79 protein-coding genes and 1 pseudogene (1 of these 80 running past the window's edge) are annotated in these 89,467 nt (G+C 40.8%); 51 read left to right on the top strand and 29 right to left on the bottom strand.

Features of this window, described 5'->3' with window-relative positions:
* Both IQ31_RS14805 and IQ31_RS14800 read right to left on the bottom strand, forming a co-directional pair.
* On the bottom strand, positions 1–279 hold a 279-nt coding region (locus IQ31_RS14805), incomplete at its 3' end, for a transposase (protein ID WP_208734276.1).
* 178 nt (positions 280–457) lie between these two features.
* On the bottom strand, positions 458–3,391 hold the full coding sequence (locus IQ31_RS14800; protein ID WP_120336166.1) for a hypothetical protein: 2,934 nt from the start codon (positions 3,389–3,391) through the stop codon (positions 458–460).
* A gap of 443 nt (positions 3,392–3,834) precedes the next feature.
* On the opposite strand from IQ31_RS14800, the gene IQ31_RS14795 reads away from it, so the two are divergent.
* Positions 3,835–4,374 carry a hypothetical protein gene (locus IQ31_RS14795; protein WP_145328500.1) on the top strand — a complete coding sequence of 180 codons (540 nt, stop codon included), beginning with the start codon at positions 3,835–3,837 and terminating at the stop codon, positions 4,372–4,374.
* 229 nt (positions 4,375–4,603) lie between these two features.
* Entirely contained in the window at positions 4,604–5,227 is a 624-nt protein-coding gene (locus tag IQ31_RS14790) for a hypothetical protein (RefSeq protein WP_145328498.1), read from the top strand.
* A 500-nt stretch (positions 5,228–5,727) separates the two neighbouring features.
* Here IQ31_RS14790 and IQ31_RS14785 read toward each other — a convergent pair whose 3' ends face one another.
* The 9 genes from IQ31_RS14785 to IQ31_RS14745 all read right to left on the bottom strand — a co-directional run bounded on the left by IQ31_RS14785 (position 5,728) and on the right by IQ31_RS14745 (position 20,901).
* Positions 5,728–6,774 (bottom strand): hypothetical protein, encoded by a 1,047-nt coding sequence (locus IQ31_RS14785; protein WP_145328496.1) that lies wholly within the window; start codon positions 6,772–6,774, stop codon positions 5,728–5,730.
* A gap of 26 nt (positions 6,775–6,800) precedes the next feature.
* Positions 6,801–8,837, bottom strand: a complete 2,037-nt coding sequence (drmB, locus tag IQ31_RS14780) for a DUF1998 domain-containing protein (RefSeq protein ID WP_145328494.1) — start codon at positions 8,835–8,837, stop codon at positions 6,801–6,803.
* A gap of 8 nt (positions 8,838–8,845) precedes the next feature.
* Complete coding sequence (locus IQ31_RS14775) at positions 8,846–13,018, bottom strand: helicase-related protein (protein WP_145328492.1); 4,173 nt, start codon at positions 13,016–13,018, stop codon at positions 8,846–8,848.
* A complete protein-coding gene (locus tag IQ31_RS14770; RefSeq protein WP_145328490.1) occupies positions 13,015–15,372 on the bottom strand; it encodes a hypothetical protein in 2,358 nt (785 codons plus the stop codon). The genes IQ31_RS14775 and IQ31_RS14770 overlap by 4 nt, the downstream gene beginning before the upstream one ends.
* Positions 15,363–17,039 carry an NERD domain-containing protein gene (locus IQ31_RS14765; RefSeq protein WP_145328488.1) on the bottom strand — a complete coding sequence of 559 codons (1,677 nt, stop codon included), beginning with the start codon at positions 17,037–17,039 and terminating at the stop codon, positions 15,363–15,365. Before IQ31_RS14765 ends, IQ31_RS14770 begins: the two co-directional genes overlap by 10 nt.
* 2 nt (positions 17,040–17,041) lie before the next feature.
* Positions 17,042–18,763: a DNA cytosine methyltransferase gene (locus IQ31_RS14760; RefSeq protein ID WP_145328486.1), complete on the bottom strand. Its 1,722-nt coding sequence runs from the start codon at positions 18,761–18,763 to the stop codon at positions 17,042–17,044.
* A 229-nt stretch (positions 18,764–18,992) separates the two neighbouring features.
* The gene (locus IQ31_RS14755; RefSeq protein WP_145328484.1) at positions 18,993–19,247 is read right to left on the bottom strand and encodes a hypothetical protein; all 255 of its coding nucleotides are present in this window, start codon (positions 19,245–19,247) and stop codon (positions 18,993–18,995) included.
* A gap of 369 nt (positions 19,248–19,616) precedes the next feature.
* Positions 19,617–20,273: an HNH endonuclease gene (locus IQ31_RS14750; protein WP_145328482.1), complete on the bottom strand. Its 657-nt coding sequence runs from the start codon at positions 20,271–20,273 to the stop codon at positions 19,617–19,619.
* Complete coding sequence (locus tag IQ31_RS14745; protein WP_145328480.1) at positions 20,257–20,901, bottom strand: hypothetical protein; 645 nt, start codon at positions 20,899–20,901, stop codon at positions 20,257–20,259. The genes IQ31_RS14750 and IQ31_RS14745 overlap by 17 nt, the downstream gene beginning before the upstream one ends.
* Before the next feature lie 962 nt (positions 20,902–21,863).
* On the opposite strand from IQ31_RS14745, the gene IQ31_RS14740 reads away from it, so the two are divergent.
* The 4 genes from IQ31_RS14740 to IQ31_RS14725 are packed head-to-tail and all read left to right on the top strand — an operon-like array spanning position 21,864 to position 28,323.
* A complete protein-coding gene (locus tag IQ31_RS14740; RefSeq protein ID WP_145328478.1) occupies positions 21,864–22,238 on the top strand; it encodes a hypothetical protein in 375 nt (124 codons plus the stop codon).
* A 16-nt stretch (positions 22,239–22,254) separates the two neighbouring features.
* Positions 22,255–25,734 (top strand): SusC/RagA family TonB-linked outer membrane protein, encoded by a 3,480-nt coding sequence (locus tag IQ31_RS14735; RefSeq protein ID WP_145328476.1) that lies wholly within the window; start codon positions 22,255–22,257, stop codon positions 25,732–25,734.
* A gap of 24 nt (positions 25,735–25,758) precedes the next feature.
* Positions 25,759–27,120 (top strand): RagB/SusD family nutrient uptake outer membrane protein, encoded by a 1,362-nt coding sequence (locus IQ31_RS14730; RefSeq protein ID WP_145328474.1) that lies wholly within the window; start codon positions 25,759–25,761, stop codon positions 27,118–27,120.
* The gene (locus tag IQ31_RS14725) at positions 27,121–28,323 is read left to right on the top strand and encodes a TlpA family protein disulfide reductase (protein WP_145328472.1); all 1,203 of its coding nucleotides are present in this window, start codon (positions 27,121–27,123) and stop codon (positions 28,321–28,323) included.
* Between the two features lie 55 nt (positions 28,324–28,378).
* On the opposite strand, the gene IQ31_RS14720 is transcribed toward IQ31_RS14725, so the two are convergent.
* The 4 genes from IQ31_RS14720 to IQ31_RS14705 form a co-directional block, all read right to left on the bottom strand.
* The gene (locus IQ31_RS14720) at positions 28,379–28,600 is read right to left on the bottom strand and encodes a hypothetical protein (RefSeq protein WP_145328470.1); all 222 of its coding nucleotides are present in this window, start codon (positions 28,598–28,600) and stop codon (positions 28,379–28,381) included.
* 64 nt (positions 28,601–28,664) lie between these two features.
* On the bottom strand, positions 28,665–28,889 hold the full coding sequence (locus IQ31_RS14715; protein ID WP_145328468.1) for a hypothetical protein: 225 nt from the start codon (positions 28,887–28,889) through the stop codon (positions 28,665–28,667).
* Positions 28,890–29,094: 205 nt separating this feature from the next.
* Complete coding sequence (locus IQ31_RS14710; RefSeq protein ID WP_145328466.1) at positions 29,095–30,105, bottom strand: helix-turn-helix domain-containing protein; 1,011 nt, start codon at positions 30,103–30,105, stop codon at positions 29,095–29,097.
* A gap of 51 nt (positions 30,106–30,156) precedes the next feature.
* Positions 30,157–30,558 (bottom strand): hypothetical protein, encoded by a 402-nt coding sequence (locus IQ31_RS14705; protein ID WP_145328464.1) that lies wholly within the window; start codon positions 30,556–30,558, stop codon positions 30,157–30,159.
* A gap of 317 nt (positions 30,559–30,875) precedes the next feature.
* On the opposite strand from IQ31_RS14705, the gene IQ31_RS14700 reads away from it, so the two are divergent.
* The 5 genes from IQ31_RS14700 (at position 30,876) to IQ31_RS14680 (ending at position 34,108) form a co-directional block, all read left to right on the top strand.
* Complete coding sequence (locus IQ31_RS14700) at positions 30,876–31,940, top strand: hypothetical protein (protein ID WP_145328462.1); 1,065 nt, start codon at positions 30,876–30,878, stop codon at positions 31,938–31,940.
* Positions 31,903–32,349 (top strand): helix-turn-helix transcriptional regulator, encoded by a 447-nt coding sequence (locus tag IQ31_RS14695; protein ID WP_145328460.1) that lies wholly within the window; start codon positions 31,903–31,905, stop codon positions 32,347–32,349. Before IQ31_RS14700 ends, IQ31_RS14695 begins: the two co-directional genes overlap by 38 nt.
* Positions 32,350–32,840: 491 nt before the next feature.
* Positions 32,841–33,485: a DUF6266 family protein gene (locus IQ31_RS14690; RefSeq protein WP_088161345.1), complete on the top strand. Its 645-nt coding sequence runs from the start codon at positions 32,841–32,843 to the stop codon at positions 33,483–33,485.
* A 2-nt stretch (positions 33,486–33,487) separates the two neighbouring features.
* Complete coding sequence (locus IQ31_RS14685) at positions 33,488–33,892, top strand: DUF5675 family protein (protein ID WP_145328458.1); 405 nt, start codon at positions 33,488–33,490, stop codon at positions 33,890–33,892.
* Complete coding sequence (locus IQ31_RS14680; protein ID WP_145328457.1) at positions 33,893–34,108, top strand: hypothetical protein; 216 nt, start codon at positions 33,893–33,895, stop codon at positions 34,106–34,108. It abuts the gene before it with no gap.
* 392 nt (positions 34,109–34,500) lie between these two features.
* Here the strand turns inward: IQ31_RS14680 and IQ31_RS14675 are convergent, their stop codons facing one another.
* The 3 genes from IQ31_RS14675 to IQ31_RS14665 form a co-directional block, all read right to left on the bottom strand.
* Positions 34,501–34,890: a RidA family protein gene (locus IQ31_RS14675; protein ID WP_145328456.1), complete on the bottom strand. Its 390-nt coding sequence runs from the start codon at positions 34,888–34,890 to the stop codon at positions 34,501–34,503.
* 67 nt (positions 34,891–34,957) lie between these two features.
* Complete coding sequence (locus IQ31_RS14670; RefSeq protein ID WP_145328455.1) at positions 34,958–35,518, bottom strand: Crp/Fnr family transcriptional regulator; 561 nt, start codon at positions 35,516–35,518, stop codon at positions 34,958–34,960.
* A gap of 396 nt (positions 35,519–35,914) precedes the next feature.
* Positions 35,915–36,775, bottom strand: coding sequence for a hypothetical protein (locus tag IQ31_RS14665; RefSeq protein WP_208734280.1), 861 nt, complete (start codon positions 36,773–36,775; stop codon positions 35,915–35,917).
* A 4-nt stretch (positions 36,776–36,779) separates the two neighbouring features.
* On the opposite strand from IQ31_RS14665, the gene IQ31_RS14660 reads away from it, so the two are divergent.
* The gene (locus tag IQ31_RS14660; protein ID WP_244294507.1) at positions 36,780–38,669 is read left to right on the top strand and encodes a TonB-dependent receptor domain-containing protein; all 1,890 of its coding nucleotides are present in this window, start codon (positions 36,780–36,782) and stop codon (positions 38,667–38,669) included.
* Positions 38,670–39,024: 355 nt separating this feature from the next.
* Here the strand turns inward: IQ31_RS14660 and IQ31_RS14655 are convergent, their stop codons facing one another.
* The 5 genes from IQ31_RS14655 to IQ31_RS14635 form a co-directional block, all read right to left on the bottom strand.
* Positions 39,025–40,257, bottom strand: coding sequence for a TlpA family protein disulfide reductase (locus IQ31_RS14655; protein WP_208734274.1), 1,233 nt, complete (start codon positions 40,255–40,257; stop codon positions 39,025–39,027).
* A 35-nt stretch (positions 40,258–40,292) separates the two neighbouring features.
* Positions 40,293–41,630 (bottom strand): RagB/SusD family nutrient uptake outer membrane protein, encoded by a 1,338-nt coding sequence (locus IQ31_RS14650; protein WP_145328453.1) that lies wholly within the window; start codon positions 41,628–41,630, stop codon positions 40,293–40,295.
* Positions 41,631–41,742: 112 nt separating this feature from the next.
* On the bottom strand, positions 41,743–45,237 hold the full coding sequence (locus IQ31_RS14645; protein WP_158638890.1) for a SusC/RagA family TonB-linked outer membrane protein: 3,495 nt from the start codon (positions 45,235–45,237) through the stop codon (positions 41,743–41,745).
* A gap of 172 nt (positions 45,238–45,409) precedes the next feature.
* On the bottom strand, positions 45,410–46,525 hold the full coding sequence (locus tag IQ31_RS14640) for a FecR family protein (protein WP_145328451.1): 1,116 nt from the start codon (positions 46,523–46,525) through the stop codon (positions 45,410–45,412).
* 89 nt (positions 46,526–46,614) lie between these two features.
* A complete protein-coding gene (locus IQ31_RS14635) occupies positions 46,615–47,199 on the bottom strand; it encodes an RNA polymerase sigma factor (protein WP_158638888.1) in 585 nt (194 codons plus the stop codon).
* A gap of 670 nt (positions 47,200–47,869) precedes the next feature.
* Between IQ31_RS14635 and IQ31_RS14630 the strand changes: the two genes are divergently transcribed.
* The 12 genes from IQ31_RS14630 (at position 47,870) to IQ31_RS14575 (ending at position 65,614) form a co-directional block, all read left to right on the top strand.
* A complete protein-coding gene (locus IQ31_RS14630) occupies positions 47,870–48,742 on the top strand; it encodes a helix-turn-helix domain-containing protein (protein WP_112374614.1) in 873 nt (290 codons plus the stop codon).
* Positions 48,743–48,927: 185 nt separating this feature from the next.
* Positions 48,928–52,125 (top strand): SusC/RagA family TonB-linked outer membrane protein, encoded by a 3,198-nt coding sequence (locus tag IQ31_RS14625; protein WP_208734272.1) that lies wholly within the window; start codon positions 48,928–48,930, stop codon positions 52,123–52,125.
* 16 nt (positions 52,126–52,141) lie between these two features.
* On the top strand, positions 52,142–53,914 hold the full coding sequence (locus IQ31_RS14620; protein ID WP_208734270.1) for a RagB/SusD family nutrient uptake outer membrane protein: 1,773 nt from the start codon (positions 52,142–52,144) through the stop codon (positions 53,912–53,914).
* Positions 53,915–53,937: 23 nt separating this feature from the next.
* Positions 53,938–55,092 carry a glycan-binding surface protein gene (locus IQ31_RS14615; protein ID WP_145328449.1) on the top strand — a complete coding sequence of 385 codons (1,155 nt, stop codon included), beginning with the start codon at positions 53,938–53,940 and terminating at the stop codon, positions 55,090–55,092.
* Positions 55,093–55,100: 8 nt separating this feature from the next.
* Positions 55,101–56,087 (top strand): glycoside hydrolase family 5 protein, encoded by a 987-nt coding sequence (locus IQ31_RS14610; RefSeq protein ID WP_204991191.1) that lies wholly within the window; start codon positions 55,101–55,103, stop codon positions 56,085–56,087.
* Positions 56,084–57,868, top strand: a complete 1,785-nt coding sequence (locus tag IQ31_RS14605) for an acetylxylan esterase (protein WP_145328448.1) — start codon at positions 56,084–56,086, stop codon at positions 57,866–57,868. Before IQ31_RS14610 ends, IQ31_RS14605 begins: the two co-directional genes overlap by 4 nt.
* A gap of 42 nt (positions 57,869–57,910) precedes the next feature.
* Positions 57,911–59,080, top strand: coding sequence for a glycoside hydrolase family 130 protein (locus IQ31_RS14600; RefSeq protein ID WP_145328447.1), 1,170 nt, complete (start codon positions 57,911–57,913; stop codon positions 59,078–59,080).
* A 27-nt stretch (positions 59,081–59,107) separates the two neighbouring features.
* Positions 59,108–60,505, top strand: coding sequence for an MFS transporter (locus IQ31_RS14595; protein ID WP_244294505.1), 1,398 nt, complete (start codon positions 59,108–59,110; stop codon positions 60,503–60,505).
* A gap of 24 nt (positions 60,506–60,529) precedes the next feature.
* Positions 60,530–61,696, top strand: coding sequence for an AGE family epimerase/isomerase (locus IQ31_RS14590; RefSeq protein WP_145328446.1), 1,167 nt, complete (start codon positions 60,530–60,532; stop codon positions 61,694–61,696).
* Positions 61,693–62,829 carry a glycoside hydrolase family 26 protein gene (locus IQ31_RS14585; protein ID WP_208734268.1) on the top strand — a complete coding sequence of 379 codons (1,137 nt, stop codon included), beginning with the start codon at positions 61,693–61,695 and terminating at the stop codon, positions 62,827–62,829. Before IQ31_RS14590 ends, IQ31_RS14585 begins: the two co-directional genes overlap by 4 nt.
* Entirely contained in the window at positions 62,826–63,941 is a 1,116-nt protein-coding gene (locus IQ31_RS14580) for a glycoside hydrolase family 26 protein (RefSeq protein WP_145328445.1), read from the top strand. The genes IQ31_RS14585 and IQ31_RS14580 overlap by 4 nt, the downstream gene beginning before the upstream one ends.
* Before the next feature lie 131 nt (positions 63,942–64,072).
* Positions 64,073–65,614 (top strand): carbohydrate-binding domain-containing protein, encoded by a 1,542-nt coding sequence (locus tag IQ31_RS14575; RefSeq protein ID WP_145328444.1) that lies wholly within the window; start codon positions 64,073–64,075, stop codon positions 65,612–65,614.
* A gap of 122 nt (positions 65,615–65,736) precedes the next feature.
* Here IQ31_RS14575 and IQ31_RS14570 read toward each other — a convergent pair whose 3' ends face one another.
* Positions 65,737–66,309 carry a P-loop NTPase family protein gene (locus IQ31_RS14570; RefSeq protein ID WP_208734266.1) on the bottom strand — a complete coding sequence of 191 codons (573 nt, stop codon included), beginning with the start codon at positions 66,307–66,309 and terminating at the stop codon, positions 65,737–65,739.
* A 48-nt stretch (positions 66,310–66,357) separates the two neighbouring features.
* Between IQ31_RS14570 and IQ31_RS14565 the strand changes: the two genes are divergently transcribed.
* Positions 66,358–66,789 (top strand): MarR family winged helix-turn-helix transcriptional regulator, encoded by a 432-nt coding sequence (locus tag IQ31_RS14565; protein WP_145328443.1) that lies wholly within the window; start codon positions 66,358–66,360, stop codon positions 66,787–66,789.
* A 95-nt stretch (positions 66,790–66,884) separates the two neighbouring features.
* Here IQ31_RS14565 and IQ31_RS14560 read toward each other — a convergent pair whose 3' ends face one another.
* Positions 66,885–67,244, bottom strand: a complete 360-nt coding sequence (locus IQ31_RS14560; RefSeq protein WP_145328442.1) for a response regulator — start codon at positions 67,242–67,244, stop codon at positions 66,885–66,887.
* Positions 67,245–67,674: 430 nt separating this feature from the next.
* Here IQ31_RS14560 and IQ31_RS14555 point away from each other — a divergent pair, with 430 nt between their 5' ends.
* The 12 genes from IQ31_RS14555 to IQ31_RS14500 all read left to right on the top strand — a co-directional run bounded on the left by IQ31_RS14555 (position 67,675) and on the right by IQ31_RS14500 (position 76,156).
* The gene (locus tag IQ31_RS14555; protein WP_145328441.1) at positions 67,675–69,000 is read left to right on the top strand and encodes a site-specific integrase; all 1,326 of its coding nucleotides are present in this window, start codon (positions 67,675–67,677) and stop codon (positions 68,998–69,000) included.
* Between the two features lie 450 nt (positions 69,001–69,450).
* Entirely contained in the window at positions 69,451–69,843 is a 393-nt protein-coding gene (locus IQ31_RS14550; RefSeq protein ID WP_145328440.1) for a single-stranded DNA-binding protein, read from the top strand.
* Between the two features lie 43 nt (positions 69,844–69,886).
* Positions 69,887–70,960, top strand: coding sequence for a DUF932 domain-containing protein (locus IQ31_RS14545; RefSeq protein ID WP_145328439.1), 1,074 nt, complete (start codon positions 69,887–69,889; stop codon positions 70,958–70,960).
* Positions 70,961–71,010: 50 nt separating this feature from the next.
* Positions 71,011–71,247, top strand: a complete 237-nt coding sequence (locus tag IQ31_RS14540; protein ID WP_244294504.1) for a hypothetical protein — start codon at positions 71,011–71,013, stop codon at positions 71,245–71,247.
* On the top strand, positions 71,228–71,743 hold the full coding sequence (locus tag IQ31_RS14535; protein WP_145328438.1) for a DUF1281 family ferredoxin-like fold protein: 516 nt from the start codon (positions 71,228–71,230) through the stop codon (positions 71,741–71,743). Before IQ31_RS14540 ends, IQ31_RS14535 begins: the two co-directional genes overlap by 20 nt.
* Positions 71,727–72,377, top strand: a complete 651-nt coding sequence (locus IQ31_RS27665) for a hypothetical protein (protein WP_208734264.1) — start codon at positions 71,727–71,729, stop codon at positions 72,375–72,377. The genes IQ31_RS14535 and IQ31_RS27665 overlap by 17 nt, the downstream gene beginning before the upstream one ends.
* Positions 72,374–72,583, top strand: a complete 210-nt coding sequence (locus IQ31_RS14525; RefSeq protein WP_145328437.1) for a hypothetical protein — start codon at positions 72,374–72,376, stop codon at positions 72,581–72,583. Before IQ31_RS27665 ends, IQ31_RS14525 begins: the two co-directional genes overlap by 4 nt.
* Positions 72,580–73,191 (top strand): PRTRC system protein E, encoded by a 612-nt coding sequence (locus IQ31_RS14520; RefSeq protein WP_145328436.1) that lies wholly within the window; start codon positions 72,580–72,582, stop codon positions 73,189–73,191. Before IQ31_RS14525 ends, IQ31_RS14520 begins: the two co-directional genes overlap by 4 nt.
* A gap of 17 nt (positions 73,192–73,208) precedes the next feature.
* Entirely contained in the window at positions 73,209–73,427 is a 219-nt protein-coding gene (locus IQ31_RS14515; RefSeq protein WP_145328435.1) for a PRTRC system protein C, read from the top strand.
* 16 nt (positions 73,428–73,443) lie between these two features.
* Positions 73,444–74,619, top strand: a complete 1,176-nt coding sequence (locus IQ31_RS14510; RefSeq protein WP_145328434.1) for a hypothetical protein — start codon at positions 73,444–73,446, stop codon at positions 74,617–74,619.
* The gene (locus tag IQ31_RS14505) at positions 74,616–75,341 is read left to right on the top strand and encodes a PRTRC system protein B (RefSeq protein ID WP_145328433.1); all 726 of its coding nucleotides are present in this window, start codon (positions 74,616–74,618) and stop codon (positions 75,339–75,341) included. Before IQ31_RS14510 ends, IQ31_RS14505 begins: the two co-directional genes overlap by 4 nt.
* On the top strand, positions 75,341–76,156 hold the full coding sequence (locus IQ31_RS14500) for a PRTRC system ThiF family protein (RefSeq protein ID WP_145328432.1): 816 nt from the start codon (positions 75,341–75,343) through the stop codon (positions 76,154–76,156). Before IQ31_RS14505 ends, IQ31_RS14500 begins: the two co-directional genes overlap by 1 nt.
* Positions 76,157–76,461: 305 nt before the next feature.
* On the opposite strand, the gene IQ31_RS14495 is transcribed toward IQ31_RS14500, so the two are convergent.
* Positions 76,462–76,824, bottom strand: a complete 363-nt coding sequence (locus IQ31_RS14495) for a winged helix-turn-helix transcriptional regulator (RefSeq protein WP_145328431.1) — start codon at positions 76,822–76,824, stop codon at positions 76,462–76,464.
* 85 nt (positions 76,825–76,909) lie between these two features.
* Between IQ31_RS14495 and IQ31_RS14490 the strand changes: the two genes are divergently transcribed.
* From IQ31_RS14490 to IQ31_RS14435, 12 genes and pseudogenes are all read left to right on the top strand, one after another.
* Positions 76,910–77,512 carry an NAD(P)H-dependent oxidoreductase gene (locus IQ31_RS14490; RefSeq protein WP_145328430.1) on the top strand — a complete coding sequence of 201 codons (603 nt, stop codon included), beginning with the start codon at positions 76,910–76,912 and terminating at the stop codon, positions 77,510–77,512.
* Positions 77,513–77,604: 92 nt separating this feature from the next.
* Positions 77,605–78,276, top strand: coding sequence for a type 1 glutamine amidotransferase domain-containing protein (locus IQ31_RS14485; protein ID WP_244294503.1), 672 nt, complete (start codon positions 77,605–77,607; stop codon positions 78,274–78,276).
* 8 nt (positions 78,277–78,284) lie between these two features.
* Positions 78,285–78,800: an SRPBCC family protein gene (locus IQ31_RS14480; protein ID WP_145328428.1), complete on the top strand. Its 516-nt coding sequence runs from the start codon at positions 78,285–78,287 to the stop codon at positions 78,798–78,800.
* Positions 78,801–78,805: 5 nt separating this feature from the next.
* The gene (locus IQ31_RS14475; RefSeq protein ID WP_145328427.1) at positions 78,806–80,275 is read left to right on the top strand and encodes a subtype B tannase; all 1,470 of its coding nucleotides are present in this window, start codon (positions 78,806–78,808) and stop codon (positions 80,273–80,275) included.
* 2 nt (positions 80,276–80,277) lie between these two features.
* On the top strand, positions 80,278–81,327 hold the full coding sequence (locus tag IQ31_RS14470) for an ankyrin repeat domain-containing protein (protein ID WP_145328426.1): 1,050 nt from the start codon (positions 80,278–80,280) through the stop codon (positions 81,325–81,327).
* 106 nt (positions 81,328–81,433) lie between these two features.
* On the top strand, positions 81,434–81,946 hold the full coding sequence (locus tag IQ31_RS14465) for a nitroreductase family protein (protein ID WP_244294501.1): 513 nt from the start codon (positions 81,434–81,436) through the stop codon (positions 81,944–81,946).
* A 56-nt stretch (positions 81,947–82,002) separates the two neighbouring features.
* Positions 82,003–82,745: pseudogene (locus IQ31_RS28245) on the top strand (dienelactone hydrolase family protein).
* A 31-nt stretch (positions 82,746–82,776) separates the two neighbouring features.
* Positions 82,777–83,856 carry an SMP-30/gluconolactonase/LRE family protein gene (locus IQ31_RS14455; RefSeq protein ID WP_145328425.1) on the top strand — a complete coding sequence of 360 codons (1,080 nt, stop codon included), beginning with the start codon at positions 82,777–82,779 and terminating at the stop codon, positions 83,854–83,856.
* A 248-nt stretch (positions 83,857–84,104) separates the two neighbouring features.
* Positions 84,105–84,629, top strand: coding sequence for a pentapeptide repeat-containing protein (locus IQ31_RS14450; protein ID WP_244294496.1), 525 nt, complete (start codon positions 84,105–84,107; stop codon positions 84,627–84,629).
* Between the two features lie 3 nt (positions 84,630–84,632).
* A complete protein-coding gene (locus tag IQ31_RS14445) occupies positions 84,633–85,277 on the top strand; it encodes an O-methyltransferase (protein WP_145328423.1) in 645 nt (214 codons plus the stop codon).
* Between the two features lie 6 nt (positions 85,278–85,283).
* Positions 85,284–85,580 (top strand): DUF3861 domain-containing protein, encoded by a 297-nt coding sequence (locus IQ31_RS14440; protein ID WP_145328422.1) that lies wholly within the window; start codon positions 85,284–85,286, stop codon positions 85,578–85,580.
* Positions 85,577–86,593 (top strand): YncE family protein, encoded by a 1,017-nt coding sequence (locus tag IQ31_RS14435; protein ID WP_145328421.1) that lies wholly within the window; start codon positions 85,577–85,579, stop codon positions 86,591–86,593. The genes IQ31_RS14440 and IQ31_RS14435 overlap by 4 nt, the downstream gene beginning before the upstream one ends.
* On the opposite strand, the gene IQ31_RS14430 is transcribed toward IQ31_RS14435, so the two are convergent.
* From IQ31_RS14430 to IQ31_RS14420, 3 genes are all read right to left on the bottom strand, one after another.
* Positions 86,590–87,006, bottom strand: a complete 417-nt coding sequence (locus IQ31_RS14430) for a response regulator (protein WP_145328420.1) — start codon at positions 87,004–87,006, stop codon at positions 86,590–86,592. The two genes, IQ31_RS14435 and IQ31_RS14430, sit on opposite strands and share 4 nt — an antisense overlap.
* A gap of 302 nt (positions 87,007–87,308) precedes the next feature.
* A complete protein-coding gene (locus IQ31_RS14425) occupies positions 87,309–87,608 on the bottom strand; it encodes a helix-turn-helix domain-containing protein (protein WP_145328419.1) in 300 nt (99 codons plus the stop codon).
* Positions 87,589–87,900, bottom strand: a complete 312-nt coding sequence (locus IQ31_RS14420; protein ID WP_145328418.1) for a helix-turn-helix domain-containing protein — start codon at positions 87,898–87,900, stop codon at positions 87,589–87,591. Before IQ31_RS14420 ends, IQ31_RS14425 begins: the two co-directional genes overlap by 20 nt.
* Before the next feature lie 230 nt (positions 87,901–88,130).
* Between IQ31_RS14420 and IQ31_RS14415 the strand changes: the two genes are divergently transcribed.
* Together IQ31_RS14415 and IQ31_RS14410 are read left to right on the top strand one after the other, a co-directional pair.
* On the top strand, positions 88,131–89,141 hold the full coding sequence (locus IQ31_RS14415; protein WP_145328417.1) for an aldo/keto reductase: 1,011 nt from the start codon (positions 88,131–88,133) through the stop codon (positions 89,139–89,141).
* A gap of 58 nt (positions 89,142–89,199) precedes the next feature.
* A protein-coding gene (locus tag IQ31_RS14410; RefSeq protein ID WP_145328416.1) for a helix-turn-helix domain-containing protein crosses the window boundary here: on the top strand, positions 89,200–89,467 show its 5' end (the start). Its footprint extends 638 nt past the window's final position; the window shows 268 of its 906 coding nt (coding positions 1–268); the start codon lies at positions 89,200–89,202; the stop codon falls past the right edge of the window.

The raw sequence follows: 89,467 nt of genomic DNA, 5'->3' as shown, positions 1-89,467 counted from the left end.
CTCGAAAGTACCGTTTCGGTCACGACCGCTCTCCAGTTCAAAATGTCCGGCCTGAAGGCTCCGTACCGTCTTTTTTGTCTTCCCGTTTTTACGATTAATCTCCCCGGAAGCTTTACTTTCCTGTAGATGATGATCCAGCTCACCTTCAAGCATACTTTCCAGAAGGTGTTTCAACATCGGAGCGAAAACTCCGTCGGTACCGCCCATTTTCTTGCCTTCGTAAAGGCCTCTCATTGCTTCCTCTTTGAAGCGTTCAAAGTCAAATTCCTCTTTTTCCATTTGCTGTGTCTAATATAAATATTCTTTATTTGACACAGTTTAATTTACACCCTCTGTGATGTGTTCATAATTAAGTTATTTATCTTTTTAATTTACTTAAATTTATTTTTTGATCCTAATATAAATACGCCATATAATCTTGGATTTTGTGGGTATTTTGTTATTTACTATAAGAAGATCACTCCCCAGAATATAGATTGACGAGCGGGATATCAATTTTCAATCCGATGCTAAATATCGCAGCGTCGAAAGCCTTATCGTTAATTCTTTTCTTAAGTCCTTCGTCGTAGTATGCTTTTAATGGAAGCAGTTTTCCTCCAATGAATGCGACAATAGGAGTATTTTTAATATTATATAGAATATTAGCTCCGGGACTAAAGACTTCGCTAAAATGGACGTCCCTATTGTAGGCTGAGTCTGGCGTAATTAGATAGTGGTTTACGAGGTTTCCTAATTCCAGCAATTGCACGTTGAAATTGAAATACTTGAAGAATGTACCTGCAGGTCTTATGGTAACACCTATTGGGGCCGTTATACCACCTGTCCATTTACAATTTAATGACGAATTACCAATTGGAATAATTCTTCCTGCAAATGCTCCTACATAAGCATTTAAATCAACAGATGAAGACATTTTCCTTTTTAATTTATAAGAGGTCGGAGGTAGTGCATGCGACTCGATTACATTTGCTAGTTCGGCTGATGAAGAGGAAGAGATAACGTCTCCAAAAAATCCTGACAGTTTAACCAGTTGATCAGCGTACGACATTTCTGATAACTTTGGTAAAACTGAAACAAGCTTGTCCATTTTGGAAATTGAGCCAGAAAACAAACTTATTGCTGCAGCTTGTTCACTTGGGTTATTGGTTTCTGATACGATTTTGTAAAGAGCTATACGGTTAATTAGGTATATCAAATCTCTATTATTCGAGCTATCACGGGGTAATACGGCTGCTATCTCTTCTAGTCCTGATAACACCTTCCTTCCTTGAATAGTTTTTTTACTTGTTGTGATGAAACCTGATCGATCGTTTTCATCAAGACGCTGTAGATTTGTACCCAGATACTTAATATATTCCAAATCTTCTTTCTCTATTATCGTTTCCTTATTATTAAACTTAATCGTAAATGGTGTTTTATTAGCGTCGTATTTTAATTCATACTCTTTGTCAGGATGTTTTTTTGATGAGAAATTTTTTAACTTTTCTATAGCTACAAGATTTTGAGAAACACCGGCTTTGTAATATGAATCTACCAACGCCAAAGTATTCTGTGTAGCGGCAACGAAATTTTTCTCCTGAATGTTTTCTACAATATCAAACACGTTTTTGATGTTTTTCAAATATTGATCGTTATTATCGTTATTGTTTAGGAGAGGGTAATTTTCAAAATTAGAAATCACTTGTGCAAGTATGTTCCATGTATTGGAAAATGAATGGTTTATCTGGTCCGATTTATTCTTTTCGATCAAAGCCTGCTGTTCCTGATTGATCTTGTCGAATTGACCTAAAGATAATAAAATTGGACTTAACCAAGCAATGATTTTGTCTTTCTTATCAATCATATCCTTTTTGGTGCCTGGCAAATTTTCAAATACTTCGCCGTATTTCAATCTGAGCAGTTCAATTAAGATGTCCCATTGCTTTTTATCCAATGTTTTTAATTCTTCATATCCCAGGAGCCTATAGGTGTTTTTATCTTTGATGGTAAATAATTCATTTGTCACTATATATAGTAACGCAATGATGTTGTGGGAATATTGATTTATTCCCCCTGCAATATTTGTTGATATATTCGGATCAGGACTGTAAGAGGGATTAAGATATAGTTGACGAATGATATCTCTATAATTGTATCTTGCTTTGATTAACCCATCAATATTATATCCAAGTTCGACAGCTATTTCCAGGTTTGCTGCATTTTGTGGCGTTAAAAACTGTCTTGTCCAGCTGCTTTTGGAAACATTTCGTGGCATTTCTACAAAATCCTTCGAGATAGCGTATCGCCAAGAGGTACCAAAATTAGCTGTCCTGTAATCAGAGAGTCCATCTAATAACTGAATTGTAGCTGGAAAAACATCATATATCAAGGGATTATTTACTCTTTTGCGCAATTGATCCATAAACCAAATAGCGGCTTCCTGTTTTGCTCTTTTTGCCAAAAACATTGCCATAGCATCTATCATTTGAGATTGAGAGGGAATACTTAACCCCGTATAATTCAATCCCTGTTGAGCATTCTGAGCTACTGTAGTTAGATTTATCTGAAATGATTCTTTCTGGGCCGGATGTTGTTCATTGAAATAGCTTTTAATATCCATTGAAAAGATTCCATTTTTTAACAAGCTATCTGCCAAATGCTTTGTTTCTTTGTCGATATCTTCTGATAATTTCTTCGCACATTTTATCAATATACCGCTTGTATCCAATTTCGCAATTTCTTTTTTTAAACTGTTATCCAGTGATTTTTTTTGTAGGTCTAACGCTGTATTTAATTGATCGATTGAACTGATAGATAACCTAGGTGTATCAAGTAGATCCTGATATTTTTTTATAATTGAGTCTTGATTAACAGTAGTTTGTGTAGGATTCTTTAAAACAGTGATTGCGTTATCAACGTCTCTTTTTCTGATGTTTAACACACCAATACCTTCATTTATAGCAGCAATTTCATCATTTTTTCTATTATAGTCTTCCAGCAATTCAGCTAATGTTTTTAAACTGCCGGGAGCTTTATTTCCTTTATTTTCATTTAACAATTTTGTTATGAATAAAGCTTTAACATTTATTGCTTTCTTTTTAAAATTGGCAATTGTACTATACGGAGAGTCTTTTCCAACGGCATCTAGCTTATCTTTTCCAACTAGATTCACTAGACTCCCATATATCATTTCAGTTTCAGTTGAATTCAGAGTAGGGTTGTCGAGATATTTACTTAGGTAAAACAGGTTATAAGGAGCTGTGATGTTGTTTTTAAACTCACTCGTATCAACATTTATGGGATTATCTATTGATGGTTTAGGACGTTGTTTTTTTGATTGCTGTCCATTCGCTATCATGATATAGTTGCTAAATAGCACAAGTGTCAGGATAATTAGGTAAGGTCTTTTCATAACTCAATATTTTATTTAATGACTTGTTTGGCTTTCAGTCAATTGGCTTGTACTAATATAGTAAATGTTGTGAAAAATATACTATAAGTGAAAAAAAATAGTCCGAAGGACGCAACAATTAAAATTGGTCGATTTCTTCTATTTTTTAGGGTTAACCGGCAATTGATTATGCAGAAACAGCATTGCAGGATTACCAGGTTATAGAATATGGAAAACTCAATGTGGAGCTTGATATCGTAATGTCTGTTGAACTAGTAGTCAGTCAGCTCAAAGAAACGAGAATTAAAGAGTGGTACAAAACGATTATTAAAGGATAATTAGTGTTCCCATACATATTTGTTATTAGGAAAATTTAAATAACTCTTTGATAGTTTGTATATTAGTTAGAAATAAAACAGGGTAGCTGAAAACTGTCAGAGTAAGCATTAGCCAAATCTCAAATTATGAAAAGAATTTTTATTCCATTACTAGCTGCGGCAGTGGTATCCTGCCTTTTCTCCTGTAATAATAATACAGAAGTTAAAACTTCAGCGGAACAACCCAAAGAACAAGTTGCGGTGCCTACGGATACCATTATTAATACAATAGTTTTAGAAGAAATAGCTATAGGCGATGCTACTGTTAAGGATGCGCTAAAAATGAGCCGGGATGGACATTTCTCCATTTTGGGTAAGGAAGTTGGTGTATTGTCAACAAATGGGCAGCTCAAAGATAACAAGGGAAAAGTGCTTGCAAAAATGTCAGGTGATCAGTTTAAGGATGCAAATGGAAAAGTGTTGACTATAATTAAAGAAGATGGAACGATTGTAAACGGTTCCGGTAAGGATCTATCCTGGGGTGAAAATGGTTTACTGAAAAATAGTGAAGTTGAAATGTACCTTACTCCTGCAAATACAAAGGCAAAACGTGCAGCATCCATTCTGTTGTTCACCTATTTTAGCTTTAGTGGTGGTCAGGCCGAGCTTACTAACAAATTCAAATAGTAACATTTACCAATAACCATCATAAAGAAACCGTTGATCGAGTTTTTTTTCTATGAAATAAAAATTTGATTTTGTATCTGGATAGCGTTTAAAAAGTTTGCTATACCAGGAATGGCGTGTCACGAACCAAATTTTGTACCTACTGTTGGGGAAAACTTAAGTAAGGTTGATCAATGACGAATAATTATTTTGAGCTATAATTTTTGTTCATTATTTAAATGTCTTCATTATGAAAAAAATTGTTTTTGCCTTTGTACTTTTATGTTGGACACAGGTGTGTCTGAGCCAAAAGATAACTGTTAAGGCCCATTCTGTTGTTGGATATGGAAAGCATCAGGATTTTGCTAAAAAAGCATTTGTTGCGTTGGAACAAGTTCTTAATTCTGATGAATTTAAAGATAGTATAATAGCGATGGAATCGGAAAAGAACCAAGGATATACTTCAGAACAACTATATAATATTATTATGCAGGCGAAGGAAAAAAAGGTGCCCAAAGATAGCGCTGCAACTGATGGAATAGTAGACCTGTGGGTAAGAACGCTTGAAGTAAATGGAAGGGATGCTAAGTGGAAAGATAATTGTGAAAAGCCGTCCATTTTTGGTAATCAGACACTTGGTATTGACGGAGCCGGAGATGGGTTTATGGCTATTTGTCCTTCGGCATTGGATTATTGGGCTTCCATAGATGATGTGGCAGCATTGGCAGGCCATTATGGACATGAGTACATGCATGTACTGGGTTTTGATCACCATCGTTTGTTTAGCAGTCAGCGATGGCGAGAGCAAACCTTTGTTTATAAAGTTGGCTATCTCGTAAGGGATCTGGTGAAGAAAATGAGTGCAGGTAGATAATTATAATTGAAGTAAATTATGAGTATTAAATTGGTCTTCCTCATAAAGAGGAATTGTAATTTATTTTGATGTAAACATATGCTATTGAGCTATTCATTTTTATAAAGATTATTTATAACTTTATTATTTCGGTTAAAATATAAGACAACTAGTTAGCACCTTAGTTTACTAAGGTGCTTTTTGCTTTTCGTATCCAGTGGCGGTACGGTCTTAATTGTGAGATATCCTACATATATCTTTTTGAGATGGCTGCTTACCAATTCGATTTTCCCTTCCAAAATAAGATGATAAAAGTTTTCGAAGCAATCCTGATAGATTACCTGTTCGAGTGATTTTATTTCTTCTCGGATTTGATCTTTGGGCATCGTGCTATAGTACTTATAGACGTCAGTTTCCATTACATCGTCATCATGTGATCAGGACTTTTAATTTTATGGTTAAAGAGTGAAGTTTTTTCAGACTAGACATGTAGGAAGGATAGGAACACAATCTGTGATTGTTCATAAAAAGAAGAGATAATTGGACCTCGCAATACTATCTAAGATCTCTTTGTTAAGAGGTGTTTCGATCTTAGATAGTTTTTCCATAAATGCGTCTATTTCATTGAAATTAGGTAAATCATTTATAATGTGTCTTCTTTTTATCTCATTTAAATAAACCTTCTGAACAGTTGGTGGCGTTGTCGATGCTTGAAAAAGTAAGTCCGACCAATAAAGGCTTCCTAAATCTTGAAAGAAGAACGAATTTGTCGTTAATGTTTCTTGAAATTCACTCATCTTTTTTAAATACGATTGTGCATGAGAATGACTGTCGTTTGAGATTATTTTCAAGATTTCCGAAGGTTGGGAAACATCTGTTAATGGAGAATTGTATACGTCCGGTAAAAGTCCGTCGATGAATTTATTCAAATCAATCAGTAAAGTTTTGAGGTCGATCTTAAGATATTGAGGATCAAGTTTACCATACATGTCCTGAAATTTGTGTAATAAAATAAGGGCCTTAGTAAAATCAAAAGGGGTACAGAAATAAATATTCCAAAGTTTAGTATAATTTAAGACAAAATTTCTAAGCTTGCTAGCCTCCGAATCTTGAGTAATTTTATCTTTCATCCAAACAATTAATTTATTAGTGACCGGATTTCGTGTACCGTTTTCTTCCTCCCATTCGTTGGGTGAAAGATCAAGCGCCTCTGTAAAATATTGTCTTAGAAACCCCTTTACGGTTGAGGACGCGTTGGTTTGAAAATAATTATAGAGGCTCGTATTATCAAGTTCTAAGTATTGAAGATTTGACACTTCTAATTTAGAATTGATTATCTCTAAATCCGGCTCGAAATAGATACTGTATAGAAGGAATTGTTTCTCTACAGAACCGAATATTTCTAAGAGCTCATTATAAAAAGCGATCTTATTTGGAATATCGTCTTTGACACTCTCATAGTATAGTCGAATACGATGACGAGCCTCTGGTCTGATCCCATGAACATATTTCATTTCCCTTTCAAGACCAATGAGTCCACGCAATGGGATATGAAACTCAAATTTCAAAAAATTCTTGTTATATTGGATAAAGCTCATTTCAAATCGGGCATTAGGTCTTTAAAAAAACCGTTTTCGGGATCAATGAGTACTTGTCTGTCAAGGTAAATATTCCGATGTTCACAAGAAGTTTCACTGACTAGCCCGCAAGCGAAACAAGAGGCTAAGTTCAGCTCGAATAGACCTTGGCCTTCTGATTTCCAGCAAAGCGGATCACTGTTACAGATAGTTGCGCGGAGCAAGGCGCTACGAAACAGGCTGTTTAGGTTCGCTTCACGGGTTTGAGAAATTAATCCACCCATACTGCCTTCCGCACCTTCAGCTGTATAGATTAAACAGCCATACATTTTGGTCTCCTCATCGTTCGAAACGAACAAACGTTCGGATAGTGAAGCAGTAGGATAACCGCAACGGAACTCTAATTCGCGCATGATCAAATGAGAGAAGGTGTGGACCATATAAAGCTGCCAGTTCCCAGCTTCGCCAAATGCAGTCGCGCCAGCTGCAAAGCGGTTACGTCTTCGTCTAAACAGGCGCCCAAATCTATCTAAGTCAGTATTCCATGTTTCGATCATTTCTGGGCGAAAAGCGATGAATATCCCTTCCCCGAAGTTCTCTACGACAGGATAGGCGAGTACTTCTTCTGGCCGGGATCGAAAAATGTTACGGTTCATGATATCAGAGTCACTTCCTTCGTAAGGCTCGACTCTGGAAAAATCGAGTTGAGCTGACGTGATTTTCAGGCGATCTACCCTCAGTATCCGATGAAAATAGGGGCTGAACAGCTCATTGAGATTGTCGGTGACATCGTTCACCAAGAGATCTTTACGTGAAATATTTATCAGTTCTACCGATTTATTAGCTAGTGCAGCATATTCCTGATGACGGAACCTGACGTCTCGGTGATCATCGTCAGCTACCTGAATATCTGTGCTCAGATTGTCCCGTAATGCTTCGATCTGTTTTTGAATATTTTCGCAAACCCCGAACTGCTTGCTATTGATTGCGTGCTGAAGTTCGATATCCAAATCACGTATCTGTAGTTCACGTGCATCGGTGAACAGTTCTGGCGGCATGAAGATACTGGTCAAGGTTCGAGAGAAATAAAGATTATTACCTGTGGTCAATGCGATTCGGGTATCCTCACGCCGGCATGTGTCGGCACGAGGATGGGTTCTCCTTACCTCTGTTTTGCCATAATAGTTGGCCGGAGCACCGGTTTCTGATTCCCAAGGTTTATGACCCGGACAAACAATCTTGACGCTCATGAAGCCCTTGAGTGAAACACCTCTACTGCATTCGCAGCCAGGCGTGTTGCATTTTATCCATTTGCCATCAAATCCGGTAGCGTTGGCGGCTGTCTCGCCGATATGGATGTCCGGGCGGTCGCAACATCCTGGCATGTTATAAAGGTCGACAGGATTGCTGAGGTCATGTGGCAATGTCGTGCGCCAGCGCAAGAAGTTTGACCATGGAAAATCGCTGATGTGGCCATTTTTGCACAAAAGAACAACATTGTCCTGTTTAAGTAGTATTGATCCTTCAACGAGGTTATCGTTACGTTGAAAAGATTGTCGGTACTTTGGAGGAAAGAACTTGTCATGTTCTGTGCCCCAAAGTTTATACCATTCATGATAGGTTTTTAGATGATTTCGCCGATCAAAGAATACTCTCGGAAAGAATTGGCTATTCACAGCTAAATGAGTACGTCCATCTTCGATGGTACGATATCGGTCATCAACTTCGATGCTGGGCACCAGGGTGAGAAACAATAGGTTCTCTGTACCTTTGGTTTCTTTTAATTCTCTTAGCAATCGTTCGTCATGAGAAATAGATATGCCTGCGAGCCCAGCGTGTTTCTTAACATACTTGTTTGGCTCTTCATTAAGCTGTAACGATTGCTGATAGAACTCATTAATTTTGCTGAGGAACCCCCATTCTTCGATACAGGAGATGATGATACTGCCGTAACCTGTGTGTATGAGCGAACCAGGCCCACCGTAAGCAGATAATAGTTTATACTTACTGACAGCTTCATTGGCGTGTCTATTGAGTGATTCTTTCTTTGCCATCTGTGTGTCTATTGTTGTACGGTCTTGATTACGACCGAGGGAGCGATCTCCCTTAGTGATTCTTTAATGTTCCAATTATTGTCTTGAGCTTCGTTATTTCTGGGCGCGTAGAGTGAGCTTGGACTGACATTGTCTCGATACTTAATGTCAATGGGCGCTTTTTGGCTGTTGATGCGTTCCAGCCATCGTTTGATCAGCAGGTCATCTAGTTGGTATTCGATATCTTCTAGTTCTTCTTCAGTGATGATTCCGTCAATATTACTGGAAATCCCTGCTATACGACTCTTTAGATATTCGTTAAGCTTCTCTGCTCGTTCATACAGTTCACGCATAGCTAAGATGACCTTTTGTTTAACTGCCGTAGTCTTTTGAAAGTCGATGGCCTTTGCATCATCGTTGTTATGCAAATTCAATTCCAATTGGTCATCGTGACGGATGATTACAGCCAGATACATTGCAAAATAACGGTCCAATGCTTTATTGGCGAATGGAGTAACGGATATGGGCTCTACATAACTATAGAACTTTTCATGGAACTCTCGGAATCGCTGATAATGCGAGATGTCTCTCGAACGGAAAGGATGATGTATCGTAAAGACGATACCCTCCTTGTCACGCGCAACACGGCTCGAAGCTTGTATGTACTCTGCGGTATTACGAGGCATTGAGTTGACCAGCATCGTATTGAAACGAGAAACATCTATGCCGACCGAGATCATGTTTGTCGCGATGACAAGCTCAGGGGGATTTTTTGCTATCGTGAGCTCCCAGGCCTTTTCTATATTTGAAAGATTGGACTTCACCTCTTCACCTGAAAGTCTTCCGGTGAGTTCGGAGTACTGAATCTCATCACTTTTTTTGATGATTCGGCTCAAGAGGTTCCACGGCATGGTATTCTTGATGACCAACGTGAGATCTCCAGGTAGATAATGCGTAAGTTGAGACTGTGTTTTGCCCACTTCTTTCAGACTGTTGAAATAGGTAAGCACGGTATGATAATAGTCGAATGCCTTCCCGAACTCCGCGTATGATGGTCCCGCACTGAAAATCTCGTCATAGTCAAAACGTTCGAGCATGAACTTCACTCTGTGTGCAAGACAGATCGACGCTAAGCGTAATTGCATCCAAACTTGGGTCTTCCCAACGGGTAAGAGGCCGATATAACGCCTATTAGAAGCATATTCGGTCACCTCTTCGGGAAGTCGTTTGTAGAAAGAAAAGAAGGCATCATCACAAGTGATACCTTGCTTAGGAAAGATTTCGCAACGCCTGTCGAAAAGGGCGAATATCTGTTTGTCCGTGTTCCGCGTCGTCGCGGTGGATGTAATCACCTTTGGTCGGACCCGCATGGAACCAGATCGGTATGTGCAAAGATCATCCACACTCTTTTCGAATAAACCTACTGCTGATCCTAAAGGCCCTAGTAAAAGGTGCAGTTCATCCTGGATAATCAGCTCTGGTGGTAAACGATCGTACTGATAGCCTTTGCCGAATAATCTTCTGGAATCTTCGTTCCTCTGTTGCGAGCCAGTAGCGATTTTGTTAGCAAGTGCAGCAAACTTATCGACTGTGCCAAAAAGCAGGGTCGGCGGATATTTATAGATGTCCTCATCGAACAATCGGAGCGGCAGACTTTTATTCTGATTGGGGCGTCTTGCGTGAAAGGTGCAGCCGGAACTGTTGCACATGATCGTCAGTTTATCATTGATCCCGTAACGCTCTCGATCCGGTTCAATATTGGATAGGTTATGATCTATGAACAGCGGTCCGCCACACCAGGGACATTCCGTATACGGCAAGTTAGTCGTAATCGGTTTCTCATCCCTCACCTGTTCGGCTATCTTATCTAAAGCTTCTCGCATCTCTGGCCATTTGTTCGGTAAGGACCCTTTTCCGACGAACAGACCAATTGTAATCCTTTCGGTTCCCAAAGTGTTTCCCGTAGGTAAGGAGAATCCGTCCTTACGAATCACTTCGAGCGCGCAGATCAATAGTGTAGCTCGCTGGAATTGTTGCAAGGTCAAGAGACGTAAAGTATACCGCATCATCACAGTTGTGCCACCGCCCCGTCCTTCTGGATGAGTGAAACGACGGTAAGCGATGCAAAATGCAATAATCCCTAAATAAGCCTCTGTCTTACCACCTCCGGTAGGGAACCATACTAGATCGGCCAGTTCGTTCCGTTCCGGCCAGCCCATACCAAACACGTCTTTCACAGTCATGTCATCCACTGCTGGACGAACAAAAGCATCAATATTTAGTAAAATGAACGCTAACTGGAAAGAACGCCATTTGTATTCCTCTTGTAGAGATAAGCTTTGATAAAAGGCCGCACTGCTCTCAAGAGGAACAAAAGGTCGCTTGTCGCCTTTTTTAGCAGCTTTTATCTTAGTGCCATGATGAAGCTGCATAAACATGGCCGTGTTCATCACTCGGAATGCAGCTATCGCCGTATCGTCACCCGCTAACAGACGGATGTTCCGGCACAAGCGGTCACGATCAACTTCACAGGCCCGCAGTTGCTTTTCAAGTAATTGTTTACCTACCTCTTTAATATCACTTTGCTCGAGGTCATGCCATTTGTTAGCGATCCACTCTGTGTAGGCGTTCGTTATCGTTCTGAGATCGGACAAGATATCATCATCGCTCCTGCTACTGAGAGTCGAGAGATCGCGGATTGCCAAAACGCTTTCATTGAAAAACTCGATAATCTTCTTCCCTTGTACCTTGCTGGGCTTAAAGTCTACGTTAGGGGTGTCCTGTTGAGGAATAAACTCGGTTGCTACGTATCGCTTATTCGAGCCCTTAGTCTTACCCCAGGTCACGGAAGCATTATAGCCTTCAGCGTAGTCCTTGTATTCCCGATACAGTAATTTGTTGAAGCTGTCCTCTTCGTCAATGGTCGGAAGATTCGGAGGATTATAAGCGGTGAATGCAGAATCGTCTACTTCGCTCACAGTTATTTTTACGCCAAAGAAGGCAAGTTCGTTGGCTCGATCTTTTTTATTTAATTGTTCCGGCTCGTCTGGTCGAAGCTGAATGCTGCTGTTGTTGACCAATACCAGCTTCACATAGACAGCATCGCGTTCATGGATGTACTGATAGTTTAAGGTAAGTTGCGGAAAGCCCGTTACCGCGATCTCGCCACGCTGAATGGCCGAATCGTCGAAAGACGGCAGCTCAAGCTGGACCTCATACGATCGAGCTTCCCATATCGAAGTGGGAAAGTTTCGTTTGGAACTCGTCCGATAAATAGCCTTAAGCTCATTGAGATATAATTTGAGCTGCTGATAAATTTCCAATTGCTCAATAAGGGTACGAAATGATGGAAAACTGCTGGGATCTTCAATCAATAACCTTTGGATTTCATCAAGCAGACTCCCTTCATAGAGGGTTACTGTTGAATAATTCACTCCATCATAAATCTTGTTGACCTCGCGATGATATTCCTTATTGGGAAAAATCGTTTCGATCAATGGGATGACTGTATCTCTCAAAAGTCTATCTAGATGGACATAGTCCAATGCGTAAAGATGTTGATTGATATCGATACCGGGCAACATATACAAGAACAAGTTCCCATCCAGTTCCACGGTAGCAAAAATGCTATTAAAACGAATAGCGATGATTTCAGCTGTTTGCCTTGGATAACGTTCAATCCATATACCCAATCTGCGTTCCTGGCTTTCGTGTTGTCTGACGCGTTGGTATTGTCGGAAACTGACCTTTGTAAGCAATGCCTGCTCTGGCCCGATGCCATTTGTTAAAGCGAATGATAGTCCGCAAGTGTTGGGGTAGTTTTGGTTCTTACTTGAGATACTTTGTTCATGGTCGTCATTGAAGCCTTCATCATCAGCCCTGGCTAAGGAGTTTTCATCATCTTCAACACCATTATCTATTTCATCTTCATCGGAAGAAATCTCACCTGCTTCATCAGCGGTAATTGAGATCGGGAAAAGTATGGCTGAGCTATACTGATAGGCGGGCAGTTCGGCGATGACCTCGTTTATGTTGTCAGTGGCATCACAATGAGCTAGCATTTTACCAGTAAAATCGTTCGTTCCCCAATCTGCGGTAAACATCAAGTGTTTATTGAATGCGCCGGGACCAACGATCTGGGATTCGACGAACTTTTCTAGGTCGTCTCTTTTGGCAGTGATTGGTTTCAGTGGTAGGTTCATAAGCTAATTGGGTTAATCTGTTCTATTTTTTCCAAGCTGATGTTTTGGCAGATTTCGTTCATCAAGGCGATAGCATCCTTTTTGTTTTCTTTGGCATTGACAGCCTGCTCAGGTATCTTAGAAATTAATATCGTAATCTGATCCAGCACACTATCGCTCACATTCACACCGAAACTACCTGTGTCGATCATCAATGTAATAATCTTCGAATAAACCGATTTCAACAGGTTAATATCCTCTCGGCATTTGATCACATTCCAAGCAGTAAGACTGTCTTTGATTTTTAGACGTTCACTAATGAGCATCCAGTCTTGTTTGGCTCGCGGCATGTGTAGTTCGCCGAAACTTCTATTGCCATACAGGTAATCTTTTTCGAAAGTTTGTTTACTGATGGAAAGTCCTTGCTGCTTAAGCCTATCAAAAATATGAGCATCCTTTTCTTCAAGTGATTTGAGGTTCTGGTGCCAATTGCGGGCTTCATCGGAAAGTGTAACCAATCGATCGACCACCAGCTTCAGATCCATATTCTTAATGATATCATCTAGAGTAGCGAACAATACATTGACATCCAGAGCAGCAGCTTTCGTTCGTATTAATATACCTTCCTGATTGATCAGTACAGGAGCGTTAGGTTTCAGTAAGAACTTTCTTGTACTGGTGTGGATATGAAGATGTTCCAAGGTCGTTCGCTCGATACTATTCCGTTCCTTTAACGCGATACGTTCCACAAGCTCAGCAGCTGAAAGATCAGTTACAATATCTGTCGGGTTGTCCAGCCGTTCTTCTTCGTCATTGATTGCTAAAATACTGTTGAACTCTCGAAGCTCCTTCCTTGATGATTTGAGCACTTTCTCGCTTAAAATTTTCCACTGACCTGAATACTCAAAAAACCTTTCATCAAGATGTTCGCGCAGGCCACCAGTCAAGGCATCGAAATGATATTTTAAGACAAGATATCGCGTGAACGGTTGATAGGTGTAGAACAAGAAATCAGGAACGACAATATGAAAGTTCTCAGGATTACCGCAAAGGGTGATATTGTTCAACAAAATGACATTGAATGGGTCCAATAGATATATCTGACCGTTCATCATCAACTCCTGATGGATCTCATCAGTAAAAATTACATCTTTAAAGCGGGTGTTCAAATATTCTTGAAGTGAGAAGATAGCTTCATTATGAATGGTCGACTTCGGTAAAACCAGCGTGCCGTTTTGATCTGTTGGAAGAAAGCGATCAATCCAATTTACCTCGTAGACGAGTTCAATGATACGACAACAATCTGACAATAACTGGCCAGAGATATCCGGATAGTCATTTTTGAACTTTAACTTCCATTGATCGACGGTGTGACCTGGATGAACACAAAGCAACCACTTAACCGGGAAGGGATTTGAAAAAGAATTGAACTTTGCTACATCCCATTCATACCGTAAAGTACGGAGACCGGTGGTAAGTTCTGCACCGCAACCCGTCTTTTTGATGGAAAAGCGATCGGTAACATCAAGGATATCGTCCTTTTTTCCAAAACCAAGCTCTGCCCTGGTCAATATCAGTTCTTGTGCTTCAACTTCTGTATGTGCAAAGCGGTTGGACAGCGAGATCTGAAATATCTTGGATCGTCCACGGAACTCGTTGACCACGGCTGAACTAACATCTACATGATAGGGATAAGTGAAAACAATACATCTTCGAATGTCAGTGTCCAAAAGTGCATCCAGTATAGCATCCCTGTGATCATCATCATTACGAAAATCTTCAGTGCAAAGCATTTTGGCAAAAGCCTTTTCAGAAAAATGCTCAGTTGTCTGTTTGACAAACAAGGTCACGTCACTTTCAAGATCGAACTTTACGGCGTAGGGTATTAAATTTTCTCTACCGATGGCTTTAATCAAATCGAATACATCAGCTATAATTTCCTTTTGACTATTGATCTGGTCTCTGTTGAATAAGGGAAGAAAACGGTCTGCCGATACGTTTATATCTTTATCAAACCTGTGTAATCTGGAGTCTGAACTACGGTATTCGATCGAAAAATCAGTTTGATTGCGTTGTGTGCGGTTCGAGAGCTTGTAGGTTCTGACATCGAAAAGGCATGAATCAGACAGATCGCTAATTTGGCTGACGGCCATGATTTTGATCAATAGGTCAACCCAATACTGGTATTCTATCAGCGACGACATGATTTCCTTATGATAATAAGGTATTCTCAGCATGAGCTCTTCGCCACCTAAAGTCAGCCATTTGTGATACCAGCTGCCGATCAAAGATAGCAATACCTCCTGTTCTGGCACAAAGCTTCCTCGTTCCCGCATGACCGCAATTACAATACTATGTATCTTTCTCAGGTCCATAGCACACATTTAAAAGAATAGATCGCACGGGTTACGCCGATATAGTTCTCCGTTTTTGAACGATCGTTGAAACCAGCAGTGATGAGCAACATATGTTCAGCTTCTAATCCCCTGAATTTAATGGGAGTTGTATATCTGATTTTCAGATTTTTGACATTGATATTGCTCTCTGTTAGTTCTTCAATAGAACGAGCGAAGTAATTCTGAACCAACTTGCTAAACTCGCCAAGCAATTGGTTCTCGACCAAAATGATGTATTTAGTTGGATCTTGTTGCGCTTCATCTATCAGATTCTTCAATACAGTTAGTCGAGCGACTAAGTCCGTTGCTGGCGAACATAATTGAGCATGATTTTCGAGTAACTTTTTGTACTGGCCGTTCTTTAAGAGCATAGCCACGTCAGAAATACGTTTGTTTTGAGTACAACGCCAATTCGTATCGAATAAGTAGTGTACAAACTCATTCTCTAACAAATAGTCTGCGTACCAGTCGACATCCTTGAAATTCCGAATTATGGCCTGTTCCGAATCGTAAAGAATAAGAAATTTGGGATTATATGCCACCTCGACTTGATCTATTAGCTGATCAAGACTTTTATCAAAGAACTCCTGTGCTTCATCGATGATTAGGAAGTCGATATTCTCTTTGCTAATTGTTGCTATTAGATCTGGATGGTAGATTCGGAAGCTAATAAGATTAGGATCAAGCTTATATTCTTCGCAAATCAAATGACGCATTTTAGCTCGCAAAAGTTGATTGGCACAGAAATAGATTCCTTTATGCTGTTTTAAAATGTTATCAGCTAAGAATTTGGTGGCAAGCACTGTCTTCCCTGTGCCAGGGCCACCTTGTACCATAACTTTCCGGTTCCTACGAAGGCCTTTTAATATTTCATAATTCTCTTCCATGATAATCTCATTCCTAATCCTATCGGGATCAAAACCGTAAGTGGTCTGTTTCGGAAATAGCTCAGAACGGAGCCTGTTAAGATCCCTCTTGTTCAGCTGCGGGAACTGCTCCCATATTCTAATCTCTACACGATCTTTCGAAAGATGATTGTGCAATTGCTCGATAATTCTCCGACGAGAGCTTTTGGCCAGGCGTACAAGGAAATCAAAGAAGAGAAAATTCTTGGCTCGGTCGGAGTCTTTCATATCCAGATCGGCCTTTGAGAAAAACAGATAATCGTAAGCGGAAAACTGGGGCCCTTTGAGTAGGAAGTTAGCCTCATGCGGAAAAATGACCGCCCGATATACAAACGGTGATGAGTCGATCAACGCTCTCAAAGAATGTACATATTCTTTTACCTGATTGAAAGGATTCTGAGCTTCATATCTTTTATTTCTATCCTTACTATCGTAGGAATAGAATACGTCATTGTCGTCAACCTCAATCGCTCCACCTTTAACCTCTATAATGAGCAGACCGAATTTGCTCAAGATCAAAAAATCGATTTGACCTTCTACCTTATATTCACTATGGGGATGAGCAGAAAGATTATAATTGTGTTTAACATACCATGTCTCATCCTTCAACAATTCGTGGTCGTTAAATTTCATCAATTCTTGATAAACCCATATTTCACCATGTAACGGACTCTTATCTGGTTTACAGATACAGCTAGCTAACTCATATCGCGGATAGTTATCGATGAAGTGTACCGGCATAATCAGTCAATTTCTGGCGCGTTAGCGACCGTACATATTTTATTTATCCCGTAAAGGGCCATGATTTGACTTTGCGGAACCACAGTCTTGTTTGGAAAAATGACCAGCTCTCTTTGTTCGAAGACATCTTTTATGGCGTACTGGTCTATGATAGTAGCAAGTCGTTCGATTAACTTTGTCGGTTCCAAGTAATTGCCAATATTCTGCTGTTGCTCATACATCATCTGCATCGTTGGTGAACTAGCAATACTTTCGGAAAAACCATTATTAATGACTTCGATGAAGCGTTTTCCATTCGGGAAGGACTCGATAATCGATTCGAAATCTTCAAATTGATTATCTTCGAAGTTCATAGTCGGAAAACCGTCTCCATTGCCATACTGGACGGAGGTTATCCACCTAAATCTTGTCTTATCATTGTTCGTTATATCATAATTAGATAGTGTAACCGTGATATTACCATGCTTGAAGGGATGCCGTCTGAACCTCGAACCGTTATTTCGGACGGGTGGCTTATCAAATATACGTTCCTTAAAGGTATTAAGATTCTTGACACCTTTTAGTTTTGGCACTCTCCGGACTATCGGTTCTGCGATCAATGGCAGCTTGAGGGCTGCCCGCACAGTAGCGGCAAAATTTCGGCTTACAGATGGGCAAACCGCATTACCGACCAGACGCCATTTAGCTCCTTCAGATCCTAGAAATTGATAAGTTGACGGAAAGCTCATCAGTGTAGCTGCCTCCCGTACTGTCGGGGTTCTGAATTCACCATGTCCATGCCTATTGTACTCCGATTTATAGATAATTGCTTCTCTGGAAGTACCTATTTTTGTGGCTGTAATGGTACGACTTGGTTTATCCTCGTTTTCGGGAAAGGACATGGTTCCCATATAAGGATGGTTAACTTTTAAGTACTTAGAGTTTCTCCATTCTGACGCATAAAGACCTGTATCATAGAAATGATCTGTTAATAAGGAAGTGCTCAAGTTCAGTCCTGGATACATCGGATCTGCAAATTGTTTATGGGATTGTGGGATATTTGGACTTGGTAGCCGCTCCCTGATTGATCGCAGTGTTTTGTAGAATGGAAGTTGTGATGAGGTTTCCTCTTCTCGACTCCCGTGGGTCGCAGTAGGTATAACTAACCGATCTAGCGTGATGATATTGCCGCTGATCGCCCTTTTTCTAGCTTGTGGAGATCCGTAATTAGCAGAATTAACCACTACACTATGATTTTCCATTACGATGGCGATATCATTCGGTGTTTTACCACTTACTATTGCCCAATCGGTCAGGTCCAAATCTCGGAATGTGTAAATTGGAGATAAATGGGAAATAGACTTTGTCACGTTCTCCATAAACCAAGCTTCAAGCTTTGAATTCTGTTTATGTTGTTTTACTGCCACAATACGTAAGAATGCTTTGATCAATTGAAGCCCCATCGATTTATCAGCCTTGCCTGATCGATTTGAATTAGAAAAGCTCACACATGGCGGACTACCTATAATTACCGTTGTGTCGGGTAGTGTTTCGATTTTTTCAACTGAATACAAATACTCCAACATGTTCTGAGTCTTGCACTCTAAGTCAAAATTATGATTAAAAGTATCTATGGCAGGTGTCCAGTTATCAACTCCATATACGATAGTAAACCCTTGTTGTCTAAACCCCTCAGAGAATCCCCCTGCGCCGCAAAAAAGATCAAGTACACTTAACTCGGTCATTAATTTATATTATTAACTATTTTAATGTATAATTTTTAAATAATTGCTTATGGTATCGCCATGTAATTATCCTCAATTTCACCATAAAGCCGGTTGCCTTTTGCCTCTTATATTGTTATCATAATGGCTTTATATAATTATCAAAGGAAATTGGTGCTGTTGTCTTAAGATTTTGTGCAATAAATTCAGTTCCTATATCCGTTAAAGAACCTGCTTTATAAAACGGCCCTCATCCCTGAAACTTGATAAATAGTTGATTAACAAAATGAGTATCCGAAAACGACACTTCCTCTCCATCTAAAAAGTGTGTTTTAAGCATGAGTATATTATCAAATTTTCCTCCAGGCCTAGCGTGAGTTGGCATAATACCGAGAAAATCTGTTTCATCATCAGTATATTCCCAAACAACAGCTGGATGTCTCAATTTTTTCGGATATCTATTGTCATATTCAACCCAAACAATATCTCCTTTGCTAAATGCCATTTAATAAATTATTTAAAAGTAATTCTCCAATAAAAATTTGTTTTCTCATGTCAAACCTAATCATCCTTATTAATATCTCCTTACGGTTTTCCGTATTTAATTGATTTTTAAATAACCAATAGCTCCTAACTATTGCTGTTTGACTTCTTAATTATGTTAATACCTGTTTATAACTTCCTTAAAAGTCTCAAACCAAAATTTCCCAACAATTTCAATTGATCCTGTTTTTATAATCTTTAAGTATTGATATCTAATTGCTATTTAGGAATCATTTTCGATATGCTATTTTATACTTAAATTCAAAGAGCTATATTATCATGAATTTATAATCTCCATATTCCACCCCCGATGCAACATCCTATGGCAATTTTAGCACACTAGCATTAGATCGTCTAGTGTTGTCTCCGTTTCTTCGACCAGTGCATATAACGGTTTTTTATGGTGACATTCAATAAATCCGCAACCAATCTCCCCATATACTTTTTCGAAGTCGAAACTGCATAACTCGCATTCCAGTCTACCATGGAGTTTAAGTACATTTTCTTTCTTCTTTTTGACGATAGTGGTACTCCGTTCCCTTGCTAAGTGATAGCGGTATAAAAGACCACCTTCTTTTACTTTTGTCTCATCATCAACATCTTCAGTCAGATTAAGTATATTATTTCTAATCTCAGGATTGATTGCGCTGAGTTTTATGGCATTGGCAAGCTTATGAAGCAGTTCCTTATTGTCCTTGAATTCTGCAAATATTTCTTTATCAAGTTTACTTGTCGCAGCCATTCCTTTTCCAGAATATGATTCATCTAGAGCTAAAAAATTACTGAGCTTAAGTCCAACGCCGTTAGGATTTCTAAACTTCTCATATTCATCCTTATCCCCATGAATGGGTAACTTGTTTAAAGTATCTGATAAATCAATAATCAACGGATTTCTAGCATGTATCTGACCCGATTCTAGTTGAAAATATAGATCCAAAGCTAGAATAAGCTCATCCCGTTGCCATTTTGGATTACGCTTTTTTTCCATTGGAATCCTTTAGTTTTTCCTCAAATTCTTTTAATGCCTTAGGTTCTATACTTTTTTTTGCTTTCTCTAAAAGTCCAGAATCAACTTCTCGAATTATTTCATAAGAAGTTTCCCTACGCTTTTTGCCTTTCTCGTCTACCCAATGTTTTGATGTATTTGTATTCTTCACAAGCCCCTTCAACAAACCCTTATTCCAGTCAATTGATTTTTCAAGATTGAGAGGCGATGGTAGAACGGAAATTATCTCCGACTTAATGAATTGATGACCTACTTTAAAATCTTTGATCACGATTACCACATAGCTCGCTTTGTTTTTGGTTCCTTTCGAACCTACTTTATTGCTTGAATTCTCTTTACTTTCAAGCAATATCTTTGTTGATTCCGGAAGTTTTTCATATTCAGGAAACGTTGTCTCGTCTTTCTTAAATACGCAATAATCAATGCCGTATACTACTAATGGGTAGCTTTCTGCCAGTTCCAAAGTAATTGTCCTTTTTCCAGATTCAACCTTCGAATACACTAATCCTTTTTCCTTAATCAATTGATCAATATCTTCCTCAGAAAGGTTAAAATGCAACCTAAATTCCTTAGCTTTCTCCCTAAATTTACCTTCGCTGGAGTTTTCCATAAAATTTTGAAAATAGAATTCGATTAATTTGTCTATTTCTAATTATTTATATATCTTTGTTTTGTATTTGTAGCGACACTGAGTGCAGGAGCGATCCATCACTAACGATGTCGACTCGTTCTAAATCCGCCAGATTGCCACGAGTTGTCCGAGTGATCGCCTATTGCTGGAATTGTTTATATTAGCACAGTATTCCAGTATGGCGTTCCTCGTTAACTTTTGTGGCGACCTTTGAATCTTCGGATGAGAAGGAGGTTTCTGGCGGAACCATGAACTTAAGTTGCGAGGTGCCAACTGGTATATTTAGCTGCACTTTTTTCTTAAGTTTTCCGGGTCGAATCGTTTTATAACCAAAATTGAATTATGATAAAACGAAAAGCAAACACCCACAAAAAAACCACAGGTCACCTCCAGGAGGTAAGCCATCGGTTTGCACACACAATTCCCATAAAGAACGCTATTCGCGCGCCAGAATAGTTTATTACATCATTAAAAACCGAAATAGGAGAGGGCTGCTATCGCCAATTTGTAATGTGTCGATAGGATACAAATAAGTACTCCCTTATTCAAGGTTTTCCGATCTGTCTGTTTTACAACATTCCCTTTAGATCAGGTTAATGATAGATTTAAATGCTCTATTCAAGCGTCAACAACTTAAAATTAGCATTTAAAATTTATTGTTCCAAACAAATCAAAGGAATTTAAGCATAGTTTTCTATTGCTTACAGATCGGTTTTTTATCTTTCCCGACAGGAAGCGCCATAATGTCCCCCTAATCAATGCTTTGTAACCGTCTCGGGGCGCTTTGCGGGATTTTGTTAATTCTTAATTTGTGAAACCTGCAAGGATCTAAAATTCCCTGCAATGACACCTCTTTGGAATGCAATTTTTTTGCAATGGGGGAAGCTACGTCCAATTAAAAAGAATAGGACATAGCTAAGTCATCTTTATGAACCTTAAAAATGAATCAAAAATATTCAAGTGTGCTAGCGCTAGAACTGGCCATATATCAAGCACATGAACCTGCTTACGATCCGATTAAAAAGATCATCGAATTTTGGAATAAGTACGACATCAATACCATTCAGAATACGATCAATATGCTATTGAAAAAATCAGTCGAGAGATCGTCTGGCGAGAATGTCCTGGAAATCTGCCACAAGCAGGTATTTGCCGTGGAGGTTATGGCGCTGCTAATCGCCTACTTCCATATACATAAAGACTTTATGGACATTAGTAAAATAGATATCTCTGAAGCCGAAACGACGCTAAGAAGTATGGATGAGTTCGAAATAACGAAGCGAATCCATGAATTTTTTGGAAGAATAGCAGACTAACCTTAACAATAAGCAGATGAAACACAGATCAAATCTGATGGCTGCCTTATTGGATAAGGTAGCCTATCCGGCAGCTATAAAGGATGCCGCAAATAATAATTTAAAAAAAGTTCAATATCCGTGGGATAAAAAGTACCCCTTCGATTGTATAGTATATAGCTTGAGGCAGATGATGTCGGCATGTACCCCTGTGCCGATGCCAAAGAGTGTAAAGGGAATGTTTAGCATAAGGACAATTCTAATCCTGTTCCTTATGATGTTCAGTTTTCATATGTTTAGTTTATCAGCTCAGACGCCCCGCAAGGACAGCGGGGCGGAAGGGTTGTTATCTGTCAGCGGTACTGTTGTATCTTCAATCGATGGTAAACCGATCCAAGGTGTATCCATTCGAGTAGATGGTGAAAAGGGTAGGACCTCGTCTAATAAGGATGGCTCGTTTTCATTGCAAGTCGCCAATCCCAAAGGTACAGTTTCATTCTCCCATATGGGATACAAACGATTAGCAATGCCTTATGTCGCTGGGGTATCAATGCAAGTAAAATTGATACCGATAGAGAATCAATTGGACGAGGTGGAAGTAGTTTCTACAGGTTACCAAAAGATTCCGAAAGAAAGGGCGACTGGGAGTTTTGAACTGATCAATAATAAGATATTAAATAAGCGCGTTGGGGGTAATATATTAGACCGTCTAGAAAACGCTAGTGTCAGCCTCCGGATTGATAAAGATTATCAGTTTTCTGACCGATCACCATATAATGCTACACCGCCCAACAACCTTTTAATGCGTGGTAGATCTGCAATATCAGGTATATTTAAGCAGACAGTCGTATTGGACAATGCGATTTATGAAGGCGATGTACGTGATATCAATCCAAATGATATTGAGAGTGTCACGATCTTAAAAGATGCGGTAGCTTCGTCCATCTGGGGGACAGCCGGTGGCGGTGGTGTCATCGTGCTGACTAGTAAAAGTGGAAGCTACAGCCAACCTAGAAGCGTAAATTTTACGTCTAATCTGACAATTGCAAGCAAACCTGACATTTATAAGCTTCCATTTATGTCGAGTACTAATTTTATAGATTACGAAAGATATTTATTTGATAAAGGCTACTATGATTACTATTTGAATGACAGGAATAGCTACAGTACAGTTAGTCCGGTTATTGAATTGCTTGGTGCGTTGAGAAGTGGAAATGCGGTACAAAAGGATGTCGACAACGCCATCGAAAATTTTAAGCGATATGACGTCCGTGATGATTACAGCAACTATTTTTATAGAAACTCATTTCTCCAACAGTATAATTTGGATGTATCAGGTGGTAATCAAAAAATCACTTATTTATTCTCTTTGGGAACTGATGTCAACAAAAATCAAAATATCGCCTCTAAAAATAATCGGTACACCTTCAGGTCCTCAGTAAAAGCCAAACCTATTGCTAACCTAGAGATCAATACGGATATAAGATATACGAAAGTACATGCTCGAGATCAAAGTATTTTACAGACTATTTCATACGGTGCATCGGATGCAAATGGAAGTGAGTGGCCTTACCTCAAGCTGGTAGATGATAATGGTCAGCCAGTAGATGTGGATATTGTGCCGATACGAAAGGTTTATAGGGACACGGCTGGAAACGGGAAGTTATTGGACTGGCATTTTAACCCACTAAAGGAAATAGACGCGAACCATCAATTGGCCAATCCAAAAGATCTACTGATCAATTTTTCGGCAAGCTACAGATTGATCGATAACCTCAATCTTAACCTGGCTTATATTTATCAGAATTTTCAAAATCCGGTAGAAGACTGGGTAGGAATTGACTCCTATGCGGCAAGAAATATGATCAATTTTTATTCCCAGTGGAATGATAATAGTGTATTAAAAAGACCAATTCCTATTGGCGATCGTATGAACTACATCAATGATAATACAGAAAGTCATACGCTACGTTTTCAGGGGAACTACAGCTGGCATTCACCTAACCAGTTGCATCGCATACAATTGTTGGGTGGCAGTGAGATAAGGGATAAGAAATACACTAGAAATGCAAATATCCTATATGGTTACAACCGCGAAAATCTCAATCACCTACCTGTAGATTATACTTCGGTTTTTCCGATTTTAAATAAAGGTTATGGTGGCAGTACGATTGAGGATGGGGTAGATCTGATGTTGCAGCAAAATCGCTTTGTATCTTTCTTTGCTAATGCTAATTACGAATTTAAAGAAAAGTATATCGTATCAGGTAGCCTGCGTCAGGATGCCTCCAACATATTTGGAATAGGAGCCAATAACAAATGGCAGCCACTATGGTCAGCAGGTGTTTCATGGCGAATGGATAAAGAATGGTTTGAGAAAAATGATCACATTGATCAGTTGAAACTTCGATTTACCTATGGATTCGCTGGTAGGGCCAATACATCGTATAGTGCCTATCCAATTATTTATTATAATGGAGCAGACTCTTATACAAATTTGCCGTATGGATCGCTAAGTTCGGCGCCTAATCCAAGTTTGACCTGGGAAAAGATACAGACCATGAACTTGGCCTTGGATTTTGGTCTTTTTCGGAACCGAATTTCTGGAACATTCGAATACTACAACAAGAATTCAAAAGATCTGATCACAAATGTTCCTATTGACCCTACCATGGGGTATGAATCGGTTACAAAGAACGGTGGTGAATTACGGGGGAAAGGTTTTGAGCTCACAATGATGAGCCAAAACATACGTCATGGAAATTTCAGCTGGAATAATAAGCTGCTATTGAGTAAAAATAGGACTAAAGTTGCCAGATATCCCTATAAATGGTCAAGCCCGGCGACATACGTCACTACCTCGGGTTCGGCAGGCGGTTTCCTGCGCGAAGGATTTGAAGAGGGTGCAGTTTTCGCTTTTGCTTCCGCAGGTCTTGATCCGCAGAACGGTGATCCGCGTGGATATCTTAATGGTGAAGTGTCTACAGACTATAACGGTATTTTATACGGTTCGCTAGACAACATGAAATATGTCGGACCTGGACGCCCCGTTTTTTACGGCTCGCTGGAAAACGAGTTTTCAATCGGCAACTTCTCCTTCGCTTTTAATATGCAGGCACGATGGGGGCACTATATGTTTCGCAAATCTTTTTTTGAAATGGACTTTGCGCTTAATCGTGTGGGGCACGATGATTATTTGAAAAGATGGCAGAACCCCGGTGACGAATTGACAACGGTAGTTCCATCATTACAATATCCATTGAATTCGCTGCGAGATGAATTTTACAAAAAATCTGAAGTACTGGTCATCAAAGGAGATAATTTGCGTCTGCAGGACCTTTACTTATCCTATCGATTACCAAAGCCGGTTTTTTGTAAATCGCTGGCACTGACAGTCTTTGCTAAAAATATTAATTGGATTATTTGGAAAGCCAACAAACTCAACATAGATCCTGAATATAGGGATGCTATTCCGCTACCATTTACATTATCACTAGGTGCTAAGGTTGAATTATAAGGTAACATTTTAAGAAGAGTTAAGATGAAATTAAATAAGATTATTTTTATGCTAGCCTGCACTTTATTAACACTTGCAGGCTGTGATAAATATCTGGATATGAAACCAGATCAAAAGATGCTCGTACCGAAGACATTGGCAGACTGTGATGCCTTGCTCGATAACAGAAGTACGATGAACTCAAGTTTTTCTCCGATTCCGGATATTGCTTCTGATCACTATTACCTTAACGCGGCCAATTTTAACGCAATAGCAAATAGTGAAGATCGAAATGCTCATGTATGGAATCCAATGACTGAATTGGCCACAAATCATTGGCAGGCTCCATATAAAGTTGTCCTCATTGCTAATCAGGTACTGACCTTATTGAAAGATATAGATCGCAATACCAACCCTACAGATTATGATCGCATTAAAGGCGAAGGTCTGTTTTTTAGGGCTTATTCCTGGATGCAGCTCCTGAATGTATTTACAGTGGGGTATGATGCCGCCAAAGCAAAGGATATCCTTGGCTTGGTATTACGGTTAAATCCGGACATCGACTATATTGAATCTCGGTCTTCGCTCGAGGATAGCTATCAGCAGATCAAAAAAGATCTAGAAGAGGCGGTACCATTACTTCCAGAAAAAATTGTAATCAAAACGAGGCCAACAAAGGCCGCTGCTTTAGCAACCTTAGCCCGCTTGGGGTTAATGATGGGCGACTATGGGGTAGCTGAAAAGAGAGCAAGAGAAGCACTGGATCTTTATGCGGTTCTGATAGATTATAATACACTGAGTAAGACGGCATCCGCACCCTTTGTACGTTTTAACGATGAAGTGATTTTTCATGCAGTCACTTTTACAAATGCCTGTATTAATCCGACTATAGCAAAAATCGATTCCAATCTAATCAAATCCTATAAGAATAATGATCTGCGAAGGACGCTATATTTTAAAAGCAATAATAATGGTACATATGCCTTTAAGGGAAGATATGATGGCGCTGTTAACGCCTCGACATTTTGCGGGATAGCTACGGATGAGCTCTACTTAACCTTGTCGGAAGCGTTAGTAAGAAATAATAAGGTCACCGATGCTATTGGATACTTGAATAAATTATTAAGATCCAGATATGTCAAAAATACGTATCTGGATTTCAGTTCAGGTGATAGGGAATTAGTCTTGAAAGAAGTGCTGGCCGAGCGTAATAAATCTTTGATCATGCGAAACTTAAGGTGGATGGATATGAAAAGATTAAATCACGATATAAGGTTTCAACAGACCTTTCGGCGACTAATCGACAATGTTGTCTATTCGATAGAACCAAATGATTTGCGCTATGCATTTCTAATCCCTAAAAAGGTAATAGAATTTAATCCATTAATACAACAAAATCAACGGTAGATGAAAATGAAAATAAATTTGCTTTCTCTAATAATCCTGTGTTTTTTAAATACTGTATGCTTATATGCACAGGATCAAGACAATAACGCACTTCAAATTGGTGATAAATTTGAAGTTCAACACAAGGTGAAAACGATAACAGGTGAAATCAACTTTACAAGCTTGAAACCTGATTTGGTTATTCTAGATTTTTTTATGACCAACTGTACGGCCTGTATCGAAGCCTTTCCAAAAAATAATAGGCTGCAAGTAGAGTTTGGCAAAACAATAAAGATACTTCCGATATCACCGGAGAGTAGAGCTGTAGTAAGTAATTTCTTCAAAAAGAATGCATACACAAAAACTAACAAATTGGATGTCGTAGTTGAAGACAATACTTTTAAAAATTTATTTCCACATAAAGGTTATCCTCATGTGGTATGGATTTACAAAGGAAAAGTTATAGCTATTACTGCTGGCGATATGGTTACCAAAAAGTCAATACAGGAGATTTTGGCGGGTAAAACCACAAAGCAATGGCCAATTAAGAATGATTTTGAGGAGCTCCAATTTTTTGATGGTAACGCAGATTTAACCTCTACATTGTCGGCTTACAAGAATGGCCTGCCGAGTACTTATCAAAGAGATACGATAGGAGAAAAGATCCGGTACAAAATGACTAATGTATCGCTTCTTCCGGCTTTGTACTACGCTTATTCCAGTGTGAGAAAGTTGCCCCTAATGAAAAAAGAAAGAGTGAAACTTATTGGTTTAGATGAAGCAGATTTTTTGGATTACCAAGCCGAATCAAAATCACAATGGTTAAAAGATCACGGATTTTGCTATGAATCTTTATGGCCACTATCGTGGACGGAAGAACAGCGTATCAATGCGCTGGTAGCCGATATGACTAACAGGATGAGATTGAACGTGTCATTTGCTTTGGAAAGCAGTGAAATATGGTTGGTAACAAAACGGTCGGCAAATAATAGTAATAAACCTAGTGACGGAATGAGTATAAAAATGGCCTGTACATTGTTAGAAATAAACAATCTTGATTTTCCTCCTATTATTTTGGATGTCAAAGATACGAGTGAAAAAGTGAAGCTCGGTGCGGTTACAGACTATGTTTCTTTTAAAAACAGTATGCAGGCAATTGGATTTACAGTGTCACAAGAGGATCGAACGATTGAAAAAATTGTTGTTAAAAACTTAGCTAAATAAATGCAGAAAGGCCGAAGATATTTACTTCGGCCTTTAGAATATTAAACTTGGGAGCTTAAGCTTTCAGTTTAACGTTTGTCGTATTACTGTGCGTATTCAAAGCGGTAACCATTTCGCTTAATAGATTTTCATCTATTTCTGGTTGTCCCGCACCATTGTCATTTGCAGTAATTGTACAAATGCGTTGGTCGCCGACACAACTAGGAGTACCGGAAGCTAATGAATAGCTACTTTCGTCTGCTGGTGCGCTTTGATTGTTCAATTGAAATAGTGCCATTTTGCAAAATTTTAATTAGTCAAATCTTGTTAATTAATCAGATACATCGTCAATATATCCGGTTTCACAGATTCTGCCAAGCTGACCGAAACGCCGCATTAGGCCAGCCCTTTTCGGGTAAATGCTGTATCGTACCGCCACACGGGAATGTCGTAAACCTGCGTCCGTGCCGGTCACGTACAGGGCCGGCACAGCAGCAGGTCGTTGACTGCAGGAGGTTTATCTTTGCCAAGCCGGAGTACTTTCGCTGCACCAATTGTGAAGGCCATTGCCGATGCGGGGTTCTCAAATCCGCGGCGAATGGTTTATCGTTTAAAGAATGCATCCTGACTCGTCCTGTACGCTGTATATGCTCTTGCTTGATCATACCTTCTAGTTTATAAATTCACCCAGTCCTAAGGGTCTATGGTTCATAATTCAAAGATAGATAGGCCTCTCTCCCAAAATTTGACAGAATCCGTACGATGATTTGACAAAATCCGTAAATCTACTTGCTAGCTGGAGTCTTTTGGAGGGCGCATTTGATATTGGAACTTTTTTGGAGACAGTCCGCTCTCACTTTTGAAAAACCGGCTGAAACTTGAAATTTGGCCAAAGCCACATAAGTCTGACACAAGATGTACGCGTAAATCCTGACAAAGTAAGTGTTTTGCCTTTTTTAACAATTCCCGATTACGGTATTGCAGCAGGGTTTCTCCATAGCGTTGCATATGGTATCTATTGAGCTGATCTTCTTGTATATGCAGGCTGTCAGCGATATCTTTTATCCATGTCATTTCCTCGGTTTCAGCAATGCGCTTACTGATCAGTTCCCTTGCCTGTTCGACCAAAAGATCCTGGTGGCTCAGCAGCCCTGCGGCTTTCAATAGCTTATTTTTGCTCAAAAGGAGCAGATCCTGAATCGTATGAAGGATAATGCTTTTAGGGATCAGGGGCTTTTTATTGAGCTCTTCCGTAAGTTCGGAGAATATCCGTCGTGTTTGCTCCATAGCTGCAAAGTCAAGACTGACACGGTACTGTGCGAGTTTGCCTTTGTGTGCAGCAATCAGGCTGGCTAGATACGCAAAGCCAGGCACACCACCGATTTGCAGTAGGTCTAGTGGGAGAGTAAATCCTTGAATATGATACTTTCCAGGTTCAAATTTTAGCGCAATTATCGTCTCAGGGGCATAAAAAAATGCGCCATGTTGGGGGCGGAAAATAAATTCGGCATTAACCTGCGGCTGGCTGTAATGGATCGGCGTACGCCCGGCGAGATGGTAGAGCAGGTGTGTCTGCGGGCTGCGTATGTCAAAGTGAATTGTTGTTGCACTGCTCACCTCAAGCTGATAGCAATAGCTCTCCAGTTTTCCTGTCTCCAGATACTCCTCAAAGATGCTAATTTGTTGATTGCAAAGCAGTCGGGTTCGGCTACCGGGTAACCGTTGATGAAAGGATTTTGTGAGCGTACTCTTACTCACAAAATCCATTTCTGCTTCTACCAACTTGAATGATGCGGTTTGCATGTGGCTGTTGATTTTGGGGAATACTCCACGTTTGTTTCGGAGAAACGTGGATCAGCTTCCTGTCGCATTCCGGTAAACAATGCGGATAGAAAAATAACCTGTCGGCAACAAACTGTTCGCAACAGGTCGTTCACTGGATGAATTGTATCGTGAAAGGATGATATCCTTTGGCGTATCTTCTTCTTCATCGACTGAACTGCTGTTTTTTTGGAAGTCAACGGCCAGTGCGTTGTTCCAGCTGTCGGCAATCCCAATGCTAAGCTCGGTTTTGAGTGCCGTAGACATATTGTTCAGATATTGGATCTGGCTGGGGCGCAGATCAAAATAGGTCAGCATAAAGCTGGCGAGGTCACTCATGACAAAGTTGATCATCGCAAGACGATCGGCATGGAGTGTGGCCAATACAAACTGTTGCAGGTCGTTAACACCCGCTTGGTCAAATGTTCTTTTCATATTTTTGTTATTTCGTAAAACCACAAATAAATCGGCTAAAACCACGGAAAGCAAGTGTTTGGAACAGATATGACAGCTTTCCGTAAATTTTGACGGAATGTTTCAGGGGGAAAATAAGTGTTATTTAAAAGAAATTTTGTAAATTTGAGATAAGTATTTTTTTAAGCCAATCGCCTAACTAATTTGTAACCAGTATGCCGTCGGGTAAATTAAATAAAAATAAAAGGTTGTTTTCGTATTTATTAAAAATTGTGAGTGTCCGATGGGGCCGAATATTCTATTATCCGCTTTACATTTTCTTTTGCTTTATCATTGCTTTGATCATAAATCTGGGTTCTGCTGGTAGTAAAGTGGTTGAACGTGTCCATAACAAACGCTTTAGGGCTGTATGGATAGGTACGGTTTTGCTGCTGCTGGTCTACGCCTTGCTGATCAGCTATATGCATACAGTTCTGGTCCTTCGGAAACGGTTTGGTAGGAACGGTAAGCTTAATTTTATGATTTATCTGCTGTGCTCAATTTGCGTTGTACTGGCTCTTCATGGAGTTGTACTCGAAGTATTGCTACCGGATAGGCCGGGATTAATCGTGCTTTCGAGATGGTATCTGACAACCGATTTTTTGTTTTTCTTTCCGATAGTGATCGCATATATACTTTTTGTGTACCGTTTTCCGAAATGGGTATTGCTGGATTGGCAATCCCTTGGCCTGCTGACGGTTCATCTACCGGAGTCTAAAACTCGGCTCGACAAACGTCCATCACCACTTCTGGTAGGAGTCGGATCCGGAATGCTCGAAAATCTAGCTGTCCGTGACAATACGACTGACCTGCTGGAAAAGAGCACACGGCAACTCTCCTGGAATAACGCCCAGACAGCAACGATGGATCTCTCTTCTTTGACAAAAGCGGAATCACAGGCTGTGCTGCTCAGCCTATGGCAACGCAATCGGGATCGGCTGGCACTGATGGTATATCTCTTGCGCAAATGGGAGGGTGAAGAACAGATAGGCGGTAAAACGATAAAATGCCTAAACGCGGTGATCATCTATAAAGAACAACGTACGGCAGATGTCTATCTGCATGATGGCAAGTTTTGTCGGATAGACGTAACGACCAAAGTGCTGCGGGAAAATCCCTGGTTGGTCAAAATACGGGCAAAAGTGTATGTTAATATGCTCTTTTTTCGCGTGCCCGTAAATCGGCCCACCATGTTGGAGCTCAACACTGAAATAAAACAGAAACTACATAGATTGTTGCCGGAGGAAAAACTCAAAATTCTGGTTACGCCCTCGCGTGAACTACGCAACAACATCAATAATTTTTGGGGAATAATAGATACGCTAGATGAAAACAAATTGGAAGAGGAATTTAATCTGGCTTAAAATGGATGTATTGTTTAACGCTGTGGTGATGGAGCCCCTGCACAATGCCCATTGTGCAAAGGGGCTTGTTTCGGCGACCAGCATGTCTAATTGCATGGTTATGTTAAATTTAATGAATCGCATATGTGACCTTTTGGAGGTCATAATCTCCTTACTGCAAGCGATATTGAAGCATATAACGGAAGAAATGAATAAGATTCCGGCTGAAACATTGGATACAGCCGACGAACTGGATCATATGCTCGATATCGCTCATGTGCTCGATAAATTGGGTATTTCAGAATCGAAGTATTACCGGCTGGTCCGTGAAGGAAAGCTCAGGCCGAGGAAGCTGGGCAAGCGGCACTATTATTACCTGTCGGATTTACACCAGCAACTGGAAGAAAGCAGGCGGAAGGGGCGGATATAGCGAGTTGTCAAAGAGGGGCCTTTTCGGCTCCTTTTTAATTTTCAGAGAGCCGGCAAACACAAGGTCTTTCACGTCGGTATGGTTCGGCAGCGGTTCGGGAACTTTGTGGCTGTCCTTCGGCTCTGCTCCGATACAGCTAGGGGACATGTTCGACGCTCCTTCGGGCGAGCTTCGGCAACTCTTCGACTTGGCTTCGACTCCCAGCCGAGCAGCACCCGAACAATACCCGAACAGCAGCCGAGGCTGTGTCGAAGCTGTCTGCAATCTGTGCCGAATACCTCCCGAAGGCAATTCCATAACTACCCAAAGGACAGCCGAGCATCTGCCTATTTGTTAAAGTTGACAGGCAATGACAGCACTGCCTGCCGTATAATATCATTCCCTGTACTTGTTCGCCTACAAAAAAAAAGTCGCCTTAATTTAGCTCTCGCTAGCAAAACAAAGACTGCTCATGACAGTCGTAATTATTTATTAATCAAACATGTATAAACATGGCAAGATTCTTAAAAGGTATACACGGGGCCTACTCTGGGAAAGTGGGAAGTGTAATAGGAAGCAGTTGGAGAGGTGTGGATTATGTCCGCTCGCTCTCCAAGATTACAAACAAAAAAGCGAGTGAAGGACAGGTCGCACAGCGTACAAAATTCGCAACGGCGGTAGCTTTTCTTTCGCCCATCAAGGATTTACTCAACCTGGGCTATTCGGATAAATTGCAGGGTAAAGCAACAGGATACAACAAGGCGCTGCAATATCTCATGAACTATGGGGGCATCAAAGGCACTTATCCAGCATGGGAAATAGATTATGGGAAGGTGCTTATATCCAAGGGCTCATTGGCCAATCTGATGGGTGCCGAATGGTCAGAAGCTTTTCCGCAGGAGATCACGTTGACATGGGAGGCGGAGCTCAATAAGTTTAACGCTTTCGCTGGTGATTCGGTTATTCTGTTGATGTACAACAGCAACAAGAATTTCTTCAGTATCCTAGAATCGGCGACTCGCGAAGAAGCAAGCCTGAGTTTCAAGCTACCTGCCAGCTACTCGGGTGACACGCTGGAAGGTTGGGTATTTACCGGTCATGAGGATGGTGTCAAGACCTCTCCGAGTTTCTATCTGGGCAAACTATCCATTAGCTAAATATGGCTATTCAACACACTCTGCTGCTCCAACGCAAATATGGAGCACAGGGAACCAACGGTACCATTACGTATCAGGGTGAAGAAATCTGTCATACCATCGAGCTGCCCGACAGAAATAACATTCCGCGGATAAGCTGTATTCCAGTAGGTCGGTACAAGCTGGAGAAACGGCGTTACCCCAAGCATGGCGAACAGATCGGTATCCCCAATGTACTGGGACGTGAAGCAATTCTGATCCATGCCGCCAACAATGCTTTGAAAGAGCTGCAGGGCTGCATTGCCCCGGTAACGGTACTAACGGGTGAAGGGAGAGGAGATTACAGCGGCAAGGCCTTGGCAAAACTTAAAGCACTGGTGTACAGTCTTTGGGATCAGGATGCAGAAGTGTATTTGAATATTCGCTAAATGAAAAAAATCTTAAACAAAATAGGAAAGGTGCTGCAGGTGGTTCTTGCGGCTCCCGTTAAATGGCCCGGAAAGGCGGGTAACATTTTGAAATATATCGCTGTGGGACTGGGTATATTGGAAACAGTTATGGAAGAGGAAAAGCCTCCACCTGAAAATAATTCCGACCTGCCGATGTTGCCCAAGGAAAGGAGTGATGCTGATGAAAATCAATGATATCCGCATTTCTGCCCTCGGGGGAACGATCTGTTCCATCTGGGCCAGTATCTCCCTGGGCGATTTGCTGCAAACGGTGTTGACAGCTGCGCTGGGCACGGCTGTTAGCTTTGCGACGAGCAGGCTCTTAGGGCGTATGAATAAAAAGGCAGGTCATAGGAAACCTTAGCCAGCTTATTGAAGACGTCTCCCTTAACGGGGAGACGTTTTTTAGTCAAATCCCGAACTGCTTCGGTCATTCTGCTGATCATCTCCTGCGTTTCCAGTAGATCTCATCGGCTTGGCATCGGGATTTCATCGGGATAATCCCATCAGGTCCCGATGAAAATACGATCGAAGGCAGGTATTTGGCCGTAATCAATAGCCAATTGTAGGTAATCAAGTGAATGATTTTATTTGACCGCTGTAACCTCTAGTTCAACCAGAAGTGTTTCGAAAAGATGTTTTACTTCCATCACAGTGGAGACTTGCTGTAGCTGGTTCTTTTGAGCCCATGCTTGAAATAGATCAAAATTTTGGAATAATTCAGCAGAAGATGTCGTATAGATGTTCAAGCGTACGATATGGCGAATTTCATATCCTGCTTCTAAAATGACACGCTCCACATTGGCGATGGCGAGCGATAGCTGCGTACGCATATCAGCGTCACTTGAGATGCCGTTTTCGTCAATTGCGGTTTGTCCTGAAACATATAATGTTCCACTTACATCTTTTACCTCTACCGCTTGCACATAATTTCGTTGCTCTTGCCACTTCCAGGGATTGATTGTTCTCTTTTGCATAGTCATTGTTTTTTTAATGCCTACAAAGTTCGAGAGATACCTAGAAATAAACCTGTGACTGAAATCACTATTTGTAAATTCGGCTGAGCGTTTCTCTTGATACACCCAAATACTGCGCAAGAACCGTTTTGGAGATGCGCTGTACCAAAGCAGGATAAGAGCTTATAAAAAGTTCATAACGGGATTTTGGGCTGTCTGTCAACAAGGACAGGATTCTATGCTGATTGGCGATATGCCCATTGATTGATTTTTGTAAAAAGTAGTTCGACAGACTATACTGCTGAACGATACGCTGGTAGTCCGCATAAGATAAAGCATATAAGGCTGTAGGCTCTAAGCATTGTAAATAAAGTTTTGACCGGGTTTGGTGATAAAATGCCGAAAAATCCGTTTCCCACCAATCTTCGAAGGCAAATGATAAGATATGCTCCCTGCAATTTTCATCTTCGTAGGAGAGTTTGACCAATCCGGATTGTATCCAATACAGATTTTTTACCAGATCATTCGGTTGAATAATAAAAGCGGCTTTTCTGTAGGTTTTGTATTTGAAGTATTGTTGAATCGCTATGTGCTGCTCTAGCGGAATATGTCGAAAAATATCGTTTTCAAGGCTGATGTTATGATCCATAATCAATGAAGTTTAACCGGGTCTTTTTATCGATCCAGCTAATGGAATGCTAAAAAATCCCGAGTTAATTGCTGCTGTATTTGCTATTATTTAGCAGTCAAATGTAGGCAATTTTGTGGTCAAAAAAAACTTCAGGTGAAATCAAATCAGGTCTGTAATCGGTCAGTTTTCCGATGCCTTTCGGTCAGCTGTCGGTCTAATATGTTTTGTGTATTTGTTGTTGATTTAAAGTGATTTATGTTTGTTGTGTCAATCAAAAATTTCGGTGTGAAAAAGGGTTGATTTTGGAACAATAGGGATCGAAAGTGATACGTGATGGCATGAATGATAAAAGCGCACTCCTGCAGTGCGCTTTTATCATGCGTATGGCTTTGGGATGAAACCAGGATAGTACGATTATCCTTCAGACATGGCTAAAGTGAGACTAGCCGTAAATTCTAGCCCTGTCGTTGTCAAGGCCTTTATGGTTATCTTGTAGCTGCCAGCTTTTAAACTGTCGCTCTTTTTCACGGAAACAACGCCTGTTTCGGCATTTACACTAAACAGCTTTTCGCTATTTGTAAATGCGAGTCCATCTTTTTGTATGGAAACCAGTTCAAAAGCAGATTTATATTTTTCAGGATACAGTGTTGGCGCTGCAGAGACATAACCATTTGAGAGTCCGATATGGATTAGACTAAAGTCTATGGTCAAGTTTAGATCGGGATAATATTGCCCAAACAAAAATTTAATTTGTGGAATCAGAATGACCCTGAAAGTCGTGGCGGCGACAGGAAAGCCATCTTTTATAAGCTCGGGAGTCAACTCGAAAGATTTTTCAGCTTTTTTTTCCGGATCTCCCACATCCTTTGCTAATTTGATATGCGTACCTGTTATTGAAGCAATGTTTTCTTGTCCATCCTTTTTAACCAACTGAAAGCTCGCGCCAGCAGTTGGCAGGCCCAGCGGATCGATTTCAAAATCAGTAGATTGGTCGCCATAAAGTACATATGAATAAGGCAACTCGTTGCCATTTTTTAAACCTTTGATGGCAATAGATCCAGCCGTTATCTTGAGCGAAAAACTTTCTTTCCCTACAACTTTGTCCTGAGATTCTTTGGCTATGACAGTGACTTTATAATCATCGGGAATCCGTGCGCTGCTCGATTGAGCTCCGTTTGGATAGAGTAGGGAGCTGTTAATCAGTATGCTTTGTTTCTCTTTATCAAATTTGATGGCCTGGTTCAATTTATCACTGAGTTTAATCCCGTTGCCCAAATTGATGTCTGCAATCTGGGAAAAGTCAAAGCTGAACGTAAGGCAAAAGACGAGGCTGGATCGAAAGCAGCTCGATCGTATACAGGCACAAACGCTTGGTGAAACATTGAGCCATATCCCTGGGATACAAAATGCTTCTTTTGGCCCCAATTCTGGTATGCCGATGATACGGAGTCTAAGTGGTAGCAGGGTAAGTGTGCTATCCAATGGGCTTTCGATCAATGATTTGTCGGGAATCAGTCCAAACATAAACCCCAATTTCGATATGGACAACCTACGCGAAATAGAATTGTACAAGGGTGCTGCGACTGTATTATTCGGAGGAAAGGCCATTGGTGGAGCGGTCAATGTGAAAGACAACACCATTCCCATGAATCGGCTGCCCAAGCAGATTACAGGTCAGGCCAGTGCGGAGTTAGGAACGAATAATGGCAACAGCCAATCGATGGCTTTCAATGCAAACATTGGACAGTACTGGGTGGGACATATTGGCGCAATGAGGCTCAGGCACGGAAATCTCAAGATCCCGGGCAATACAAAAGCAGCCATTGCTTATGATCCAAAGATCGATCATTTGACCGCCGCAATGGCACAGGTAAATGTCGATCGGGAGACGATTCGAAATCTGACGCTATATCCCTATTTGAGCCAGTTCGTGATCGAGCATATGGGCGATCCAAAGTGGGACTTATCGGAGGCCGATCTGTATACCTTTGAAAATTATTCATTTATCAATGGATCAAAGGTCCTAAACCCTCAAAATGACAAATATGTCGCTGGGCAGGATCCCAACACGCCACTTTACACTGAAGTCGTTCATGGGATTACAGATTACGCACCGGTCAAGCCTGGCGTGATGCCCAATAGCCATGCCGAGAGAAATGCTGTCAATGCAGGTGCCAGCTATATCAGAGACAACTTTCAGCTAGGTCTGGGGCTTTACGCGCTTGAAAGCTATTATGGTATTCCCGGTTTTGCGCAGCGCAACAAGCCTGTCCATAGTCACACGACAGTTTGGACCCCGATATATGAACCGATCAATACGCGTACCTATTCATATGCCTGGCAGGTAGAATCTGCTTTTAAGCCAAAAACAGAGTTGATCTCGGCGGTTAAATTTAACTACCGCGGAGAAGTATCAGACGACCGGGAGCTCCTGGGTAGGTACCGTGTCAATAAGTTCGATAGTGAGCGTCATGCGCTTCGATCGGAGATAACGCAGCAGTTTAATCCTTTTTGGTCTGGGACGAGTGGGGTTGATTTTTCATTTGTGGCCTTAAGGGGAGAAGGCGATCGGCGTTATATCCCCAATAATCTGAGTCGGGAAGGAGGTATCTTTACCTTGCAGACAATAGAACTTAATCCAATTACCGCTCATTTAGGCTATCGGCATGACTGGGTTGCGCGGCGTACATTGAGCGATCCCACTTATCAGCGCAGCAGGGGGATGGCCGGAGGTGATCTTTCAGCCAGAGATTTTAGCTTAAACCATTTTTCGGGAGATATCAAGTATTCAATTTTTGACATGGCCTATGTACAAGCTACATTTTCACACGCAGAACGCGCACCAGGGGTCAATGAACTTTATGCCGGAAATGATCATTTTGCCATCCTGGTAGAAGAAAATGGAGATGATCGACTGAACAAGGAAAGCTCAAATTCTTATGAGTTATCTGCAGGGCTAAAATATGGTGGATTCAAATGGTCGGCGACACATTACCGCAGTTTTTTTAAAGATTACCTCTATTTGGCCCATACAGGCATTTCTCGTTCTGGAGGTTTTTTGGTCAAGGAATGGCGTGCTTCAGATACCGAAATTCAGGGCTGGGAGCTAGAGGGAGCCTATACCTATGATACCAGCTTATTCTTTGTTAACAGGACAATTAGGTTATAAGGTAAATATAAAGAGATATGAGTTTGTCTATTTTATTTCAGGCAATAATCTATTGAATGTAGAAGCACGTCCGCAAAATTCCATACTCAAATATCTTGCCCCCCTTCCGGGACGCAATATTTCCATTGGATTGAAGCTATTGCTCTGAAGAATTTGGTTTAATCGTCAAGTGTATGACATCTCTTCCCTCGGGAGTACGATCTGTCAGCTTGTTCAAGTATATCCAGAGCGTAATTTCGATATGGATAAATATTGGAAAGAGTACTCGAAATATACATTATTTTCAAGGATTAGTGGTCATAAGAGAACCTCTTGTTTACTTTTTAATCGTACACAAGAGGTTAATCTTTTTATTTTAAAGTATTTTATCTAATTGCTTTTTTAGTTCCGGGTCTGATGGCCTTTTTGCGTTTCCAGATACGATTGTTCCATTAGGGGCTATTAAAATAAATCTAGGGATTGCACTGATGTTATAATCTTTTATAAAATCTGAATTAAAGTCTTTATCAGCGATAAGTTGTGTTCCCCCTAAGTTGTTGGATTTTACATAAGTTGACCATTTTTCATAATCTTTCATTCTGTCAACAGAAATACTTACGAAGGATATTTTTTTATTGTGATATAACTTTTCTATCTTCTGCAAATAAGGAATCTCAGCTTTACAAGGGGCACACCAGGTTGCCCAGATATCTATGTATACATATTTGCCCCGTAAATCTTTAAGGGATACGCTTTTATTGTTTACATCTTTAAAATTGAACTCCGGAGATGGTTTATTATCAGCTGTTTTTCTAAAATTAGCGTATACCTTTGATACTTCATCTTTATAATAGGGGCTTACAACCACCTTCATAAAATTAGAGTAGGCCTGTTCTCTCGCTTCAATATTTTTTACCATTTTTAAAATAGAACAGGTATAGTCAAAATTAAGATATTCCCTCATAAATGGGTTGGTAATTTCTCTATTGATGACATTCAGTTGGACGATGTATTCGCCGTCATACCCTAAGGGGGATTCTTCGTTATATTTAGTTCGCTTTAATTTGATGATTCTACTTTCTAACCATTCCCTGTAGCTGGCAGACCTTTTAAACATGTCCTCATCATTGACATTTTCTTCAGTTTCAGCGATGAAATTTTGCAATAGCAATTTGTCACTTTCGCTCATTTTCTTTGGATATGCTTTTTGATAGGCCGAATCCAGCTGCTTTTTATCTGCTTTTGCTCCAATAAGTCTATAGTATTCTTCCAAAGAAACAGAATCTTCTCCATATCCTCTGCGGTAAGTGTCTGCGACCTCCTTGATGAAATAATTTACATCTTTTGTTTTTAAAGCTTTGGCACCTGTATCCGTTTCATTAGTAAAAGTATCGTTGATATCTTTTTGTAGCGATCTTGCCTTACTGATAAAATCACTTGTTGACAATGCATATATACTGTATAGATAGCTACCTTTTATAATTGGAAAGTAGTTATTTGAAATCTTATATTTTTCTGGGACCAAATCGTCAACAAGGACTGGCTTAGATGACTGAGCAAAAGCGGAAATGCTCAAGAATAAAAATAGGAATAGTGTTATATTTTTCATGTGATAAAAATCTTGTTTAATTTTTTTATGTTCATTTAATTGACTTGCATGTTGGGATTGAATTTTCTCACCCGAGTTGGTATCTGAAAAGTGTAACGATTACTTTGTGGCGTTAATGTCTCCTGAAGTTCAGAATTTTCCCTGTTAATACGTTTGACGTCTTTCATCAGGCCATCTCTATCCAGTCTTTTCATATCCATCCAGCGTGTGGCTCCAAAAGCTAATTCCCGTCTCCTTTCTGCCAATACCAATTTTAAAGCATCATCTTTATTCAGTGAAGTAGCGGGCTGATAAGCAGAAGCCTTTATTCTAACTTTCCGGATTATATTTAGATATTCCATAGCAGCAGCGGTACGGTTAGAACGAGCCGCCAGTTCAGCAAGGGTCAAATAAACTTCCGGAAAAGTTATTCCAAAATTTGCTTCCCCATATGCTCCCCCTCGATTGATTCCTTTGTTGTTACTGATCGTCAAAATGCTGTATCTTAGATCATTTTCATCAAAATATGTTTTTAGCTCATCAGAATACAACATAAATACCGGGACATTTCTATCTTCACTTCCACGCTGCCATAAAATTTCAGGATCAAGATCGGCAATAGGTAGGTCATCACTTGACGTAATTGTATTATAATCCGTTAGTTTATGGGCTACGGCCATAGTTTCCAGGGCATATTTTTCGGCATTAGTATAGTCGGCAATATATAGATAGACTCTTGAAAGAAATCCTTTTGCGGCACCTTTTGTTGCTCTGTAGCGATTTACATTATTTAATGGCAAACAGTCAATTGCACGCAGGGTGTTATTGACAATACTGTCTATATTATCCTGGATTAATGCTCTTGGGGGGACTTTATCAGTTACATTTGTCGTTGTTACCCATGGTAGTCCTAGGTCCGTATTTTTAGTATTTATATTATAGCTCTTTGCATACACTGTTAGGAGTGTAAAATAGGCATCTGCACGAGCTAATAAAGCCTCTCCCAGCACTTCTTTTTTCTTTTGATCATTGCTGCCGGTAGCAGACATTACATTGTTGATGATAACGTTTGCATCGTAGATGATCCTGTACAATTGCCCCCAGATAACCGGGCTCACCTGGTCATTAATATCTTTTTCCTCCCGCCAGAAATATAGGTTGGCGTTGACACTTTTATCTTTGGCGCTATAAGTGCCATAATAATCATCTGTACAATAAAGTAGGGCAGAAGGAAAAGACTGGGTCATTGTGAAGGAATTTAACATGCTTTCAAAGTCAGTCAATTTTTCCGGCAGGACTACACCTTTGGGCTTTACTTCCAGAAAGTCTCCACAGGATAGAATACTTAGTAGTGTTAATAAAATCAAAAATTTCAATAGTATTTTTTTCATCATTTTATAATGTATTATTCCATCAGGAAGATGGGTTTGGCTGTTTTATGGAACTTATTAGCCAATTTAAAGTCATATTTTTCGATATTTATCTTTTTTGTTTTCCGAACAAAAGCTAGAATGTAGTGGAAAATGTCAAACTATAAAATGAAGTTTGTGGCAGAGTCCTTATTCCTGTCCGTCTATCAATTGATTCGGGGTCTATATCATTTCCACTAAATGTATATTTGAATGGATTCTGAACCTGAAACCTAAATTGAGTATTGGATAGACCGACCTTTTGCAGGAAGTCATTTTTCAAATTGTAGGTTAAGATGATATCTCTCAGCCGAATGTAGTCTGCTTTACGTACATATCTGTCTCCGTATGTATACCCATACCGCGCGGAATACATAAAGTCCTCAGGAGTTCCATACTCAGGGAGTCCCGGTATTGCAGTTACAAGCTCGTCTCCTGGCTTTTTCCAGTAGTTTGAAGAGCCTTTTATTGCATTTCCGCTCTGTAGTTCATCAGGATTGGGCTGTTGGACTCTCATAACATGGCCACCGTAATACATAAAAAGAAAAGACAAATCGAAAGAACCTACAGAAAACTGGTTATTGAGACCGATCACATACTTGGGATTTGTTGTGCCACTGTAGACCAGATCATCAAAATCGACATCAATGACGGCATCGTCGTATGTATTTAAAACTAACACATTACCGTTTCTATCGTAAACTCCAGGGTGTCCTAAATTATTCAGTCCAGCGTATCTATAACTGAATAGTGCATTCATTGGATAATCTTTCTGTAGGTCTGTGCCTGATATGATATCTAGGGATGATGTTTTATCTTTTGCCTGTACTTCAATAACCCTATTTTTATTGAAGGATGCAGTTGCACTTGTTCGCCATTTGAAGATGCTCTTATCAATATTTACGCTAGTCAGTAATATTTCAAGACCTTTATTCTCAATAGAAGCCGTATTAGCACTATATTGGTTAAATCCTAATGTTGGATCTGCGGACATCGTACCAAATACATCTTTTGTTCTTTTATAATAAAGGTCTACAGAACCTGATATTCTATTTTTTAATAATACATAATCTAACCCCAGATTGTAGTTAGTTGTTGTTTCCCAGCGGATGGATTGGTTTTCAGGTGATAGTACATCATAAAAGACCTCTGAAGTGTTAAACCTATTATTAAGTCCGGATGTTAGGATCAGGAAAGGTCCGTTAAAGCTACTTGGAACATTGCCGTTAAAGCCGGAGGCGGCCCGAATCTGTAATGAATTGATCCAGGAAACAGATTTAATAAATTCCTCTTCGCCCATAAGCCAATTCATTCCTAATGACCAAAGCGGTTTGTTTTTATACTTATCGTCTACTCCGAACAGATTAGACTGGTCTATACGGATACTTCCAGTAGCGATATATTTATGCTTGAACATATAAGTTCCTTGTCCATAAAATGAACGGAACCTTCTGTCGCTATATTTTTCTCCAAAATAGTCATTGCTATTAAAACTTGATCCGTAGTCTCCGACTTCTTTGAAGGCTGGTTTTATCCTTGAATTAAGCACCTGAAGATTGACAGGTTTATTGATAAGAGACTGGTCATCGTAACCAAAGAATGTTGTTTTAAATGATTCAGCTTTTACTTGCCTTTGTTCAATACCAATGATTCCCGAAATACTATGTTTTTTATCTTTTGTTTCGTAATTGAGATTTGCCTGAGCACGTAGGGTGTAAGCTGTATTTTTAAGTGTTTCTTTTGTCAGAAAATTTCCTTGAGGCAGGTCAGTGAATAAAGGGGTTCCATTTGCTGGATCTTTTTTTGCCTTAGTATTTACCAGATACCTTACTCTATAAGAATCCTCTGTTTTAAGCAGGTCGTTCACACCCTGTTCATTTTCAATAGCGCCGCCAAGATCGATATTTAGCCACTCAGTAATTTTGGCATTAAGGCGGCCTTGTGCCCTGAAAGAATTGAGTGATGTCTTTTGAGTCGTAGCGGACAATTCTCCGAATGGGTAATAAAGCTGGTCATACAAACCTAGGGATTGGGCTCTCTCGTTATAATCTTTATTTATTACATAAAATTTTTCTCTGAATTCACCAAAAGTAGCCGGGAGTGCATTACCATTTTCGTCGACAATCCTCTCAAAGGGGAGGAGGTCACTATAATCTGGTGTAGTACCATTTTTTATTCTGTTATTTGAATAAATTCCTTTAAAATCAAATGAAATATTCTTGTTGAACTTGTAAGTGTTGGCAACATTTAAAATGGTTTTTTTATTATCTGTACCTACTTTCTGAGCTCTTTCTCCGATATGGTTGACACCAATTAGATATGTGCTTTTTTCCGTACCTCCGCTGATATCAAAATTGATGTTATTGACAAGTCTACGTCTATAAAATAACCGTTTATACTCCGCAAGATTGTTGTAAGAAGCTATAGCGCCAATTTTCTCTTCTGCAAGCTTGTTATCTATAAGGCCATCTTTAAGATCGAATAGTATACTTGTAACTTGGTCAATTGGGTTATAATCTGAGTAAAAATATCTGTCGTCACCGCCTGTACTGACCATATCACGCTGTAAGTCTACGAATTCCTTTGTATCGAGATAGCGCATATAATCGAAATCGGGCTTTGAATCAAAAGCAAAAGTGTTTCTAAAAGTGAACGTTGGTTTACCGGATTTTCCCCTTCTGGTTTCTATAACAATAACACCGTTTGATGCCTGGACACCGTAAATTGAAGCGGCGGCTGCATCCCTTAACACGCTCACTGATATGATATCAGTTGGGTTTATGGAGTTTATGTCGATTTCAGTAGGAAAACCATCCAACACGATAAGTGGTTTTTTTACTGCGTCAAAAGTACTGACACCACGAATGGAAATTTCTCCAGAAATACTATTGTAGACTAGTCCTGGGACTTTTCCTTCTAGATTTTCTAGAAAGTTACCGGTTACGGCTACCCGCTGTTGGTAGTCCTTTTCGCTTAATGTGGAGGCAGCACCCGTAAGCTGTTCTTTCTTGATCTTCTGGTAACCAGTCGAAATTACATTCACTTCGGCCAACTGATTATCCAATTTGGCCATCTTAATCTCCATAAATTCATCACCGGGCCTGACAATACAGTCCTTATAGCCGATATATGAAATTATAAGTTCTGTTACTTTATTCGATGCGGATATAGAGAAATGACCATTCTCGTCTGTAAAAAATACTCTTGGCTGGCCCTTTACTTTAATGCTGGCTCCAGATAGAGGCGATCTATCTTCGGTGATAACCCTTCCAACAATATTTCGCTGCTTATTTTCTAATTGTTTAATAACAACTATTCTGTTTTTGATATCGTAAGTGAGGGACTTTCCATTTAGCGAATAATCTAGGATTTTCTCAATAGAGGCATTCTGCATTTGAATATTTACAGGATCTTTATCCGACAATAAGCTTTCCTTGTAAAAAAAGTCGTAGCCACTCTGTTTGCGAATTTCCTGAAATAATTGTGGCAGTGTAATGTTCTGGCGCTGAATTGAAATCTGCGCAAAGGTTTTGGAATATGCCTGGAGCCCCCCCATGGCGACAAGGCAAACAAGTGATAAATTTACTCGCATAAAGAATCTCCGTCTTTCAACGGGAATAAATTTAAAAATCATATATTTGATTAATTTGGGTTAGTGATTTGAATTGAGTTCGAGCTTCTATTTAACTACTTGATCCAAAGTTTTTTGATCTGGGATGTTAGCGCATTCCAGATTTCTTTTCTCAAGTAGTTTATCAATTTGTTTACATTATAATAGATATCCTCCTTCCTGTTAATTTAAATTTGATCTGTCCTGTTGATTCCAGCATTGTCAGTATAGCTGACAGATTGTTTGATTTGGATATCATACCGCTGAAGGTGATATCTTCCTTCTTGCTTATGAAATCCACATCTACTTGGTACCATCGGGAGACCTTTCGCATAATACTCTCAATATTTTCATTCTTGAAAATAAAGTCTCCTTCTTTCCAGGCCACATCGACCTGAGTGTCTACTTTTTTGACTGCTATTGTATTTCCACTGATCAGGATCTGCTCTCCAGGTTTTAATACAACAGATCGATGTGAGATATTGTCGCTTACTGAGACGCTGCCTTCAATAAGCGTCGTACGGGCTATACGCTCATCAGCGTATGAGCTGATATTAAAATGGGTTCCCAGTACTTTTACATTCTGTTCTTTAGTCCTAACAATGAAAGGTTTATTTCTATTTTTCGCAACTTCAAAATAGGCTTCTCCAACTAGTTCGACCGAGCGGTTATCCTTAGCAAATCTTTCAGGAAATTTTAGCATAGACTGCGCGTTCAACCAAATATTGGTGCCATCTTCAAGGATGATTTTATATTGGCCTCCCTTTGGAGTTACAATGCTGTTCATCTTTTCAGAGAAAGATTTAAGGGATCTATCTTGAACATTGAAAGTTATCTGCCCAACAGTATCGCAGTCGACTTTTATTCCACTCAGTTGTGTGATAGTACCTATTTTTGACGAGCCTAGATCAAATTGTTTTCCATCTGCGAGTATGAGGATAGCTTTATTCCCTCCGGCAGCAATTTCTTTATTATCAATCTTCTGGTTTGGTGCTTTCTGAGGCAGATCACGTGAATAGTAAAGTATGCCAGTGAATGTTGCAAATGCAAGAATAGCGGCAGCATAGCGGTAGAACACCCTAGATTTTCTTTGGTAAAAGAGACGGCTGTCCAATTTGGCTTTTACTTTATACAATTCAGACGATGCTGTGATATGCTCATTTTTATTCAGCATATGGAGGTACCAGTCTTCAACTAATTTTTTTTCCTCTATGGTACATTTACCTTTATTATATCTTTCAAGAAGCTTTTCAGCTTTATTGTTGTCCATATATTTCTTTATAGTCTAAACTCTATAATATAAAGACAGGCGGAAAGAGTGAAAGTATACGTTGATTTTAAAAAAAAAAACAAAAAATTTTAGAAAAGGAATGTTATTAGTGTGTTTAGCTTCTTTTTTAACTGTAAAACTGCTCTGTGAAGAACCGTTTTTACCGTATTCTCAGTTATATTCAGCTCTTTTGCTATTTTTTTGTAAGACAATCCTTCATTTCTACTCTTTAAGAAGATCTCACGCATTTTTGGGGGTAAATTTTCGATTTCAGATTCGAATTTTTTTAATAGCTCTTTAAAATATAGTTCCTCCTCTGTTGACGAACGGTAAATATCCACAAATTCATTTAAAGAATCTATATACATACTTCGTGTCTTGCTTTTTTCAATAGCATTTAAGGAAGAGTTTCTCACAGAGGTAAATAAATAAGCTTTTAATGAAGATTGCACGACGAGACTTCCAGCCTTATTCCATAAATTCTCAAAAACATTCTGGATGGAATCCAATGCTTCATCTTCATGTTGTAATATACGAAAGGCATGCACATATAAAACGGACCAATATCGTTCATAGATTTCTGTATAAGCATTATGATCGTACTGATTGAGTAGGTCAATAAGTTCTATATCACTCAGTTTGTTGTACACGGTTGTAGATATTAGGTGCGGCAATATACGAAAGTTTTAAATATTGAAGGGCTTTGTTCGTAAACATTTTGTTTGAAAGGTTTTCGAAAGTATGCATGAAGCTCATTGCTAGTGTGTTTTGTTCCGTTTCAAACTGAATTTAGATTGTACTGGATCATCGATTAAATTATTCGCTTGTGTTTTGTTCTCTTGTTGATCATTTATAAAATGGAACTTGAACCATCTAATTACCGACCTTTTAAAACAAATTTATTATGTTTTTAGCTAGCATCTATTTTTGTGAATTATCCATATTGAAATCTACCCTCAATTTGGTTAGAAATATCCACGATTCAACTACAACTGACCGCTCGTAGATGTGGAACTTTGTCTTGTTACATTTAAACTAATTTTAACATGCAGACAAATGAAATAAAAGTAGCTATAATAGCCAATAATTTTGGCTAACGGAAGAGTTCTATACGCAGAGAATCCAAATTATGAAACTCTTGCTGAAGCGATGAATTTCTATGTTGGTTTTGTTCGAATGCATCTAAGCAAAGATGAAGGGCAGCTTCGAAGTTGATTTACCATGAATAAATTAGTTGGTACCTCTTGAATATAACGCCATAATTTTATTTATTTTTAAATTCAAAAAAATAAACGACATTTGGACATTTATTATTTAAGTCCAATTCGCCTTTCAATTCCGTCTATGATATTAAGAGAAGTCACACCGCTATCCGATAAAGATTGTTTCATGGTATTTGCCAGAAAGAAGTCACGTTTTGATTTTCCAATTCATGTACATTCAGAATTTGAACTCAACTTCATTGAAAATGCTGCTGGCGCACAACGCATCGTAGGGGACAGTATAGAGGAAATCGATGAACTTGAATTAACACTGATCGCAAATGCGAATCTGGAGCACGGGTGGTTTGATCACAAATGTCAGTCTACCAATATTTCGGAGATCACCATACAGTTCCAGCCAGATTTATTTGGTGAAACACTGCTCAATAAAAATCAATTTCGTTCGATTAAACAATTGTTCGAAAAAGCGGTGTACGGCGTGACGTTCAGTATGCAAACAATTTTGGTTGTACAGGAAGCCATAAAAAAGCTCTCCCATGAAAAAGACGGTTTCTATTCTGTCGTTGGTTTGTATGATATCCTATTTAAGTTGTCGCAGGATGAAAATATGAGGGAACTCTGCAGCCGTTCTTTCCATAGTAGTACCGGAAAACACGATAGTCGTCGTGTCGAAAAAGTATTGCGTTACCTTTCTAAAAATTATCAGAAAGAAGTGTCTCTCGGTGAAGCGGCAGATCTGATTGGGATGACGGATGTGTCTTTAAGTCGATTTCTTAAACAACGTACGGGCAGAACTTTTGTCGATACCCTAAATGATATTCGCTTGGGACACGCCAGCCGCATGCTTGTCGATACAACACACAGTATTGCCGAAATCGCATTATTGTCGGGGTTTAACAATCTGTCCAATTTTAATCGGATCTTTATGAAGAAAAAGGGAGCAACTCCAACGGACTTCCGGAATAAATACCGAAATTCAAAATTCTATTTGTGAACAGCAGGCCATACATGCTGTTAAAAAAATATAGGCCATACCTCACTTTAAAAAGTCATGAAAGCCATTGTTGGTTGAAATAGCATAAGAAGAAGATAAAAAAGTATTATCCTTGAATATGCATTCTCCTTAGTTTTGGAATAAGTTAAAGCAATTTAAATAACCAATTTTAAGGGAACTCAAAAATGATCAAGAAAATCTTTTATGCCTGTATGGTTGCTGGCCTTACTCCGATGCTTACTTTTGCCCAGAAACTGCAGCTATCGGGACAGGTAATTAATCAACAAACCAATTTACCAATAGCCGGTGCGACAGTGCGCAGTGGCGCAGGAAAAACTGCGCTGACAGACGAGAAGGGAAATTACCAACTTGAGGTCAGTGTAGGGGATAATCTCTATGTATCGTTTCTAGGTATGGAGACTCGTACTTTAAAAGTCACCACTCGGGAGTCAATCAAAGTTTTTCTAAATCCGAAATCGGATGTCTTGGACGAGGTCGTCGTCGTAGGTTACGGCAAAGTGAAAAAAAGAGATCTATCCGGAGCCGTAAGCCAAGTGAAGGCTGCTGATATTTTGGCGGGAAATCCCGCTCCCAGTATCAATCAGGCGCTACAGGGACGTATGGCAGGCGTTACAGTCAACCAGAATGATGGCGCTCCTGGCGCAGGTGTTTCTATTACCATACGGGGAACGAACTCCTTCTCAACAAATTCACAGCCCCTCTATATTGTTGATGGAATTCCCTTTGACATGGCTTCTACACCAGCGAGCAGTGCCAATGAAAATAATAACCAAACCGCTAATGCGCTTGCATCGATCAATCCCAATGATATTGAATCGATCGAAGTGTTAAAAGACGCTTCCGCTACAGCTATCTATGGCTCAAGGGGCGCAAATGGGGTGGTATTGATTACAACAAAGCGAGGTGAAAATGGAAACGAAAAGGTTGAGCTAAATGCTAATTTTGGAATGGCCACACTTGGACGGAAAGTCAAAATGCTCGGACCTTTCGATTATGCATCTTATATTAACGAACAGGCTGTCAATAGTAAAAATTATGAAGGAGTGGATTATCAGCTATTACCTTATCCGGGCACCTGGTCCTATCCGACAATAAACGGCCAGCCGGTAACGACATCGGGAAAATATCAGCCCTCACCGGAAGATTTTTTAAATCAGGGGCTGCGTACCGATCAGTATGGTAATCAGACATTGGTGCAAGGGGCTGACTGGCAGGATGAAATTTATCAAAATGGATTTTCCCAAGAATATAATCTTAGTGTATCAGGTGGCAGTGAAAAAGGTTGGCACATGTTTTCAGGAAATTTTCTGAATCAGGGTGGAACTATAAAAAACTCAGATTACCAACGCGTTGCCCTACGTACTAATATCGGTCGAAAAGTGAGGACTTGGCTTGAACTGGGTGCCAATATCAACTATACAAATGGACTCACGAATTTTGCGAAATCAAATGCATACGATTACGGGATTATTCGTTCGGCATTGATATTTCCTGTGACTTATGGCCCTGACATGAGTACCATAGAGTCGGATCAGCTGAACTGGTTGGCTTCCAACCCGGGCGTTTATGTCAATACAGCGAAGGATCAGCTGCGGGCTAACAATGTTTTCAGTTCGTCGTACGCAAGTGTCAAGCTATTACCATTCTTAACCTTCCGCCAGAACTTGGGATTTTCGTACTCCAATAATAACCGAAATACGTATTATAACCGCAATACGCAGGAGGGAAGAACGCCAAAAAATGGAAGTGCCGGACAGAGTGACAATTGGTACCAGAGTCTAACGAGTGAATCCTTGCTAACTTTTGATAAAACTTTTCAGCAAGTTCATAGCCTAAATGCGGTAGCAGGTTTTACCTATGAGCAGGCAAATTACTCGGCCAAATCCATGACAGCTACCAATTTTCCGAATGATATTACAGGCGAGTTTGATATGGCTGCGGGCTTAAATCCAGGCCCTTTGGTGAGTAGCCGTGGGCGGACGCAACTGGCTTCCGTGTTAGCTAGGGCAAATTATTCATACAAAGGTAAGTACATCGCTACAGCATCTTTTCGCCGTGACGGTTCGAGCCGATTGACCGAAGGACAGAAATTTGCCAATTTTCTCTCCGGAGCACTGGCCTGGAGAATCTCTGAGGAGCAATTCGTGAAAAATCTTGGTGTTTTCAATGATCTAAAATTGCGTGCAAGTTATGGGCGTACGGGTAATCAGGGCGTCAATGCGTATCAGACAAGAGCTTATCTGGCCGTAGCCAACTATCCTTTGGGCGGAGCGCTTAGCAGTGGTTTTGCGGAGGTAGACTGGCGCGGTGCATTAAATAAAAATCTCAAATGGGAGACCACAGACCAGTATAACCTCGGATTGGACATGGCTTTTCTAAATAACCGTATCCAATTTACCATCGATGCATATTATAAAAAGACCAACGACCTGTTGCAGAATGTAAATATTGCTTCAAGCAACGGAATGAGAACACAGTGGGTCAATTCGGGATATGTCACCAATAAGGGGCTTGAGTTAACAGGTAAATTCGTTGCTGTCGACCGCGATGCCTTTAAATGGAATATCGATGCTAATATCTCATTCAATCGGAATGCAATCGGTGGCCTTGCAGCAGATCGCTTTGCCGAACGGTTATGGTACAATGCCGATAATATCTTTATCCAGCGAAATGGCATGCCGATAGGTTCTATGTTCGGTTATATCGAAGATGGCTTCTACGATAATGAAGCCGAAGTTCGTGCAGATCAGACCTATGCTAACGCCAGCAATGCCGTTGTGCGGTCCAAACTGGGCGAAATTAAATACCGCGACTTGAATGGTGATGGTCAAATTACAGCTAGTGACCGTACAATAATCGGAAATACAAATCCAGATTTCGTTTTTGGTCTGACCAATAATTTTAAATATAAGGATTTTACGCTCGGTTTCTTCTGGCAGGGATCTATCGGTAACGATATTTTCAATGGCAACCTGATCGATATGAAAATGGCCAATTTGGGTAATATCACACAGGATATTTATAACACGCGCTGGACGGAAGAAAACAAGGAAAACGCTTTATGGCCTAAAGCGGTCTCCACGTACAACCGTACCATGTTAACTTCGGATCGTTATGTTGAGAATGGCTCTTATGTTCGGCTAAAGAACGTCAATCTGGGTTATACATTTAAGACACCGTTTAAAGGGCTTAATTCGCTTTATCTCTATGCAAGTGCGACCAATCTTTTGACTATCACAGACTATAGCTGGTTCGACCCGGATGTAAATGCATTTGGTGGTGACGCTTCGCGAAAAGGGGTGGATATTTATTCTTACCCAAGCAGCAGAACTTTCTCACTGGGAATTAAAGCCGATTTTTAACCTAATTATGATGATCATGACAACTAAAAATTACAAACAATATATAAAATATGCCTTATTGGCATCGATCAGTCTTGCGGGATTAAGTTCATGTGAGAAAATGCTCGAAGAAAAAAAGTTTGATTTTGTAGATCCGCAAGATATCCCGGATTCGGATGAAGGGGTCAACCAATGGGTTGTAGGAACTTATAGCAAACTGCTTGACGATATGTTTCGCTGGAACCTTTTTCCACCAGCACTGGAATTTGACTGTGATTACATGACTGGACCGGATTGGTCATTTGGAACTTTGGGTGCAGGAAATTTTCAGAACAATGAATATACTTCTGCTATGTGGGAAAAGCCTTATGCCATTATTCATCGGGCAAACTTAGCGCTAGAAAATATCGAACCCATGACCAAAGCTTCGGAAGCAGCCAAAAACAACGGGATCGGTGAGCTCTATTTTCTAAAGGCTTATTCTTACTTTCTTTTGGTACGTGCCTTTGGCGAAGTGCCCATCCGTAATGCTTCCGTCAACTCCGGTGCCGATCTCAATCAGCCACGCCAGCCGATCAGTAAGGTGTATGAGCATATCATCGAATTGCTTACCAAGGCCGAAGGATTGCTCTATAAAAACACGGATAGCAAATTTCAGGAAGGACGAGCTTCAGCAGGAGCGGCCGCGTCCTTATTGGCAAAAGTTTATGTCACCATGGCTTCAGGATCTTTGGCATCAGGCAACGTTACCGTAAGAGGAGGGCAGCCTTACAGCATGAATGGCAGTGAAAAGGTGTACACCAATCCTGTATCTTTTGTGGTTTCTAAAAAGGTAGTTGCCGGTTATGAAGGAATTAATGCAAAAGAGTATTTTGGTAAAGCACGTGACAAGGCGCTGCAGGTCATTAATGGGGAGTATGGCAATTATAGTTTGCTGAGCTATGATAACCTCTGGTCGCGCGCCAATAAAAATAAAACCGAACATATATGGACTTTACAGTCTATGTCTGCTGATGAAAAATATGGCGTCACTTTTTCACAAGGTTATAATGGAACCTTCAATGATCAAGGTAACATACAGACCGGGCTATGGTGGGGCATGCGCGATCACTGGTATAAATTGTTTGAAAGTAAAGATTTGCGCGTGGTAAAAGGGGTGATTCACCGCTGGATCAGACAAGGAGATGATTCCAGCTGGGGTGGCGGATCGTATTACCCGAATAACGAAGAGTATACGAACAAAGCAAAAGGCTATACCGATGATAAGGGTAATTGGGTGCCGCCGGTAGCACCGTTTAATGACGGCGCACAATACCGAAGTGAAAAATCACCGGCCTTTTTGGCTTATCTCACAAAATATAGTGATGTGAGCAACAATAAGCTGGAACGTACAGATGCACCATGGTATTTCCTTCGATTTGCGGATGTGTTACTCATCTATGCAGAGGCTGCCAATGAGGCAGACAACAGTACCGCAGCACGTACATTGGCCTTGGCAAAGCTCAATCAGGTACGCGAAAGAAGCAATGCGACGCCCCGTAGACTCACTGGAGATGGAAATATCGATAATCAAAGCGGATTCCGCTCTGCAGTGCTAGAGGAGAGGGCAATGGAATTTGCACTGGAAGGCGACCGCCGATGGGATTTGATCCGTTGGGGGATTTACCTTGATGTGATGAATAAAATTGGTGGAACCGATGAGGTGGGGGTTGTGAAAATACGCACTGAAAAGCATTTGCTTTACCCAATCCCCAATTCTGAAGTGGGCGTCAATACCACAATCACTTCAAATAATCCCGGTTGGAACTAACGTAAACCTAAATTTGAATAACCATGAAATTATTAAATCAATCCATATTATTTACCATATTGTCAGGTTACCTTTCCCTAGGAATGATCTCCTGCCAGAAGGATATTGTTAACTATAACGACGGCTATGACGATCAGTTGAGCTCAGATGGCCCACCTGTTATCGAAAAAGTCTCAACAGCAGCAGATCTCAATGCGACAATTACCAGTGCAGCGCTTACAGATATGATCGTCTTACAGGGTAATAATCTTGCTGAGCTTAAGTCCATAAAATTAAACGATGTGGAGGTAGACCTAGCGACGGTCTATGCTGTCAGATCCCGTATTACGTTACCTATACCGCGTATCGTTCCGACTGAGGTAAATAATAAGGTAACTGTGGAGACGGCAAAAGGAATTACGGAATTTCCTTTTGAAGTAAAAATTCCCAATCTGGTGATTGAAGGGCTATACAATGAGTTTGTTGCTGCTGGAGATACGGCCATTCTCGTAGGTAAATATTTGGATCTCTATAAATTGGATGTATTGGAGGGAAAATTCTTACTTAATAACACTGAAATCAAACCTCTTCGCAGTGTCGCAGACTCTGTCTATTTTATTTTTCCTTCCAGTACGGCCGATGGTGCAACGCTATCGTTTTCAAGCCCACTGATTGAGGTGCCGAGACAAGTAAAATTTAGAGAGAAAGGAATTTCCATGCTGGATATCGAATCTTTGTCCGCCTACGTTACCGATGGAAAAGCAAGCGGTGACCCGGCCATTTTGCCCGGCTTTGATCGCTTTTTGCGGATCCGTCAATCTTTCGGTGCTTGGTCCTGGAACGGTATTTTCTGGTCAGGTTTTGATTTGAATGAAGCTGCGGTATTGGCCAATCCCAAAGATTACTATGTCAAATTTGAGATCAACACCAAAAGTACGGCTTCGATTAGCCAGGGGAATTTTATATTGGGCGGCGACAGACAGGAGACACGTTACAATCCTGCCGAGAATGGTGCCCTGAATACGTATGGCCAATGGAAGACGATGCGCGTTGATTTGACAGAGTTTTATAAAGATGCCTCCCAGGGTAATGGGACCTATCTGAAAACGGGTTGGAATACCTTTGTTTTCTCTTACCAACCTACTGTCGATGTCAATGACGACTTCAGCGTGTGCAATTTCAGGATTGTCAAAAAATAGGAGCTCAGTTGAAAAGATATGTATACTGCATACTGATGGTAACTATGTTGCTGACGGTGGCCTGTCGATCTGCATGGATCAACCCCAAGCCTAATTCCAAAACAGTTGTCGCCAGGCACGGTCAGCTCCGTGTATCGGGTACAGCGCTTGTCGATGCGCACGCCGATACGCTGGCTCTTCATGGTGTCAGCCTGGGCTGGCACAACTGGTGGCCGCGCTTTTATACTGCCGAGACCATCAATTGGCTTAAAAAAGACTGGAATGTTCAGGTGGTCCGTGCAGCTATCGGTGTAGAGCCTGACCAGGCTTACTTACAAAATCCTGAGGCAGCGCTCAAGCAATTATATGCCGTGGTCGATGCGGCAATAGCAGCGGGCGTATATGTGATTGTGGATTGGCATGCACACCATCTGCATACGCCGCAGGCAAAGGAATTCTTTCGCACTGTAGCGAGCAAGTACGGGCGTTATCCAAATGTCATCTATGAGATATTCAATGAACCCATGGAGACAAGCTGGGACGAAATTCAAGCCTATGCAAAGGAAGTGATCCCCGTCATTAGGGCCATAGACCCAGATAATATCATTTTGGTCGGATGCCCCAATTGGGATCAGGATATACACCTGGTCGCTGATAAGCCTATCGAAGGATTCAGCAACCTGATGTATACAGTACACTTCTATGCAGGTACACATAAGCAGTTTCTACGTGACCGTGCTGATTATGCCCTGGCCAAAGGTATTCCGATTTTTGTGTCGGAATGTGCAGGGATGAATGCCGATGGTGACGGACCGATAGATCAAAAGGAATGGACAATCTGGAAGGAATGGATGGCTCTGCATCAAATCAGCTGGATAGCCTGGTCTATCGCTGATAAAAATGAAAGCTGCTCCATGATTGCGGATCAGCAGGTGCCGGCGAATGGCTGGTCTGACAAGCAGCTCAAGCCTTGGGGAAAAATGGTGAGACAAGATTTAAAAACGATCAATAAATGAGCAATTCTATAAAAACTGCCCTGTTAATCTCGTTGTGCGGAGCAGCATTCCTACTAGAATGTCACGCACAGATGCAGCCTAAAAATAGCGCAACACATGATTTTGGTACCGATTGGAGGTTTCATGCCGGCGAGGGAAGGGACAGCAGCTGGAACACGAAAGATTACCGGGATAAACACTGGGCAACCGTCGTATCGAACAAACCGCTCAAAGAACAGGGGAAATTGTTGGAACAGGGCTTTGGCTGGTATCGCAAGCAGCTGGCTTTTCCTGCCCAGATGCAGCAAAAAATTGTCGAGGCTGAAGGTGTTGAAATTGATCTCGGTAAATTTGCCGCCTGTGAGGAAGTGTATGTCAATGGTCATTTAGTTGGTAAAACGGGAGAATTTCCACATAATTTCGCTGGCTACTTTGATCATGAACGCCGGTATTTCGTCCCCTTGGAAGTGCTTGACCTTACCGGTGAAAATGTGATTGCTATCAAATTTTTTGATGGTTGGAGTGCCAATGGCGGCTTCTTAAATGCAGCGGTTATGCAGGTACAGCCGGCCTCAACAGTGGATAAACTGAAGCTGAAAGTCAATGTCCTGGATGACGATTATATTTTCCTGGGCAAAGATAGTATCGCTATAGCGCCAACGATAGAAAATAGAGGTAAAAAATCACTGAAGGCAAGCTTGAAAATTTCGTTGACGACGGATGCGTACAAACCGATCAAATCACAGGAATTGAAGGTCGATATTCCTGCGCATGCAACAGCTCCTTTGGGTACCTTTGGATTAAAGAATGTCGAACCGGGATTTTACCGCTATAAGGTGTCTGTGGAGATCGACGGTGGACACAAACTGGAAGAACAGGTCAATGTGGGCTATGAGCCTGAAAAGATTGCTTCGCCAAACGATGAGGCAACAGATTTTGATAAATTCTGGAAAGCAAATAGAGCCCAGCTCGCTAACATAAAGCCTGATTATCAGTTGATGTTGATTCCGGAGCAGTCCAAGCTGGATTATGAAATGTACCATGTGTCCATGCGTTCGCTGGATAATGAGCTTATTATGGGCTACTACGCTAAACCTAAAAAAGCAGGAAAGCACCCGGTCATTGTCGAATATATGGGCTATGGATCAAAACCTTATTTTCCGAACCAGAGCTGGGATGGATTCGCCTATTTTGTACTTTCCATCCGGGGACAGGCATTGAATGAAAAATCAAATCATTTCGGTACTTGGTTTACCTATGGCATAGACAGTAAAGAAACGTATTACTATCGCGGGGCGTTTATGGATGTGCTGCGTGCACTGGATTTTGTCAGCTCAAGAGATGAAATTGATGGTGAACGTATTGCTGTGCGTGGATCGAGTCAGGGAGGTGCATTGTCGGTTGTTGCGGCATCGCTGGATTCACGTGTTAAAGCACTGGCAATCGGTATTCCTTTTCTATCGGATTTTCAGGATTATTTCAACATCGCGCCCTGGCCAAAATCGGATGTAGATCACTACAGGGCTCAACACCCGGAACTGAGCTGGAAACAGGTGTACAAGACGCTTTCTTATTTTGACATTAAAAATCTGGCTTCCCGTATCCGGGTACCATTGGTCATGGGAATCGGGGTGCAGGATAATGTTTGCCCGCCACATATCAATTTTGCAGCGTATAATCAGGTAAAAAGTGAAAAATCCTGGATGGCCTTTCCTTTGCATGGCCATAGCACCGGAAATGCATTTCATGTCGCGGGATTGGACCTCTTTAGACGTGTCTTCCATGTTGAACAATCAAGATAAATAAAACATAAAAAAGAACTTACTTTATATTTAATTCGAATCATGAGTACACTATTTGAACAACGTCTAAAAGATGTTGAAGCAGATCACTTTGCCCTATTAGAAAGAAAAAACCATCCGGTGAAGGAGAACAACGGTATTTACCAGCGCTATGAACATCCTGTCGTGACAGCAGCTCATACCCCGCTTTTCTGGCGGTATGATTTAAATGAGCAAAGCAATCCATTTTTGATGGAACGATTTGGTATCAATGGAACCTTTAATGCGGGTGCTATAAAATGGAACGATAAATACATATTGGTCGTACGGGTCGAAGGAAATGACCGTAAGTCCTTCTTTGCAATAGCTGAAAGCGCAAACGGAATTGACAATTTTAGGTTCTGGGATTTTCCGGTCGATCTTCCCGAGACGAATGATCCGGATACAAATGTCTATGATATGCGCCTGACGGCCCATGAAGATGGCTGGATTTATGGTATTTTCTGTACCGAACGGAAAGATCCGGCAGCGGCTTCCGGAGACCTTTCTTCGGCAGTGGCCGCAGCAGGAATCGTGCGTACAAAAGATCTAAAACACTGGGAAAGGCTACCGGATCTGAGATCCAAGAGCCAACAGCGAAATGTGGTTCTGCACCCCGAATTTGTCGACGGTAAATATGCCTTATATACCCGCCCGCAGGATGGATTTATCGATACCGGAAGTGGCGGCGGTATTGGCTGGGGCTTGGTAGATAGCATGGAGAATGCAATAGTATACGAGGAAAGAATCATAAACCATCGGTATTACCACACGATCAAAGAGCTGAAAAATGGAGAAGGGCCAGCACCTATCAAAACAGACAAAGGCTGGTTGCACCTCGCGCACGGCGTGCGCGCATGTGCTGCTGGACTGCGCTATGTCCTGTATGTCTATCTGACTGATCTTGCTGCGCCAGAAAAACTGATTGCCGAACCGGCAGGTCATCTGATGGCTCCAATGGGTGAGGAACGCGTTGGTGATGTCTCAAACGTGCTTTTTAGTAACGGCTGGATTGCAGATGATGATGGTACAGTTTATCTTTATTATGCCTCGAGTGATACCCGTATGCATGTGGCCGTATCTTCGGTTGAAAAACTGTTGGACTACTGCTTGTCTACAACTGGAGATGGCATGCGATCAAAAACATCGGTTGAAACACTTGTCGGGATTATTTCAAAGAACTTAGCACAATAAAATGTTTAAATTTATTGCAAAACGAGAATGATGAGTAAAACGGAACGTATTACATTAAAGGAAAAAATCGGTTATGGACTAGGGGACGCTGCTTCGTCCATGTTCTGGAAATTGTTTGGCATGTATCTCATGTTCTTCTATACAGATATATTCGGGATGGAAGCAAAAGTGGTCGGTACCATGTTTCTGGTCACGCGCGTCTGGGATTCTTTGTTTGATCCTATTATTGGTGTACTGGCCGATCGTACACGATCGATATGGGGTAAATTCAGACCTTACCTACTGTACGTTGCGGTACCATTTGGTGTAATTGGTGTGTTCACGTTTTATACCCCTGCACTCGCTGAAAGTGGAAAAGTTGTGTATGCTTATCTTACTTATTCGGTCATGATGATGGTTTATTCGGCTATTAATGTGCCCTATGCGTCTTTATTGGGGGTAATAAGTTCGTCGCCCAAAACCAGGAGTGTGCTGGCCACCTTCCGAATGAGCTTTGCATATCTTGGCAGTTTCGTAACGTTATTGCTCTTCAATCCAATGGTCAATTTTTTCAGTGGCCACAGGCAGGATATTCAGGCCCAGCAGCAGGGCTGGGTGATGGCAGTGGCTGTTATAGCGCTCTGTTCCGTCGTTCTATTTCTGCTCTGTTTTGCTTGGACACGCGAACGGGTCCAACCAGTAACGGATAGTAAAAGTAGTTTAAAGCAGGATGTCAGGGATCTGCTGAATAATAGTCCTTGGTGGATTTTATTGGGAGCGGGAGTCTCCACGTTGGTCTTCAATTCGGTAAGGGATGGCGCAGCACTGTACTATTTCAAATATTACGTACACGAAGAAAATTATGGCCAGATCGTACTTCTGAACATTCCATTTGTATTGAGTGGACTCTACCTTGCATTGGGGCAGGCCGCCAATATTCTAGGTGTTATTTTGGCGGCTCCAGTAAGCAACAAAATTGGAAAGAAAAATACATTTATCTTAACCATGCTCTTGGCAACTGTTGGCAGCATACTGTTTTACTGGCTCGACAAAAGCCAGGTATGGGAAATTTTTGCATTGCAGGTCATCATCAGTATCTGCGCTGGAGCGGTATTCCCATTACTCTGGTCGATGTATGCCGACTGCGTGGATTATTCAGAGCTGAAGACAGGCAATAGGGCAACAGGTCTAATTTTTAGCTCCTCTTCCATGAGCCAAAAATTGGGCTGGGCACTTGGAACAGCGGTAACGGGCTGGCTCCTGGCTTATTTTGGTTTCCAGGCCAATCAACTACAGTCCGAGGAGACGCTTAGTGGTATAAAAATGTTTTTGAGCCTATTTCCGGCAATAGGAACACTCTTATCAATCCTGTTTATCAGCTTTTATCCGCTGACAGAAAAGAGGATGCAAAAGATTACTGCGGAGCTTGAGGAGCGTCGCAATTAATCTAAAGTGTAATGAAGAAAAGCAATGAAAGGATTTAAAGAAGAAATTGAAAATAATATCCTTCCGTATTGGATGGATAAAATGGTTGATACGGAGCATGGTGGTTTTTATGGCCGTATCGACGGTGACAATGTACTGGATAGGATGGCCAACAAAGGCGTCGTCATGCATGCCCGGATCCTGTGGACATTTGCTGCGTCCTACCGTGTGCTGGGCCACAGTGCCTACCGGCAGATCGCAGAACGCGCATACCTGTACCTCAGGGACTACTTTATGGATAAAGAATATGGCGGAGTATTTTGGGAACTTGATTTCCGAGGCCGCCCCGTAAACCGCAAAAAACAGACGTATGCACAAGGGTTTGCGCTCTATGCGTTTTCGGAATATTACCGTGCAACGGGCTGTACTGAAGCCCTGGACTATGCAAAGAAACAATTTTATCAGATCGAACGCTGTAAAGACGATGAATTGGGTGGTTACTGGGAGGCATTTACCGAGGATTGGCAGCCTATTGCCGATATGCGTCTCAGCGAGAAAGATGAAAACGAAGCTAAAACCATGAATACGCACCTGCATATTTTAGAACCTTATACCAACCTTCTTCGGGTATGGATCGATGCAGATTTGGTAAAGGCACATACTGATTTGATATCCTTATTCCTGGAACGTATATATAGTAAGGCTACCGGACACCTGCAGCTTTTCTTTGATGCAAAATGGCAGGTAAAAGGTCAGATGCAATCCTTTGGACATGATATTGAAGCTGCCTGGCTACTCTTGGAGGCGGTCAAAGTACTGGGTGATCCGGATCTGGAGGAAAAAGTGAAAACTGTCATTCCTCATATTGCTCATGCAGCATTGGAAGGGATCTTGCCAGATGGTAGTCTCGCTTATGAAAGAAACAATGCACATTGGGACCGCGATCGCCATTGGTGGGTACAGGCCGAAGCTGTGCTCGGATTTTCATACCTAGGGAAGTTGCTGAATGACAAGCTCTATCAGGAAAAGGCAGAAGGTATATGGGCCTATATCCGGTCGAATCTAATTGATAGCGAGGAGGGCGAGTGGTATTGGAGTAGGCTTGAAAACGGGGAAGTAAATAGAACTGAAGATAAGGCAGGCTTCTGGAAGTGCCCTTATCATAATGGACGCATGTGTCTGGAAATGATCGAAAATTTTGGAATAAAATGATGAACACTAACGTTGTTTTCTACTTGGTCTTGGTAGCAATGCTCTTGAACTATAGTCTTTCGGCGCAGACCAATGGCCCTATTGACCGTATGGCCACTAGCGAAACTGTCGCATTGTACAAATACTTAAAATCAGTCCAATCGCAAGGAAAGGTCCTTTTAGGCCAGCAGGATGCGCTTTGCTATGGAAGGCATTGGAAGGGAGAGCCAGACCGTAGTGATATAAAAGAAGTGACAGGAAGTCACCCAGTATTGCTGGGCCTCGATTTTCAGCCGCTGACTCATGAGGACAAGGCCTATCGGGAAAGTGAAACCAAAAGACTGGTCAATGTGGTCAAGGACATGTATCGTAGGGGGGGGATCATTACGTTCTCCTGGCACATGTCAAATCCTGTAAACGGTGGCTCCTATGAATGGAAAAATAACCCACAGCTCGCGGTGAGCGAAATTTTACCCGGAGGCAGGTCAAATGCTGCCTATCAGTCTTACCTACGTCGAATAGGTGCTTTCTTAGCGCAATGTAAAGGATCGAAGGGCGAGGCTATTCCGATTATTTTCAGACCTTTTCATGAGTTAGATGGTGATTGGTTCTGGTGGGGGAAGGGGCATGCCACTCCGGCGGAATTTATTCATTTATGGCGCTATACAGTTAATTATCTTCGGCAAGATCTGGGCATACACCAGTTGCTCTTTGCATTCTCTCCGGACTGTAAGTTTCGGGACCGGACGGAATATCTTGCGCAATTTCCGGGCGATGATTATGTCGATATTCTAGGTATGGACAATTATTGGGATTTTCGCCCCGATGGTGCAAATGATCCAGCAGCAGCAGCGTTCAAGATGGGAATTGTTTCGGCTATAGCCCAGGAAAAAAGTAAGATTGCGGCATTGACCGAAACGGGGCTCGAACTGATTACCGATCCAAACTGGTTTACACAGATTTTACAACCAATATTGGCAAAATGGCCACTGGCTTATTGCATGCTCTGGCGAAACGCAGACGATATTCCGACTCATTATTATGTACCTACCAAAGATCATCCGGCAGCAGCAGATTTTAAGAAATTTTGCCAGTCAGCGAATATCATTCTTTTAAACAACAATAAACTTATTTATAATGCAGCAGCAAAATGAGAAAGACTAAAATAAAAAGATATCTTGGACAGCTAATCCTATGTGGTATATTTACCGTAGCTGTATTCAGCCTCCGGGCACAACAGCCGGCAGACCTTCATGCGACCGAAGAAACTAAAGATCTGTATCAAACAATCAATTCAAGGCGTGCAAAAGGGATTTCTGTAGGACATCAGGATGCGTTGGCCTATGGCCATGGCTGGTATAAAGTGAAAGGACGCAGTGATCTGAAGGATGTGGCTGGTAAGCACCCCACTGTCATTGGCTGGGAAATAGGGGATATTGAACTTGGCAAACCGTACAATTTAGATTCCGTGTATTTTGACGACATACGCCGCTACATCGTGGATACGCAAAAACGTGGCGGTATAACGACCTTGAGCTGGCATGCCAATAACATCGTGTCAGGCAAAAACGCCTGGGATTGTGCGCAGGACACTGTCGTTCGCTCCATTCTTCCAGCAGGAAGCAACCACATAAAATACTTAAAATGGTTAGACCGGACCGCGGAGTTTTTGTTGAGTCTAAAGGATAATCAAGGGACTTTAATACCGGTCGTGCTGAGACCTTATCACGAACATACCGGGTCTTGGTTTTGGTGGGGGGCTAAACAGTGTACACCTGAGGAATATAAGGCGCTCTGGAAAATGACCGTCGATTACTTTCAGCAGAAACACGGTATCCATCACCTTCTTTACTGTTATTCGCCATCTGAAACCGAAAATGAAGCTGAGTTCTTAACACGGTATCCCGGCGATGCTTATGTGGACCTGGTCGCATTTGACTGTTATGTACCCGGAGATGGTACGCCCAAAGATATTGAAAAATACAAAATTGCTATGGCAAAAAATATTGCCATTGTAACGGACTATGCCGCCAGATCCGGGAAAATTCCGACAATCGGAGAAACGGGGCTCGAAGGTGTCAAAGATCCGACTTATTTTACCCAGGTGGTTTACCCTTTAGTCAAAGATAAAGGCTTGGCCTGGATATTATTCTGGCGGAATGCTTATGAAAAGGATAAACCAAATCACTATTATGTGCCCTTCAAAGGTCACCCTGCTGCGGGGGATTTAAAGAAATTTACCAAGAAATCCGCAGTATTGTTTTAATGCCAAGAGGTGTACATTCAGTTGTATATGTTAATTTAGTATTTAATTAACATAATTTTAATCTAATTTACACTCCTTAATATTCATTAACACTTGTTGTTGTTAGCTTTGAAACAATAAAAGGTAAACTTATGTTAAGGAAAGTCATATTTTATGGAATGGTACTGATTGTGGGAGTCTCCATAGCTTCATGTTCAAAAGATGAAAAAACAGAATCAGAGTCAGGGGAGGTTATCGAAACCGGTACTGCGATAAACATTAGCTCGATTTCAAAAAGTGGTGCGGTTGAAGGTAGCCAGGAGACTGGAGCGGACGACGATGATCTTATAGCAAACTCCACTTTCAACAGTACCGTAAAAATAAACTACGATGGCAATTCGGCCACTATTGAAAATCCAGCTTCCGGGGTTACAGTCACTCAAACTGGAGCTGATGTCGTTGTAAACTCTTCTGCAAGCGGTGTTGCCTATGAGTTAACAGGCTCAACAACAAGTGGATCATTCAAGATCTATTCGGATAAGAAATTCAAGGTTATCTTAAATGCGGTCTCTATTACAAATAACGACGGCCCTGCAATCAATATTCAGTCTGGAAAAAGGGCATTTATCATACTTGCCGACGGGACGGAAAACAAACTTACAGATGCAGCTAGCTATGCAACATCTGCTGAAGATCAAAAAGGCACAATTTTTAGTGAAGGGCAATTGATATTTTCTGGGACCGGCACATTAACTATTTCTGGCAAAACGAAGCACGCCATAGCCAGTGATGATTATATACGCGTTGTGGAGGGTACGATCCAAGTTTCCGATGCTATTTCGGATGGCTTACACAGTAACGACGGTATTTATATTGATGGCGGGAAATTAAATATCGTGGCAAGTTCTGATGGTATTGAAGCTGAAAAAGGTCGGATTATTGTCAATGGAGGAGAAATCACCTTAAAAGTTGCTGACGATGGTATTGTTGCGTCCTATGAGGATGGAGACGAAACTATAATACCCGATGTGATTATAAATGGCGGAAAAATAAATATCGAAACCACTGGATCAGGTGGGGAGGGAATTGAGAGCAAGGCCACCCTTAGCATCAATAATGGTGAAATTTACATCAAAGCTATCGATGATGCGATCAACGCCGGGAAAGCAATTTATATTAATGGAGGAACAATCGTAGCCTATAGTACCACAAACGATGGTATAGATTCCAATGGGACGATGACAATTACAGGTGGACATATTTTTGCTATCGGGGCAAAGAATCCGGAAGAAGGGTTCGATTGTGATAACAACACCTTTAAGATTACCGGAGGGCTTATGGTCGGCGTGGGAGGAGCCACAAGTTCTCCAACTGCAAGTGTTTCTACACAGCCCTCGGCAATTTTAAGTGGCGGTCAAGCTAGTCAGATCTATAGTGTTCTTGACAAGGACAACAATGAGGTCCTGACATTTAAATCGCCTGTTTCTTTTTCAACATTACTGATCTCCAATGCTAGCTTTTCAGTAGGTGCATCCTACAAGCTCGTAAATGTATCTTCAGTTGCGGAAGCCAATGCGTTTAACGGACTATACTTAAGTGGAACATTTAGCAATCCAACGGTTACTTCATCGTTTACATTATCAGCTATGGTCAGTAATTTAGGAGGAAACCTAGGACCGGGTGGAGGAAGATAGAAAAGATTAAAGTGACCTGCTCAAGCAGGAAACGGGCAAAACGTCCATGGAGCTGATCCATATTTTTATGGTCTCAGAAGCGACGAACTTATTCCTATTTTACCCGGCTTTTACGTATAAAATCATTTTTCGGTATGGATATGTTGCCGTAAACAGGCCGCCGTTAGCGAGACAGTATCTTTAAGCAAATCGGCAACGGTACCTGTAAACACCACATTTAACGATTTTTGTTTGTCGATAAGGCTATCCACATCAATGGTCTGCACAATGCCCAGTCCTTCACATGCCTTGCACATGCCCAAAGGATTATTGAATGAAAAAGCACTTGAATAGCCGACAAAGGGTGTTCCCATGCGCGAGAAAAGCAGGCGCAAGGAAGCATATATGTCGGTAGCCGTTCCTACAGTCGAGCGTGCATTACCACCCAATCTTTTTTGATTGATAATAATAGGGACATTCAGGTTGTCGATTTTGTCTACATCCGGAACACCGATGTGCTGCAGCCGGTTTCTGATAAAACTACCCTGTGTTTCGCTGAACTGCCTTTGGGCTTCAGCACCTATTGTTTCAAAGACCAAAGAAGACTTGCCCGAGCCTGAGACCCCTGTAAAAACAGTGATCTTTTTCTTGGCGATCTGGAGAGAAATATTCTTGAGATTATTTTGCCGGGCATGTATGATGTGAATATGTTCCATAATCATTAACTTTGGTAATTATTAACTAAGTTAACTATTTTATTGGCGATGAACAAAACCGAACAGAAATTTTATGAAGTGTTTACCGATTTACAATGCTTCATCTTGGCAAATATGAATAGGGGCGACATCAATGGCGTTACGGCGACCCACTATAATATGATCGAATATATTTACCGCCACGATCATTGTATCGTCAAGCAGATTGCGCAGGCGTTTAATATAAGTCCGCCTGCTGTTTCCAAGCAGCTCAAATTTTTGATAGCGCATGATCTGGTCGAACAGCAACAGTCTGCTACCGACCGCAGGATTTTCAACCTAAGTGTAACGGAAAAAGGCCGTTTTATCATCGATAATTCGGAGAATTTTAGGGAAGCAGTGGCCAAAGAAGCTGCAAAAAGCTTGACGGAAGAGGATTTAAATAAGCTGACTGAATTGCTTAATAAGGTGTTGATGGCCTGCTCAACCCCCACATGCTGAGAAAATCATGAATCATTAACATCGTCTTTTTAACTTGCGTTTCAAGTATAGTCCCTTTTGAAGCGCTCTGTAGGTCAGGTATATTTTATGCTGTTTTAACTATTTTTTTTAACCACATCGACCATATGATCTAAATCAAATGGCTTTTCAATAAAGTCGTCGGCTTTACATTCTGCGGCGGTTTTTGCAATATCGCTATCTGTCGATGTCAGGACAGATGAAAGCTCTTCGGTATCCGGATCAGTTTTGAGTTCCTTGATCACCTCGGATCCTTTTTTACTTCCTTTAATATGGTCGTCCACAATAAGAATGTCGGGATCAATATCTGCAAGCTTTTCAATTGGTTCGGTCGTAAGCGATGGAATCACATCAAAACCCTCATCAACTAAGACCTCATCCATGATATTCAAGATATCTTCATTATCTTGAATAACTACAGCCTTCTTTTTTGTCATTTCTTTTGAAATTTATCGGATAAATATAGAAAAAAAAGCGAGTACAAAAAACAGGGGAACGCGCAATTTTCAGTTAGGAGAAACAGAACAAAAGACATGCTATCAGTGAGCTGATGGCAATGTAGGCTAGTAGTGGGCTTACGCCGTCATTTTTGCCTAATTTTTTTACAAAAAAGATTAGTAAAAAGCAAAAATAAGCAAAACGGATAAACCCTTTGCTATACAACGCTTTAGAAAATAGTAGTCTTAGGTTGGAACTTGGAGTAAGATAGGTTTTGGGCTTAAAAATACAAGGTTAGGTTACTAATTCGTTACCGATTGATATAGGTAACGATGTGTTTTAACTGATTATATTTCAGTGATTTGCACCCTTTTCTGTATTTCCTTGTAACTCAATGTAATTTAATTTTAAACGTTAAACATTTGAGTTATGGAACAGACAAAAAAATCGACGTTCAAACTGCTTTTCTACCTGAAAAAGAACGAACTGAAAAAGAACGGCAATGCCCCGATTATGGCACGCATTACCATTGACGGAACACCTAAAACTTTAGGGACAAAGTTAGAAATTAACCCCAATAATTGGGATTTGAAGTACGGAAGAGTTGAGGGCAAGAGTGCCACAGCTTTGAGCATTAACCAAAAACTGGATAACATTCGCGGTCGTATCGACAAGATTTACGAAGATATGCTGAAGCACGAGGGCTTTGCCACCGCCCAAAAGGTAAAGCTCTCGTTCCTGGGTGTTGGTGTAATGGATGATGCCCTGTTGAAAGTCTTCAACGACCAGAATGAAGAATTTGAAAAACTGGTCGGTAAAGAGGAACGCTCGCAAAGTACCTACAACAAGTACCTCACGGTTTACAACCATCTTTCCACGTTTATAAAAGAACGCTATCATCGTGATGATATCGCTTTCCGGGAATTGACTGCCGATTTTATCCGTGAGTTTGATTTTTACCTCCGGTACGATATACAATGTACCCACAACACGGTTTGGATTTACACAATGCCGCTTATCGCTTTGGCAAAATTGGCGGTTAAAAAAGGCTTGATACGGGTTAATCCTTTTGAGGATTATGAAATCAGTATGGAGGAAACCGACCGTGGTTATATCCTTAAAGAAGACGTGGAAAAATTGATGAAGTGCGTACCGTCACACCCACGGTATGAGCTTGTAAAGGATTTGTTTATTTTCAGTTGCTTTACGGGGCTTGCCTATGCGGATATTAAAAAACTGACAAGGAACAATATCCAGTCTTTCTTTGACGGTCACCAATGGATTATCAGCCGTAGGAAGAAATCCGATGTTGCTTCCAATGTTCGGTTGATGGAAATACCGAAACGCCTTATTGAAAAGTATCAGGGTACTACCCGCAACGAGTTTATCTTTCCGGTTCCGGGCAATACTACCTGCAATAAGCACATAACGAAATTGATGGAAGCGGCAGAAATCATTACGGAACAGAAAGTAACATTCCACACGGCAAGGCATACTTTCGGCACAATGTTCTTGACCGAGGGCGTACCGCTTGAAAGCCTTAGCAAAATGATGGGACATAAAAATATTTCCACTACACAGATTTATGCCAAGATTACCAGCCAGAAAATCAGTAAGGATATGGATTTGGTAGCACCGAAATTCAAGGCAATGGAAGATGCTTTTCTAATCCAAATGGAAAGCGAAGAAATAGAATTGTTGAATGAAAATGAAAACGCACTTGAATTTTACGATGCCGAAGAAGCTGTGGTTTAAACCATAGTCTTATTATTTATCAGACAGAAGCAGGATTAAGTCCTGCTTTTTTTATGCCCCTACTTTTTCAATTCTCTATCACAGGCTTTCACAGCCTGGTCATTCATACCCAAAAAATTATTACAGAATTATTTTCCATAATCAACCGGTAAAAAGGCAGCTAATGTATTGCGGGCAGCCACCGCGCAACCCCAACCAAAAGACTACGGCATAATGGCAAGGCAAAATGTTGGCTTCGCCGCCTTGTAGCCTGTTGCCTTGCCACCCTTCGGGACTTATTCCGTTTCCTTTTGGTTTTCCGCCTTGCCCGCACTGATTATCTGCTTTCTTTTTTCCGGTTTTTCTTTTGGAAAAATGATTTGTGAAGCGAAGCGGAGCAAGCCACTGACAGGAAGCAGGAAACGAGAAAAGCGAACGTAACAAAATGTCAAACTTTTAAAAAGAACGATTATGAACATCATCGGACGATTGACAAGGGATGCGGAAGTCCGCAACGTGTCAAACAACAGACAAGTGGTAAACTTTTCCGTAGCGGTAAACGACAGCTACAAGACCAAACAAGGCGAGCGTGTAGAGCAAACCGCCTATTTCGACTGCACCTATTGGAGAACCCCCAACGTGGTAAAAATGCTCACAAAAGGGCTATTGGTAGAACTCACAGGACGAGTAAGTACAAGAGCGTGGGTAAACAAAGACGGCGAAGCAAGAGCAGGTTTGAATTTCCATACCTCACAAATCAAATTGCACGGAGGTGGAAACAGAGCCGAAACCGTACAGGCTACTGCACAATCTGAAAGCAACGGATTTACAGCACAGGGAACAGAAAACGACCTCCCATTTTAACGACAAACATTCAATCATTTTTTAACATCAAAATTTTATCAAAATGGCACATAACATCAATTTCAACGAGCAAACAGGAAAGCACAGTTTCTTTTCAGTACAGCAAAAAGCGTGGCACGGTTTGGGGCAAATCGTGGAGCAATACCCAACGAGTGAGGAAGCAATCAAATACGCAGGGTTAGATTATGAAGTCGTAAAATCCCCTCTGTTTACCAAAGGTTCGGGTATTATCGAAACTGCTAACGGCATAGAGATAGGCAGTAACGAATTGGAAGTACCTAACTATTTCGCCAACATACGCACCGATAACAACGCAGTATTAGGGGTAGTCGGCAAGGATTACCATATCGTACAAAACCGTGAAGCCTTTAATTTCTTTGACAGCATTGTAGGCGGTAGCGAGGGTATCCTGTACGAAACCGCAGGAGCATTGGGCAACGGAGAACGCATATTTATTACAGCCAAATTGCCCGACTATATTCGAGTAGGCAATAGCGATGACGTAACAGAAAAATATATCTTTCTTACCACTTCTCACGATGGTAGCGGAAGTATTACCGCAGCGTTTACACCTATCCGAATTGTTTGCCAAAACACATTAAACGCATCGTTGCGGAGTATGACCAATGTAGTGCGTATCAAACACACTTCGGGAGCAAAACAGCGTATCGAGAACGCCCATAAGATTATGGGATTGGCGAACACATTGAGCAACCAATTGGAGGGCATTTTCAACAATTGGACAAAGGTAAAAGTAACCGACCGAGAGGTAAGAAAGCTAATCCAATTGGCACTTTGCCCGAACAAAGAAACGCTTGACCTTATCAAAAAAGGTGCGGAAGATGAAATTTCCACCGTGTTCAAAAACACCGTAGATAATGCCTTTACCTATGCAATGATAAGCGACACGCAGAAAATGGACACCACCAAAGGTACATTGTTCGGGGCGTATAATGCAGTAACAGGCTACTATCAAAACGTAAGAAATTACAAAGACGATGAAGCCAAGTTGCAGAGCATTGTATTAGGTGGAACGGCTCAACAGAAAACACAGAAAGCGTTTGACCTATGTACTGCATTCGCTTTGGACGGTGCGGAAATCCTAAACCTTAATTAAATAACCACAGGCTACCGCCTTAATCGGTGGTAGCCTACTATAAAATTGATATGAAAACAAAATCAAAGACAGAAGCAAAGCAATTGGCAAAGGCATACAGCTATAACGATGAGTATAAGGACACCCCATTATACATCATCTATTGTAACCGAACAAAAACTATACTATGTAGATACCAACAGCCTAATAAGGAATTGGGAACAGTTAATCGGCTACTATGTAAACGGAGTTTATACAAAGGAAAATTAACATTAAAAACATTTGATTATGGCGAATTGGTGCAATAATACGGTTGTTTTCGCGGGAAAGCCCGAAGCAATCAGACAGATACAACAGCTATTCAAAGAAATGGCAGAACAGGAACAGAAAGAGGGTTGCGGACAACTGCCCGACTTTGTAGCGGACAGCAACGGAGGTTATTTCTTCGGCATTTATCAAGACTATGACAATACGGACACCTTTCAATATGAAACAAAATGGTCGCCCAATACGGAAGTCTTGCAAAAGATAGCAGAACACTACAAAGTAGATTTTACACAGGACTATGAGGAATTAGGTAACTGTGTATTTGGCAGGGCAACATTTTCTGACAGGCTACTCACGGATATTTTTTTGGAGTACGAAGATTTTGAACAGTTCGAGTTTGACGAAGAAACAGATACCTATCAATTTGAGGGAGAAGAATACGAAAGTGATTACGAGATATTGGAAACCTTATTGGAACGTAAAATCGAAAATCAGTTTACTAACACTAACATTCAGAACGATGAAACTATCAGATAAAGCAACAGCACACCTATTGGTAAAAGCCAATACCAACAGCGAATGGGATAATTGCGAGTTTGCAATAATCCACATAACCGACAATTGGAAAAAGGAACAGGCGAAACGATTGGAAGCCGTTAAGCCTTTTGCAGAGGATTACAATTTCCAATCCCTTAACTACTATGATACCGCAGTAGATTTTTACAGAAGGAGCGAAGACGACCAACCCGACATTGAGGAAATGCTTGCAGGTAAGGAATGGGCGTTTGTGGAACTTGAAAACGAGGAACAGGAAACATTTACCGTTCCCGAAAATCGCTTGGACTGTTACAGGCTTGTAATGTATAAGACAGGCACGGCAATATATAAAGCCTACGGAAAGCACACGAGCGAAGAATTTTGGACAGAGGAATTTGACCTCAATATCCTTTGCAATCCTATTGCCGAAGAAACAGAACTGGAAAAGTTGTGCAAGGAACGTTTCAAGCACCTTTCAAATGCACAGCTTGTGGCAAGGGTAAACGGTCTGCCCGACTTTGGTTGGGATGACGAGGGGGTGGAACTGCAAAGACGGCAAAGGGTTTCAAACGGTGCGTTTGACTATGCTTTTGACTACAATACTATGGTAATCCTAAAAGATGAAAAGCGATGAAAGTAACAGATTTAAACGGTTGCCCTATTGAAATAACCGACCTTGATGAAGCAATCAGAATAACAGCAGATTACAAGGAATACAGGCACAAGGACAAAAGTTTTTCCGAGTTCGACAAACGGCAAAATGCGTATTGGACGGATATGTACGAAAAACTGACGGCACTCAAAAAACAATCATTAACAATTAAAATTTCAGAACGATGAACACAAATTTTTTCAATCAGATACAGCAGTTAGACTTTACAGGCGTATTGCAACTGAACATTTCAAAAGGAGCAGAAAATAACCTAATCGTATCGGTATTGCTCAATAACGAACAATGCGGAGATAACGCCAAAAAACTTATTCCCCCATTGACATTTAACGCCACGCCACAGGAGTTTGACGAGGGCTTTTTTGAGCAGATAACCACGCCTATACAAACCATTTCGGGCGTAATGGTGGATATGGAAAAATTCCTAAAACAAATGGAAGAAGTCAAAAAGCAATCCGCAATGGAGAAAGAAAAATCCGAGAAAGCCAAAAAGGAAAAAGAAGCCAAAGACAAGAAGTACAAAGAAAGTATGGCAAAGGTGGACGAGTTGGAAAAAGAGGGCAAACACCGTGAAGCGTGGATGAAAGTTCCCGACATTACCGAGTTCCCCGAAAAAGCGGACGAGATACGCAAACGCAAAACTTCATTGTCCGACAAATTCGCCTCTCCGAGCCTTTTCGGGGCAATGGAAGAAGCAACGCCCGAACCGTCAAAGGTGGCAGAAGTTACCGAAGATTATTCCACCGATGAACAGGACGAAGAAGAAACAGAATATTAACGATTAAAACAGGTATTATGTTATTAGCAACGCAATTAGAGCGGGTTTTTATACTCAAAGACAAAGGACAGGACATCAGACTGACCGACCCCGAACCACGTTGGAGCGTGGAAGCCGTAATGAATTTTTACGCCAATATGTACCCCATACTGACAACGGCAAAAATATCTGCACCGCAAATCAAAGACGATGCAGTCGAGTACAAGTTTGAGAGCGTAATGGGAACGAAAGGTTAATCTAAAATCAAAAACGATGAATTATGCAACGCAACATCATATCGGGAGTTATCAGCATACCCGAACAGAAATGGCAACGGCAGTTGCACCGACAGTTGGGCGAGTTCGCCAATTGGCTACAAAGACCAAAGGACGCAAACCAAGTGCAAAAGGACAAACAGAAATCCGTACCGATAGCAATGCTACCAATGGTATTCTGAAATGTACATTCCTGCCTAAACTGAAAACGGCACAATCCGTACAGGCTTGTAAGGAAACAGCAAAAACGGAGAGGGATTTTTATAAGTCCCTTTCCAAACTTGCAGGGCATTACGGCATAGAGCCAATGCACACCAAAGATTTTGGTTTTCCCTACAATATCGCATTGGGTATGTGGGATATGGAAGCCAAAGTAAACCGCACCAACATCAATTGGGATAGTTTCCAATTGGTACAGGACAGTAAGAAAACCTTTTTGGTAAGCGAGGAACGGTACAGCACAGGTACAACCCTATATTATATTCCGATTACACCACTTTTCAGAATGTTACACGATAAAGGGCGAAAGCACAATGCACATTTACTCTTATCGGTTTGCAGTTATCTGTATCACATTGCCGACATTCCGTATTACAGGCAACAAGACAGCTATCTGTATTGGCTATATGAAACGCATAAAGATTGGGTGGAACAGGATGATGAAACGGACGAAACCGAATGTTACAGAAATGAAATAAAACGAGCCGAGTGGATTGGCGACAATATTGAACAAAAACTGTTTAATCGTATCAATCTGACCCTATTTGAAAAGCGTTTGAGCCGTTTTCAAAGCCGTGATACATTCGACAGGGAATGTTGGCGGGTAGCGTGTAATGCTTTTGCCCTTTACAGGGAATATCCGAACGCTACCATTTTCAGAAATGCACCATTGCCCGAACAAGACCCCTATAACGATGATTACTACAATGAAGCAATCACAATGGAAAAGTACATTTCATTTATTGCCGACACCAAAGGTTGGTTATATGAAAGTCTTTCGGACAGCATCAACAATGAGTTTAATGAGTATGGAACAATGGAAGAACCGACCATTTGCAAATCCTTTGACGGCACTAAGATAGAAGCAAACAGCCTTGATTTTGAAAACCGTTTGTTTGCCTTATTAGACGACATCTGTACCCTATTGTATGACTATAAAACAACAGCAAAATGAACAATATAAACAACATAACCGAGAGTTTCGGAACGCTATACCACCCGAAATCCGCTTTGGTATTCTATGAAGCCAAAGGCGAAAATTCCGATGTGTATGTGGAGCATTTCGATATGGACAGGAACGGCAATCCCGTCAATGCCCACCCATTGACCGTAAAGGAAGCCAAAGTATTGGCAAAGTCCTTACAGACTGATGAAGAAAAGAACCAAGCCTTTTTAAAGCCAAAGGGAATTTTGCCGACCAATATCCTGCACATCAATCCGAATGCTGAAAAAGGTACGGTGCTATGGTACACCAAAGTACAGCAACGGCAAATGTATTTTGTTGATAGCTTGAATATACCGAGCGGAAAGGCACAAGTACCTCCAATGCTATGGTATGCCAATAAAAACAGCCTTGCCGTCTTTGCCCTTGCAACAGACAGAAGACCGACAGAAAAAACGCCCTTGCATTACGCTCCGTTTTTTAACATCTATGAAGACGGCAAAGTGTGTATGGGTACGGTAAGCATTGATATTAAAAATTCCGCTTCGGTCGAAGAATTTATACAAGCTTGGGAAAGCTACTTTTTCAACAGCTATTTCAGCCACCTATTAGGACGGTACAGCCCAATAAAGGGCAATTGCGTAACCGTATGGAAAGACTTAATCGGAACAGATAAACCCTTTCCAAAAGAGGTATTGAAAAAGAACAACAAACCCCTTAAAAATCTATTGTGATGAATACACAGGAAACAACAAAAACAGCCGTACATTTTACGGACAGCTATTTGCTCAATCCTACCAACCCGATAACGGTAAACCTAATCGGTGCAGGTGGCACAGGCTCAAAAGTATTGACCGCCTTATTGGAAATAAACGAGAGCCTTTTAGCGTTAGGGCACGCAGGGTTACAGGTGCGTTTGTGGGACGATGATATTATCACGAGTGCCAATTTGGGCAGACAGCGTTTTTTTGAAAGTGAAACAGGATTGTACAAGTCCGTTGCGTTAATCAACCGTGTTAATCGGTGTATCGGTACGAATTGGAAAGCCGAAACGGTAAAGTTTGAAAAGGACAAATTTGGCAGGTTGCCCGAAAATGCAAGGGCAATCATTACCATTACTTGCGTGGACAATGTACAGGCGAGGTTTGGCGTTGCTGAAATTCTGAAAGAAACAAGCTACCGCAGACACTACCAAGACGACCCAAAGTATTGGTTGGACTTCGGTAACAGCCAACACACAGGGCAAGTCCTACTATCTACAATAGGAACTATCAAACAACCCAATTCAGAAAAGTACCAAACGGTGGCTACCTTGCCAATGGTTACAGATGAATTTGGCGAATTGCTGAAGCAATCCGAAAAAGAGGACAACACGCCAAGTTGCTCCCTTGCGGAAGCATTGCAAAAGCAGGATTTGTTTATCAACGGCTCATTGGCTCAAATGGGCTGTGATTTGCTTTGGGGCTTATTCCGTAACGGAATGACCGAGTACAGGGGATTTTTTCACAATCTGAAAGATTTTCGCACCCACCCGATAAAAGTCGCCTGACCCGAAAAATCGGGCGGCAAAAAGACACTCCCTCCCAAAGGTCGGGGCAGTCTTTTTGCATTAAAGCGGTGCAACCCCTTTGCCAAAATGCACCGCCACACAATTCCCTCACTTCACATTTCACCAAACAGGTTGCTGCATTTTTTGCGTGGGATACTCATTATCCCATTGTTATTTTTTTGCGGACTTCTTTTCTTGCCACACAGCGACCAAAGAAAAGAAGCAAAAGAACGTCGCTTGGTTAGGAACCACTTTCAATATTTCATTCTCCAAAGAAAAAATACATATTGACATTTTTGTAATGGCTATAACTTTTCGTTCAAAACACCCTCTTTTTTATTGGCAACCAAATGTCCCCAAGTATCGATTGCTTCCAACGCAGGAATAAACGTTCTGCCAAAATCGGTTAAGTTGTAAATCACTTTTACCGGTGGTTTTTCGCCATAAACTATTCTCGAAATTAAACCGTCTTCTTCCAACTGTTTTAATTGCAAACTCAACGTCATTTCCGTAATAATGGGGATTTCTTTTTTCAATTCGTTGTAACGTTTTTCCCCATCTTTTAGGTGGTATAAAATCACGGCTTTCCATTTGCCACCAACCAAATCCATTGCCAAACTTATGGTGCAGGGATAAATCTTACCGTTTATTTCTATGCTTTTTCCCATATTCTCAACCTATCGTTTTTGATAGTTATTGCAAAACTATCAAACTATAAATAATTTTGCAACTCAAATTATTATAGTACAAAATATGGCTAAGAAAATATTCATCATCAACGGCGGAAAGGCATTTGCACATTCCGGCGGAAAACTCAATAAAGAAATTGTAGAATGGGATAAGACATTCTTCACACCTGAAAACAGTTTTGAAATTCAGGTTACCGATTTAGAAAACGAATACGATGTAGAAACCGAAATCGACAAATTTCTTTGGGCTGACATCATTATTTACCATTTTCCGGTTTGGTGGATGTACATTCCTTATACGTTAAAACAATATCTCGATAATGTTTTAACCGCAGGTCACCGAAAAGGTATGTATTACAGCGACGGACGCAAAGCCGAAAACCCGAAACGTGGTTACGGAACAGGCGGATTAATGACTGACAAAAAATATATGGTTACGACCACCTGGAACGCTCCCGAAGAAGCATTTACGCTTCCCGAAGAGTTTTTTGAAGGCAGAAGCGTTGATGACGGCGTATTATTTGCCTTCCACAAAATGAACGCCTTTTGCGGAATGAAATCAATGGAAAGTTTTCACTTTCACGATGTAGAAAAAAATATTGACGAAGCTCGGTTTCAGGATTTAAAATCACAGTATTTACAACATTTAACAAAATGGTTTAACTAAAAAAAGAAATAAAAATGAACAAATTGAAATTGTTGTTGATGACGTTTCTTGTAAGTGTATCGGCATTTTCACAAACAAAAAATTCAGAAAAAATGAAACAAAAAATTTTATTCGTGGTTACAAGCCACGCCGAAAAAGGAAATACCGGAGAAAAAACAGGTTATTATTTAAGCGAAGTGGCACACCCGTGGAAAGTATTGACCGAAGCAGGTTACGAAATTGATTTTGTAAGTCCGAAAGGCGGAAATCCGCCTGTTGACGGTTTTGATTTGAACGACCCGATTAACAAGGAATTTTGGGAAAACGAATACTATCACAATAAAATTTCAAATAGCCTGAAACCCGAAGAAGTAAAGGCTTCGGACTATGTTGCCATTCATTACGCAGGCGGACACGGTGCAATGTGGGATTTGCCCAATGATGAAGCCATTGCAAAAATTGCGGCTGACATATACGAGCAAAACGGAGTTGTTGCCGCAGTTTGTCACGGACCTGCGGGCTTGGTAAACATAAAATTAAGCAACGGAAAATATCTCATTGACGGTAAAAAATTGAACGGATTTACCAATGAAGAAGAAACGATTGTCGGGCTGACAAATGTTGTTCCGTTTTTATTGGAAGACGAACTGAAAAAACGTGGCGGAGTTTTTGAAAAATCGGAGCCTTGGAAAGTTCACGTTGTTTCAGACCAAAGATTAGTAACAGGACAAAATCCGCAATCGGCAACTGAAGTGGGCGAGGCAATTAAAGCAGCATTGAAATAAAAAGAACAATGAAACAAAATGCAATTATATGGCCGGAAAAATATACACCCGGCACTACGGACAACTATTGTTCAAATGAAGTTATCGTCAAAGGTTTAACTACCGGGGAAGTATGGAAATATTTAGCCAATCCGTTTGCGTGGCCAACTTATTACGCTAATTCTTCCGATGTGGAATTTATCAATCCCGAAGACAAAGAATTATATGCAGATGTTCGCTTCCGCTTTAAAACCTTTGGTTTCCCGATTGAGGCACAGGTTACTGAATTTGTTCCGCCAACAGCAAACGAACCGGCACGGTTGGCCTGGCACGGTTGGGCAGAAGGCGATGCGGCAACCCGATTAGACGTTATCCACGCTTGGCTGATTGAAGATTTGCCCGGTGGACGAGTGCGCATTCTCACCCAAGAAAGCCAGATAGGAAAACCTGCACAAGCATTGGCAAAACAAAAACCCAACCCGATGATTAACGGGCATCAGGATTGGTTAGAAGGATTGGTGACGTATGCAAAAAGTAAAAAATAATTGTTATGAAACAATTTATTCTCTTCGCAGGATTTTCGATACTTATTTGTGCCACTTCCTGCAAAACAGTACAAAAAACATCAGTGTTAGATTTCAATGCCGAAGCATTCACTACTCAAACGCTTAAAGTCAACGATAAAGAAATCAAAGTCCGTGCTTATGAAAACATTTCGTATGTAGAAAATCCCGTGGATACCATTTATCAGAAAATGAACATTTACATTCCTGCGGAATATTTTGAAAACAAAACCATCAACGGTTATTCGGCGGACAATGCACCAATATTTTTCCCGAATCAAATTGGCGGTTATATGCCCGGAAATCCCGGAACTGCCATTAACAATGGTAAAGGAATGGGTGGAATGCAAAGTGGTCCCACCACGATTGCGCAAGCTTTAGCCAAAGGGTATGTAGTGGCTTCGGCAGGAGCAAGAGGAAGAACGTTTAAAACAGGTAAAGCTCCGGCGGCTATCGTGGATTTGAAAGCGGCAGTTCGTTACCTGAAATTCAACGACAAAAAAATGGCGGGCGATGCCAATAAAATTATTTCCAACGGAACAAGTGCCGGCGGTGCTTTGTCGGCTTTGCTCGGTGCAACGGGCAACAACAAAGATTACGAACCGTATTTGAAAGCCTTAGGTGCCGCCGATGCCACAGACGATATTTTTGCCGTTTCGGCTTATTGCCCCATTACCAATCTTGACCACGCTGATATGGCTTATGAATGGCAATTCAACGGTGTGAACGATTACAAAAAAATCGATATTTCAATGCTCGATTACAACGTTCAGCGAAAAGAAGTTTCGGGAACTTTATCGGCTAATGAAATCAATGTTTCTAATCAACTGAAAGCCGCATTCCCCGAATATGTAAATTCTTTGCAACTGAAAGATGCCAATGGGAATTTGTTGCAACTAGACAAAGACGGAAATGGTAACTTTAAGGAATTGGTAAAATCTTACGTTATCGCTTCCGCACAAAAAACATTGGATAAAGGAACGGATTTATCGGCTTTAAAATGGCTTACCATTGAAAACGGGAAAATTACCGCCCTCGATTTTGACGGGTATGTGCGTTATATGGAACGAATGAAAACGCCACCCGCTTTTGATGCGTTGGATTTGTCTTCGGGCGAAAACCAACTTTTTGGCAACGAGACAACCGATAGTCGCCATTTCACAAAATTTGCCTTGGCCAACACCACGAAACAAGGTGGAATAGCAGAAGAAAAGACTATAAAAATGATGAATCCGATGTATTACATTGGTACACAAGGAACTACCACAACCAAGCATTGGCGTATTCGCCACGGGACTAAAGACAAAGACACTGGTTTAGGAATTTCTGTGTTGCTGGCAACTTTATTGCAAAACAACGGTTATGATGTCAACCTCGAATTACCTTGGGACAGACCGCACAGTGGCGATTATGATTTAGACGAATTGTTTACTTGGATTGATAAAACAACGAAATAAAAATGAAAAAATACATTTCCTTATTTGTGCTGTTACTTGCGGTTATTCAACTGCACGCAACTCCGCTTTGCAATGCCGTGAAAGAAAACAATTTAACAGAAGCAGCACGTTTATTGGAAAACGGAGCCAACGTAAACGAACGAAATGCGTTAGGCTATACACCTTTAATGTTGTCGGCAGGATTGGGCAATTATCAGATGACCGAAATGTTGCTTTCGGCAGGTGCAGACGTGAATATGTTAGATACAAGAATGGGTTCTACCGCCTTGCACAAAGCGGCTCAAAGTGGCGTTGTTCCCGTAGCCGATTTACTCGTAAAGCACGGCGCTTATCTCGATTTAACTTCGCCAACCAATGGCAACACGCCTTTGTATGATGCGGTTTGGCACAGAAATGCGGCAATGGTAAAATATTTGTTAGAGGCTGGAGCCAATTGGGAAACCAAATCGCGTGGTGTAATTTCTCCGCTACTATTGGCACAAAATGTTGGCGACAAAGAAATCGTAAGCATTATTGAAAATCACGCCAAGCAGGCGGAAGCCTACATTAAGAACGATAAAATTTTCAAAGCCATTGACAACAACGATGTGGCAACGATTAAAAAACTGATTGCTGACGGCTTGGACATCAACGAAAAAGCGAAATTCACTGTGGGCAATGCACCCAAAGGGGCGACACCGCTTTTGTATGCATCGCAATTGGGCAAAGCCGATGTAATAAAAGTGTTGCTCGAAGCAGGAGCCAATCCGAGAATTACCGATTGGATTATGAAATCGACCGTGTTGCACAAATCGGGCTACAACGGGCACGCGCAAAACATAAAAATGCTGGTTGAAGCAGGAGCAGAACTCGATGCACAAGGAGCATACAACGGTTATACGGCTTTGCACGATGCCGTTTGGCACGGACATTATGAAGCTGCACAAGCGTTGTTAGAAAACGGTGCTCGCTATGATTTGAAAGGATTAGACGGCAACACGCCTTTAGATTTGGCAAAAAAATACGGCTACACCGACATTCAAAAATTATTGGAGCAATACAGTAAAAAGTAACAATATAAAATTTAAGGGAAATGAATTTTTTAGACCTTGCAAAAAGCAGATACACTACAAAACAGTACGATGCAAACAAGAAAATTACCGATGAAAAATAGCGCAATTGAAAGAAATTTTACGACTAAGTCCGTCATCAATCAACAGCCAACCTTGGAATTGTTATTTTGTTGCTGACGAAAAAACAAAACAAGCATTGGCAAGCGTTTCTTTCTTTAATGAACAAAAAATAAACGAAGCCAGTCATTTGGTGGTATTTAGTGTAATTGATGATATTTTACTTTTTGAAAAACAAATTACAGAAAACCTGCCCGAAGGTTCGGTAATTTATTATAAGAATATGGTAAAACCCTTACCCGAAGCAGCAATAAAATCGTGGTTACAACATCAGGTTTATCTTTCGCTTGGTTTTTTTCTGTCGGCTTGTGCAAGTTTGGAAATTGACAGTACGCCAATGGAAGGAATTAAAACCGAAGAATACGACAAAATCCTAAAATTAGAGGGCTACAAAACCTTGTTTGCAGTTGCCATTGGTTACAGAAATCCCGAAGACAGCAATCAACCAAGTGTTAAACCAAAATTGCGATTGGCATTAGAAAAGGTGGTCAAATCAATATAAATTTACGGCAACTAAATCCGTACATTTACTATGTATAATTTTACGAATACAAATAAATGAAACAGTTAATCTTATTTGGTCTGATGACACTATTTAGCGGAGTATTATTCGCCCAAAATTTAAAGCCTGTTGCATACAACGATGGCTCACAAAAACTCAACGGATTGGTAACATCTAATGCAGGTTCAAAAAAACCGGGCGTGCTTATTTTGCCGGCTTGGAAAGGCATTGATGATGAAGCCAAAACTGCAGCCGCAGAACTGGAAAAAGCAGGCTACATTGCTTTTGTTGCCGACATTTATGGCGAAGGAAATATTCCTTCCGACAATGCTTCGGCCGGAAAAACAGCAGGCAAGTTCAAACAAGATTATGCTTTGTACCAACACCGCATCGAACTGGCTTTGGAACAACTGAAAAAGCGGGAGCTTTACCCGAAAAAATTGCCGTCATCGGTTATTGTTTTGGTGGAACAGGTGCGTTGGAAGTGGCAAGAGCGGGCTTTGATGTAAAAGGCGTGGTAAGCATTCACGGTGGTTTGGGTAAAGATGAAAGTCGCCCGAATAATCTCATCAAAACAAAAATCCTTATCGAAAATCCCGCAGAAGATGCAGGCGTTACACCCGAAGTAATGAACGGTTTAATTAAGGAAATGAACGAAGGCAAAGCCGATTGGCAAATTATCACTTACGCTTATTGCAAACACACGTTTACCGACCCGAAATCGGCTGACTATAACGAACTAATGAGCAAAAGAGCGTGGAACCATACTTTGTTGTTCTTAAAAGAAGTGCTGAAATAACAGCTTGTCAGATAAAATTTGCATCATAAAAATGAAAAAAATATTGAGCATATTAGCATTAAGCGGAGGAATATTTTTCTATGCTAATGCGCAAAATCAAACAAAAATGGAAACCGTTTTTGAAGACAACACCTACCAACTCACTGGCGTTGCTGTTTCAAAATCAGGAAGAGTATTTACCAATTATCCGCGTTGGGCAGGACCTTACCAATATGCCGTGGTGGAAATCCTGAAAGACGGCACTAAGAAACCTTTCCCTAACGAAGAATGGAATACCTGGGACGTGGAAAAAGGTGGCGATAAACAACATCATTTCATCGGCGTTCAGGCGGTAGTGGCAGATAATGAAGACAACCTATGGGTGGTTGACCCGGGCTATGCAAAAAATGCAGACGGTGAAGATAAAGGACAAAAATTGGTGAAAATCAGTTTAAAGAACAATCAGGTTGAACGCATTTATCCTTTAAGCAGCGTTACTTCTGCCAAAAGTTATATGAACGATACCCGAATCGACACGAAACAACAAATCGCCTACATTACCAACTCTTCTGAGGGTGGTATCGTGATTGTAGATTTGAAATTGGGCAATGTACGTCAAGTATTAAAAGGCAATCCGGTGATGTTAGCTGACACTACGTATTCGATGAAACGAAATGGGAAAGAGCTATTGAGCAACGGCAAACCATTTCGTGTGCATTCAGACGGGATTGCATTAAGCCCCGATAAAAAATACCTGTATTTCAAAACCCTTACGGACGATAAACTCTTTCGTGCAGCTACTGCGGATTTGAACAACACCTCTTTGAGCGAAAAACAATTGGCGGATAAAGTGGAATTTCTCGGTCATTTCACGACTACCGACGGAATGGAAACCGACAGCAAGGGCAACCTCTATCTCGGAGATTTGGAGAAACGCCGTATCGTGCGCATTTCACCGGAACTGAAAATGACCGAAATTGTTTCGCCCAATGAAGAACTGGCCTGGCCTGACAGTTATCAGATTACTGCCGATGGTTGGATGTATGTAAGCTGTTCCCGCATTGACGAAGAAGGACGTTTTGGAAACGAACGAAAAGGGGCGTATAAGATTATCAGGATAAAAATTGATTGATTGTGACAGACAAAAAAATAAATTTTTGTATCCCAAGACATTTTAGGCAAATTTTAAAATCGTAAATTTGCCGTTACCTGTACACGCTGTTCCCGGCGTGGTGTTGACGATTTTTAAAGTAGTTTTCCTTCCTTTTCAGGTATGCAGGCAAGTCAATTTTAAGTATCAATTTAAATAATTAAAAGACAATGAGCTAGGTTGTACTGCATACAGCAAAAGAATTTAAAGACGTAAACTATGCCGAAAAAGTGCTTAGAAACAGAGAATTTGACAGATGCACTTTCATTAAATGTGATTTTACCAAAAGCGACCTGAGAGGAATTAATTTTGAAAGCTGCACATTTGAAAGCTGTAATTTCACGATGGCGAATATAGATGGTGCCGGTTTCAGAAATGCGGTTTTTAAGTATTGTAAACTATTGGGGCTTGACTTTGCACGATGCAGCAAGTTTGTGTTTTCGTTCAAATTTGAAGAATGTATATTGGATTACAGCAACTTTTTTGGTACAAGCCTGAAAAAGACCCCTTTCCTAAACTGTTCGTTGAAAGAAGTAGAGTTTACGGAAACTAATCTTTCGGAAGCTACTTTTAACGGATGTAATTTAATGGGTGCAAGATTTTTAAATACCAATCTGGAAAAAGCAGATTTCCGAATGGCAGATAATTTTTCCATTGATTTGGAACACAATAAATTGAAAAAAGCCAAGTTTTCATCGCTCAATTTGGAAGGGCTTTTGTATAAATACCAGTTGGATATACAACACAATCATTAAAAAATGAATACGCTACATACAGCACCAGTAAAAGAACTGTTAGAGGCATTGCACATTGATGCAGAAGCTAATTATAAAGCACGATACGAAGTACTCAACAGCATTTCGGACAAAGAAGAACGAGAGAAAAAGCACGACGAACTCCGCAAAACCGCTTATATGTCGGTTTCGCCCGAAGAAGGTTCATTGCTTTATTTTCTTGCCACTTTTTCTAAGGTAAAGAACATTGTAGAATTTGGTTGCTCTTTTGGTGTTTCAACCATTTATCTTGCAGCCGCAGCAAAGGACAATCAGGGCTTTGTAATCACAACAGAGTTAGAAGCCAATAAAATAGAACAAGCTCAAAAAAATATTGAAAAAGCAGGTTTGTCGGAATACGTTACCTTTTTGCAAGGCGATGCGATGCAAACGCTTGCCGATGTTGATACAGGAATTGACTTCTTATTTCTGGACGGTGCAAAAGAATTGTATCTGCCGGTTTTCAATCTTTTAAAAAGTAAACTGAATGACAATGCCATCGTTTTTGCAGATAATATAGATAAAGCAGAAACAAATGACTTTGTAGAATTGATTTCGGGCTTAAATGCAGAATTTGTGACTACTAAAACTTTTAACGACCAGGTGCTCATTGCACACTATAAAAAATAATCTGAAATGACAGAAAAAAGAAATAATAAGTACAAAATTCAGTTGCAGGAATTGGCACTGAAAGACGGTACGGCTTCAGGAAAGTCCTTAGCATTTGAGTTTGAAAATCACGACAATATTTTCAAATTGTTGGAACAGACTAAAGATACTGGCAGATTTTCCAGTGAAAGCGAAAATACCGAATTTGTAGTTGGGTTGAAACTATTCAGTGAAGTAATGATGCGGAACAGAAACAATCCCTTGTTTGAAGATTTTGCACCGGCATTCAAACAATTTATGCAGAAATTAAAAGGAAAACAATGAAACAGCTTCTTTTTATCGCAACTGTTTTTATGTCGAATATTTTGTTTGCACAAAACCATTATATTTTAGCCTTATCAAAAGGAGAAATAGCAGTTGTAGTTTACGATTACCAAACGCTCGACAGCATTACCAAAATTCCCGTAGGCGATGACCCGCACGAAATTGTTACTAATGAAAACGGAACATTGGCATACATTTCTAAACCCTTGATGAATGCAAGCGGACACGAAATTGCAGTTGTTAATTTAAAAACGTTGCAACCCGAAAAGATTATTGACACCAAACCGTTTTTCATTCCGCACGGTTTAGTTTATCTAAACGACAAATTGTGGTTTACGGCACAAGGTTCAAAAGTCGTTGGCGTGTATAACATCAATGAAAATAAAGTGGAACAAGTTTTTGGAACAGGACAAGATTTTACACATCTCATTCACGCAACAGCAGACGAAAAACGTTTCTACACCACCAATGTAGAAAGCGGAACAGTAAGTATTTATGAGAAAAAAGAAATACCGCCTTATATGCCACCAACAGGCGTTTTGCCGCCCAATGCAAAATCACGAACAGAATGGCGGCAAACATTGATAAATGTGGGACTTGGTGCAGAAGGTTTTGATGTTTCGTCAGACGGAAAAGAATTGTGGACAGCCCGACCGGACGGCCACATTATTGTTGTGGACCTGGTCAATAAAAAAGTTAAAGCTGACATCAATTCAAAAGTTTTAGGATTACACAGATTGAAAATTACGCCCGATGGGAATACCGTTTGTATAGTAAGTGTAAAAACAGGCGATTTGCTGTTTTACAACAGGCAGACCCATCATTTGGAAAAACAGATGAATATCGGGCAAGGGGCAGGAATTTACATCGACAATGATAATAGGATGTTTGTATCCTGCACACCTAACAATTACATTTCAGTAATAGACCTGGCAACACGGAAAGAAATAAAACGGCTTGCGATTGAAAGACCTGATGGGGTAACATCGGTAAATACACCAGTGGGCAATTAATCTTCGCTATTATCTTTAGTGAAATATCCGGTTGCTATATCACTAACACCCAAGCTAAAATATTTCTTGCCTTTACTTAATGCCACAACAGCAGTCAAAAGCTCATCGGGGTCAGTGTATTTCAGTATATATCCCCAAACTCCGATTTCCAACATATCGGTAACGCTTTTTTTGTCGTCATTGGTGCTGGAGATAAGCACTTTTAAATCGGGGAACTTTCCGAGCAGGGCATTGGCCGCACCGAAATTTTCCTCTATGATGCAAACATCGGGTAATGTGTTGCTTTCTCCTATTTTTTGGATAGCCTCCTGTTCGTTTTCGGATTGGAAAAACAGTGTGTACCCGCTATCTTCAAGTTGTTTTTTGGTAATATCACGAAGCCGTGCATTATCATCAATTAGTGCCAATTTCATCGTATATAATTTTACAGTTCACAGTCTTAACAAAAATATACAAGTGAGGGACACTACTATTATAAAGAAAGCGTAGGCAACCACACTTATCGGCATTAAGGCACTGGTACGCCTACCCCCAAACAAGTGAGCGCCCACGCCTATGACGTGAGCGTTCTTACTTATCTGTTCCGGGGTTTTAAAAATTACCAGTTTCTAATGCGGAACCTAAAGCAAAAACACTTTAAGTATTTTCTATATTTTTAGAGAGCAAAGATACTAAACTCATTCCGATAAGGAAACATAACCCGCACCAAAATTGCTTAAATACGGTTGGTATTATGGGATATGTAGTTCTGTTCCAGGATTGTCAGAATATCCTTTTCCTTGTAAATTATCTTCCCGCCAATCTGTATAAACGGCAGGATATTATCATCACGGTATTGCTGTAACGTCCGCTTACTGATGTGTAACAGCTTGCACACATCTTCGCCGGACAGGTAAATTTCCCCGTTCATTACAGGGCGGTAATTTTTCAAGATTATTTCGATACGCTTTCTCAATTGCGTTATCATCTCCTTATGGACGATGATTTCTTCGGTATCATTCGTTAGTAAATCCATTGTCGTCGGTATTGTAGGGATGTCCGGCTTTGAGCAAAGCCTGCACGTCCGAGCGTTTGTAATAATTCTTGCGGTTCAATTTGGAGTAAGGCAGCATACCTTTGTCCTTATAGGTCTGCAATGTACGTTTGGTAATGTTCATCATCAGACACACTTCCTGGTTATCCAGCCATTTCTCTTCGCTGAAAATAGGGGTATATTTCCGTGTGGCACTTTCGGTCAGTTCCAAAAGCGCTTTCAGCTCATTTGTCATTCCGTCCAATGCGGATTTCTGTATTGCGATAACTTCCATAGCTTGCTTCATTTTTCTGTGGAAGTCGAATTTAGAAAGGCTTTCTTAGGGATTTCGCAATGTGGCAGCCATTGGCACTCAAAGGCAGTGTTTGGCGGTTTGCTAATTTATAAATAACAAAAAGGGATTTTTGTCATATCTATCATTTGGATACGACTTCCCCCGATTGGGCTACATTTTTCAGAAGTAACATTCTGACCTTTGTCGCTAACAATTAAAAAAAGAATTTTATGAGCAACATCAAAAAAGTAAATTTAGGAAGTCAGGGACTTATTGTTCCTGCAATCGGACTTGGCTGTATGGGTATGACAGTAGGTTTTGGGACAAACATATATGGACAAGCTGATGAAAGAGAAGCCATTGCTACCATTCATCGTTCATTGGAATTAGGCGGTAATTTTTTGGACACAGCGGAAGCGTATGGACCTTTGCTTAACGAAAGGTTGATTGCAAAAGCAATTAGCGGAAATAGGGACAAATATATTATTGCTACAAAATTCGGTTTTGAAATTGGCGACAACGAACAATATGCAGGGGCTTTAAACGGTAGCAAAAGTTATGTCAAAAAAGCCGCTGAACGTTCCTTGAAAAATTTAGGAACGGATTACATTGATTTGTATTATTTGCACCGTTTGGACACCAACACACCAATTGAAGAAACTGTAGAAGCAATGAGTGAATTGGTAAAAGAAGGCAAAGTAAAGTACATCGGGCTTTCGGAAGTTGGCTCTGAAACCATTAAAAAAGCACACAAAATACACCCTATTACAGCCGTGCAATCCGAATACTCATTGTTTGAAAGACAAATTGAAGAATTGGGCATTTTGAATACGCTAAAAGAATTGGGGATTGGTTTGGTTGCGTATTCGCCAATAGGCAGAGGCTTTTTGAGTGGCGAAATTCAAAAGCAGGAAGATTTTGCCGATGATGATTTCAGAAAACATCTTCCAAAATATCAAGGCGAACAGTTTTTCAAAAATGTGGAATTGGTAAACGAAATTAAAAAAGTTGCTTCCGAAAAAAACATTACAACGGCACAACTTGCATTGGCTTGGATTATTGCCAAAGGACACACACCAATTCCCGGCACAAAACGAGTAAAATATGTTGAAGAAAACATTGCATCAACTTACGTTTCATTAACCGAAGAAGACCTTAACCGTTTGGAAAGCATTATTCCATTGGGGACGGAAACAGGTGCAAGATACGATGAAGCAGGAATGAAAGGTGTTAATTTGTAACATAAAAACAACGGATAAACTCAATTTTCTATCCGTTGTTTTTTTTTAATTTTATCCAATGAAAAATAATCAGATTTATGTTCTGAATTCAGTTTCAGAAGTCCATACTTTTTTGCAAATAAAAAGCCCTTCGCACCCTTTGGTAAGCGTTGTGAATTTTGATGAGATAGGCTGTTTAAGTTCCGAAGAAAACCAAACATTTGTCTATAATTTCTACACTATTTATTTGAAGAAAAATTTTGACGGAACAATAAAATACGGACAACAGTATTATGATTACAACAACGGAATAATGACCTTTTTTGCACCCAAACAAAAGCTTACGG

The sequence above is a fragment of the Sphingobacterium siyangense genome (assembly GCF_007830445.1).
Classification (GTDB): domain Bacteria; phylum Bacteroidota; class Bacteroidia; order Sphingobacteriales; family Sphingobacteriaceae; genus Sphingobacterium; species Sphingobacterium siyangense.
The sequence above is the reverse complement of the archived record's forward strand: the minus strand, read 5'-3'. Positions and strand labels throughout refer to the sequence as shown.

What these genes read in the sequence shown, in the direction of transcription:
- IQ31_RS14800 (WP_120336166.1), bottom strand. Translation starts at nt 3,391, where the DNA reads ATGAAAAGACCTTACCTAATTATCCTGACACTTGTGCTATTTAGCAAC.
- IQ31_RS14795 (WP_145328500.1), top strand. Translation starts at nt 3,835, where the DNA reads ATGAAAAGAATTTTTATTCCATTACTAGCTGCGGCAGTGGTATCCTGC.
- IQ31_RS14790 (WP_145328498.1), top strand. Translation starts at nt 4,604, where the DNA reads ATGAAAAAAATTGTTTTTGCCTTTGTACTTTTATGTTGGACACAGGTG.
- drmB (WP_145328494.1), bottom strand. Translation starts at nt 8,837, where the DNA reads ATGGCAAAGAAAGAATCACTCAATAGACACGCCAATGAAGCTGTCAGT.
- IQ31_RS14775 (WP_145328492.1), bottom strand. Translation starts at nt 13,018, where the DNA reads ATGAACCTACCACTGAAACCAATCACTGCCAAAAGAGACGACCTAGAA.
- IQ31_RS14770 (WP_145328490.1), bottom strand. Translation starts at nt 15,372, where the DNA reads ATGGACCTGAGAAAGATACATAGTATTGTAATTGCGGTCATGCGGGAA.
- IQ31_RS14765 (WP_145328488.1), bottom strand. Translation starts at nt 17,039, where the DNA reads ATGCCGGTACACTTCATCGATAACTATCCGCGATATGAGTTAGCTAGC.
- IQ31_RS14760 (WP_145328486.1), bottom strand. Translation starts at nt 18,763, where the DNA reads ATGACCGAGTTAAGTGTACTTGATCTTTTTTGCGGCGCAGGGGGATTC.
- IQ31_RS14755 (WP_145328484.1), bottom strand. Translation starts at nt 19,247, where the DNA reads ATGGCATTTAGCAAAGGAGATATTGTTTGGGTTGAATATGACAATAGA.
- IQ31_RS14750 (WP_145328482.1), bottom strand. Translation starts at nt 20,273, where the DNA reads ATGGAAAAAAAGCGTAATCCAAAATGGCAACGGGATGAGCTTATTCTA.
- IQ31_RS14745 (WP_145328480.1), bottom strand. Translation starts at nt 20,901, where the DNA reads ATGGAAAACTCCAGCGAAGGTAAATTTAGGGAGAAAGCTAAGGAATTT.
- IQ31_RS14740 (WP_145328478.1), top strand. Translation starts at nt 21,864, where the DNA reads ATGAATCAAAAATATTCAAGTGTGCTAGCGCTAGAACTGGCCATATAT.
- IQ31_RS14735 (WP_145328476.1), top strand. Translation starts at nt 22,255, where the DNA reads ATGAAACACAGATCAAATCTGATGGCTGCCTTATTGGATAAGGTAGCC.
- IQ31_RS14730 (WP_145328474.1), top strand. Translation starts at nt 25,759, where the DNA reads ATGAAATTAAATAAGATTATTTTTATGCTAGCCTGCACTTTATTAACA.
- IQ31_RS14725 (WP_145328472.1), top strand. Translation starts at nt 27,121, where the DNA reads ATGAAAATGAAAATAAATTTGCTTTCTCTAATAATCCTGTGTTTTTTA.
- IQ31_RS14720 (WP_145328470.1), bottom strand. Translation starts at nt 28,600, where the DNA reads ATGGCACTATTTCAATTGAACAATCAAAGCGCACCAGCAGACGAAAGT.
- IQ31_RS14710 (WP_145328466.1), bottom strand. Translation starts at nt 30,105, where the DNA reads ATGCAAACCGCATCATTCAAGTTGGTAGAAGCAGAAATGGATTTTGTG.
- IQ31_RS14705 (WP_145328464.1), bottom strand. Translation starts at nt 30,558, where the DNA reads ATGAAAAGAACATTTGACCAAGCGGGTGTTAACGACCTGCAACAGTTT.
- IQ31_RS14695 (WP_145328460.1), top strand. Translation starts at nt 31,903, where the DNA reads ATGAAAACAAATTGGAAGAGGAATTTAATCTGGCTTAAAATGGATGTA.
- IQ31_RS14690 (WP_088161345.1), top strand. Translation starts at nt 32,841, where the DNA reads ATGGCAAGATTCTTAAAAGGTATACACGGGGCCTACTCTGGGAAAGTG.
- IQ31_RS14685 (WP_145328458.1), top strand. Translation starts at nt 33,488, where the DNA reads ATGGCTATTCAACACACTCTGCTGCTCCAACGCAAATATGGAGCACAG.
- IQ31_RS14680 (WP_145328457.1), top strand. Translation starts at nt 33,893, where the DNA reads ATGAAAAAAATCTTAAACAAAATAGGAAAGGTGCTGCAGGTGGTTCTT.
- IQ31_RS14675 (WP_145328456.1), bottom strand. Translation starts at nt 34,890, where the DNA reads ATGCAAAAGAGAACAATCAATCCCTGGAAGTGGCAAGAGCAACGAAAT.
- IQ31_RS14670 (WP_145328455.1), bottom strand. Translation starts at nt 35,518, where the DNA reads ATGGATCATAACATCAGCCTTGAAAACGATATTTTTCGACATATTCCG.
- IQ31_RS14660 (WP_244294507.1), top strand. Translation starts at nt 36,780, where the DNA reads ATGTCTGCAATCTGGGAAAAGTCAAAGCTGAACGTAAGGCAAAAGACG.
- IQ31_RS14655 (WP_208734274.1), bottom strand. Translation starts at nt 40,257, where the DNA reads ATGAAAAATATAACACTATTCCTATTTTTATTCTTGAGCATTTCCGCT.
- IQ31_RS14650 (WP_145328453.1), bottom strand. Translation starts at nt 41,630, where the DNA reads ATGATGAAAAAAATACTATTGAAATTTTTGATTTTATTAACACTACTA.
- IQ31_RS14645 (WP_158638890.1), bottom strand. Translation starts at nt 45,237, where the DNA reads ATGCGAGTAAATTTATCACTTGTTTGCCTTGTCGCCATGGGGGGGCTC.
- IQ31_RS14640 (WP_145328451.1), bottom strand. Translation starts at nt 46,525, where the DNA reads ATGGACAACAATAAAGCTGAAAAGCTTCTTGAAAGATATAATAAAGGT.
- IQ31_RS14630 (WP_112374614.1), top strand. Translation starts at nt 47,870, where the DNA reads ATGATATTAAGAGAAGTCACACCGCTATCCGATAAAGATTGTTTCATG.
- IQ31_RS14625 (WP_208734272.1), top strand. Translation starts at nt 48,928, where the DNA reads ATGATCAAGAAAATCTTTTATGCCTGTATGGTTGCTGGCCTTACTCCG.
- IQ31_RS14620 (WP_208734270.1), top strand. Translation starts at nt 52,142, where the DNA reads ATGACAACTAAAAATTACAAACAATATATAAAATATGCCTTATTGGCA.
- IQ31_RS14615 (WP_145328449.1), top strand. Translation starts at nt 53,938, where the DNA reads ATGAAATTATTAAATCAATCCATATTATTTACCATATTGTCAGGTTAC.
- IQ31_RS14605 (WP_145328448.1), top strand. Translation starts at nt 56,084, where the DNA reads ATGAGCAATTCTATAAAAACTGCCCTGTTAATCTCGTTGTGCGGAGCA.
- IQ31_RS14600 (WP_145328447.1), top strand. Translation starts at nt 57,911, where the DNA reads ATGAGTACACTATTTGAACAACGTCTAAAAGATGTTGAAGCAGATCAC.
- IQ31_RS14595 (WP_244294505.1), top strand. Translation starts at nt 59,108, where the DNA reads ATGATGAGTAAAACGGAACGTATTACATTAAAGGAAAAAATCGGTTAT.
- IQ31_RS14590 (WP_145328446.1), top strand. Translation starts at nt 60,530, where the DNA reads ATGAAAGGATTTAAAGAAGAAATTGAAAATAATATCCTTCCGTATTGG.
- IQ31_RS14585 (WP_208734268.1), top strand. Translation starts at nt 61,693, where the DNA reads ATGATGAACACTAACGTTGTTTTCTACTTGGTCTTGGTAGCAATGCTC.
- IQ31_RS14580 (WP_145328445.1), top strand. Translation starts at nt 62,826, where the DNA reads ATGAGAAAGACTAAAATAAAAAGATATCTTGGACAGCTAATCCTATGT.
- IQ31_RS14575 (WP_145328444.1), top strand. Translation starts at nt 64,073, where the DNA reads ATGTTAAGGAAAGTCATATTTTATGGAATGGTACTGATTGTGGGAGTC.
- IQ31_RS14570 (WP_208734266.1), bottom strand. Translation starts at nt 66,309, where the DNA reads ATGGAACATATTCACATCATACATGCCCGGCAAAATAATCTCAAGAAT.
- IQ31_RS14565 (WP_145328443.1), top strand. Translation starts at nt 66,358, where the DNA reads ATGAACAAAACCGAACAGAAATTTTATGAAGTGTTTACCGATTTACAA.
- IQ31_RS14560 (WP_145328442.1), bottom strand. Translation starts at nt 67,244, where the DNA reads ATGACAAAAAAGAAGGCTGTAGTTATTCAAGATAATGAAGATATCTTG.
- IQ31_RS14555 (WP_145328441.1), top strand. Translation starts at nt 67,675, where the DNA reads ATGGAACAGACAAAAAAATCGACGTTCAAACTGCTTTTCTACCTGAAA.
- IQ31_RS14550 (WP_145328440.1), top strand. Translation starts at nt 69,451, where the DNA reads ATGAACATCATCGGACGATTGACAAGGGATGCGGAAGTCCGCAACGTG.
- IQ31_RS14545 (WP_145328439.1), top strand. Translation starts at nt 69,887, where the DNA reads ATGGCACATAACATCAATTTCAACGAGCAAACAGGAAAGCACAGTTTC.
- IQ31_RS14540 (WP_244294504.1), top strand. Translation starts at nt 71,011, where the DNA reads ATGAAAACAAAATCAAAGACAGAAGCAAAGCAATTGGCAAAGGCATAC.
- IQ31_RS14535 (WP_145328438.1), top strand. Translation starts at nt 71,228, where the DNA reads ATGGCGAATTGGTGCAATAATACGGTTGTTTTCGCGGGAAAGCCCGAA.
- IQ31_RS27665 (WP_208734264.1), top strand. Translation starts at nt 71,727, where the DNA reads ATGAAACTATCAGATAAAGCAACAGCACACCTATTGGTAAAAGCCAAT.
- IQ31_RS14525 (WP_145328437.1), top strand. Translation starts at nt 72,374, where the DNA reads ATGAAAGTAACAGATTTAAACGGTTGCCCTATTGAAATAACCGACCTT.
- IQ31_RS14520 (WP_145328436.1), top strand. Translation starts at nt 72,580, where the DNA reads ATGAACACAAATTTTTTCAATCAGATACAGCAGTTAGACTTTACAGGC.
- IQ31_RS14515 (WP_145328435.1), top strand. Translation starts at nt 73,209, where the DNA reads ATGTTATTAGCAACGCAATTAGAGCGGGTTTTTATACTCAAAGACAAA.
- IQ31_RS14510 (WP_145328434.1), top strand. Translation starts at nt 73,444, where the DNA reads ATGAATTATGCAACGCAACATCATATCGGGAGTTATCAGCATACCCGA.
- IQ31_RS14505 (WP_145328433.1), top strand. Translation starts at nt 74,616, where the DNA reads ATGAACAATATAAACAACATAACCGAGAGTTTCGGAACGCTATACCAC.
- IQ31_RS14500 (WP_145328432.1), top strand. Translation starts at nt 75,341, where the DNA reads ATGAATACACAGGAAACAACAAAAACAGCCGTACATTTTACGGACAGC.
- IQ31_RS14495 (WP_145328431.1), bottom strand. Translation starts at nt 76,824, where the DNA reads ATGGGAAAAAGCATAGAAATAAACGGTAAGATTTATCCCTGCACCATA.
- IQ31_RS14490 (WP_145328430.1), top strand. Translation starts at nt 76,910, where the DNA reads ATGGCTAAGAAAATATTCATCATCAACGGCGGAAAGGCATTTGCACAT.
- IQ31_RS14485 (WP_244294503.1), top strand. Translation starts at nt 77,605, where the DNA reads ATGAAACAAAAAATTTTATTCGTGGTTACAAGCCACGCCGAAAAAGGA.
- IQ31_RS14480 (WP_145328428.1), top strand. Translation starts at nt 78,285, where the DNA reads ATGAAACAAAATGCAATTATATGGCCGGAAAAATATACACCCGGCACT.
- IQ31_RS14475 (WP_145328427.1), top strand. Translation starts at nt 78,806, where the DNA reads ATGAAACAATTTATTCTCTTCGCAGGATTTTCGATACTTATTTGTGCC.
- IQ31_RS14470 (WP_145328426.1), top strand. Translation starts at nt 80,278, where the DNA reads ATGAAAAAATACATTTCCTTATTTGTGCTGTTACTTGCGGTTATTCAA.
- IQ31_RS14455 (WP_145328425.1), top strand. Translation starts at nt 82,777, where the DNA reads ATGAAAAAAATATTGAGCATATTAGCATTAAGCGGAGGAATATTTTTC.
- IQ31_RS14445 (WP_145328423.1), top strand. Translation starts at nt 84,633, where the DNA reads ATGAATACGCTACATACAGCACCAGTAAAAGAACTGTTAGAGGCATTG.
- IQ31_RS14440 (WP_145328422.1), top strand. Translation starts at nt 85,284, where the DNA reads ATGACAGAAAAAAGAAATAATAAGTACAAAATTCAGTTGCAGGAATTG.
- IQ31_RS14435 (WP_145328421.1), top strand. Translation starts at nt 85,577, where the DNA reads ATGAAACAGCTTCTTTTTATCGCAACTGTTTTTATGTCGAATATTTTG.
- IQ31_RS14430 (WP_145328420.1), bottom strand. Translation starts at nt 87,006, where the DNA reads ATGAAATTGGCACTAATTGATGATAATGCACGGCTTCGTGATATTACC.
- IQ31_RS14425 (WP_145328419.1), bottom strand. Translation starts at nt 87,608, where the DNA reads ATGGATTTACTAACGAATGATACCGAAGAAATCATCGTCCATAAGGAG.
- IQ31_RS14420 (WP_145328418.1), bottom strand. Translation starts at nt 87,900, where the DNA reads ATGGAAGTTATCGCAATACAGAAATCCGCATTGGACGGAATGACAAAT.
- IQ31_RS14415 (WP_145328417.1), top strand. Translation starts at nt 88,131, where the DNA reads ATGAGCAACATCAAAAAAGTAAATTTAGGAAGTCAGGGACTTATTGTT.